The organism is Providencia alcalifaciens, assembly GCF_020271745.1.
GTDB classification, from domain to species: domain Bacteria; phylum Pseudomonadota; class Gammaproteobacteria; order Enterobacterales; family Enterobacteriaceae; genus Providencia; species Providencia alcalifaciens_B.
In genome coordinates, this window is the sequence record NZ_CP084296.1 from 3,977,789 (window position 1) to 4,093,131 (window position 115,343).

94 protein-coding genes, 9 tRNA genes and 1 pseudogene (2 of these 104 running past the window's edge) are annotated in these 115,343 nt (G+C 42.8%); 42 read left to right on the forward strand and 62 right to left on the reverse strand.

Going from position 1 to position 115,343, the window contains the following annotated elements:
• Positions 1-337, reverse strand: the start of a protein-coding gene (locus tag LDO51_RS18440; protein WP_225575718.1) for an AraC family transcriptional regulator. 461 nt of this gene lie to the left of the window's left edge; the window shows 337 of its 798 coding nt (coding positions 1-337); its start codon is at positions 335-337; its stop codon lies beyond the left edge, outside the window.
• Positions 338-435: 98 nt separating this feature from the next.
• Between LDO51_RS18440 and LDO51_RS18445 the strand changes: the two genes are divergently transcribed.
• The gene (locus LDO51_RS18445) at positions 436-1,356 is read left to right on the forward strand and encodes a DMT family transporter (protein WP_225575719.1); all 921 of its coding nucleotides are present in this window, start codon (positions 436-438) and stop codon (positions 1,354-1,356) included.
• Positions 1,357-1,671: 315 nt separating this feature from the next.
• Positions 1,672-6,345 carry a tetratricopeptide repeat protein gene (locus LDO51_RS18450; protein WP_225575720.1) on the forward strand — a complete coding sequence of 1,558 codons (4,674 nt, stop codon included), beginning with the start codon at positions 1,672-1,674 and terminating at the stop codon, positions 6,343-6,345.
• Positions 6,346-6,433: 88 nt separating this feature from the next.
• Here LDO51_RS18450 and LDO51_RS18455 read toward each other — a convergent pair whose 3' ends face one another.
• A complete protein-coding gene (locus LDO51_RS18455) occupies positions 6,434-7,873 on the reverse strand; it encodes a sensor histidine kinase (protein WP_225575721.1) in 1,440 nt (479 codons plus the stop codon).
• Positions 7,870-8,538 (reverse strand): transcriptional regulator TctD, encoded by a 669-nt coding sequence (tctD, locus tag LDO51_RS18460; RefSeq protein WP_225575722.1) that lies wholly within the window; start codon positions 8,536-8,538, stop codon positions 7,870-7,872. Before tctD ends, LDO51_RS18455 begins: the two co-directional genes overlap by 4 nt.
• 356 nt (positions 8,539-8,894) lie before the next feature.
• On the opposite strand from tctD, the gene LDO51_RS18465 reads away from it, so the two are divergent.
• Genes LDO51_RS18465 through LDO51_RS18475 form a run of 3 tightly spaced genes read left to right on the forward strand, consistent with a single transcriptional unit; the run spans position 8,895 to position 11,830 of the window.
• Complete coding sequence (locus tag LDO51_RS18465; protein ID WP_225575723.1) at positions 8,895-9,869, forward strand: Bug family tripartite tricarboxylate transporter substrate binding protein; 975 nt, start codon at positions 8,895-8,897, stop codon at positions 9,867-9,869.
• A gap of 10 nt (positions 9,870-9,879) precedes the next feature.
• Entirely contained in the window at positions 9,880-10,311 is a 432-nt protein-coding gene (locus tag LDO51_RS18470) for a tripartite tricarboxylate transporter TctB family protein (RefSeq protein ID WP_225575724.1), read from the forward strand.
• A gap of 10 nt (positions 10,312-10,321) precedes the next feature.
• On the forward strand, positions 10,322-11,830 hold the full coding sequence (locus LDO51_RS18475) for a tripartite tricarboxylate transporter permease (protein ID WP_225575725.1): 1,509 nt from the start codon (positions 10,322-10,324) through the stop codon (positions 11,828-11,830).
• A 340-nt stretch (positions 11,831-12,170) separates the two neighbouring features.
• On the opposite strand, the gene LDO51_RS18480 is transcribed toward LDO51_RS18475, so the two are convergent.
• The gene (locus LDO51_RS18480) at positions 12,171-12,428 is read right to left on the reverse strand and encodes a hypothetical protein (protein ID WP_225575726.1); all 258 of its coding nucleotides are present in this window, start codon (positions 12,426-12,428) and stop codon (positions 12,171-12,173) included.
• 162 nt (positions 12,429-12,590) lie between these two features.
• Positions 12,591-13,802 (reverse strand): beta-ketoacyl-ACP synthase I, encoded by a 1,212-nt coding sequence (gene fabB / locus LDO51_RS18485; RefSeq protein ID WP_108478571.1) that lies wholly within the window; start codon positions 13,800-13,802, stop codon positions 12,591-12,593.
• Between the two features lie 201 nt (positions 13,803-14,003).
• Between fabB and mnmC the strand changes: the two genes are divergently transcribed.
• Positions 14,004-16,034 carry a bifunctional tRNA (5-methylaminomethyl-2-thiouridine)(34)-methyltransferase MnmD/FAD-dependent 5-carboxymethylaminomethyl-2-thiouridine(34) oxidoreductase MnmC gene (gene mnmC / locus LDO51_RS18490; RefSeq protein WP_225575727.1) on the forward strand — a complete coding sequence of 677 codons (2,031 nt, stop codon included), beginning with the start codon at positions 14,004-14,006 and terminating at the stop codon, positions 16,032-16,034.
• Between the two features lie 51 nt (positions 16,035-16,085).
• Here the strand turns inward: mnmC and LDO51_RS18495 are convergent, their stop codons facing one another.
• The 9 genes from LDO51_RS18495 to hutU form a co-directional block, all read right to left on the reverse strand.
• A complete protein-coding gene (locus tag LDO51_RS18495) occupies positions 16,086-16,619 on the reverse strand; it encodes a GNAT family N-acetyltransferase (RefSeq protein ID WP_225575728.1) in 534 nt (177 codons plus the stop codon).
• A gap of 22 nt (positions 16,620-16,641) precedes the next feature.
• Positions 16,642-16,914, reverse strand: coding sequence for a YfcL family protein (locus LDO51_RS18500; protein ID WP_225575729.1), 273 nt, complete (start codon positions 16,912-16,914; stop codon positions 16,642-16,644).
• Between the two features lie 30 nt (positions 16,915-16,944).
• On the reverse strand, positions 16,945-17,493 hold the full coding sequence (locus LDO51_RS18505) for an elongation factor P hydroxylase (protein ID WP_225575730.1): 549 nt from the start codon (positions 17,491-17,493) through the stop codon (positions 16,945-16,947).
• A gap of 17 nt (positions 17,494-17,510) precedes the next feature.
• Entirely contained in the window at positions 17,511-18,314 is an 804-nt protein-coding gene (locus LDO51_RS18510) for a TSUP family transporter (RefSeq protein ID WP_225575731.1), read from the reverse strand.
• 176 nt (positions 18,315-18,490) lie between these two features.
• Entirely contained in the window at positions 18,491-19,579 is a 1,089-nt protein-coding gene (gene aroC, locus LDO51_RS18515; protein WP_225575732.1) for a chorismate synthase, read from the reverse strand.
• A 105-nt stretch (positions 19,580-19,684) separates the two neighbouring features.
• Positions 19,685-20,617, reverse strand: a complete 933-nt coding sequence (prmB, locus tag LDO51_RS18520) for a 50S ribosomal protein L3 N(5)-glutamine methyltransferase (RefSeq protein WP_036949367.1) — start codon at positions 20,615-20,617, stop codon at positions 19,685-19,687.
• A gap of 193 nt (positions 20,618-20,810) precedes the next feature.
• Positions 20,811-22,217: an amino acid permease gene (locus LDO51_RS18525; protein ID WP_225575733.1), complete on the reverse strand. Its 1,407-nt coding sequence runs from the start codon at positions 22,215-22,217 to the stop codon at positions 20,811-20,813.
• Between the two features lie 115 nt (positions 22,218-22,332).
• On the reverse strand, positions 22,333-23,865 hold the full coding sequence (gene hutH / locus LDO51_RS18530) for a histidine ammonia-lyase (protein WP_225575734.1): 1,533 nt from the start codon (positions 23,863-23,865) through the stop codon (positions 22,333-22,335).
• A 12-nt stretch (positions 23,866-23,877) separates the two neighbouring features.
• Positions 23,878-25,557 carry a urocanate hydratase gene (gene hutU / locus LDO51_RS18535; RefSeq protein ID WP_225575735.1) on the reverse strand — a complete coding sequence of 560 codons (1,680 nt, stop codon included), beginning with the start codon at positions 25,555-25,557 and terminating at the stop codon, positions 23,878-23,880.
• 392 nt (positions 25,558-25,949) lie between these two features.
• Between hutU and LDO51_RS18540 the strand changes: the two genes are divergently transcribed.
• The 6 genes from LDO51_RS18540 to LDO51_RS18565 are packed head-to-tail and all read left to right on the forward strand — an operon-like array spanning position 25,950 to position 33,984.
• Complete coding sequence (locus LDO51_RS18540; protein WP_225575736.1) at positions 25,950-26,990, forward strand: hypothetical protein; 1,041 nt, start codon at positions 25,950-25,952, stop codon at positions 26,988-26,990.
• A complete protein-coding gene (locus LDO51_RS18545; RefSeq protein ID WP_225575737.1) occupies positions 26,987-28,078 on the forward strand; it encodes an acyl-CoA reductase in 1,092 nt (363 codons plus the stop codon). Before LDO51_RS18540 ends, LDO51_RS18545 begins: the two co-directional genes overlap by 4 nt.
• Entirely contained in the window at positions 28,071-29,096 is a 1,026-nt protein-coding gene (locus tag LDO51_RS18550; protein WP_225575738.1) for an NAD-dependent epimerase/dehydratase family protein, read from the forward strand. Before LDO51_RS18545 ends, LDO51_RS18550 begins: the two co-directional genes overlap by 8 nt.
• Positions 29,093-31,321: a penicillin acylase family protein gene (locus tag LDO51_RS18555; protein WP_225575739.1), complete on the forward strand. Its 2,229-nt coding sequence runs from the start codon at positions 29,093-29,095 to the stop codon at positions 31,319-31,321. The genes LDO51_RS18550 and LDO51_RS18555 overlap by 4 nt, the downstream gene beginning before the upstream one ends.
• A 1-nt stretch (position 31,322) precedes the next feature.
• Positions 31,323-32,741 carry an AmmeMemoRadiSam system radical SAM enzyme gene (gene amrS, locus LDO51_RS18560; RefSeq protein ID WP_225575740.1) on the forward strand — a complete coding sequence of 473 codons (1,419 nt, stop codon included), beginning with the start codon at positions 31,323-31,325 and terminating at the stop codon, positions 32,739-32,741.
• 1 nt (position 32,742) lies between these two features.
• A complete protein-coding gene (locus tag LDO51_RS18565; protein WP_225575741.1) occupies positions 32,743-33,984 on the forward strand; it encodes a lipase/acyltransferase domain-containing protein in 1,242 nt (413 codons plus the stop codon).
• Here the strand turns inward: LDO51_RS18565 and hutC are convergent.
• Complete coding sequence (gene hutC / locus LDO51_RS18570; protein WP_225575742.1) at positions 33,981-34,712, reverse strand: histidine utilization repressor; 732 nt, start codon at positions 34,710-34,712, stop codon at positions 33,981-33,983. The two genes, LDO51_RS18565 and hutC, sit on opposite strands and share 4 nt — an antisense overlap.
• A gap of 296 nt (positions 34,713-35,008) precedes the next feature.
• On the reverse strand, positions 35,009-36,244 hold the full coding sequence (gene hutI / locus LDO51_RS18575) for an imidazolonepropionase (RefSeq protein ID WP_225575743.1): 1,236 nt from the start codon (positions 36,242-36,244) through the stop codon (positions 35,009-35,011).
• Positions 36,245-36,508: 264 nt separating this feature from the next.
• On the opposite strand from hutI, the gene smrB reads away from it, so the two are divergent.
• Positions 36,509-37,054: an endonuclease SmrB gene (smrB, locus tag LDO51_RS18580; protein ID WP_225575744.1), complete on the forward strand. Its 546-nt coding sequence runs from the start codon at positions 36,509-36,511 to the stop codon at positions 37,052-37,054.
• A gap of 37 nt (positions 37,055-37,091) precedes the next feature.
• Here the strand turns inward: smrB and sixA are convergent, their stop codons facing one another.
• From sixA to LDO51_RS18600, 4 genes are all read right to left on the reverse strand, one after another.
• The gene (sixA, locus tag LDO51_RS18585; RefSeq protein WP_225575745.1) at positions 37,092-37,577 is read right to left on the reverse strand and encodes a phosphohistidine phosphatase SixA; all 486 of its coding nucleotides are present in this window, start codon (positions 37,575-37,577) and stop codon (positions 37,092-37,094) included.
• 231 nt (positions 37,578-37,808) lie between these two features.
• Entirely contained in the window at positions 37,809-40,022 is a 2,214-nt protein-coding gene (gene fadJ, locus LDO51_RS18590) for a fatty acid oxidation complex subunit alpha FadJ (protein ID WP_225575746.1), read from the reverse strand.
• Positions 40,022-41,341 carry an acetyl-CoA C-acyltransferase FadI gene (gene fadI, locus LDO51_RS18595; RefSeq protein ID WP_225575747.1) on the reverse strand — a complete coding sequence of 440 codons (1,320 nt, stop codon included), beginning with the start codon at positions 41,339-41,341 and terminating at the stop codon, positions 40,022-40,024. The genes fadJ and fadI overlap by 1 nt, the downstream gene beginning before the upstream one ends.
• Positions 41,342-41,604: 263 nt before the next feature.
• A complete protein-coding gene (locus tag LDO51_RS18600; protein ID WP_225575748.1) occupies positions 41,605-41,901 on the reverse strand; it encodes a YfcZ/YiiS family protein in 297 nt (98 codons plus the stop codon).
• 351 nt (positions 41,902-42,252) lie between these two features.
• Here LDO51_RS18600 and fadL point away from each other — a divergent pair, with 351 nt between their 5' ends.
• Entirely contained in the window at positions 42,253-43,524 is a 1,272-nt protein-coding gene (fadL, locus tag LDO51_RS18605) for a long-chain fatty acid transporter FadL (protein WP_225575749.1), read from the forward strand.
• A 540-nt stretch (positions 43,525-44,064) separates the two neighbouring features.
• Here fadL and mlaA read toward each other — a convergent pair.
• Entirely contained in the window at positions 44,065-44,814 is a 750-nt protein-coding gene (gene mlaA, locus LDO51_RS18610) for a phospholipid-binding lipoprotein MlaA (protein ID WP_225577312.1), read from the reverse strand.
• A gap of 392 nt (positions 44,815-45,206) precedes the next feature.
• Here mlaA and LDO51_RS18615 point away from each other — a divergent pair.
• The 5 genes and pseudogenes from LDO51_RS18615 to LDO51_RS18635 all read left to right on the forward strand — a co-directional run bounded on the left by LDO51_RS18615 (position 45,207) and on the right by LDO51_RS18635 (position 47,752).
• A tRNA-Arg gene (locus tag LDO51_RS18615) sits at positions 45,207-45,281 on the forward strand.
• A 163-nt stretch (positions 45,282-45,444) separates the two neighbouring features.
• Positions 45,445-45,873: pseudogene (locus LDO51_RS18620) on the forward strand (tyrosine-type recombinase/integrase); the annotation flags it as partial.
• A 524-nt stretch (positions 45,874-46,397) separates the two neighbouring features.
• The gene (locus LDO51_RS19945) at positions 46,398-46,775 is read left to right on the forward strand and encodes a CPBP family glutamic-type intramembrane protease (RefSeq protein ID WP_225577313.1); all 378 of its coding nucleotides are present in this window, start codon (positions 46,398-46,400) and stop codon (positions 46,773-46,775) included.
• Positions 46,776-46,947: 172 nt separating this feature from the next.
• Complete coding sequence (locus tag LDO51_RS18630) at positions 46,948-47,364, forward strand: hypothetical protein (RefSeq protein ID WP_225575750.1); 417 nt, start codon at positions 46,948-46,950, stop codon at positions 47,362-47,364.
• A gap of 28 nt (positions 47,365-47,392) precedes the next feature.
• Entirely contained in the window at positions 47,393-47,752 is a 360-nt protein-coding gene (locus tag LDO51_RS18635; protein ID WP_225575751.1) for a hypothetical protein, read from the forward strand.
• A gap of 204 nt (positions 47,753-47,956) precedes the next feature.
• Here the strand turns inward: LDO51_RS18635 and LDO51_RS18640 are convergent, their stop codons facing one another.
• The 20 genes from LDO51_RS18640 to tssK all read right to left on the reverse strand — a co-directional run bounded on the left by LDO51_RS18640 (position 47,957) and on the right by tssK (position 75,876).
• A complete protein-coding gene (locus tag LDO51_RS18640) occupies positions 47,957-50,236 on the reverse strand; it encodes a hypothetical protein (RefSeq protein ID WP_225575752.1) in 2,280 nt (759 codons plus the stop codon).
• Between the two features lie 160 nt (positions 50,237-50,396).
• Positions 50,397-51,911, reverse strand: coding sequence for a phospholipase effector Tle1 domain-containing protein (locus tag LDO51_RS18645; RefSeq protein ID WP_336432174.1), 1,515 nt, complete (start codon positions 51,909-51,911; stop codon positions 50,397-50,399).
• 287 nt (positions 51,912-52,198) lie between these two features.
• Complete coding sequence (locus tag LDO51_RS18650; protein WP_225575754.1) at positions 52,199-52,741, reverse strand: hypothetical protein; 543 nt, start codon at positions 52,739-52,741, stop codon at positions 52,199-52,201.
• 151 nt (positions 52,742-52,892) lie between these two features.
• Complete coding sequence (locus tag LDO51_RS18655; protein ID WP_225575755.1) at positions 52,893-53,423, reverse strand: hypothetical protein; 531 nt, start codon at positions 53,421-53,423, stop codon at positions 52,893-52,895.
• 151 nt (positions 53,424-53,574) lie between these two features.
• A complete protein-coding gene (locus LDO51_RS18660; RefSeq protein WP_225575756.1) occupies positions 53,575-54,108 on the reverse strand; it encodes a hypothetical protein in 534 nt (177 codons plus the stop codon).
• 159 nt (positions 54,109-54,267) lie between these two features.
• Positions 54,268-55,095: a DUF4123 domain-containing protein gene (locus LDO51_RS18665; protein WP_225575757.1), complete on the reverse strand. Its 828-nt coding sequence runs from the start codon at positions 55,093-55,095 to the stop codon at positions 54,268-54,270.
• Positions 55,096-55,097: 2 nt separating this feature from the next.
• Positions 55,098-57,431: a type VI secretion system Vgr family protein gene (locus tag LDO51_RS18670; RefSeq protein WP_225575758.1), complete on the reverse strand. Its 2,334-nt coding sequence runs from the start codon at positions 57,429-57,431 to the stop codon at positions 55,098-55,100.
• Positions 57,432-57,435: 4 nt separating this feature from the next.
• Positions 57,436-57,957: a type VI secretion system lipoprotein TssJ gene (gene tssJ, locus LDO51_RS18675; protein WP_225575759.1), complete on the reverse strand. Its 522-nt coding sequence runs from the start codon at positions 57,955-57,957 to the stop codon at positions 57,436-57,438.
• 45 nt (positions 57,958-58,002) lie between these two features.
• The gene (gene tssG, locus LDO51_RS18680) at positions 58,003-59,085 is read right to left on the reverse strand and encodes a type VI secretion system baseplate subunit TssG (RefSeq protein WP_225575760.1); all 1,083 of its coding nucleotides are present in this window, start codon (positions 59,083-59,085) and stop codon (positions 58,003-58,005) included.
• Entirely contained in the window at positions 59,049-60,818 is a 1,770-nt protein-coding gene (tssF, locus tag LDO51_RS18685) for a type VI secretion system baseplate subunit TssF (RefSeq protein WP_225575761.1), read from the reverse strand. Before tssF ends, tssG begins: the two co-directional genes overlap by 37 nt.
• Before the next feature lie 65 nt (positions 60,819-60,883).
• A complete protein-coding gene (locus tag LDO51_RS18690) occupies positions 60,884-64,267 on the reverse strand; it encodes an ImcF-related family protein (protein WP_225575762.1) in 3,384 nt (1,127 codons plus the stop codon).
• Positions 64,260-65,483 carry a hypothetical protein gene (locus LDO51_RS18695; protein ID WP_225575763.1) on the reverse strand — a complete coding sequence of 408 codons (1,224 nt, stop codon included), beginning with the start codon at positions 65,481-65,483 and terminating at the stop codon, positions 64,260-64,262. Before LDO51_RS18695 ends, LDO51_RS18690 begins: the two co-directional genes overlap by 8 nt.
• 1 nt (position 65,484) lies before the next feature.
• The gene (locus LDO51_RS18700; protein WP_225575764.1) at positions 65,485-65,748 is read right to left on the reverse strand and encodes a PAAR domain-containing protein; all 264 of its coding nucleotides are present in this window, start codon (positions 65,746-65,748) and stop codon (positions 65,485-65,487) included.
• Positions 65,749-66,176: 428 nt separating this feature from the next.
• Positions 66,177-66,578, reverse strand: coding sequence for a hypothetical protein (locus tag LDO51_RS18705; RefSeq protein WP_225575765.1), 402 nt, complete (start codon positions 66,576-66,578; stop codon positions 66,177-66,179).
• Positions 66,579-66,790: 212 nt separating this feature from the next.
• Positions 66,791-67,342 carry a hypothetical protein gene (locus tag LDO51_RS18710; protein ID WP_225575766.1) on the reverse strand — a complete coding sequence of 184 codons (552 nt, stop codon included), beginning with the start codon at positions 67,340-67,342 and terminating at the stop codon, positions 66,791-66,793.
• 22 nt (positions 67,343-67,364) lie between these two features.
• Positions 67,365-70,880 carry a hypothetical protein gene (locus LDO51_RS18715; protein WP_225575767.1) on the reverse strand — a complete coding sequence of 1,172 codons (3,516 nt, stop codon included), beginning with the start codon at positions 70,878-70,880 and terminating at the stop codon, positions 67,365-67,367.
• A gap of 11 nt (positions 70,881-70,891) precedes the next feature.
• Positions 70,892-71,452, reverse strand: coding sequence for a DUF3828 domain-containing protein (locus tag LDO51_RS18720; protein ID WP_225575768.1), 561 nt, complete (start codon positions 71,450-71,452; stop codon positions 70,892-70,894).
• 17 nt (positions 71,453-71,469) lie between these two features.
• A complete protein-coding gene (locus LDO51_RS18725; protein ID WP_225575769.1) occupies positions 71,470-73,827 on the reverse strand; it encodes a type VI secretion system Vgr family protein in 2,358 nt (785 codons plus the stop codon).
• A gap of 49 nt (positions 73,828-73,876) precedes the next feature.
• Positions 73,877-74,530, reverse strand: a complete 654-nt coding sequence (tssL, locus tag LDO51_RS18730; protein WP_225575770.1) for a type VI secretion system protein TssL, short form — start codon at positions 74,528-74,530, stop codon at positions 73,877-73,879.
• Positions 74,527-75,876: a type VI secretion system baseplate subunit TssK gene (gene tssK, locus LDO51_RS18735; protein WP_225575771.1), complete on the reverse strand. Its 1,350-nt coding sequence runs from the start codon at positions 75,874-75,876 to the stop codon at positions 74,527-74,529. Before tssK ends, tssL begins: the two co-directional genes overlap by 4 nt.
• 528 nt (positions 75,877-76,404) lie before the next feature.
• On the opposite strand from tssK, the gene LDO51_RS18740 reads away from it, so the two are divergent.
• From LDO51_RS18740 to LDO51_RS18760, 5 genes are all read left to right on the forward strand, one after another.
• A complete protein-coding gene (locus tag LDO51_RS18740; RefSeq protein WP_225575772.1) occupies positions 76,405-76,779 on the forward strand; it encodes a hypothetical protein in 375 nt (124 codons plus the stop codon).
• 486 nt (positions 76,780-77,265) lie between these two features.
• On the forward strand, positions 77,266-77,910 hold the full coding sequence (locus LDO51_RS18745; protein WP_225575773.1) for a CPBP family intramembrane glutamic endopeptidase: 645 nt from the start codon (positions 77,266-77,268) through the stop codon (positions 77,908-77,910).
• Between the two features lie 148 nt (positions 77,911-78,058).
• Positions 78,059-78,496, forward strand: coding sequence for a DUF3592 domain-containing protein (locus tag LDO51_RS18750; RefSeq protein ID WP_225575774.1), 438 nt, complete (start codon positions 78,059-78,061; stop codon positions 78,494-78,496).
• A 209-nt stretch (positions 78,497-78,705) separates the two neighbouring features.
• Positions 78,706-78,903: a hypothetical protein gene (locus LDO51_RS18755; protein WP_225575775.1), complete on the forward strand. Its 198-nt coding sequence runs from the start codon at positions 78,706-78,708 to the stop codon at positions 78,901-78,903.
• A 395-nt stretch (positions 78,904-79,298) separates the two neighbouring features.
• Complete coding sequence (locus LDO51_RS18760) at positions 79,299-80,534, forward strand: SLC13 family permease (RefSeq protein ID WP_225575776.1); 1,236 nt, start codon at positions 79,299-79,301, stop codon at positions 80,532-80,534.
• 49 nt (positions 80,535-80,583) lie between these two features.
• Here the strand turns inward: LDO51_RS18760 and LDO51_RS18765 are convergent, their stop codons facing one another.
• Both LDO51_RS18765 and LDO51_RS18770 read right to left on the reverse strand, forming a co-directional pair.
• Complete coding sequence (locus LDO51_RS18765; protein ID WP_225575777.1) at positions 80,584-81,321, reverse strand: cyclase family protein; 738 nt, start codon at positions 81,319-81,321, stop codon at positions 80,584-80,586.
• Between the two features lie 158 nt (positions 81,322-81,479).
• Entirely contained in the window at positions 81,480-82,322 is an 843-nt protein-coding gene (locus tag LDO51_RS18770; protein ID WP_225575778.1) for a MetQ/NlpA family ABC transporter substrate-binding protein, read from the reverse strand.
• A 242-nt stretch (positions 82,323-82,564) separates the two neighbouring features.
• On the opposite strand from LDO51_RS18770, the gene LDO51_RS18775 reads away from it, so the two are divergent.
• The 5 genes from LDO51_RS18775 (at position 82,565) to LDO51_RS18795 (ending at position 88,942) form a co-directional block, all read left to right on the forward strand.
• Positions 82,565-83,698 carry a CMD domain-containing protein gene (locus tag LDO51_RS18775; protein ID WP_225575779.1) on the forward strand — a complete coding sequence of 378 codons (1,134 nt, stop codon included), beginning with the start codon at positions 82,565-82,567 and terminating at the stop codon, positions 83,696-83,698.
• A 4-nt stretch (positions 83,699-83,702) separates the two neighbouring features.
• Complete coding sequence (locus LDO51_RS18780; RefSeq protein WP_225575780.1) at positions 83,703-85,163, forward strand: FAD/NAD(P)-binding protein; 1,461 nt, start codon at positions 83,703-83,705, stop codon at positions 85,161-85,163.
• A 3-nt stretch (positions 85,164-85,166) separates the two neighbouring features.
• Positions 85,167-86,180: a methionine ABC transporter ATP-binding protein gene (locus tag LDO51_RS18785; RefSeq protein WP_225575781.1), complete on the forward strand. Its 1,014-nt coding sequence runs from the start codon at positions 85,167-85,169 to the stop codon at positions 86,178-86,180.
• Positions 86,177-86,845 carry a methionine ABC transporter permease gene (locus tag LDO51_RS18790; RefSeq protein WP_132495518.1) on the forward strand — a complete coding sequence of 223 codons (669 nt, stop codon included), beginning with the start codon at positions 86,177-86,179 and terminating at the stop codon, positions 86,843-86,845. Before LDO51_RS18785 ends, LDO51_RS18790 begins: the two co-directional genes overlap by 4 nt.
• 369 nt (positions 86,846-87,214) lie before the next feature.
• A complete protein-coding gene (locus LDO51_RS18795) occupies positions 87,215-88,942 on the forward strand; it encodes a potassium/proton antiporter (RefSeq protein ID WP_225575782.1) in 1,728 nt (575 codons plus the stop codon).
• A gap of 213 nt (positions 88,943-89,155) precedes the next feature.
• Here LDO51_RS18795 and LDO51_RS18800 read toward each other — a convergent pair whose 3' ends face one another.
• The 7 genes from LDO51_RS18800 to LDO51_RS18830 all read right to left on the reverse strand — a co-directional run bounded on the left by LDO51_RS18800 (position 89,156) and on the right by LDO51_RS18830 (position 91,587).
• Entirely contained in the window at positions 89,156-89,449 is a 294-nt protein-coding gene (locus LDO51_RS18800) for a helix-turn-helix domain-containing protein (protein ID WP_036949379.1), read from the reverse strand.
• Positions 89,450-90,838: 1,389 nt separating this feature from the next.
• Positions 90,839-90,914 (reverse strand) — tRNA-Val (locus LDO51_RS18805).
• Positions 90,915-91,057: 143 nt separating this feature from the next.
• Positions 91,058-91,133, reverse strand: a tRNA-Lys gene (locus LDO51_RS18810).
• A gap of 51 nt (positions 91,134-91,184) precedes the next feature.
• Positions 91,185-91,260 (reverse strand) — tRNA-Lys (locus LDO51_RS18815).
• Between the two features lie 41 nt (positions 91,261-91,301).
• Positions 91,302-91,377: transfer RNA gene (locus LDO51_RS18820), tRNA-Val, on the reverse strand.
• A gap of 31 nt (positions 91,378-91,408) precedes the next feature.
• Positions 91,409-91,484: transfer RNA gene (locus LDO51_RS18825), tRNA-Val, on the reverse strand.
• Between the two features lie 27 nt (positions 91,485-91,511).
• Positions 91,512-91,587 (reverse strand) — tRNA-Val (locus tag LDO51_RS18830).
• Between the two features lie 356 nt (positions 91,588-91,943).
• On the opposite strand from LDO51_RS18830, the gene gltX reads away from it, so the two are divergent.
• The 4 genes from gltX to LDO51_RS18850 all read left to right on the forward strand — a co-directional run bounded on the left by gltX (position 91,944) and on the right by LDO51_RS18850 (position 95,326).
• On the forward strand, positions 91,944-93,365 hold the full coding sequence (gene gltX / locus LDO51_RS18835; RefSeq protein WP_225575783.1) for a glutamate--tRNA ligase: 1,422 nt from the start codon (positions 91,944-91,946) through the stop codon (positions 93,363-93,365).
• Positions 93,366-93,557: 192 nt separating this feature from the next.
• A tRNA-Ala gene (locus LDO51_RS18840) sits at positions 93,558-93,633 on the forward strand.
• Between the two features lie 49 nt (positions 93,634-93,682).
• A tRNA-Ala gene (locus tag LDO51_RS18845) sits at positions 93,683-93,758 on the forward strand.
• 209 nt (positions 93,759-93,967) lie between these two features.
• Entirely contained in the window at positions 93,968-95,326 is a 1,359-nt protein-coding gene (locus LDO51_RS18850; protein ID WP_225575784.1) for a flavin monoamine oxidase family protein, read from the forward strand.
• A 21-nt stretch (positions 95,327-95,347) separates the two neighbouring features.
• Here the strand turns inward: LDO51_RS18850 and LDO51_RS18855 are convergent, their stop codons facing one another.
• The 4 genes from LDO51_RS18855 to zipA all read right to left on the reverse strand — a co-directional run bounded on the left by LDO51_RS18855 (position 95,348) and on the right by zipA (position 100,357).
• The gene (locus LDO51_RS18855) at positions 95,348-95,563 is read right to left on the reverse strand and encodes a DUF3820 family protein (RefSeq protein WP_154628942.1); all 216 of its coding nucleotides are present in this window, start codon (positions 95,561-95,563) and stop codon (positions 95,348-95,350) included.
• 241 nt (positions 95,564-95,804) lie between these two features.
• Positions 95,805-96,989, reverse strand: a complete 1,185-nt coding sequence (locus tag LDO51_RS18860; protein WP_225575785.1) for a NupC/NupG family nucleoside CNT transporter — start codon at positions 96,987-96,989, stop codon at positions 95,805-95,807.
• A 242-nt stretch (positions 96,990-97,231) separates the two neighbouring features.
• Positions 97,232-99,268, reverse strand: a complete 2,037-nt coding sequence (gene ligA / locus LDO51_RS18865) for an NAD-dependent DNA ligase LigA (RefSeq protein ID WP_225575786.1) — start codon at positions 99,266-99,268, stop codon at positions 97,232-97,234.
• A gap of 45 nt (positions 99,269-99,313) precedes the next feature.
• The gene (zipA, locus tag LDO51_RS18870) at positions 99,314-100,357 is read right to left on the reverse strand and encodes a cell division protein ZipA (RefSeq protein WP_225575787.1); all 1,044 of its coding nucleotides are present in this window, start codon (positions 100,355-100,357) and stop codon (positions 99,314-99,316) included.
• 219 nt (positions 100,358-100,576) lie between these two features.
• Here zipA and cysZ point away from each other — a divergent pair, with 219 nt between their 5' ends.
• The 5 genes from cysZ to crr all read left to right on the forward strand — a co-directional run bounded on the left by cysZ (position 100,577) and on the right by crr (position 105,583).
• Positions 100,577-101,341 (forward strand): sulfate transporter CysZ, encoded by a 765-nt coding sequence (cysZ, locus tag LDO51_RS18875; protein WP_225575788.1) that lies wholly within the window; start codon positions 100,577-100,579, stop codon positions 101,339-101,341.
• Positions 101,342-101,591: 250 nt separating this feature from the next.
• The gene (gene cysK / locus LDO51_RS18880; protein WP_225575789.1) at positions 101,592-102,548 is read left to right on the forward strand and encodes a cysteine synthase A; all 957 of its coding nucleotides are present in this window, start codon (positions 101,592-101,594) and stop codon (positions 102,546-102,548) included.
• A gap of 355 nt (positions 102,549-102,903) precedes the next feature.
• The gene (gene ptsH / locus LDO51_RS18885; protein ID WP_006658608.1) at positions 102,904-103,161 is read left to right on the forward strand and encodes a phosphocarrier protein Hpr; all 258 of its coding nucleotides are present in this window, start codon (positions 102,904-102,906) and stop codon (positions 103,159-103,161) included.
• A gap of 136 nt (positions 103,162-103,297) precedes the next feature.
• Complete coding sequence (ptsI, locus tag LDO51_RS18890; protein ID WP_225575790.1) at positions 103,298-105,025, forward strand: phosphoenolpyruvate-protein phosphotransferase PtsI; 1,728 nt, start codon at positions 103,298-103,300, stop codon at positions 105,023-105,025.
• 48 nt (positions 105,026-105,073) lie between these two features.
• The gene (gene crr / locus LDO51_RS18895) at positions 105,074-105,583 is read left to right on the forward strand and encodes a PTS glucose transporter subunit IIA (RefSeq protein ID WP_225575791.1); all 510 of its coding nucleotides are present in this window, start codon (positions 105,074-105,076) and stop codon (positions 105,581-105,583) included.
• 121 nt (positions 105,584-105,704) lie between these two features.
• Here crr and cysM read toward each other — a convergent pair whose 3' ends face one another.
• The 5 genes from cysM to LDO51_RS18920 form a co-directional block, all read right to left on the reverse strand.
• Positions 105,705-106,589, reverse strand: coding sequence for a cysteine synthase CysM (gene cysM / locus LDO51_RS18900; RefSeq protein ID WP_225575792.1), 885 nt, complete (start codon positions 106,587-106,589; stop codon positions 105,705-105,707).
• 81 nt (positions 106,590-106,670) lie between these two features.
• On the reverse strand, positions 106,671-107,759 hold the full coding sequence (cysA, locus tag LDO51_RS18905) for a sulfate/thiosulfate ABC transporter ATP-binding protein CysA (protein ID WP_225575793.1): 1,089 nt from the start codon (positions 107,757-107,759) through the stop codon (positions 106,671-106,673).
• 2 nt (positions 107,760-107,761) lie between these two features.
• Positions 107,762-108,622, reverse strand: coding sequence for a sulfate/thiosulfate ABC transporter permease CysW (cysW, locus tag LDO51_RS18910; protein WP_225575794.1), 861 nt, complete (start codon positions 108,620-108,622; stop codon positions 107,762-107,764).
• Positions 108,622-109,452, reverse strand: coding sequence for a sulfate/thiosulfate ABC transporter permease CysT (gene cysT, locus LDO51_RS18915; RefSeq protein WP_036949525.1), 831 nt, complete (start codon positions 109,450-109,452; stop codon positions 108,622-108,624). Before cysT ends, cysW begins: the two co-directional genes overlap by 1 nt.
• Entirely contained in the window at positions 109,452-110,474 is a 1,023-nt protein-coding gene (locus LDO51_RS18920) for a sulfate ABC transporter substrate-binding protein (protein WP_225575795.1), read from the reverse strand. Before LDO51_RS18920 ends, cysT begins: the two co-directional genes overlap by 1 nt.
• Before the next feature lie 280 nt (positions 110,475-110,754).
• Here LDO51_RS18920 and LDO51_RS18925 point away from each other — a divergent pair, with 280 nt between their 5' ends.
• Positions 110,755-110,940 (forward strand): type II toxin-antitoxin system HicA family toxin, encoded by a 186-nt coding sequence (locus LDO51_RS18925; RefSeq protein ID WP_132495542.1) that lies wholly within the window; start codon positions 110,755-110,757, stop codon positions 110,938-110,940.
• 54 nt (positions 110,941-110,994) lie between these two features.
• Positions 110,995-111,411: a type II toxin-antitoxin system HicB family antitoxin gene (locus LDO51_RS18930; RefSeq protein WP_225575796.1), complete on the forward strand. Its 417-nt coding sequence runs from the start codon at positions 110,995-110,997 to the stop codon at positions 111,409-111,411.
• A gap of 50 nt (positions 111,412-111,461) precedes the next feature.
• Here the strand turns inward: LDO51_RS18930 and LDO51_RS18935 are convergent, their stop codons facing one another.
• The 3 genes from LDO51_RS18935 to LDO51_RS18945 form a co-directional block, all read right to left on the reverse strand.
• Positions 111,462-112,358: a Dyp-type peroxidase gene (locus LDO51_RS18935; protein ID WP_225575797.1), complete on the reverse strand. Its 897-nt coding sequence runs from the start codon at positions 112,356-112,358 to the stop codon at positions 111,462-111,464.
• Positions 112,359-112,594: 236 nt separating this feature from the next.
• On the reverse strand, positions 112,595-113,179 hold the full coding sequence (locus LDO51_RS18940; RefSeq protein ID WP_225575798.1) for an RpoE-regulated lipoprotein: 585 nt from the start codon (positions 113,177-113,179) through the stop codon (positions 112,595-112,597).
• Between the two features lie 102 nt (positions 113,180-113,281).
• Positions 113,282-113,713, reverse strand: a complete 432-nt coding sequence (locus LDO51_RS18945; RefSeq protein ID WP_225577314.1) for a GNAT family acetyltransferase — start codon at positions 113,711-113,713, stop codon at positions 113,282-113,284.
• A 136-nt stretch (positions 113,714-113,849) separates the two neighbouring features.
• Here LDO51_RS18945 and hemF point away from each other — a divergent pair, with 136 nt between their 5' ends.
• Positions 113,850-114,773, forward strand: a complete 924-nt coding sequence (gene hemF / locus LDO51_RS18950; protein WP_225575799.1) for an oxygen-dependent coproporphyrinogen oxidase — start codon at positions 113,850-113,852, stop codon at positions 114,771-114,773.
• Between the two features lie 149 nt (positions 114,774-114,922).
• Positions 114,923-115,343, forward strand: the 5' end (the start) of a protein-coding gene (locus LDO51_RS18955) for a M4 family metallopeptidase (protein WP_225575800.1). It continues 710 nt past the right edge of the window; the window shows 421 of its 1,131 coding nt (coding positions 1-421); its start codon is at positions 114,923-114,925; its stop codon lies beyond the right edge, outside the window.

The window sequence follows — 115,343 nt, forward strand, 5'->3', positions numbered from 1 at the left end:
TGGGGCTTAATCTCACAACACATGCTTTACTGGCAAGTCGCGGCGTATAGGTTTGGGCAAAATCAATAATACGAAATTTAACACTCTGCTTATTAAAACTCGCATGTTGGGTATTGGCAGGGATCCAGATGCAAAACTCTGGTGGTGCCATATAATGCTTGCCTTCCACTTCCATTTCCATAATCCCGCAGACCACATACAGCAATTGACCAAATGTATGGGAGTGGGATTTGTATTCAGTTTGTTGGTTGACCTGCTCATGGCGCAAGGCAATAAATTCAGGTTCAATAATATTGCATTCGTTAATTTGTAGAACATCACTTTTTAAATTATTCATAGGCTGTCTGAAAAGCGTTATCGATTGTCTGAATATCAGTATATATAATATTTCGGACAGATGTATACTCCTGTGACTGATTAGGGAGAACGTTGTTAATGAAATATTTATTGTTTCCGCTGACCGCGGTTTTATTATGGTCCATGAATGCCATCGTCAACAAAGCCGCTGCAACGGCGATTGATCCTGCTGCCATTTCGTTTTATCGCTGGGCTCTGGCATTCTTAGTCATGACCCCATTTGTTCTGCGCTCGGTACTGAGCCATGCCAAAGTGGTTAAGCAACATTGGTGGCAACTTGCTATCTTAGGTGCTTTGGGGATGATGCTGTATCAAAGTTTAGCTTACTATGCCGCACATACGGTAAGTGCGACGTTTATGGGGGTGATGAACTCATTTATTCCGCTATTAACGGTGGTAATTAGTATTTTTGTTCTGAGAGTGATCCCAACCGTTGGGATCGTTGTTGGTTCCGTTCTGTCCCTGTTTGGATTGGCCTGGCTAGTCAGCCAAGGAAATCCAAGTTCATTACTGGATAATGGATTGGGCCAAGGGGAATTGCTGATGATTGTCGCTTCCGCCGCTTATGCACTGTACGGGGTATTAACTAAGCGTTGGTCGATTCAGCTATCCAGTTGGGATTCACTGTATGTACAAGTATTTTTTGGGGTTTTATTATTAATTCCAAACTTCTTGATGGCAGATGATGTGAGCCTTAACCGCGATAATATCGGGTTAGTTTTATTCGCAGGGATTGCCGCATCGATTCTAGCGCCGGCAATGTGGATTCAAGGCGTTCTCCGTTTAGGCGCTAATACCACCTCTATCTTTATGAACCTCGCTCCAGTATTTACTGCCATTATCGCGATATTCACCCTTGGGGAAGAGTTAAAGAGTTATCACTTAATTGGGGGAGGCATCGTATTACTTGGTGTGATGTTAGCCCAACAACTGCGCACCCCGCTCACTCAGCTATTTTGTCGCAAGAAAAAAGCGTTAGAAGAAGATACCTGTCAGTAATTGATTCACTGTTATTTATCGCTAAAAACAATAAAGCAATGTCGTGAATTCATACGCCCCACTTTGTGGGGTTTTTCATCTTGATTGATTTTTATCCGTATTGGCCTCTATCACATATTCACTCTTAGAATAAGCGTTTGCCCACTTAAGCTGAATAATCAAGCAAAATCCGATTGCATCTTATTTATATCTCCTTAGACTTTGCTAAATACCCATTTATTTTTTAAGGGTATTTATATTGCCATGAAGTATTTATTCGATATGCCTATAAGGATTATGGGATATCACAAAATACATACCCATTGAGACAAAATAATGATGACTAAACAACTGAGAATAGGTCTTTTTATATTTATAATAATTGCCATTTCAATTGGCATTTACCTTGTAAATACTTCCAGCAAGTCTAATTCAGCGCAAGCAGGTTACGATTTATATCAACAAGGCGAAACTGAAGCCGCTTTTGCGCTATTTCAAAATAGCGCAGAGAGCGACTCTCAATCTGCTTATGCGCTAGCCATGATGTATAAAGACGGGATTGGAACACTGTCAGATGACAAAAAAGCGCAATATTGGTTGGAAAAATCAGCCTCACAGGGCAACAAAAGCGCACTCTATAATCTTGGCTTTTACCGCTATAACCAGGAACTCGAGGGGACTTCTGACGATCAGTATGGTTTAGTATCACTAACAAAATCTGCAGATCTTGGCGTACCAGAAGCTCAGATTATGGTCGGGGGTATTTATATGGCAGACGAGACTGATAAAATCCCGCAAGATATTGAGTTAGCTCGTCAATATTTTACACTTGCAGCAAAGCAAGGTTCACCATTCGCGCAATTTGCCCTTGGCTATATTGCCCATGATTTTGACAAAGATAATAAAAAAGCAGTCGAAATCTTAACCCCTCTGGTAAGTAAAAGTTTTCCATTACCAGCCATGTTGCTTGCAGAAATTTATACCGAGGGAGGGAATGGCGTCACACCGAATAAATTTTTTGCAGAAAAATATGAGAAAATGTCAATCGCATCTGCCTTCGACTTTATTTCAGATGCAAATGAATTTGAGCCCGCCCCACTATCTATTTATGGGTCTCTGACACCAGAAGAAAAACAAAAAATCGTTGAAGATTTAGACAAGAGAGCTCGCCAAGGTGATGAAGTCGCCATTTATATTTTATATCAGAAATATATGACTGGTGATGGAGTCAAAAGAAATAAGAATATTGCATCCGCATATTTACGCCCTTTAATACAACAGCGCGCACCAAAGGCTTTATATTTAAATTACCTTGCTGATAGAAATAATATCGATGATTTAGTCGAAGCTGCTGAACATGAATACCCAGATGCCATGTATCAAGCATACCAAATTTTTTCGGGAAATACCTTTGACTATAATATTGACCGTAATGACACACTTGCCAATAAATATCTCATGGGTGCGGCAGATTTAGGCCATCATGATGCTCTCGTGAAGATCGTTGAGAAATCAATCAACAGTTATCAATTCCCAAATCGTCAGTTAGTTGATTTGACAACAAAATACACACCAATATTAATGGAGAAATACCCTAATTCACCCGAAGCACTTATCGTTGCAAGCCAAGTATACAGTGAAGAAGATAGCCCATTATATTCGCCAGAAAAATCCTTTTCCGCACTAGAAAAATCCAATAAATTGGCCCCTGATTATGATTCTCAAGTCCAATTAGCCCGTTATTATATTCGGGGTTTTGGTACAAAAACAGATTTAGAAAAAGCGGTTAAAATACTCAAACCCAACTTAGATAACCAAGGTAGACCTTCCACTGCCGATCGTTTGTTAGTTCAACTCTATTATCACACTGATATTCAGGCGTATATAGATGAAAAAACGATCATTGATATTCTAAAAAATGATGTGATAGAAAGAGAAAATTATACCTTAGCGCATTTCTATGCCAATTATTTATTACGAGAAGATCCTGAAAAGAATAGTCAGCTTGCTTTCAAACTATTTGAAGAATCGAGTGATTATTCCTCGAATGCACGAATTTACTATGCTGCTGCATTATTAAAATATAAACCTGAACAAATCGACCTTGCCGCCAGGATCATTGCCAGTTTGCTCTCTTCGGAAGATAGTATGGCAGAGTTGACCCCTAATGAAAAAGATACCGCTAATGATATCCTACTCGAAGTTGCCTTCCAAACAATTGAAACTAAACGTTTATTAATAAATTTAGCGCTGTATGATAACAACCCCAAAGCCCTTGCTCTCGTAGAGCCACTCGTTGGTAATGATGCGGATATTACCTACTTGTATGGCATGACAAAACTATCTCAATTAGATAATGTAAATCGTTTAAGCGACGATGAACTAAAACCCTATTATGACACTCTTCTCAATGCAGCTGAATTAGGCAGTTCATCGGCTTATTTATATATAGCTCAAAATCTTGATGCCGTTAATTATTATAATGATAGAACCGCCTATTATAAAAACCGATTCCAACAAATCACGGGACTCAAACCCACTGACCTAATTCCAACATATAAGAAATGTGCAAAATTAGGCAATAACCGATGCTTATATGAATTAGGTGAAATTTATCAAGAAGGAAAATATGGGGAAGACTCTAACTATGATATTGCATTGGAATATTATGGGAAAATATCAGACCCCGACTTTAGTTTTTTAAAATCACGCAAAACGGAGATTGAAAGAGCAAAAGCCCGATTTATTCAGATTCAAAATGATGCGAATAACAGTGACCCTGAAGCATTACGTATGCTCGCTAATGCCTATAAATTTGGTAATTATGGGCAAAAAATTGACGATGAAAAATGGCTTAAATATTTAACCATCAGTGCAAAATTCAATAATAAGCAAGCCTTAAATGACCTAGTAGATTATTACAGCCAAGACGAATTCATTGATGCTAATAAAGCCAAGATATTAGCTTACTATGACCAACTCGCTGAATTAGGTGACCAAAGTTATACCCGCGAATTAGCACATCAATATTTAAATGGTAGCCGCCTTGTTGAGCCTGACCGCCAAAAAGCCCGTGAGTATTATATTAAGTCAGGAAGTTGGGGCGATCAGTATCTTCGATATATGAACACATACGACCTTGGCATGAAAATGTTAAATGAAAGCCCATCTGCAAAATTCAATGTCGGGGATGCTTATTTATATGGTCATGGCGTAAAACAAGACACCAATGAAGCAATTAAATACTTAAAACAAGCGAGTGATGAAGGAAATAATGCGGCCATACAGCGTTACACTGAACTACTCTACATGGGCATTTATGATAAAGAGAAACACCAATGGGTAGCCGAGCCGGATTGGGATAATGCCATATTCTATTTAAGAAAACACACGGAGCCTGAGCGTGTAAAAACCTATCTTGAGGTATATGAGACCCTCGTAGAGCCCGCACAAAAAGGGGATGCATCCGCTTATGCTAAATTAGGTGACTGGTATTATTCTTGGGGAAACAACGCTGCGGCACAACTGTACTATATAAAAAGCATTGATGCAGGTAACATTGCCGCTTATCGGCTCTTAGACCGAGTCACTGAAGAGCCTGCTGTGAAACGCCAAAATTATTTGGATGGAACCGCAAAGGATGACCTTTTTTCCAAGGTACAACTTGCCAGCGTCTATTTACATGACGCCAATATCGATAAAAACTCACCGGATTATCATCTTGCTCTGCAATATCTCGATATTGGGATGAAATCTACCGATGCTTCAATCTCAGAAAATGCATTTCAACTATTAGCCGATTTATATAAAAATGGCGTTGTATTGAAAAATGATCAAATTCTACATAGTGAAAATAAAGAAAAGTACCTTGAGTTAATTCAACTTCAATCTGAAAAACGCCCTGAAGCCTTAATTCGTTTATATAAATATTATGCTGACATTGATAATCCAAAAGCTCTCGATTATTTATATCGTGCTTATCAGCAAGGGGATTTAAATGCTACCTTCATGCTATATGAACTCAATAATCCGGGGGAATACTGTACCAATAGTCGTAAAGCAGACATCGATAAGTCGAGTGTTTACTTAAAAGAATGGCTCGACAAAAAACAATTCGGAAAAAATACAGATAGGAGTTATATCCAAGAACCCGAAAGTTTAAGCAAAAACATGGGAGACATATACCTAGAGGGCAGCTGTGATACAGCCAAAGATATCGATAAAGCAATTGAATGGTATCAAACTTCGTTGAAGTATCATGATACCCATGCACTAAATAAGCTGTATCAAGCTTATGTCGAAAAAAAGGATGCTAAACAAGCTTACTACATTGCATTACGTTTAGAGAAAGACACTGAGTACATTGAGTTATTAAACACCTTGTTACCGCAAGAACGACAAGAAATAGAACAGCGATTTGCCGATGAGCAAGCATTCCAAAAATATGGCCGTTTTGCTCAGCAAATTGAAGAAAAGCGTCTCAAAGCCGAAGCCGGGGATCGTATCGAAGCATTCTCATTAGGCATCAGCTATGCGCGAGGCGAAATGGTACCTCAAGATACGCAGAAGATGATCTACTATTATCAATTAGCAGGGAAAAACGGCTATTCACGCGCCTATAACATCTTAGGAAATCTGTATCGTAAGGATAATGAAAAAGGGATTGAAAGAGATTACCCGAAAGCACTTTATTACTTTGATTTAGGCGCAAAACAGAATGATAGTAATACCGCGCATTTAGCGGGGGATATGCTCTATTTTGGGCAAGGCATTCCTAAAGATTATGCCCAAGCAGCGAAGTATTATGAAATCACTGACTTAGAGCAAGGTGCCCATCACGCGATGGCAAAATATAAGCTTGCCTACATGTATTACAACGGTTTGCTTGGTACTAAGAGCAGAGAAGATATTCAAAAAGCGCATGACTATCTTGAGATAGGTGCAAAATACTTAGATAAAGACTCGACCGCAGCATTAAAGGAATGGGATTTTAGCATATTAAATCAATAGGTTAATTATTTCCATTCTAAGTTCATCACAAAGTCGATATTTGTTCGATGAATAACACTCCCCTCTCCAACTTTCTTGAAGGGGGGAGTTAATCTTGATTCTTCGGCGCCCGACTCGATTTCAAAGTGATACGCACCAACAGTCCGCCGAGATGCTCACTCTTTAGGAGCTGCAATTCTGAGCCGTGATAACTGGCAATATCTTGAACTAAAGCTAACCCCAGCCCCGAACCTTCCAAGCCCTTGGCATTATTTAATCGCATAAACGCTTTAACAGAACGATGGATATGCTTATTAGCAATACCCGGTCCCGAATCTTCAACTTCCAGTTTCACCATGGATTTATGCTGCTCATCCATCATCACGCGCACAGTAACTATCCCTTTCTCTGGGGTATATTTAATCGCATTATCGATTAAGTTAGCGCACATTTCCGCCAGCAAAATAGCATCCCCTTTAACCCAGCAATGATCTAATCCTTCATAACCTAAATCAATCTGTTTACTCTCTGATTGCCCCAAGCGGGTAAAACAGACTTGCTGAACAATTTCGACTAAATTCACGGCTCGATATAGCTTTATCGCTTCCTTTTCGTGCTCTTTTAAACGCGCAAGCTGTAATAACCGATCAGTTAATACAATGGTGTTATCCAACGTTTTATTAATAGCTTGCAAACTTTGCTGTTTCTGTTGCTCATCATCGCTATTGAGTGCCACTGAAACTTGAGTTTTTAATACCGCTAACGGGGTTTTTAATTGATGAGAAGCATCGGCACTGAAACGTTCTTGGCGCTTTAACATACGCTTTAACCGCTCCACATAACGATTAAGAGCATCAACAAGTGGCGAAAGCTCCGACCATGGCAACACATTTGGAATTGGCGTGAGGTCATTCGCGGCGCGACCCAACATGAGATTAGAAAGCTTTTTCAGCGGTGTTAATAATTTACGTAGTAGCAAATACGCCAATATCAGTGTCACAACCACCACGGTACCTTGGCTCATTAAAGCCGAGATCAGTAGTTGATTGGCAAAATCTTGCCGAGCATACACCGTTTCAGCGACACGGATCTCGACCATACCTTGGATCCCACCTTCGTTAATCGGTTGGAAAAAGGTCGCCACTCGAATGGGTAGTCCCATATACTCCGCATCATAAAAGTAGACTAAAGCAGTGTAATGTTGAGAACGCATCCAGTAAGGTGGGATTGGCGGTAGGTCATCATAGCCAGAAATGGTTTCCCCGTGAGGAGCGATGACTTGGTAAAACAGACGGTCATTGTTATTCAGCTCAAAGCTATCAAGAACCACATAAGGCACATTCACGGAAAGATGTTCATCCACAACTTGCAATCGCTCCGCCACCGTCCTCGCCGACGCGAGCAATGTTCGGTCATAGGCAAGGTTTGCGGCGTTTTTAGCACTATAATAGTGGGTATAAACAGAAAAACTTCCCAACAAAATGAGGGGGATACCGAAAAATAGCAGCAACTGATGAAAGAGAGAGCGTGGATGAGAGACTAATTTCATACACTACACTGCTCCAATCGGTATCCCAATCCGCGTAACGTATTGATATTAATATCTGAACCCGCAAGTTTTTTGCGGACCCGATGCACATACAGTTCAATACTTTGTAAATTGGCTTCATCCGACAGTGAGAATACCTGCTCAAATAATTGTGTTTTTGAAACAGGTCGCCCTCTGCGATGAAAAAGCGTATTCAATACCGCGTATTCTCGCGGGGTTAAACCTAACGGCTCCGTCTTCAGTGAAAAATAGCCTTCGTCATGAAAACAGAGATCACCAAAACACTGGTCGCTATTCACATTCCCTTGGCTCCGACGTAATAGCGCACGCACTCGAGCTTCTAATTCCGCAATATCAAAGGGTTTAGTCAGGTAATCATCCGCTCCTGCATTCAACCCTTTCACACGATCGGCCACATCTGAATTTGCTGTCAATAACAGCACGGGAATTTCTTGATGGCGTTTACGCATCTGGGCTAACACATCCAAACCACTCATCCGTGGTAATGAAACATCCAATACCACCAATGAATAATTTTCAGTTTGTAATAACTGGTCAGCGCTATAGCCATCACAGGCAATATCAACAGCAAATCCCGATGCTGTTAAGGCTTTTTGTAACCACAATGACAACTCTTCATGATCTTCAACCAATAACATTCTCATTCGTCGCCCACTCATTATGATTATTTATGCGTATAAGTTGGCACTCTCTCGATTGAATGAAAAGTGTTAAACGTGATATTTACCGAAGCTATCACAACAATCCTTCGTTAACCCGCTGCCACAAATAAAAATTAACATTAAATTAACATGATTATGAAGGGAAAATATAAAACAATCTGATATGTATCACATAAAAATAATTTTATTTGTTAATGAAAGGTAAATGAAAGGTTCTCGATACAATGATGAGTGGCGAACAAACATTATCCGCAGCTATTCATCTACAACGACATATCCATAACGACATAACCAACAACAACCAAGTAACTTAATTATTGTCTAGTGAGGAATGAAGCATGAAGAAGTTCACAATCAAAACCTTAGCAGCAGCAATTTTTTTAGTTGGCGTTAACCAAGCAATCGCGTTACCTGAAAGAACCGAATGTATTGCCCCTGCCAAACCTGGTGGTGGCTTTGATTTAACCTGTAAACTCGTTCAAGTCTCCATGCTGGAAACCAAAGAAATCGAAAAACCGATGCGTGTGACTTACATGCCAGGTGGAATTGGCGCCGTCGCTTACAACGCCATTGTGGCTCAACGCCCAGCTGAGCCGGGAACCATCGTCGCATTCTCTGGTGGCTCCTTGCTCAACCTTGCTCAAGGTAAATTTGGTCGTTACAACGAAAATGATGTTCGCTGGCTCGCGAGTGTTGGCAGCGACTATGGCATGATTGCCGTGCGTGCAGACTCCCCTTATAAAACCTTAGGCGAACTGATGGACGCCTTCAAAAAAGATCCAAACAGCATTGTCTTCGGTGCAGGTGGCTCCATCGGTAGCCAAGATTGGATGAAAACCGCGCTACTGGCCAAAGCTATCGACTTAGACCCACGTAAAATGCGCTATGTGGCTTTCGAAGGCGGCGGCGAAACACTGACAGCCCTGTTAGGTAACCACATCCAAGTGATCTCTGGTGATATCAGTGAAATGACTCCCTATATTAGCGACGGAAAAATCCGCATCCTAGCAGTGTACGCGGATAAACGCTTACCGGATGGACTCGCTAATATCCCAACGGCTAAAGAGCAAGGCTATGACATTGTTTGGCCAATCATTCGCGGATTCTATATGGGGCCTAAAGTTTCTGACGCAGATTACAACCAATGGGTTGAAGCCTTCCAAAAATTACAACAAACCGACGAATTTAAAAAGCAGCGTGAATTACGTGGTTTATTTGAATACAACCTTTCAGGCCCAGAACTGGACGCTTACGTGAAGAAAGAAGTTGAGAACTACCGTGAGCAAGCACGTTCCTTCGGGTTAGCGAAATAACGGAGCTACTATGAGCCAACGCATATTTGCCATAGTCTGGCTGATACTGTGTGGGATCGGGCTGTATATCGGCTGGGGCATCCAAAGTGAGTTTAGCTATGAACCACTGGGCCCCCGCCCCTTCCCGATAGCCATACTGTCATTAATGACCCTGTGTGCACTCGCACTCCTGCTTGGCCGCCAAGAAGCCGTTGAATGGCCAAAGCCCTATGTCTTGCGCCGTTTAGTTTTATTAATCATTACATTAGTCATTTATGCATGGGCGTTTGAATGGTTAGGATTCCCATTAGCGACCACTTTACTGACCATCAGCGTTGCCCTGTTATTTGGTGCAACCCCAATAGCCGCCCTAATTTCCGGTCCGATTCTTGGTCTTTCGTTGTTTTACGCCTTCGACAAATTGCTCGATGTAACATTGCCAATCGGCGAACTTTTTAGCTAAGGAGAAAAGTATGGAAACGTGGATGTATTTATCTCAAGGCTTTGAGGTAGCGCTTATCCCTCAAAATATTATGATAGGGTTGATTGGTTGCTTTATCGGTACGATTGTCGGGATGTTACCGGGTCTTGGTCCCATTAACGGCGTCGCCATTTTATTACCTTTAGCATTTGCGTTGAAGCTCCCTGCTGAATCTGCACTTATTTTACTGGCTACCGTTTATCTAGGCTGCGAGTACGGAGGACGAATTTCTGCGATCCTATTGAACGTTCCTGGTGACGCCGCGGCGATTATGACCACGTTAGATGGTTATCCGATGGCGAAGCAAGGTAAAGGAGGCATCGCGCTCTCGATTTCTGCCGTCAGTTCATTTATCGGTTCCACTATTGCGATTACTGGGATCATTTTATTTGCACCATTACTGGCACAATGGTCGCTCGCCTTCGGGCCTGCTGAATATTTCGCGTTGATGGTCTTTGCTATCGCGTGTTTAGGCAGCATGATGAGCCAAAATCCCGTCAAATCGCTGCTCGCAGCATTGATTGGTTTGGCACTAGCAACCGTCGGTGTCGATGCCAACTCTGGGGAATACCGTTTTACCTTTGACAGCGTTAACCTATCCGATGGCGTCCAATTTATTGTCGTGGTTATTGGACTGTTCTCTGTGAGTGAGATATTACTCATGCTAGAAAGCACGGCGACCGGGCAAGGTTTAATCCGCAAAACAGGTCGAATGTTATTTAGCAAAAAAGAAGCCAAGGCCTGTGCAGGTCCAACATTACGATCCTCATTTATTGGCTTCTTCGTGGGTGTTTTACCGGGTGCGGGGGCGACTATCGCTAGCGCCATCACCTATATGACCGAGAAAAAAATTGCGGGGGATAAAGGGACATTTGGTGAAGGGGATGTTCGAGGTGTCGCAGCACCTGAAGCGGCCAACAACGCCTCTGCTTGTGGATCATTTATCCCGATGTTGACCCTCGGTGTTCCGGGTTCGGGTACGACGGCAGTGATGATGGGGGCTCTGACTCTGTATAACATCACCCCAGGTCCGGGGATGTTCACTGAACAGCCACACATCGTTTGGGGATTAATTGCCGCGCTGCTCATCGCTAACGTTGTGTTGTTAGTAATGAATATTCCGCTGATTGGCCTATTCACACGTATGCTCACCGTACCACTGTGGTTTTTAGTCCCTGCGATTGCTTGTGTCTCTGCGGTTGGCGTTTACGCCGTACACAGCACCACTTTTGACCTACTGCTAATGATGGGGCTTGGGGTATTCGGCTATATATTGCGAAAGATGAACTTTCCACTATCTCCGCTGATCCTAGGGTTTGTTTTGGGTGAAATGTTAGAACAAAATCTACGCCGCTCGTTATCTATCAGTAATGGGGATTTCAATATTCTATGGAGCAGTACTATTTCTAAGAGCTTATTAATTCTGGCGGTGTTGGTTCTGGTGTTACCACCCATTGTGAAACTCATTCGCAAACGTCGCCGTCAGGCTGCTCAAGCATAATTCCAAACTGTACGTTATGACTGAAAGATTTAGCCCCATAAAAATGGGGCTTTTTTTGTATATTAGAATACTGATTCTTTGCTTCAAATAGCCCTGTTCATATAGCTATTCACTTCCCTCATCAATAGTTGGTGTTTGCACAATAAATACAAACCATACACCGTATTATCTATTCTTCATTTTCATTGCTTTTTATGTTGAGCATTTATATGCAGCTTGAAGATAAGATACTTGCGGATAACGCTGATAATAGTAATGGAAACTTCAATATTCGATAGGCTGGGCGGTTTATCGTGGTCAATAAAATTTGCCCCATAACGATCTCGGGGCAAACTTTTCATTAATAAAACGGATATTTCGTATAACTCAACAAGGTAATATTTTTATTACTCGCGTCTTCGCCATAATAAACATGTTTTGATGGTGGCGTGGAAACCTCAACGGCTTCTTTTTGTCGCTTTTCAAAAAGTGGAAACATAGTTTTAGTATTAAATGCACGCTTAATTTTTGCAGGGAATAGTCCTTTAATGCTTTTAATCAATGCATTAGCCAAAATTTTTAAATCATTTTTCCAAATCTTACACCGCGTGAAATCCATATTAACCCCTTATTGATACATGAATAGAGCAAATATCATGGCACTATTTTCATTACGGTAATTTAATAAAATGATGATTATGGTGACGACAATATTTAAGCCATAAAAAAAGCGAGAGCCTTGGCCCTCGCTTTCTATTCAGTGCAATTTAGTGAATGAAACTTACGCTTTGTATTTGCTCATCACTAACGTTGCGTTGGTACCACCGAAACCGAAGCTGTTAGACATTACTGTGTTCAGTGCTTGCTCAGTTGGTTTAGTGATGATGTTCAAGCCTTTCGCTTTCTCATCTAAATTCTCAACGTTGATGCTTGGTGCGATAAAGCCATGCTCTAACATCAGCAAGCTATAAATCGCTTCTTGAACGCCTGCTGCACCTAAAGAGTGACCTGTCATCGCTTTGGTTGCAGAAAGTGCTGGGCAATCGTGACCAAACACTTCTTGGATTGCTTCTAACTCTTTAGTATCACCGACTGGCGTTGAAGTACCGTGTGTGTTGATGTAGTCGATTTTATCAACACCGTGCATTGCCATTTGCATACAACGCACTGCGCCTTCACCAGATGGAGCCACCATGTCAGCACCGTCAGACGTTGCGCCGTAGCCAACCACTTCTGCGTAAATGTGTGCACCACGCGCTAATGCGTGCTCTAACTCTTCAACCACGACGATACCGCCACCGCCCGCAATAACGAAACCATCACGGTCTTGGTCATACGTTCTTGATGCTTTCGATGGAGTTTCGTTGTACTTAGTAGACAGAGCACCCATTGCATCGAACTCACACGTCATTTCCCAGCTCAGTTCTTCACCGCCACCTGCAAACACAACATCTTGTTTGCCCAGTTGGATCAGCTCAACCGCGTGACCGATACAGTGTGCAGACGTTGAACATGCAGAGCTGATTGAGTAGTTAACGCCTTTGATTTTGAACGGTGTTGCTAAGCAAGCAGAAATACCCGAGGCCATTGCACGAGTCACCATATATGGACCCACACCACGCAGACCTTTTGCACGCATACCATCAGAACCGGCTACTTGGTTACGAGGAGAACCACCACCTGAGCCGACAACAACACCCGTACGCAGGTTAGAGACTTGGTCTTCCGCTAAACCTGAATCTTTAATCGCCTGTTCCATTGACAGGTAAGCATAGACAGAGCAATCACTCATGAAACGGCGGACTTTACGGTCAATTAGGCCTTCAGTATCCAGCTTTACATCACCCCAGACATGGCTACGCAGCCCTGCCTCTTTAAATTCTTCTGAGAAAGTGATCCCGGAACGACCTTCCTTCAGAGAAGCCAGTACTTCTTCCTGGTTATTACCAATGCTGGAAACAATACCTAGGCCAGTTATGACTGCACGCTTCATTCGTTACCTCATGTCTATAATTATATGATTACGGGATTACAGGTGTCACTTTAGCTTACACTTGTACGCTGAACAAGTCCGATCAGGGTAAATATTTGTATTTTTTTTATCATGACACAAATAAGGCTTTTATGTGACGGTAGCCTTACGCTGATATCAGCGTTAGAATTTGAATATGATTTTGCAATAACGGGCTTAAACGTGAAAAAGACAGCTGTACAAACCGCTCACCTCAGTTGGAATGAGGAAGGCACACCGATTTCAGAACAGTTTGAAGACATCTATTTTTCTAACCAAAATGGGTTAGAAGAGAGCCGCCATGTGTTTTTGCAGGGAAACCATTTTCCACAGCGATTTCTAACACACCAAGATGAAACTTGTGTGATCGCCGAGACAGGATTTGGTACTGGATTGAATTTTCTCGCTTTATGGCAAGCCTTCAACCAATTCAAAGCCGAAAACCCCAATGCAAAATTACAACGATTACATTTTATTAGCTTTGAAAAATACCCTTTATCAAAAGTAGATTTAATCGCCGCACACCGTTGTTGGCCTGAGTTAACCAAGCTCTCGGGGCAATTATGTGAACAGTGGCCACCCGCTCTCCCCGGTAACCATCGAATTATTTTAGAAAATGGTGCGATCACCCTAGATTTATGGATTGGTGATGTAAATACGCAAATATCCATACTTAATGATAATTTAAACAATAAGATAGATGCATGGTTTTTGGATGGCTTTGCGCCGTCAAAAAACCCGCAGATGTGGAGTGAACAGTTGTTCGCTGCAATGGCCAAATTTGCGCGTCAAGGTGGGACATTTGCCACCTTTACGGTAGCTGGATTTGTCAAACGCGGATTACAACAAGCGGGCTTTACTATCATGAAGACCAAAGGATTTGGTCAGAAGCGTCAAATGTTGACGGGGGTATTAGAAAATAATTTTACTCGCCCGATGGCGCCTTGGTTTGCGCGTCAACCTGCCTCTCATACCGATGATATCGCGATTATTGGCGGTGGAATTGCCAGCCTCACCTTAGCCCGTTCACTCAGAAAACGCGGAGCGAATGTCACTATTTATTGCAAAGACCAGCAAGTCGCTCAAAACGCATCAGGAAACCGTCAAGGCGCAGTCTACCCCTTATTAACCGGAAACGATAATGCCTTAGAACGTTTTTTTGTTAGCGGCTTCCCGTTTGCGACTCGCGTTTACCGACAACTTGGCACGCAAGGTCTCGAGTTTAATGGACAATGGTGTGGGGTAAGCCAAATGGCGTATAACCCTAAATCCACCAAAAAAATCGACAACATGCTGCAAACCGAATGGCCGGAAGAGTTTGCTGTTGGCAAAGATAGACAGCAGCTCAGTGAACTTAGCGGTGTGGATGTCAATCATCGAGGTATTTATTACCCCACTGGTGGATGGCTATCTCCTGCGCAATTATGCGAAAGCTTAGCGCAAAAACTCACTGAAGAAGGTGTCAATTTCCACTTTGGTTTGTCAATCAATGATTTACAGCGCTCAGAGGAAAGTTGGGAGCTGACACTCGATAACCAAAAAAAAGCCCATCATCAAACCGTGGTGATTGCCAATGGCCATTTACTGAATCAATTTGAGCAGACTCGGAATCTGCCTATCACCCCTGTACGAGGGCAAGTCAGCCATATCCCGACAAACCCAACATTACAGCAATTAAAAACCGTGCTGTGCTTCGAAGGTTATATGACGCCAGAAGATACCACAAACCAGCACCATTGCTTGGGGGCGAGTTATCAACGAGACAATTTGAGCCTTGAGTACTCAGAGGAAGAGCAGCAAGAAAATCTGCAAAAGCTGCTCACCAGCCTACCGGATGTGGATTGGACGGCGCAGGTAGATATCTCTGACCAACAATCACGCCAAGGGATCCGCTGCGTGATCCGCGACCATATGCCGCTACTCGGCAATGTGCCTGACTTTGATGCTTTAATGCAGCAATATGAGGATTTACCCGATCAACTACATCGCGAAAAATCTATCTCGCCATCGCCAGCGTATCCAAATCTATTTGTGTTCGGCGCATTAGGAGCGCGAGGGCTGTCCACGGCCCCACTTTGCGCTGAAATATTAGCCGCACAAATTTTTGATGAGCCGATGCCTGCCGACGATGACGTACTTGCCGCATTACATCCAAATCGTTTTTGGGTGAGAAAATTACTGGCGGGACGCCCAATCACCACGAAAGAGGCGTAAACGAAAAGAGGGCTTCCATTTGGAAGCCCTCAGAACGAAGCAATATTGAGATTAATTAATACTCAACTGCATAGCACAGCGATCAATCGCTTGAAACCCAGCATCTACTTCGTGTTGCAAGATATCTTGTAATTCGCGCGTCAATTGCACCTCTTCCATTATTGAAAAACCAAGGCGCTGATAATACGGTGCATTCCACGGAATATCACGAAACGTGGTCAATGCAACCTGACCAATCTGTTGGGATTGTGCGAACTCGATAACCTGCTGAATAAGCCACTTACCTAAGCCTTGCCCCTGCGCTGACTGCTGAACTGAAAGCTCCACAATATGCAGGCTATCGCTCAAATGCGCTGCCATAATAAAGCCAACTGGCTGGTCATGATTATCCACAGCGAGCCACTCTAAGCCATTCGCAATACACTCAACGTGGTTTTCTACCGGTTGAACCTCGCCTTGGGCAATCCAATCAAACTTAGGATGTCCGGCAAAAGTTTGCCCCGCAGACGCTTCTACCTCAGGTAAGAATTGGGCATCTTCATGGGTTGCTAATCGAATGGAATACATGCCATTAATAGAAGACATATAATCAATGGGATACATACAATTAACGCACAGTATCTAGCAGTGTTTTCCACATACCCAGCACTAGGATTTGGTCTGGAGGGGTCAGTTCACCGGCTTTGATGGCGTTTTGGATACTCAGCTCAACGCGCTGATACAATGCATCAACACTGGTTTCGTTCTCTTCTTGCAGCTCTGCCACAGCAAGGGTTAAGTGACCACGCAGATAGCCACCAGCAAACAGCTCATCATCGCTGGCGTGTTCAACCATATCATCAATTCTTGTCAGTATGCGTGTTTCAAAATCCGCAAGCATGCTTAATCCTTACTGTAGTGAGTGATTCTATTAGGCGAAGATATCTTCCGGATAAGGGAAAAGTTCCGCGCAAAGTGGGGGGGTATTGTAAAACGATTGTAACGCATTAATAAAGCGTAGCGGCCTCTCTGGGATGCCTTTTTCGAGGTATTCCATCACTTGACTATGCACTTTACGCATAAAGGCGATACGGTCGGGTTCAAAATTGCCTTCCAAGTTGTCGCAACTCACATTAAACGGGATGCCCGTTGCCACACAGAAAAACCAATCCAATGCTTGAGGTTTGATTTCGACCACTTCAAAGTCACACTGGGTTTTCTCATCGCGACCATCTGGGCAGTACCAATAACCGTAATCCACTTGCTGGCGGCGTTTTTCCCCAGCAATGCACCAGTGAGAGATTTCATGGAGTGCACTGGTAAAAAAACCGTGTGCAAACACAATTTGGCTATATGGTGTGGTGTCATCGGCAGGTAAGTAGATAGGCTCGTCGTCCCCTTTTACCAATTTGGTATTGTACTCTTCACCGAAACACTGTTCGAAAATATCAATAAGTTGCTGATAATGATGTTGGGTCATGGAACGCTTAAATCATCTTAAAATAATGTGAGAAACCAAGCTTTAATATCATCACCGTGGCTGTCATTTAACAGCTTAATACTCATTAAGAGTGAAATCACGACGATCATCGGCCTGATAAGTTTTTGCCCTTTGGTTAACACTAAGCGAGCGCCAAGTCTCGCACCAACCATTTGGCCGGCAAGCATAACAAAACCGAGTACCCAAAGAACATGACCTCCGATAATAAAAAAGATCAAAGATCCAAAATTGGAGGCGAAATTTAACAATTTTGCATGTGCAGTGGCTTTGGCGAGGTTATACCCTAATAGCAGGACATAAGCGAGCGCTAAAAACGAGCCAGTTCCTGGTCCAAATGCCCCATCATAAAAGCCGATACTCATCCCCGCAGCAACCCCAAAGATTGGCATGCTGACACGCTGAGGTCTATCTTGCACCCCCAAAGATGGTGTGAGTAAGAAATAGAGCCCAACGCAGATGACCATCACTGGCAACAGCTGCTTTAGAAAAGCGGTATCGATGGATTGAATTAAAATTGCCCCGAGCATTGCCCCTATCATGGTCATGATCACCGGGAAAATTTGCTCTCGCAAATTAATGGCTTTACGCCTTGCAAAATAGAGTGTGGCAGAGAATGAACCACCAATGGCTTGTAATTTATTGGTCGCCAAGGTTTCGACGGGAGTGATCCCCACAGAAAGCAACGCAGGAATAGTCAGTAAACCACCGCCCCCCGCGATAGAGTCAATAAAACCGGCAAGCAGAGCGACAAAAAACAGCAGAGCATAAACTTCAGGTGCAACGGCGGTAAACCAATCCATTTCACATTCCAGATAAGTAAACTATCATGATGCAGATTTGTTATTTATTGATTATCTTATTGAAAGCTAAACAATATCACAGCCCGGATGGATTATAATCGAGGTTTCATCCTAACCTTTAACGCGCAGTGGATACCCATGCCGAGCAAGAATATCCACTGAAAAACGTCAATGACTTATTCGAATGGTGCTATTGCTGGCACAACATCCGCACACTGCCCACGGTGACGCAAGAAGTGATCCATCAGCACAATCGCCATCATGGCTTCGGCGATAGGTACTGCGCGTATCCCCACACATGGGTCATGGCGACCTTTGGTGATCATTTCCACTTCCTCTCCATCACGATTCAAGGTTTTCCCTGAAACGGTAATACTTGATGTTGGCTTCATGGCGATATGGGCAATAATTGGTTGGCTGCTGCTTATCCCGCCTAAAATTCCACCGGCATGGTTAGATGTAAAGCCATGGCGTGTCATTTCATCGCGATTTTCGCTACCTTTCAAACTGACTACGCCAAAACCGTCACCAATTTCGACCCCTTTAACTGCATTGATGCTCATTAAAGCATGAGCAATATCCGCATCTAAGCGATCAAAAACAGGCTCGCCTAAACCAGCAGGGACATTTTCGGCCACAACGGTGACTTTTGCCCCGATAGAATCACCCTCTTTTTTCAAGCCACGCAGTAACTCATCAAGGGCATCTAATTTGCTCGGGTCAGGACAGAAGAATGGGTTTTCTTCGACAATCGACCAATCTTTAATTTCACACTCTACGCTGCCCATTTGCGTCAGACATGCGCGAATTTGAATGCCAAATTTCTCTTGTAGGTATTTCTTGGCAATAGCGCCCGCAGCAACACGCATCGCTGTTTCACGTGCGGATGAACGCCCGCCACCGCGATAATCGCGCAGGCCATATTTCTGTTCATACGTGTAATCGGCGTGCCCTGGACGGAACACGTCTTTAATTGCACCATAATCTTGGGAACGCTGATCGGTATTTTCAATTAATAGACCGATACTGGTGCCTGTCGTCACACCATTAAAAACCCCCGATAGAATTTTCACTTGATCGGGTTCACGACGCGCAGTGGTATAGCGTGATGTGCCCGGACGACGGCGGTCTAAGTCGATTTGTAAATCTGCTTCTGTCAGCGCTAATCCCGGCGGAACACCGTCAACGATGCAGCCTAATGCTAGCCCGTGTGACTCTCCAAAGGTGGTCACACGAAACAGTTGCCCAATTGAATTTCCAGCCATTCCCTGTTTCCTATTTGCTTGCGATTCTTATACTTGTTAAGAAATATGATGTTATGCGTAATTATTATGTTTTATGTGATTATAACGAGTAACGCAACTCTATTATTAATCAATATATAACGCAAAGTGTTCGTGATGTTCCACCAACTGTTCACGGGTTAACATAAACACACCGTCACCACCAAATTCAAAATCTAACCAAATAAATGGAATATCTGGATATTGGTCAATCAGATGCACCATGCTGTTGCCCACTTCGCACACTAAAATGCCCTCTTCGGTTAAGAAGCGCGGAGCGTTTGCGAGAATACGACGAACCAGTTTGAGACCATCGCTACCAGCTGCCAGAGCCAGCTCAGGCTCGACACGGAACTCTTGTGGCAGATCGTCCATATCTTCTGCATCCACATACGGTGGATTGGTGACAATCAGGTCATATTTAACGTCTGGCATATCACGGAATAGGTCAGAACGAATTGGGATCACGCGGTGCTCTAAACCATGATTCGCAATATTTTGCTCAGTCACCGCCAAGACATCCGTAGAGATATCCACGGCATCCACTTCGGCTTCAGGGAATTCATGAGCACAAGCAATCGCAATACAGCCACTGCCCGTACATAGGTCAAGGATGGTTTGTGGTTCATCAGATAATAAACCCACAAAATGGTTGTTAATCAGCTCACCAATTGGCGAACGCGGGATCAGCACTCGCTCATCCACATAGAATTCATGTCCACAGAACCACGAACTGTTGGTCAGATAGGCAACTGGAATGCGGTCATTGATACGGCGTAATACACGTTCAATAATGCGGTGACGCTCCGTTGGTGTCAGGCGCGAAGTTAGTAGCTCATCCGGTAAATCCAGTGGTAAATACAGGCTTGGCAAAACTAACTGTAAAGCTTCATCCCATGGGTTATCGGTGCCGTGACCATAATAGATATTGGCTGCATTAAAGCGGCTCATGGTCCAACGTAAAATGTCTTGAATGGTATGAAGTTCTGCGACGGCTTCATCAACGAAGATCTTTTCCAAGAAGGGATTCTCCTGCCTGTGGATTAAAAGGGAAAATTTGAATGGCTAAAGTTTGCCACGAAGTGAAAGACAAATCAGCAGATTAATGTAAGAAAATACGCAGATAAGCACTTGTTTGCGTATTTGCGCGCTAAAAATAACCGCGCCCCGGATTTTCATCAAGGGCGCAGCGTCTATCATGATGTTAAAAACGTTATGCTAATTCTTCGACTTCTTCCGTCGTTTTTTCTGGTTTTTTCACCTTTCCTGATTTTTTCACTAATAGCGCGTAAGCAATAGTGAGTAACAACAACCAACCGATCCCCACATACAGCGCAATTCGGGTACTTTCAAAATAGCCTAACACACCGAAAATAAACACCATAAAGGCAATTGCAAGGATCGGTGCAACTGGCCACATCGGTACTGGGAATTTCAATTGCTGAACCTGCTCTGGCGTCATCTTACGGCGCATCGCAAATTGTGCCAGTAAAATCATTAACCAGACCCAAATCGTGGCAAACGTGGCAATCGAGGCGATCACTAAGAACACATCTTCGGGGATCACATAGTTCAGAACCACGCCAATTAACAATACCAGCACCATGACTAACACCGTCATCCATGGCACCCCATTTTTGGTTAACTTAGTGAATGATTTAGGCGCCTGACCTTCATGAGCCATACCGTACATCATGCGACCCGCACCAAAAATGTCACTGTTAATTGCCGAGATGGCGGCGGTGATCACTACAACGTTCAATATATTCGCCGCAGCTGAAATGCCTAAACTATCAAAAATCTGCACAAACGGGCTGCCATTTTGACCTACTTGGTTCCACGGATAGATGCACATCAGTACAAACAGTGTTAATACATAAAACAATAAGATACGTACAGGCACCGCATTAATGGCTTTTGGAATGGTCACTTCCGGATTTTTGGCTTCGCTTGCGGTGATACCGATGACCTCGATTCCGCCAAAGGCAAACATCACCACCGCAAATGAAGCAATTACCCCACCTATCCCATTCGGCATAAACCCACCGTTATTAAACAGGTTAGATACCCCAACTGCATGTTCAGAAGCTTGACCGAAGCCAAACATCATAATAGCCGCACCACCGACGATCATCGCGACAATCGCCCCCACTTTAACAATCGACAACCAAAATTCCATTTCGCCGAATGTTTTGACATGACACAGGTTAATAGCACCAATAAAGCAGATAATGCTGAGCACCCAAATCCATTGTGCGACATCGGGGAACCATAATTTCATATAGACCCCAAATGCCGTGACATCAGCCAAGCAGACAATTAGCATTTCAAAAACATACGTCCAGCCTGTGAAAAAGCCCGCTCGCGGACCTAAATAGTGGCTAGCATATTGAGAGAATGACCCCGCCAATGGGCTACGAACCGCCATTTCACCGAGCGCGCGCATGACCATAAAAACAGCGGCGCCTCCAATAATATAAGCCAGTAAAACAGCCGGACCGGCAGTTTCAATGGCTTTAGCTGAACCATAGAATAACCCCGTTCCTATTGCTGAACCGAGGGCCATAAATCGGATATGACGCGCAGAAAGCCCACGCGCAAGTTGTGATGTGCTTTGCATGTTGTGTCCTTCGTATTTTTATCAGTCGTTTCGAAGAGAATTCGCAGCCGATACATAGTCGGCTGCTTCTAAAACACTTACTTATAGGAACTATCGGTATATGAACGACAGGTTTTTATGAATGAAAAACCGAGTTTGCTGCAAACAACGTGGCCAGTTTATGTTGATCAATAAGCGAGATAGCCGCCTCGATATCCGGCGCAAAATAACGGTCTTTATCGTAATACGCCACTTTATCACGCAGAGTTTTACGGGCTTTTTCCAATTTTTCGCTCGATTTCAAGCCATCACGGAAATCCATTCCCTGACACGCAGATAACCATTCAATGGCTAAAATGCCCGTCACGTTTTTCGCCATTTCCCATAAACGGCGACCTGCCGCAGGTGCCATGGAAACGTGGTCTTCTTGGTTGGCGGATGTTGGTAAACTATCCACGCTAGATGGATGTGCTAATGCTTTGTTCTCACTGGCTAATGCCGCTGCTGTCACCTGGGCAATCATAAAGCCGGAGTTCACGCCACCATTGTTAACTAAGAACGGTGGTAATTGGGACATATGCGTGTCCATCAACATCGCAATGCGGCGCTCTGATAATGCACCAATTTCAGCTAATGCCAGTGCAATATTGTCCGCCGCCATAGCAACTGGCTCTGCATGGAAGTTACCACCAGAAATAATGTCGCCATTATCGGTAAACACCAGTGGGTTATCTGACACCGCATTAGACTCAATCAAAATCACTTCCGCCGCTTGGCGCATTTGTGTTAAACACGCCCCCATGACTTGCGGCTGGCAACGTAATGAATACGGGTCTTGAACTTTCGAACAATTCGCGTGAGATTGTGACAGTTCACTGCTTGGCGATAATATATCGCGGAACAGCGCAGCCACATCGATTTGACCTTTTTGACCGCGAACTTCTTGGACTCGCGCATCAAATGGCTTACGAGAACCTAATGTTGCTTCCACACTTAACGCCCCACACACAATGCCGGATAACAGCAGATTTTCTGCCGCAAACAAGCCTTTTAACGCAAACGCTGTGGAGGTTTGAGTGCCGTTCAGGAGCGCTAAACCTTCTTTAGCTTCCAACGTTAATGGTTTCAACCCCGCTTTTTCTAACGCTTTTTTCGCGGGTAGCCATTGACCTTCAAAACGCGCCTGCCCCTCACCAATCAGAATTAAACTCATATGTGCAAGTGGCGCTAAGTCGCCGGATGCGCCTACTGACCCTTTTGCTGGAATGAACGGGTAGACTTGAGCATTAACTAAAGCAATTAGTGCTTCAATCACTTCAAGGCGAATCCCTGAAAAACCACGCGCAAGGCTATTAATTTTGAGTACCATAATCAGGCGAACCAGATCATCATCCAGTGGCTCACCGACGCCAGCCGCATGGGACATCACAATCGAGCGCTGTAAAGATTGCAGATCTTTACTGGCAATACGGGTGTTAGCGAGTAAACCAAACCCGGTATTGATTCCATACGCGGTTTTATCTTCCGCAATAATTTGATTTACGGTCGCAACACTTTTTGCGATGACGCTGTGAGCATGTTTATCTAACGCGACAGTCACTGGTTTTTGGAAGACAACGCGTAATTCGTCGAGTGTCATTTTCCCCGGATGGATAGTTAATTTAGTCATCAATGGCACTCCTTAACGTGTTTTTAGCATAGGTAAGTTTAAGTTTTTCTCTTTGGCGCATTCGATAGCAATGTCATAGCCTGCATCCGCGTGGCGCATCACCCCTGTCGCTGGGTCATTGTGCAGTACGCGAGCAATACGCTCTGCCGCCGCATCTGTACCATCACAGACAATCACCACACCAGAATGTTGAGAGAAGCCCATTCCGACACCGCCACCATGATGTAATGACACCCATGTAGCACCGCTCGCCGTATTTAATAGCGCGTTGAGTAATGGCCAATCCGACACCGCATCCGAGCCATCTTTCATCGCTTCAGTTTCACGATTTGGACTCGCTACCGAGCCTGAATCTAAATGATCACGTCCAATAACAATCGGTGCAGAGACTTCGCCGCTTCTGACCATTTCATTGAACGCTAAACCTAACTTGGCGCGGTCTCCCAAACCAACCCAGCAAATACGCGCTGGTAAGCCTTGAAAACTAATACGTTCACGAGCCATGTCGAGCCAACGATGCAGATGCTTATCGTCTGGCAGTAATTCTTTCACTTTGGCATCCGTTTTATAGATATCTTCAGGATCCCCAGATAGAGCCACCCAACGGAAGGGACCAACACCACGGCAAAATAGGGGGCGAATATAGGCAGGAACAAACCCAGGGAAGTCGAACGCATTTTCAACACCCATTTCCAACGCCATTTGACGAATATTGTTACCGTAATCGAATGTCGGAATGCCTTGGGCTTGAAAAGCCAGCATGGCTTTTACATGTTCCGCCATGGATTTTTTCGCCGCCAGCGCAGTGCCTTGCGGGTCTTTCACGCTCTTCTCGCGATACTCATCCCAGCTCATACCAATCGGCAGATAGCCATTGAGCGGGTCATGAGCACTGGTTTGGTCGGTAACCATGTCTGGCTTAATGCCACGACGAACCATTTCAGGTAAAACGTCAGCCGCGTTAGCACACAGTGCGATAGAAACGGCTTTGCCTTCTGATGTGTACTTTTTAATACGCGCTAATGCATCATCCAGATCGGTGGCTTGTTCATCCACATAATGGGTTCTTAAACGGAAATCGATGCGGCTTTGCTGGCACTCAATATTTAATGAGCAAGCCCCTGCTAACGTTGCCGCTAGTGGCTGCGCGCCCCCCATTCCACCTAGACCGGCCGTTAATACCCAACGCCCAGTGAGGTCGCCGTTGTAATGTTGGCGTCCCGCTTCAACGAAGGTTTCATAGGTGCCTTGAACAATCCCTTGGCTACCAATATAAATCCAGCTTCCTGCGGTCATTTGGCCGTACATGGCTAAGCCTTTTGCATCCAGCTCATTGAAATGTTCCCAATTCGCCCAATGCGGTACAAGGTTGGAGTTAGCGATTAATACACGAGGAGCATTTTCGTGAGTTTTGAATACACCGACAGGTTTTCCTGATTGCACCAGCAAGGTTTCGTCGCTATCTAGCTGTTTCAGGGATTCAACAATTTGGTCATAACATTGCCAGTTACGTGCTGCGCGGCCAATCCCACCATAAACCACAAGTTCATGGGGATTCTCTGCCACGTCAGGATCGAGGTTGTTCATCAACATACGCAGTGGCGCTTCTGTCAGCCAATTTTTAGCTGTTAAGGTTGTTCCACGAGGTGCTCGAATTTCAATATTGCGATATTTGTTATTTAGCTTTGTCACGAATATACCCTCACTTAGATACGTGTTTGACTTATTGCGTCTCCTTATAGATATAGTTGTATATACATGTACAATCAATTTATTTTTTAACAATCTCAAAGGTAAAAACACACAGCGATAAAATATTTTATCTAATTAAAACAATTGATTAAAAAAATACCCCTTGATTTTATTGGCGTTTTTTTATTCTAATTCTGCCTACCAGATCACATTTGATTCACAGTTATTTTACATTTAGCTTTTAACCTTATTCGAGAAAATGCCCTAAACGAATGCTCAAGATAATTCTAATAGTGTTTACGTAATAGTCATTATTCGGAATATTTACCTTTAGTTCATTTTAATAACCGACAGAATAGGATTAATAACCCTAAATCTATTATGGTAAAAAGATGCCAAATAATAATAACAATCCGATTGATATACTGATTAACACTCAAATGCCTTATGCCATTGAAAATCAAAATGATCATCTATTTGATGTCGCGATGAATTATGCTGACCAATGGCACCGCCAACATAATGCTAACTATGAAAAACTATGGTTGGCTGAACCTAAACCGCTTATTCCCGTTGGCTTATTCAAATCCCTCGATTTAGCGACGCAAACTGACAGTGATGGCATGTGGTTAACCAGCTCAGGAACAGGAAAAAAAGGCAAAGCCGCGGTTTTCTTTGACAACCTCAGCTTAAAACGCATTGAAACGGGGATGGTGCAAATTTTCCTGCATAATCAACTCATTTCAACCACTCCCGCACGTTTTTTACTGCTCTCTCCTGACCCCGCGAAAGGGGATCATGCAGGTTTTGCGACGGCATTTTTGAAATTTACCCAGTGCGCGCCTATCCATGAGCTCGTCTTTACGGTTTCTCCTGAGGGGGTATTTGATAGTGAGCTCGCTTGGGCAACATTAAAACGTTGGGCCGACGATGATGCACCAATCTACATTTTTGGGTTAACGCTGTATTTTGAACACCTGTGTCTCAGCCGCCCTGATACCTTTGCTTTAAAAGGCAATGTCAGGGGGCTTAGTGGTGGCGGTTGGAAAGGCATGACTAAGCAGCTAGAGCGTCCGCAAATTGTGCAAGGATTAAAAGAAACCCTAAATGCGCCATTGGTGGATATTCGCGATATTTATGGCATGACAGAGCACCCTCTGCATTACATTAGCTGCCCAGAGGGTCATTTCCATATTCCTGCTTTCTCACGTTTTTCTATTATTAATGAGCAAGGAGAGCCCGCCCCAGAAAATCACGTTGGTTTTATCGCCTTAGAAAGCCCACTGTTTGCCTCTATTCCTTCTCAGCGCTTACTGACTCAAGATTTAGGCAGTTGGGGAAAACAGTGTGATTGTGGCCATCCACTCCCGTTCCTACGCTATATTGGGCGCGCAACTTCCCCTGAAGGAACTTGCGCGGCGCAAGTCAAATGAACTCGCAGATTGAAGCACGCATAACGCGCATTCAGCGTTGTTTAGCCGACTGCGTGACAGAGAATTGGCAATTCTCGCCCGATACTGCCACACAGGCATTTTGTCTCGCTCGGTTATCAGAGATCTGCCGCTCTTCAAGCTTACAGGATAAACTTCATCGAGAACTTGGGGATAAACATTGGCGAGCGCCGACGCGTTTGCTGATTGTGGTTTCAGAGAGCGACCCACTGGGTACCTTAGAAGCGCTGCTAGCGGGCTATGTAATTGACAGTAAAATTCGCATTAAAACGCGGCTCTCCACCCAATGGCTACAAACAATTCGCCAGCGATTAGCCCTGAGTGACGATGAATGCCAAATCCTGGAATGGGATAGCCAACACCAAGATGATGTTCAGATCCTAAACGGCATTGATACTATTTTGCTAGCAGGTGGTGATGCGCTTATTCGCCATTACCGCCAAGTCACACCGTCACATATCAAGCTCATCGAGCTGGGACCCAAAATCAGTGGGATGGCAATTGTGGGAAATTCACTTCCCGACCTTGATTTACTTCTGCGCGATATTTGCTTATTCCAACAACAAGTGTGTAGTTCCCCGCGGTTTATTTTGCTCGATAACCCTGAATGTGCCGCAGAACTGTATCAGCAACTGAGAGCTAAGTTAGATGTCTTGAGCATATTGCCCGATACCCGTCGTTTACAACAAATGGCGCACTACCAAAGCCTAAAATTAACCGAGGCCATGAATCCAACGGAGTTTCCCGCTATTTATAGTAAAACAACGGGTTGGGGTTTGACTTATCAAACTCAATTTAATCCCTCGGAGTGGCTACCTGCTGGATTCCAATTGGTGGTCGCACCCATTGAAGAGAGTTTAGCCCTCACTCAGCGTCAGTGGGTTGGACAATTACAAACACTCGGCTATCACGGATCGTTACGTCATTTACCCTTAGAGAATTACAGTTTTACCCGTTACTGCCCTATCGGTAGCATGCTCCTGCGCCCGATGAGTGCTGCACATGACGGCTTTTTTATGCTCTCTGCTCTGGTTTATTTCATCAACCAAGAAGGAGATAACTTTGCCTAATCCTTCGGTTTTTATCACGGGCGGTACGGGCTTTATTGGCGCCCATTTAGTCCACGAACTGGTGACTTTAGGCTACCCAGTGACAGTGTTACAACGAAATCCTACACCAGCCATCATCGCTAACCGCCCTGCACTTCCCATCACAGTGAAGTGCGTCATTGGTGATATTTTACGCCCAGAGAGTTATCAGCAAGCGATGATGGGGCACGATATTGTGATCCACTTAGCGGCAGATTACCGTGTCGGACTCCCCCCCAACCGCCAAGCTCATCAATCCATGTTTCAAACTAATGTGGTGGGGACGAAACGAGTCCTTGATGCCGCTGAACGCGCGGGTATTTCACATATGCTTTATATGAGTACCACCGCCGCCTTTGGGGAAACGTTCGGGGAGTTACCCGATGAACATCATCGCCACAATGGAACATTTCGCTGCTACTACGAGGAGACAAAACATATCGCCCATGAGCAAGTAGCCAAACGTCAACAAGCAGGTCTTCCGGTTAATATTGCCATTTGCAGCGGGGTATTTGGTGCTGGCGATAACAGCGTTTTGGCGCAAACTATGGACGCCTATTTCAACAATAAAGTTCCGTTTCAGCTTGCCACCACCAGTACCTTTCAGCTTTGTCATGTCAGCCATATTTGCGATGGGCTAATTAAATTACTCGACCCGAAAATCCAACGTCAGACTTACCTATTTACGGGGGAGACTTTCTCAATGCCGGAAATATTTCGTTTATTGAGCCAAGTTGCTCAGCGCGAACCATTGCCTGAAAAACGGGTGTCTTCCTTTAAATTGCTCGCATCGCTGATGGATAAACTCGCTGGTGTGGGGCTTAAAATGCCACTTTCCCAAGAAGCCTTGCGCATTTTAGATGGTAGCTCCTACACCTACTCCTGTGCAAAAGCACAGCAGGAATTAGGCTGGCATGCTGGTGAAACTCACAATGAATTGATTGAAGCGATAACTCAACGAAAAAACAGCATTAATCAAACGACCAAAGGAATGCAATGAAACCGCAACATTTAACGTGTCAATGGGGGCGCGTTGTCGTTTCCCTTGAATCTGACCAACTGTTATCGGTGAAAGGCGATACCGACTGTGCGGTGTTTTTTGGCCAAGGTTATGGCACCGCCAAGCTGCGTTTATGGCAACTGGATTTAACTCGCCGAGTCGCTAGTGGACGGCTCGCTGAAATTATGGGAAACGCGGCGCTACGTACTGATATTTTCCAGCGCCGATTAGGTTTACCAGAACTTGCCGAGCGCGCCGAAAAACTCGACCAAGCAGCGCCTGAAGGTTCATGGCAAGCTCAGCAACATCAACATATTCAAGCCTATATTGCAGGGATTAATCACGCATTAGAGCGAATGAAAATATTGCCGATTGAATGCCTGTTACTGCGCTATCGCCCAGAAGCCTTTACCGTAATCGACAGCTATTTGTTAGGGCAACTCAAATATTTCATTAATTCCGCGTGGCAGTATGAACTGTTTCACACTCGATTAGCCAATAAGCTCACCACCACGCAACATCGCCAGTTGCTCACCACCTTTAGCCAAGAAGGCGAGCAAATTGCGCCATTGCCTTTAGACGAACAAATGGACTATCACCAAGATGTCGTCAATGCCCTGAAAGATGGTTTAAAAGGATTGCAACATTTGGGGCTTTCCTCCCCCGATACTGGTTCAAATGTGTTCGCGGTAAATGGAAGTTGGACGAGTTCAGGCAAACCGCTGCTCGCTTCTGACCCGCATATGGGGCAAGTTAACCCCAACTTTAACCTGCTATGTCGGTTAGAGAGCCAAGAAGGGCTGAATGTTTTGGGTTCCCATTTTCCCGGAGCGCCGGGAATTATTGTCGGTCGCAATCCTCAGGCTGCATGGGGAATGGTTGGGATCATGGCGGATAACCAAGATCTTTTTTGGGGAAAAATTGATGTCGATAACTTACAGGTTGAAACCGCGTCTGGTGTTCAGTCTCTGAATAAACGCATTCATAATATCCAGCTAAAATCAGGCACATCACACACCTTCACCACCTACGATTTTGCTCATGGACGCTTAGTTTCTGAGAAGAATGGCTATGGCATGTTTTTACGTTGGCCAGCACTGGATGACCCTTCCGGCGATATTACGTTTTATCAGCTGGCTAAATGCCATGATTGGCACTCATTTCGTGACGGTTTACGCCATGTGAGAAATTCCCCCATGATGGTGGGTTACGCCGATGAACATGGTGATATTGGCTTGCAAACCATGGGCTACATTCCTCAACGCCATCAACAATTGGGCAGCCTGCTGCTTAATCTCACTGAACCTCAGCATCAGTGGCTAGGCTATGTACCTTTTGATGATTTACCGTCTGAACATAACCCTGAATGTGGCTATGTGATTTACGCTAACCAATACAATCAATCGTTATTGGACAACAAAGTGCCATTGTCCAATCGCTGGCACGCACCTAGCCGAGCATTACGCATTGAGGCGTTGATTCAACAGAATCGTTCACACTCCTTGGATTCATTCAAAGCAATACAAGACGATAAAACGGACTATTTTGCCCAAAAAACCCTACCGTTTTTATTATCTTATGTTCCGGAAGATACACGGCTATCCGCATGGAATGGCAATACGAAAAATATCGCCGAGTCTCGCCTGTTTGATGTTTGGTTTCAGCATATTACTGACGCTTTACTGAAGAAAACCCTGCGTCGTGGCGCCCGAACGTTGTATACCGATTTTTGGCCCGGCTATCGCTGGAACATACTGAATATCCTGCAAAATCATACAGTGGATTGGCAGTATTGTGATGATGATATTGAAACACTTGTGCGCGAAGCCTACGCACGGGCGCTGGTGGCAAGCCAAAAGATGGTTCTCCCTCAAGTGGAATTTCAACATAGCATTAAAAAACCGTTATGGCTCAATCGGTTTTTCACCGGACGTTATCTTTATGATGGCGGAAATAGAGAAACCGTTCATGCCACACGGCAAAATGCGGATTTCCTCACTCAATCTCACGCAGGGGAAAATAAAACTGTCAAGACCAAGCCTTACACGTTTGGACCCAGCTTTAAATTACTGTCTGATTTAAGTCATCAGCAGACCTGCTGGTACCTCATTAATACCCCTGCTAGCGGGTCACCGTTTTTTTGGCGATTAAAACCCGCACTTAATGCATGGAAAAAAGGCATCAGGACAGAAACCCAACTCTCATTATTAAAAGGACGTTCGTAAAATGGCAATCATGAAGCAGTGGCAACAAACTGGCCACCCTGCACGTTTATGGCATCCGATAGCCAATCACGCCATCCAGTGTGAATTATGCCCTCGCGCCTGCAAAATCAAATTAGGCCGCGTGGGTACCTGCAAAATGCGTCGTAATGAAGATGGTAAATTGATGACGCTGAATTACGGTAAATCCGTTCCAATGACGCAGGAATCTATCGAAACCGAAGCGGTTTACCATTACTCACCGGGGGAGCGCATTCTTTCGCTGGGGAATATTGGTTGCATGCTGCGTTGCGATTTTTGTCAGAACTGGAGTACCAGTCAGGCTCGGTATGTTCAAGATAATAATGTGGCCTATTACAGCCCTGAAGATGTGGTCAATTACGCGCTAAAACATAATATTCGTGTTTTATCATGGACCTATAACGACCCGATTGTTTGGCATGAATTTGTGATGGATACAGCGAAACTGGCGCGGGAAAAAGGGCTAAAAAATCTGTACAAAAGTGCCTTTTACATTAGCGAAAAAGGCATCGATGAGCTGCTCACAGTGATGGATATTTTTAGTATTTCCCTAAAATCGATGCAAGATAGCTTTTATCGCCAACATACCGGTGGACGACTGCAACCCGTTTTGGACGGTATCAAGCAAGTGTATGACGCCCGTAAAGGCAGCAATTACCCACATTTAGAGGTTTCTAACCTGTGTGTGACGGGGCGCAATGATAACCTTGAAGAGACGCGTAAAGTCTCTGATTGGATGCTGAAATATCTCGATGCCGATATTCCCCTGCACTATGTTCGATTCCATCCTGATTATCAATATACTCATGTTGAACGCACCTCTATTCCATTCTTAGAGCAAGCCCGTTTGCAAGCTATTAACGACGGGATGCGCTATGTGTATGTCGGGAACGTGTTTGATACCACCAGCGCCAACTCTTACTGCCCTGAGTGCCAAACATTATTGGTGAAACGTAGTGGATTAATTGCTGAGCCGCATATGGATAATGGACTCTGCCCAAATTGCCATGCCCAAACAGCGATTATTCTTCCATGGGAAAAATCCAATACAGACAAACAATCGCTTAGCATTCCTGGAGGATTGACCTGCATTAACCACATATTCCGTGGCCCCGTTCAAGCTTGCCATATTGAACAAGCTAATGAATCTGAGATTTTCTATCAATTTGTTGATAAACACGGTGACGCAGTTGGTCCAATCAGCACCAATAGCTGTACCCGCTTTATGTTGTCTAAGAGCGATGCTGCCGCAGCAGGGATCCGTTTATATCATCACGATCAGCAGCCTTGCCAAGTGTTCGAAGTGTATGACCGCGCGCACTTCCCAGTGACTGAAGTGGAAAAAACCCATCTGGGCAGTGAGAACGTGCCCGTGACGTTTATTCCCTTAAAGGGGCGCTAATATGCCATTAAATCGCGGTTACTCTTATTTACGGGCGCAGTGGATTGCGGCACAACTTCGTCGCCATAAACTCACTGATAAAGCCCCTAATATTCCCATCATTTACCTTCCTGGCATTTTGGGTAGCAAACTGTTTGATCGGAATAAGCAGCAATTTATCTGGGGGGATTATCGTGGTGTGTTTACGCCCAGTGACTATGAATACCGCGAGCCATCTGGCAGCCTACCACCGGATATCCTTGCCACTGAACAGCTTCATGAATTCACCATTATTCCCAAGCTTCTTACCACCTTGGTGACTCAAGAATTGAAAGATGTTTTGGAAATAGGTTTAGGGTATCGAGAGGGGCAAGATTTATTTTTTCTCGCCCATGATTGGCGAGCAGATCATCGCCAATTAGTGAAGGCATTGGATGACGAAATCGCACGGTTAACCACTCTATTTGGTCAGCAACAACCGTTTATCATTATGGCGCAATCCGCCTCTAATTTAGCGGTACGATATTGGTTGCGCCAAACCAGTGATGAGAATCGGCAGCGAATTGCCAAATGGTATGCATTTGGTCCACCCTGGGAAGGTACATTTCATGCGTGGTCAATGATGGAAACAGGCTACTACGCTGGTAGCCGCTATTTTTACGGTTTCTCTCCCGATGATATCGCTGGGTATCCCAGTGCCTATCAATTATTGCCTCCCCATCCAACAGCCATTGATCACCATGGAAATGTGATAACAGATTTTGATTTGTATGATGCCGACAGTTGGCAGCAATGGCGCATTGGTCCTTATAAAACCTCACCAGGTTGTGAACAGAACCAACGGGTAAGAGACAATCTTTCCCGTCATTTAGCGAGCGCAAAAACATTCCATCAAGCCATTGCGGGGGAATGCTCCAAAGAACAATCTGTCCCTCAAACATGGTATTTAAGTGATAATAATTTAGCGGTCACTCAAGCAGTTTGGGGAAGAGAACGTTGGTATTTACAGGCAAAATCCATCACCAGAGATTTTCCTCAGCTTACGTCTCAAGCTTTAGCTAAAGGGGATGACCATCTCCCCTTAGCGGGATTGTTAAAACAGCGCTGCGGTCCGCTTGTGCGAGATAGTTACCAGCAGCCGTGGGGAGAAAGCTTCGTGTTTATTAGCCAAGCATCTACTCATCGAGCGCTCATCAACCACACGCCAAATTTACGCAGTGTGGCTTTTGATATTGCGACAATCAGGCAGTCGCTGGCGCGTTAAGAGGAAAAGCTACCTTTGAGTTTATATCGATGACCGGGAAACAATAACTTAGTACTGGTCACGATATGGCTTTGCGACCATGTTCGGCGGGTAATTTGCAGGCACGATGCGCCCACATGCACTTGCAAAAGCCGGGCACTACGATCATCCGCTTCTACCGCTTCAACAATATGCTCACCCTGAGTCAGTGGCGCAACACGGGATAAATAATCGTGGGGAGTGATAGTTAGAAAGTCTTGTTCCAGATAATTCGGTGCTGCCAGCGCATTCACAAAACGGTCTTCAATTTGCACAGGAATATCATTTTCCAAATGGACAATCACGGAATGATAGACCGGCGTTTCTGGGGGAATATTTAACTCTTTTGCCAGTGTGACTGATGCTTTGACTTGTTCTAACTTGTTAATTTTGCAGCTGTATTGATGATTTCTGGCGAGGATCTCATCTTCAATGCTGTGAATTTCAAACAAGGCAGATTGCCCTTTAGGCTCGGCAACAAAGGTACCTACCCCTTGAAGACGCACCAATAACCCTTCAGCGGTAAGTTCCCGTAAGGCTCGGTTCGCCGTCATTCGGCTACAATCAAACTGCACAACCAACTCGGCTTCTGAAGGCACTCGGTCGTTGGCTTGCCACTCTCCTGCTTGTATTTTTTCAATAATTGACTGCTTAACTTGCAAATACAATGGAACAGGAGTTTTCAGCTTCGGTTTTTTTTCGGCCGTCACGTTTATTTCCAAATAAGTAATGTGTGTGAGTCGTCAACATTGAAAATCAATCAAAATAATTACTGCCTATAGTGGAGATGATATTCTTAGGCAGCAATCAGAACTTTATGAATAAATAGTATTATACTCGTCATACTTCAAATTGCAGCGTTGTTGACTACGCTCATTCGCACTAGTTACATACTTATGTATGCTCCTAGCGACTCATTGACTTGTCGCCTAGCTGCACCTCGAATTATTTAGAGTATATAACCTGAAAATCAGAAACGCTTTTCTATTTTAACTCAAATAAACCATTAATTTTTGTGGGTTACTTTTCCTTGGTAAACACGCTGATTTAATGGATTGCTGCCTTGTTCATAAATCATTTCTACCGGATCCTTGGCATTCCATACCACAAAGTTGGCTTGATAACCGACGCGTAATTGCCCAAGGCTATGCTCTCGCCCTAATGCTTTTGCTGCGTGGCGTGTCACTCCTGCCCAAATTTCTTCCGGGGTTAATCTAAATAATACCGCCGCCATATTCATCACCATACGCAAAGAGGCAAATGGACTGGTGCCTGGGTTAAAGTCCGTAGAGATTGCCATGGGTACTTGGTTTTCGCGTAATAATTCAATCGGTGGTAATTTTGTTTCACGTAAAAAATAAAACGCACCGGGTAATAATACTGCCACGGTTCCACTGCGTTTGAGGGCTTGAATACCTTGGAGATCTAAGTATTCAATATGGTCGACTGATAGCCCGTTAAACTCGGCCACCAGCTCGCTTCCCCCTAAATTAGAGAGTTGCTCCACATGCCCTTTTACTGGAATTCCTAATTTTTTCGCTGCTAAGAATAATTTCTCGCTTTGTTCAAGAGAAAAGCCAACACTTTCACAGAATACGTCCACTGCATCAAATAGCCCTTTCTTCCATAGCTGCGGCATAATTTCATCGCAAATAAGGTCAATGTAATCGTCCGCTTTACCTTTATATTCTGGTGGAACCGTATGCGCGGAAAGTAATGTCGAACTCACGTCGATCGGATAAGCTGCAAATAATCGTTTTGCCACTGACAGTTGTTTCTCTTCGTTGGCAAGATCTAAACCATAGCCCGATTTCATTTCAACGGTGGTGACGCCTTCACGGATCAACGCTTCTAAACGCGGTTTTGACACCTCAAATAGCCCATCTTCACTCATGGCTCGCGTAGAACGAACGGTGGAATTGATCCCGCCACCCTGTGCGCTAATCGTTTCATAGGAGACGCCATTCATACGCTGTTCCCACTCAGCGGCTCGGTTACCGCCAAACACTAAGTGGGTATGGCAATCAATCAGTCCCGGTGTGATTAAGCGACCTTCTACATCGACAATGTGGCAGCCGTTTGCATCAACTTGGTCCCTTGGGTGAATGGCAATGATCTGCTCACCACGAATGATTAAATCGTAATTTTCCAGTAACCCGTATGCGGTTTCAAGTTCAGTATTCATTGTGGCGATCCGTCCGTTACGCCAGATCACATCATTTTCGTGTGCTTTAAATAACATAAATCATCCCATGGCAGCAGAAACCCGATTCGGCTTCACATATGAAAGGTATAGATACAAACGTATATATATGTATATACAATTAGACTATTTATCGGTCTGTTGTCAATCTCTACTCACGTAAAAGTTATAAATTTGTTACGTAGCGCTAAAAATATTCTATGATAACCGTTCATGGGAAAAATGGGTTACACTACGTCCTGTTTTGCGACCTGTTTTGCCCATCCAAGAAAGTATCATTTATTAACAATTGATTTATAAACAATGACTAAAAATAAATTCGCCTTAGAAGACGGCGACATCAATCTCTTTAAAGACGCTATTCAAGGTGCTAAAAAAATTCACCAAGATCAAATAGTGCATGTCCCTATTCGCGCGAAAGTCACTCAACCATCCAGTAAGAAAGTTCAGCAAGAACAAGTGGATGCTTCTTTTTATTTTTCTGATGAATTTCAACCGCAGTTAGATAATGAAGGCCCTACTCGCTATTTAAGACCCGATGCCAACCCGTATGAGTTGAAAAAATTACGTCGTGGAGACTATGTGCCGGAGTTATTTCTGGATCTTCACGGGTTGACCCAAATGGAAGCTAAACAAGAAATTGGCGCGTTAATTGCGGCTTGTAAGCGGGAAAATGTCCATTGCGCCTGCATCATGCATGGGCACGGTAAGCATATTTTGAAACAGCAAACACCACTGTGGCTTGCTCAACATCCTGATATTGTTGCTTTTCACCAAGCCCCTAAAGAATGGGGTGGCAACGCTTCGCTGCTGTTATTAATTGAAACGACTGAGAGTGCTCGCCGTTAAGCACTCACTTCGTTTTCATCACCTAGGATGCTCAAACTTAAGATTGGGTCAACGAAATCTGCGATGGACTGAGCATCCATTCTAAATGGTATTTCATCTGCTCAGTATCCACCTCAACACATGCAATCGTCGATGTTGTAAACATTGGCGGTGCTTCGTGAGGACATAACTCCGAGACCAAATAGCCAACCAGCGGCAGGTGCGAAACCACCAAAACGCCCTTAGCGCCACTGAATGCATAATCTCGAATTTGAGAGGCAACCCAATCCGCATTTCCTCCGGGGGTTAGCCCTTCCATAATTTGCGCTTGCGCTGGCAGCGATAATGCTTCACGCATCACTTGTAATGTCTGCTCTGCGCGTAAATAGGGGCTCACTAATACCGTATCAATCTGAGGCTGACGGGCTTGTAGCCATTTCGCCATCAGTACTGAATCATCTTTTCCCTTTTGGGTTAATGGTCTCGCTGAATCACTCGCCGCCTGAATTGCCGCATCACCGTGACGCATAATATAAACTTGCATAATCCACCATCTGTGCCGCTGTCTCCCATGAGAACGCGGGTCTTTTTGTTAAGATAATTATTGTTAAAGATAACCATCAGTTGGGGTGAGGAGAGATTCTGCAACAAACCCGTTGCAAATAAAATGATTTACATTGTTTTTTACTGACAATTTTTGCTATTCAGCCATAAAAAAACCTGATAACCACAGTGTTTAACTGCGGCATCAGGTTGATTAAACAGCGATTATCGCTTAATGAATGTCGCTATTTTCTTCCGTCGAAGATGCATTTTTTTCATGATCATTCACCGAATAAAACGTGCGATTAGACTGTGACATTTCAATCAATAAGTCGCACGGCGCAAACTTATCGCCATGTTTCTCCGCTAAGTGTTGCAACGTTTCCACGGTTTTACTGATACCAAGGCTATCCATATAACGGAAGGGCCCCCCAAAGAATGGCGGAAAACCAATTCCAAACACCGCACCAATATCCCCATCTCGCGCGCTACGGATAATCTTCTCATCTAAGCAGCGTGCAGCTTCATTGAGCATTAACATGACACAGCGTTGAGCAATATCCGTTTGGCTCGTTGACGTTGAGGGGTGAATGTTAATCAGTGAATAAATACCCTGGTCAACTTGACGTTTTGTGGATTTTTTCCAGAAGGCCAACTTACTTTTTGACTGCCCATAAACATAAAAACCACGACCGTTTTTCTTCCCTTTGCGGTCATCGTTGATCACTTTGTCGAGCGCATCAGGGGCTTTAAAACGGTTGCCAAAACGCTCAACGAGAATTGGTAAAATTTTGGTTCCTACGTCAATACCCACTTCATCAAGTAGATGGAACGGTCCAACCGGGAAACCAAATTTCACTAATGCCTTATCAATATGGTCAATCGCCTCGCCTTCCACAAGGCATTGCGCCGCTTCACACAAATACGGTGCCAGAATACGGTTCACATAGAAGCCTGCATCATCACCAACGACGATGGCGGTTTTACCTTGGCGCTTAGCAAAGGCAACCGTGGTTGCGATGGTAGTGGCATTCGTTTGCTGGTGCGGGATCACTTCCACCAGAGGCATTTTATCCACGGGGCTAAAATAGTGCAGCCCAATCACTTTCTCAGGATGGGGGCTACCTTCCGCAATACGATGAATGGGTAACGAAGACGTATTTGAGGCAAAAATCGCTTTGCCATCTGACATTTTTGCGGTTTCCTGCACCATTTTACGTTTCAGTGCCAGATCTTCAAATACGGCCTCCACCACAATGTCCGCTGATTCTAGTCCTTGATAGGTCAATGTCCCCGAAATTCGAGCCATAATTGCATCCCGTTCCCGAGGCTGTAAGCGTCTTTTACTCACTCGCTGGGAAAGCAGGTCCCAACTATAACGCAGAGCTTGAGTGATACCTTTATCCGAAATATCTTTAATACGTACCGGATATTTACCCAATACCGCACTCACATAAGCGATACCGCCGCCCATCAATCCGCCGCCAAGCACACCCACTTGTTTGATAGTTTGCGGTTTAGCGTCCGCCCCAGTTTCATTTTTCAATGCGGTAGAGGCAAAAAATAGGCTACGTAACGCAGCAGATTCTGGCGTCATTGCCAGTTCACCAAACGCTTTGGCTTCTTCAGCGAATCCCGTTTTTAACCCACTATTCATACCCGCTTTCACCACCTGAATAATCTTTTCTGGTGCCGGATAGTGCCCTTGGGTTTTACTTAATGTTTTCTCTTTCGCGCTGGAAAACACTTTATTACGCAATAATTTACTGCTTAACAAACGCTGTTGCCAAGGGAGAGGTTTACGTTTTACGCCCCCTTTTTGCGCCAGTTCAACCGCCGTATCCAGTAGAATAGAAACCGGAACTACGTCATCGACTAATCGCATTTTCAACGCTTGCTTGCCTTTTAATTGGCGCCCTGTCAGCATCATGTCTAAGGCATTTGGGATCCCAATTAAACGAGGTAAACGCTGAGTCCCTCCTGATCCTGGTAGTAACCCTAACTGCACTTCAGGTAAACCCAGTTTGGTTTTATCATCATCAGAACAAATGCGTGCATGACACGCGAGCGCTAATTCCAAACCACCGCCAAGGCAAGCGCCGTGGATAGCCGCAATAATCGGTAATGGGTAATTATCAATTTTATCAAATAGCGTGTGCCCTTGTTTTGATAGCTCACTCGCCTGCTCTTTACTGGTGCAGTTAGCTATCATGCTGATATCCGCACCTGCGATAAAACTGTCTTTTTTACCCGAGGTGATCACCAAGCCTTTCAGGCCTGATGTCGATTGTGCTTGCTGCAAAATGGCATGAAATTGCTGTGCAAATTCCGCCTTTAGGGTGTTCACTTTTTCATTAGGAACATCAATATAAATAACCCCAACATTGCCATTTACTATCTTTAATGTGAATGCAGGTTCCGTGATGACTGCTGAATGTTGCGTCATTATTCTGCCTCCAAAATCATTGCTACACCAAGCCCACCCGCCGCACAAGCTGTGGTTAGCCCAAATCCGCCACCGCGTCTACGTAGCTCATTCAATGTTTGGGTCACCATTCTCGCCCCTGTCGCAGCAAAAGGATGACCATAAGCAATAGAACCGCCTAGCACATTAAATTTGTCCATATCAATTTCCCCAATCGCTTTCGACAAGCCCAGTTTTTCTTGGGCAAATTTTTGACTGGCAAACATTTGAATATTGGTGAGTGTTTGGGCAGCGAACGCTTCGTGCATATCAATCAAAGTCAAATCTTGCAGAGAAAGCCCCGCTCTTTGTAATGCAATCGGTGTGGCATAGGAAGGTCCCAGTAGCATATCTTCCCACACATCGATTGCCGAGAAAGCATAACTTTTGATGTAACCTAAGGGGGTATAACCCAGTGCTTTTGCTCGAGATTCGGTCATCATCAACACGGCTGCCGCCCCATCAGTTAATGGTGTGCTGTTGGCTGCGGTCACGCTACCGTGTTTTCTATCAAACGCAGGTCTGAGTTTCGCATAGGAAGCGAGCACTGAATTTTCACGCACGTTGTTATCCTGCGAGAATGCGTGCTTGTAAGGTGGCATATACGCGGTCATCACTTCTTGCTCTAACACTCCGCTTTTCCACGCTTTGGCTGCCAGCACATGAGAGCGATGGGCTAATTCGTCTTGTTGCTCACGGCTAATATGGTAACTTTTCGCCATCTGTTCAGCGGTGTCGCCCATACGTAACCCAGTGGAGTATTCTGCGACACCCGGTGCGACTGGGGCTAAATCCTTCAGGCGTAATTTACTGATAAGCGATAATTTTTGCCCAAATGATTTGGCTTTACTTAACGCTAATAGTGTAGCAGCCAGCTTTTTCGATACGCCGATAGGCAGCACAGAGGATGAATCCGCCCCACCCGCGATACCTACGGAGATATCCCCCACCATCATACTTTGCGCCACATTCACAATGGCTTGAAAGCTGGTCGCACAAGCGCGAGAAACACTGTAAGCATCCGTCGATACGCTCATACCAGTACCTAGCACAATTTCTCTCGCAATATTGGGCGCTTCAGGCATTTGAACTACTTGTCCAAAAACCAATTGCTCAATAATCGATGGGTCTATATCACTACGATGCAGTAGTTCTGCAACGACGGTTTTGCCTAAATCTACCGCGGGAGTATTTTGGTAGGCCGTGGATTGTTTAGCAAAAGGCAAACGTAATCCACTAACAATGGCAATCCTTTCTTTTGTGGCATGTTGATTATCGCCATGGTGGGAGAGTTGATTCATGGTCGCTCCTGCTAAAAGAAAAATAAGTAGAATTGTTGTGATTAAACCAAGAGGTCTGACCTGTATCGATTGTTAACATATTCTTCACATTTATCAATCAGCGTGGATAAAAAATGCGAGCTCACACACAAGTTACAATTAATTGGCAATAAAGCGGGGAAATTAGGTGAGTTTTTAGCAATAAAAAACCCATTCACTTTAAAAATGACGCATCCGCGAAATAATAGAGTCAATGGGCTTTAAAAAGGAATTCAAACGTTTGATTAACGTAAGCCTAATTGGAAAATCAGACTTTCTGCTTCACAGCTAAATGTAAAGTTAGCCGATAACTCTACACCACCCGTAACTGGGTTGATTGAGTGAGCAATTTCACACGGTTCTGACTCAACAGATTTGGCTTTTTCTGTGAGTGTTTTCAGCATCGCTTCAGCTTCTTGCTGAGTCGCAAAAATATGCTGATACGATGCGGTGCAATCTTTATTTTCCAGAACTGTACCAACATCTACACAGCAGCACGCAGCTGTTTCATCCGCGCTACAACGTTTAATCGCATCAGTCATTTTATTCTCCCAATGAACAAACTGTTAAGTAAGTATCATAACGCTGAAAAAGTGCCAAACACTAGTGATATCAAAATTAATTACTAATAATCCAACATAAGTTTGATCTAGCTCCTTATATGAGCATTTCTCACTCTTCAAATGCACTCAAATGTTGCCATTATGTTAATTACATCGCATTTTCGAAAAGAAAAAACGCACAAAAACAAAACAACCTTGCAACATACCCAGTGGTCGGACCTATACTCATTGAACTGGTCTGATTTGTCGTAGAGGCAAGCGACCCTACAATTCAGCGCTTCTTGCGATAGAAGTCGCTTATTTAAATAAAACTACTAGAGGGTTTTGGTCATGAACCAGAAAAACCTATTTGCTCGATCAGCTTTAGCAATCGCAGTGGCGGTTATTTCTTCCAATGCAAGCGCAGCTGGTTTTTTGCTGAATGAATATTCAACCTCAGCCTTAGGACGTGCATTTTCAGGCGCAGGAGCCGTCGGCGACAACGCAAGTGAAGGCAGCCGCAACCCAGCTGCAATGATGTTATTTGATCGACCAACTATGTCGATTGGTGCCGTGTATATTGACCCTACCGTTGATATTAAAGGCCGTACTAGCGATGCATTTACTGCCAATAATATCGCTCCTAACGCCGTTGTTCCTAATGCTCACTTTATCTTCCCAATTAATGATAAGTGGGCTGTCGGTACCTCAATGACCACTAACTTTGGTCTTGCTACTGACTTTCATAAAGATTACGCCGCAGGCCCTATCGGTGGAAAAACAGATTTAAAAACCGTTAACTTAAATTTAAGTGGTGCATACCGTATTAATGACAATTTCAGTTTTGGTGTGGGCGCTAATGCTGTTTATGCCGATGCTGAAATTACACGTCATACAGGAAAAAATATTCCATCTCTGGGAATTACCCCCAGTACTACCGCCGCAAAACTGAAAGGTGATGATTGGGGTTATGGTTGGAATGCGGGTTTATTATATGAAATCAACCCAGATAACCGTTTAAGCTTCACTTACCGTTCAAAAGTCAAAGTGAAATTTGAAGAAGGTAAGTATTCTAATGACCTTCCTACGGCAATTGGTGGTTTAGGCGGTAAGACGGTCAAAGGCACTTTAGATCTTAATCTACCTGATATCTGGGAATTCTCGGGCTACCATAAAGTCGATCCTAAGTGGGCGCTGCACTATAGCGTTTCTTACACTGGCTGGAGCACCTTTAAAGACCTCACTGCCTACCAAAAAAGCAATGGTAAAGAGCTATTCCACAAACCAGAAAACTTTGATGATGCATGGCGCTTAGCATTAGGTACTACCTACTACTATGATGACAATTGGACCTTCCGTACTGGTATTGCTTACGATGAAAGCCCAGTGCCATCTAAATACCGTTCAATCTCAATTCCAGACCAAGACCGTTACTGGCTGACCGCAGGCACCACTTATGCATTTAACAAAGATGCCTCTGTGGACTTAGGTATTGCTTATATGCACGGTAAAAAAGTCAATATCAACGAAAGACTAGACGAAAAAGATCCTAACTCAGTGGAGCGCTTCAAATCTGAAGGCTCTGCATGGTTATACGGCGTTAACTTTAACTATACATTCTAATCAGTTATATCTTATCGGGGGAGTTCACTCCCCTGATATCTCCCTCTCCAATCCCTTCCTCTGCGCCACTTTCCTTTTATACTCTTCGCAGAAAAATCATCCTCAAGCTAAATTTTTCTTGACTTTTTTTTGTACAGATTTATATATTAATTATAGCCCGATGTTATTTTATTGTTAAAAACATTCCTGCGGCTTATTCATGTACTGATCCCAGTCATAAGTATCCACTCAATCATTATTTTATCATCATTGTTATATCGATTTTTAACTGCGATGCTGACCTTCATTTTTTTGACATGAAGATGCTGTAAAGTTGCTTACTAAGCGATTATCTGAGGAAGACCATGGAAAAAACATAGGAGGGCATTATGGGAACATTATTCACTATCAGCTTTGTTAGCGTGTTAGTCGTCAGTGCCGTGATTGACACAGTCATCCAACGAGGAAAACAGGACAATGACTAGCAGTTTATTTATCACTCTCTGATGTCCAACAAAACATAGAGAGTGATAAACCCCACCGAATCAATCGACCAACCAATTAATCAATCGAATCCAGCTCCCCTTCAATGACCGCCGCATTTGGGTTATTTGCCGGTTGCAGCGTTCCCCCTCTTGATAAGAAATCATTACGTTGGAAGTAAGCTTCGCGGAACATTAAGTAAGGGTCGGAAGAGCTTTTCAGCAATCCATCCGAATCAAGTAATCTTGCACGGGTTTCAATCCCTTCCAGTGCCCATTTACCCGCCGACATCCAGAACGTTAAATAACTCAGCATCGGGTAGAGATCGTCTGCTAGGTTACCACCTTCCTCGCGCAATGTTGCACTGCCATAACCCGGTAAAACCACATAGGGGCCATAACCCACATCATAATAGCCTAACGTATTCCCGAAACGCTTCGGTTCTTCTTTGACTAGCTGAGGATTGGCCATGCCAGCAACATCAATTAAACCACCGATACCAAACACAGAGTTCAAGAAAAAGCGGTTAAAGTGCTTAAAGCCTTGCTCCACTTCCCCACGGAAAAAACTGTTTAGCATGCTGGCTGGTTCTTCAAGGTTGCCGAGAAAGTTACTGAGTCCGTTTCGAGCAGGCATTGGCACATAATCGCTCCAAGCAACGGCTACAGGTCTTAAGACATATGGGTCTAAGACATTATAGTTAAAGTTAAACATTGCTCGGTTAAAGCCTTCTAGCGGGTCTGAACGCTGTTGCGTTTCTGGGTCAACGCTCGCGCACCCAACCATTAAAACTCCCGCGAGAAGAACGCTACTGATGCGAAACTTCATCATTCCCTCCATCCTTTATTCCACCTTGCCATGGTGTTTTTATCGTTATTACTAATCGCTTTATCATAAAAGCAAATAGAAAAATCTGTTAAGCGTTTTGAGTGGTTTAATTGCTATATAGATATAATTATAACCTATTTAATTATCAACTTATCATAAGAAATCCATTCGAATTACCCCAAACACCAGGGTAGCTTCAGTAAATGTGATTAATTAGTGAATTAACATAGAGATAGACTTATCTGAAATAATTTTAGTCTAAAAAATAAGGTGCTTAAAAACCCAACAAAGAAAAGAGTAAAAAAGATAAAAGCAGAGAATTTGAGTGTAACAGCTTGATTCGATGGAAGGTGGACAGTAAAATGCCAAGCGCTATTACGCAGTATCTCAATGTCCCCTTAGTTAAATGGATATAACGAGCCCCTCCTAAGGGCTAGTTGCAGGTTCGATTCCTGCAGGGGACACCATTACCACTTCTAAAGACATCTCAAGACTTCCAATTTTTTAAATAAAAACAATAGATTAATTATTTTGACTTCCAAGAAGGTCTAGTAACTTCTAGTGGAATCTAAGTATTAATGTGTATAGTATTGTGTATAGGTCTAGGTTCGATAAAAAACTATACACATTATGCTGCTCACTGATATCCAAATTCGTAAAGCTAAGCCTAAAGATAAGGCTTACACCCTAAATGATGGCAATGGCTTATCCCTTCTCATTGAACCCAATGGTTCCAAGGGGTGGCGATTTCGTTACCGCTTTGCGGGTAAGCCTAAAATGATTTCATTTGGCGTGTATGGGCAAATTTCTTTAGCCGATGCCAGAAGAAAAAGAGACGAAGCAAAAAAACAACTATCAGAAAACATCAATCCTAGTGATGCACGTAAATCAGAAAAAATAATCCTCAAATACGCCACGGAGAATACATTTCAAGCTGTTGCAATGGAATGGCACACATCCAAATGTTCTACTTGGACAGAAGGCTATGCTAGTGAAATATTGCGTTGCTTTGAAAATGATGTTTTTCCTTACATTGGTAGCAGGCCGATAGACCTTATCCGCTTCATTTAATTGTTCGGTTAATCAACACGGATGGACAAATGGATGATTAATCAAATTGATGAGGTTAAGGTTAAATAGTTATTTTAATGAATTGGTTAGCGCTATTTTATGCATCTCGCTGTTTATTATAATGGTAAAACAGACTGATTTTTTAATTTCAATAAGGATTCTAATAAGTGAACTTCACGAATATAACAACTCGAATAAAAGAAAAAAATGGATTGAAAATTTTTTTAGCTATTTCTTTGATAGTAATATGGTTTAACCTTGATTATAATTTTTCACAAATTTTTTTAGCATATATTGTGGAACCATTACATTTAGAATCATTTTTTATTCTAATATACCGATTAACATCAATTACACTATTTATATTACTGCTTTTGTTTTTTCGGTGGTATAGCGAAAGTATTAGTGAAATAGCGCTAGGAAGGGTGTTTTCAACAAAATCATCCATCCCATTTTTTCTAATCATTCTTCTATCTGTGCTTGTCAATGCTTATTTTAAACTAGGCGGTGATATGGTTACAAGAGAACACCTCATATTTGATGAAGGAGTTATCAATAACATATTGTTATTCGTTATAACATTTATCATAAGCCCCATTGTTTATGAAGTCATCTTTAGAGGTATTGTGTTTAGCGCAATCCAAAAAGAAAACAAAACAATCATTTGGTTATTTTCTGTTATACCATTTGTTATATTCCACATTTATACAATGACTAATGTAATTTCTCCTTCGATTTGGGTGAGGATCATGATTTATCAGTATGATGTGAGCATCATGCTAATTTTTCTTTCATGTGTTCTGACGTTTGCTCGAATGAGATCGGGCGGTGTGCTATTACCTATAATATTGAACTCATTCTTTTTTATGTCATATATTAAAATGATGTGATTTTTTTAAATTGGGCTGTGCATTCAGTATATAGCTAAAAAATTAATAGAACAGGGATCCAAATAATGACTTAAGCAACTCCCAGATAACCTATTAATCTATCTATATAATAACACCACGTAACTTTAAGCTATTCACACAAAGCCATTGGATATAAGGAGCCATAATTGAAATGAGAATTAATCTATTCATGTTAATTGCCATAGTTACATCGACTCCGATTCCAAGCTATGCTACAGAGTCTGAAGTCATATCTTTACCATTCTATTCTCACTGCTTGGATATGGATGAAGATCTAGTATTTAACGGAAGTATAAATTACTTATGTGAATTTGAAGGTATAGGAATTGAACAAATTTATAATAACTACAAATCATATCTATACCATCAAGAGCTACTGCAAAATACCTTACCGAAAAAAGATATGTTATATGAAACAGAGAATGTTGAGGTGATTTATAAGTGGTTACCACCAAATAAACTCAGATTAACGGTCACTTACGATAATGGCACTGAACAATACATATATTATTTTATCAAAAAAAAGAATGGCACAACTGTTTTTCATCAAATTAATACTGGCTACTGATATTTTTTTAATGAACTGGTGACGTGTTATGACCTTCAATAAGTACAGTGACTTAATTTTCTTTCTAAGAAAAAAGTGGCTTCCGCTGGGTGTGAAAAAAGTTGATATTAACAATCATGAAACTCACTTCTACTACAAGGGGTTTATTAATACGCTTGCACAATCATTGAGTCCAGATATTTGCATGATAAAAAAACCTGATGCTGTGCAATGGGGAGTCGATATGGAAGCTATCGGCATGGAATGGGACAATGAATATTTTAGTATTACAGCAAGTCCCGTTGATGAAAGGGTTTTCCTGATAATTGTTATTGAAAAAGCTGGAAAAATAGAGCACCTAAATAAATTTCTAAAAGTTTTCTTAGCACAACAAAAAGATAAAAATTGACGAAGTTGCTAATTCTTGCGTTGATTTAAGTCCGAGTATCATAAGGAAAAGAGAAGATAAGTCTTCTCTTTTTTGGATTATCAGCCTCTTAAAAATTTGCAATCGAAGAGCCATTACTGAATATATCAAATAGTGAGAAAGCAGAATTTCTATAAATCTAAAATCCATTTAGGCCGTTACATCGGTGGTAACGGCCTAAATGATTTACCCATAGATTTTTTTGAGTGTGCGACCAATATCAATTTTTAGCCATTTATTTTCTCTGACAGACCAAAGCCACAGGTTATTTTTTGCTATTTTATATTTACTGTAATCAGATGCAGGAATAATGACGTCCGCATACTCACTTAATAACATAATGCGGTCATCCATACGAATAATATAGAACACCCCCTGAGGCAATATTATTTTTTCTGTTACCACGGGGGTTTCAGACACGGTACTATCAACATCATTAACCCATCGGCCGCTGTGAATTGTATCGTCAAAGATAAGAATCTGCCGACTTTTTTCTGACGTAATAATCGAGCTACCGTAGCCAAGAATGTCCCCTTGATGATTGAATATAATTTCAGTAGTAGGTTTCCGAAAATGTACTCTGGCAATATAAAAACCGTTATAATCCGATATCAAAGCAAGCTTCGGCTCAATCAGCCATTTCCGGGTATTTAAATCAAATACCCCTGTTCCGCAGCACCTTGACATGATAACCGCATTTCCTGCCTTATTAAATTCAAAGCGCTCTCCGCTAACAAGAAACTCTCCCTTTTTAGTATAGAGTTTCAGTTTATCGCCTTCATGTTTTGAATTGGTATCACGTGCCTGAATAAGGCCATTTTCTTTCGTGTATATAGTATGGTTTTCCGGTGGATTACGGATAATTACTTCACCAGTATCTGAGCGTAGCAACAGACTATTGAAACTGATAAACGCCTCATCTTCTGTGGTATCATATCCGTCCCACATATCATCCTCATTTATTTTGTACTGTAGGAAATGCTTCATACGGACAGGGTCAATAGGGTTCAGCTGTAAGGGTGAAATTTGACGTAATAATTGTGTAATAATCGTCTGTGTCATCAAATCATTTTGGGTGATATTATTTGACACAAATGTGTATTGCAGGGTCAGCTCGGTATTTGTTTCACCGAAGAAATAAAAAATTGGCGGTGAATCATTAATAAAAACATCTTGATAAATTCGTCCTTGTGGATATTTTTCTTTCAACTTAGTCTGTAATTCCTCCACAGTCGCTTTATGTAATGTTACTGATAACCCCATTGAATTATTTCTGAAGAAATCAGATGAATAGTCTAAATTAATCCATTCATCTTTCATTGAGTCTCTTTCTGGATAACGGAAAAAAAACTCTGGTGAAGCAATGGCATTATCAACTCGTTCCCTCACAGCTCTAGTCAATTTATCTTTATCAATATAATCATTCAGCGATGAATTAAATTTCTCCTCAAATTCATCTTTATTTGATAGCAGATCACGTTCCTCGGCAATTATTCCGACGTTATCTGGATTCAAAGTACGAATAACCCTGTAATCGTGAAGAAACGATTCAGTAACCTCCTTATAATCATCTGGTAAAACAGCAAGATATAGTATTCGACTGGAGGTATCATAATAATAATACAGCCCTGTGAGCGACATCGTATCCGAGTAGAAAATCGCTCCACTCCTTTCATCAAAAATCGTTGCATCCATTTTTTTAAGGACCGACTTAAGGTCAGTGACTGGATCACTTTCTTTTATCGCGATGACCACTCCATCAAAAAAACGTCTGCTTTTATAGTGGTAAGCTCTGATTTGGTCTGGCTGATACGGCAAATCAAACCAGGATAAATACATTTTAATATCTTCATCATCATCCGGTTGTATTTCGGTCAGTGTGTCTTGAAAATTCAGTTTCAAGATATGGGGAGATATTTCTGGCCAGCCAATATTGACTTGTTTTCCATTAAAATCTTTCAGCGGATACCGCGTAATTGCATCTATCTGAGTCAAATACCCAAGATTCTTCTGTGTGGTTAATAGCGTATAGGTTGCTTTTATCCGCTGAATTTCACTACCATCTTCAGCCACTGGTTTTAGCGTAAAGGTAATAACACACTCTCTAATACAGGCATGACCCTTGTCAAAAATGAGCTGAGGCTGATTCGGATTGGTATTATTCAGTCTAAACGGGTTCACTTCCCCGGTATAATGCCCATCATTATCTGGGGTGAGTGAGATTTCGTTCCTGATAGTGTACCAAGTTAATGATTTATCGTTCTGAATCTTAAAGTAAAAGTTCTCAGTGTTTTTTTTCAATTGACTGATATATTTTTCATATCTATCTGATGGTTCATCATCAAACAACTGAATATCTAAATTACTGATAATATAATATTGCTCAATTGGGGATGTTTTCTCTTTGCACCCAGTTAAAAATGCGATATTTAATAACAGTGCTGCTGCCAAAATTTGTTTTTTCATCTTTTTAGTCCGTCGGTTTCCTACTAAGTTTCCTTTCGTTATTTCATTTATGAGTAGATGAATATAGATACGTGAGAAGTGGAGTTTGAAAGTGCTAAATTTATGGGATTTAGTGTGACTGTAATAAAAAAGTGCCATTGCTTAAACTTAAGCCATTTTATTACTTACGTGGTTCCATCCATCGTATGGAAAAATAGCCATCATTGATGCCCTCTGCCCGCTGGACATCATGTACAAACCACGCATATAGCACTCGAGAATCGACGCATATTCTTATTGGAGGGGCCTTGCTGTCATACCCTGCTTCACCGCACTGAATAAAATATCGGGCGCGTCGACGTGCAGGTTCGAGGATATTATTGACATATAATTCTGGTGGGTTATTAAATTTTTGAGTCAACAAAACATCAGCAGCTCTAGATACCTCAGATAACCAGCTCCAGTGTTTTTTCAAAAGGCGTATATCATTATCAATATCACTTGAATCCTGTTTAGCTTGGCGGGTAATGCCGAATCCTCCTTGTAGCGAACCAGGGCCCGTCAGTGTGTCCGACTTTTCTTTTTCTAGACGGCGTAACTCACTCTTATATTCATAAAACTGCCTGCCCAGCCACTCAAAGTAACCGTCAAGATGCCAATTCATGGCGCCGTAGCCCAACTTTTGCATACCGACTGTCATCTGATAATCTTCAGCCCACTCTTCGACGGATTGGCTTTCCACATTATCTTTTATATCAAAATAAGACCAGACCAATAAATCCTTTTTATAGAGTTTTTCCAAATCGAGAAACGGAACCGCTGACATCATTGCTTCAGTATACATTTTTCTCAGAGATACCCGAGACAGCTCAGCACTTGGTTTTTGTTCATCAGGTTTAAAGCCGCCTCCAATATCTTCACTGCACCCCGGCATCAAAATTTCCTCATGAGCAACACCCTCTCGCCCAGTACGGTAAATACAGCGCCAGCGCCGACGTTCATGTGCTGCGACCAAGTGCAGCGAACGCCTGACAGCGTTCGGCAAGGGAGACATATGTTCAAGATACTTACGCCCAAAGAGTGAACCTACAGTCCCCGCGACCTTCGCAACAGGACCAGGCAACCAACTGACGGCCTCGGCGGCATAATCTAACCCATTATCACTGCTTAATGGTGTATCTCGCGAGCAGTCAAACAATCCAGCAAACACAATGTTCACTGGAGTCCCGCGATAAACGGGCCTACCGCCTTTTTTCTTCTCATCTTTTTCACAAAGATCTTCCAGCAAGATATCCAGAAACTGGCGTGCTAATGTTCCTCCCATATCAAACCCGAAGACTGAAACAGAAATGAGTTTAACGGGTATCTCCCCACTTTGGGTGGCCTCTTCAAATGAGCGCACAAAGCGCACTTTTGCACTGTTAAGGCGCGAATCCGCCCCAGTCACAAAAGTGTAAGCCATAAATTCAGAATCACGTAGCCATGGGGTGGCTTCGATACCCGCTTTTCTCCCACTATTTATGTATGTATCCTTTAGCATTTTCGCACGATCTTTAGGACTTAACAGTTTGTCTTTAGTCTGCTTCAATATGTCCTTTCCACTGGTTCCCCCCATCGCGGACTGAAAGGCATCTTTTGCCAAATCAACAGGCTTGCTTTTAACGTCATCCTCAAGCGAGCGAAGGGATTGATCCATTATACTCTGAATTTTTTCTGCCATGGTCTCATTAAACGGCGTGCCCATCCCTGAGATATAATGTTTTTTGTATGTTGCTACATCCGTTTCATCACCATCTTCCGGATATGCACGAAACAAACGCGCAATATTACTTAGTCGTCCTTCCGGAGCATCCTGCTCAACATTACGTCCTACTCCGTCAAAAAAGAAGGCAATGTGTAAGATCCGTGAACAGTTACCCAATTGATAGTCGCAGGCCTGCTGCGCTCGAGATGCGCCTGCAATTATATAATCCAAATCCTTTATCATGGTTCATTTTTCTCCATATCAGGCATTGGCCGGTAGTTGGGGCTGCGTGGGTCATAGGGCGAAAAGGCATTATCACTCCATCCCAGTACCACTTTATCACCCGGTAAAAAATAGACGTGCAAGTCGTTTTCCCCCCGCTTGCGCTCCGGCATAGGCATAACGACACGACGTTGCTCAGGGCGCATTCCAGCATCATACTGAGGCCCAGTGACATCCAACGTCCAAATCACTTCCGCCGTCTTTCCGCTAATGCGGCCGCAGCAGGTTGTCGCGCCTCCACTAGCACTTACATACTTATTGTTGGGGTCATATGCCCAAGCATTACCACCCGCTACACCATTCACACTGAACCCTAAAATAGGACGATCTATTTTACTGTGAATGATAAGGGTTACTCCCCCTGCTGGCGGGCCGAATGCGGCTATGGCAACACTCCCCCAGATTGGGGAAAGTAATATCAGCCATAGCAACCAAGCCTTTCGGGCATAGAAGCGATTAAAGGCGTTGTCAAAACGACGAAATCGGGATGACCAATCCATTGAAGCTCTCCTTATTAACAATAATTGTTTAAAATCAAAATTAACTTAACCTAAATAAAAAGTGAAGTTTGCCGGTGAATTGAAGCAAGCTCAAGTGGCGTTAATTGATTTCGAAAAGGTAATCCAATCTCCTGTACATTTGCCCTAATTATTATTTCTCCATATCAGGCATTGGTCGGTAGTTGGGGCTGCGTGGGTCATAGGGTGAAAAGGCATTATCACTCCATCCCAGTACCACTTTATCACCCGGTAAAAAATAGACGTGCAAGTCGTTTTCACCCCGCTTACGCTCCGGCATGGGCATAACAACGCGACGTTGCTCTGGGCGCATTCCAGCATCATACTGAGGTCCAGTGACATCCAACGTCCAAATCACTTCCGCCGTCTTTCCGCTGATGCGGCCGCAGCAGGTTGTTTTACCGTTTTCCCCTGCATACTTATTGTTAGGATCATGAGCCCAGGCATTACCACCTGCTACACCATTCACACTGAACCCTAAAATAGGACGATCTATTTTACTGTGAATGATAAGGGTTACTCCCCCTGCTGGCGGGCCGAATGCGGCTATGGCAACACTCCCCCAGATTGGGGAAAGTAATATCAGCCATAGCAACCAAGCCTTTCGGGCATAGAAGCGATTAAAAGCGTTGTCAAAGCGGCGAAATCGGGATGACCAATCCATTGAAGCTCTCCTTATTAACAATAATTGTTTAAAATCAAAATTAACTTAACCTAAATAAAAAGTGAAGTTAGCCGGTGAATTGAAACAAGCTCAAGTGGCGTTAATTGATTTCGAAAAGGTAATCCAATCTCCTGTACATTTGCCCTAATTATTATTTCTCCATATCAGGCATTGGCCGGTAGTTGGGGCTACGTGGGTCATAAGGCGAAAAAGCATTATCACTCCATCCCAGTACCACTTTATCACCCGGTAAAAAATAGACGTGCAAGTCGTTTTCACCCCGCTTACGCTCCGGCATGGGCATAACAACGCGACGTTGCTCTGGGCGCATTCCGACTTCATACTGAGGTCCTGTGACACTCAACGTCCAAATCACTTCCGCCGTCTTTCCGCTAATGCGGCCGCAGCAGGTTGTCGCGCCTCCACTAGCACTTACATACTTATTGTTGGGGTCATATGCCCAAGCATTACCACCCGCTACACCATTCACACTGAACCCTAAAATAGGACGATCTATTTTACTGTGAATGATAAGGGTTACTCCCCCTGCTGGCGGGCCGAATGCGGCTATGGCAACACTCCCCCAGATTGGGGAAAGTAATATCAGCCATAGCAACCAAGCCTTTCGGGCATAGAAGCGATTAAAGGCGTTGTCAAAACGACGAAATCGGAATGACCAATCCATAGAAGCTCTCCTTATTAATAATCATTGTTCAAAATCACAAATTACTTAACCTAAATGAAAGTGAAATTAGTCGGTTAATTTAATTCCAATACAAAAATTGACAACAATAACAATATAATCAAAGCGCCTTTTTATTTAATCTATGATTACTCACACACTTTAAATAGCCTTCTTATTTTTGCGTTCAAATTCTTTTATTGCATGGGCTAGGGAGTATTTCCCTTGCTGAATATTCTCGATATACGGCGCACTTAACAACTGCGTTAGCAGAGATTGATACCCTTCCAAATACAGTAAAGCATAGGTTGTTCTATCATCACTTTCGGTTAAACCTGCTTTCTCTGCTTTTTTGAGAGTTTGGATGACTTTCTGCCGCTGAATGCACGGCGGAAAATGCTGGCTCATTGGCATCTGTTGCCATTGGGCTAAAACGCTTTTGACTTCGGGGTCATCATCAATTTGCAGCCAAGTCGATTCATCCAAATACACCGTTCTATCATGGGTTTTTGGCTGCGCTTTGGTGGCGATATCGGTCGGTTGCCAGCCCGACAATGTCTGGTGCCACCACGTGGTTGTGCCCGAAAACAGGTAGTAGTGCCAATCTTCTTTCTGGCAACGGGCTAACACAGGCATCACCGCATGAATATAAAACCGGCTCACTATCGTTTCGAGGTCGGGTTTTACTAAGGTGCAGCCCCACGCCAATTGCATCGCCAAGGGTTTGAGCGCTAATGATGAAAAAATGACGGTGACGACTTGCGGAAATTGCGCCATTTCAGCGGCTAACTCCGCGTTGTTTTTCACCTGATACAGCCAGGGTCCCACCCATTTGGCTTCAATTAATTGAGGGTGCTGATAAAGTGAATACAGCGAATGGGGATTTTTTTGTTGAAAAGGTTCAATGGTCTGTTCTGCAAAGGCCCCGCCCTCGATTAATAGGTAAATATTATTCTGTGATTGATTTGCCGCTTGAACTAAATTTTCCATGGCTAAAATTTCCTAAGGTCAACACGGGGATCATTGCCTGTTATGGCATTAAGTAAACACGGAATACAAATCGGCAAAGACAATGCCGGAAATTGTGCCATCTTCATCGGTAAGGTATTGGGCCCTGCGGTGGCCATCTTCGGCACTTTGCGCAAATAATCCCCCGAGGTGCCGTACTCAATTTTACCGTTCTCCAGTTTGAGATAACTGCCACCCCCGTTCAGGATAATGCGTTTCTTCCCCGTAAAACTGACATCGGCTCCCGAGGTGATGGTCTGCTTTTGTTCACTGAAAATATCTAAGCGGTTATTCTGTGCTTGAACGGTCAGTGCCCCTTCCCCTGCAATCACACCCAATTTCCCTGTACGGGCAAACAGCCCTAACTTATCGCCCGCAGATGCCGTCATATTGCCGATAACGCCCACACTAATATCACCATCAGCATTGATGGACAGGTTCTCACTGGCGGCCATTTGTAAATGCTCACCACTGGTAAACGCCATCCCTTGTGGGGCTGAAAATAGCAGGCTCTGGTTTAGTGGCTCGAAACGTTGCTGTAACAGTTGTCCTTGGCTTTCAATATCCGCTTGCAAGGCTTTGGCTTGTTTCGCTGCAATGTTGAGTTGCTCGCGTTGCTGTAGAAGATGGGCGATTTCTTTGAGAGCAGCTTCCATATCCAATACCTCACCTTGCGCTTTTGGCTGTTCATCGGCACTGATATACAGCCCTTTACCCGCGCGAATGGCGCCCCATTCATCGGTGCGCAGTTCAGCCCCCGCGCCGCGCATTTTTCCTTGCGCATCCACCAAGTGCCCTTGATTGAGTTGGGTCTTACCATACTCCGTTGCCAATTTAATGTGCGTTTTTTCCCGCTTGTCTTCCATGCGCAATTTATTGTTGGCGGGTGTACGCAGTACATTGCGGGTGTGGTTATCACGGTTAACGTGGTCAGGGTGTTCTGAATCATGAAATGCAAACGCAATATACGGCCTATCTAGGTCGCCATCATCAAAGGCAATGGCGACTTCAGTGTTTGCAATCAACGGCGCATGTAACCCGTAAGTTTCCCCTGCATACGGTTTAGCTAAACGCAACCAGAGATAAGCGTAGCCTGATTCACCCTGACTACGGTCAAAATCCAACTTAACGCGATAACGTCCTTGTTCATCCAGCCATGCGTAAATATCATTATCATTACGGCTTTCAATACGAGCTGGCAGGGTTCCGGCGATTTTCGGACGGGGAATTTCAGCGGGGCGGTAAGCATATTGTTCACTGTACGGCATGCCCTTCAAGGTCATCTGTAATGACGCATCACGGGCTGCGCGATAAGTGATTTGGGTGATAAACACGCCATCTTTCAGTTTGCTAATAGGGACATTCGAGATATCCAGCACACTGCCAGTCACCAGATAAAAGGCGTTAGTCTGTAGCACAAATTCAGCGGAGGGATTGAAAAAACGCTCTTGGCGCAAGCGGCTGTAAAATGCGCCACTTTCGGCGTCGAGGGCTTCTGCGTGTTCATCCCCGGCACTCAAATAAGGCGGCGCATAGTGGTATTCATCACCCCGTGTTGTGTTGCTGAGTGGATGCGGCGTGCTCGTTTCCATCGGCGAAAGCGCGGTGCGATAATTGTAGTCTTTTACCGTGACATTGCCTGTCACCACTTGATGAGCCAGTTGCCCATCCCATACCGAAAGTTGCCCGTTATCATTTTGCCCTGAGGGCAGTTGGTACGGTAATTTTTCACCAAATTGGTAATTGAGTTGGCTGTCGAAAAATAGCACTTTGTCGTTATCGGTCTTTGCCGAGTATTCAAGGCGATAGCCAATTCCGACTTCTGCCAGTAAACGTTGGATAAAGGCTAAATCGGTTTCACGCCACTGGGTGATAAGCTCTCGCTCGGGGTATTGATGCTCTAACTTAAACTCATAATCTGCCCCTTCAAAACTGTGGAATTGAAGTACCTTTTCAACCACTTCAATCACAGACACATTTTGATAAATGGTATTGCGCTGGGTATGACCGAGTAATGCTAAACGAGGTTCGAGCAACACGGCATACTGGGACTCATCGGCGCTGGTGGATAACCATTGTAAACGGGTGATCACCCCCGACATGCGCTTATTTGGCCCCATGCTGAACGTAGCTGGCTTTAGTAGCACCTGCTCAGGCAGGATTGAATCGAATGTTGACGTAAATTCAATCCGCCATGATGAAGGAGTATTCAGTTTTTCTACTCCTTCAAATTTTAGGATATCGATATCAAATCCAGCATCTTGGATCTCAAGTTGATAAGCTTGATGGGCAAGAAAAGCGGTTAATGTTTCTATCATGATATTAATCCTTTAGCGGTAACAATCTCAGCCAACCGTCACCCAATTCAATCACGCGTGGCTTATCGGCATCTAAGTCTTCACGGTTAATCACCAGTCGCCAGGTGTTTTCTGATAAATCTGGATTGCGAAACATGCCGAGTACCGCGACAAATTGAGTCTCTTTTTCAAGGGGCTCATCAAGGGAAACTTGCCCTTGGGGCATCACCATCACCGAAGTGGCATTGAGGGTGTCTTTTTTTAATATTTCATCGGACTGTGTAAGAAGTGTTTGGTAAGTCGCGCTTTCAACGGCTTTTTTATCTTTAAGCTGATACACCCACACCATGGTGGCGAGCGGTGTTTGGTCTTCATCGACATTCAGCCCTGAACGCGGGGTAAAATCTAAGTGCAGTGTGGTGATTTTTTTATAAAGGATTGCATCTTTCATGCTGACTGTCCCCTCTTTTACCGCTTGCGTGAGTCCACAGCCTGCGAGTATCCCGCACAAGCAGATCACCACTATTTTTTGGCTAATGTTTTTCACGGATGCGATTTTCCTTTCATTGATGTATCCCTCATTTGTTCACGCTTATTCAAAACGATAATCCCCTCGTTCAGCTTCAGGTCGTCCTGCATGCTCAATACCGTGATAACGCCCTAAATTCACCGTCAGGAATTGGCGATTATCACTGAGCTTACCGTCTTTTAATCCGAGCAATCCTGTCCGACCTAGTTGAATACGGGCAGTTTTCTGTAAACGGGGGTCTGGTAACACCCTCACCGGCACTGTGAGCTTTAAACGCGCATCACTGCGATACCCCAAATACACCCGCAATAGCACTAAAAGGTCGCTGTGCAAATGTCCGCCCGGCAACCAGCCTTGAGCCTCTTGGGGATGGTGTGTGGTGAGGGAGATTAGAATTCGGCTGGTGGTATCGCGGGCGGTTTTACCCAGTGTCGCCCTCGTGGCCAATGCAACGCGCTGATGGCGGGCTAACCCCGTTCGTTCGTCGACGGGAACTTTAACGACATCGTATTCATTAATGACCGCCTGGGTATTCGGTGCCAGTAAAGAGACCAGTGCTTTGACGCCTTCGCTGTTGCGCGTGGGTAATCGCATTGTGCTCAGCAATGCCAAAAAGCGTGATATTGGCGTGGCAATGCGATCTGCACTACCAGGAATACCCAGACCAATCAATCCCAATAAACATTGAGAGGTGGCATCCGCGCCTCCCGCCTCAAAGGTCGCGGGATACGCATATTTGCGCCAGATACGATAATACTGGGTTGTGATACGGTGATTAAAAATATCCAGAAATTCCGTTAAGGCTTCCGTTCCCTCCACACCTTGTGCGATATCATCGAGATAGCTCGTTGGTAACGGCGAGTCGACGCCGTACAACCCTAAAAAATTGGTGCGAACCGTTAAGGGCAATCCTGGCTTAGTTGGGTTTTGTTCCACCGTGCGAAGTTCACCGGCAGGAAATCCCATGCCCGGCCAAGGACGAAACCGCAGCGGATCATCTTTAATGTCGTTGGTGGTGCCCAGTAGTGGCGATTGAGGTGCAGCTTTTTCCAGTAATTGGCAAAAACGATAGAAATTCGCACGCCAAATCGTCGGCTCAATGTGTTTTATCAGCCGGGTACGTGTTGACTGTGATTTTCTTTCCATCTCAAGCGCTTTCCTGTGGGTTGAATAACAAGGGTTAATTGGTTAAACAAATGGATATCCGCATACAGTGAAAAGAAGCGCTGCAGCATTTCGCCAAATAAATTGATATCGCCCTCACCCGCGAAGTTATTGCCGTTTAACGTGATTTCAATATCGACCCCGCGCATCATGTAGCCTTGTTCGAAACGGCGTATCAATGTGTGTTTCACCCCAACAATGGCTTCCAGTCGGCGACGATTCATTTCATCATCGGTCCAATCGTATAGGGCTAAGGTGCCACGAAGTACTTCCGGGTTATCCATCATGCTTAAAAAGTTAGACCCCAGATGGCTCATCACCCGCCAGTGAAAACGGTCGTTTGCAGGAGGGTATAACGGAATGGTCGGTGCGGTAAGATTGCGGACGGTGACTGGCACTTTACCTGCCTTTAAGACGTTATCTAACACTGTGCTTTCAAGAGCCTTACGGGGGAGTTGCCCATTGGTACCCGTTAAGCGGATGGATAAAAGCTCAGGCTTTTCGGCGAGCTGAGCCAGTTCAAATTCTTTGCCGCCTAAAATCAGCCACGTATCGTACAGACCAGAAGGCCCTCGTTTAATACGGGTATGAAAATAACGTTCAGGCGCATCATGGCGCATCATGCCCCCACGATGACGAAAACTGCTAAACGGCACGTATTTCGGTTTACCATTTTTAATTGAGCCGTGAATGCTGTCTACGCTGTAGATTTCGGTATGGCCGTCTTGTAAGCGTAGTGGGCGAAGCTGGTATTCATTCTCCAGAGGGTTGACAGTTAACGGATCACCCTCTAACGAAAACAAATTGATGACCGGCGCACAATGCAAACGAAAGTTCTCCGTTTCAAAAGGTAAATCTGCGGACCAGGTTTCACTGAGCACGATATCAATTTCAAACCAGGTCGTCGTTTCCGTAAATTTGGCTTTCTCCAACCCTTGTAACGCCAAAAACATAAATTTATGGCGAAAACTAAAGTATTCCAGCAACAGCTGATACCCACTAAAGGCCGTATCCCCTTTCGGCCATAAATTGTCGTCATCGGTAAAACCCATCGGTTTAAACCAACCGTCAAAGGGAATACGCTCTTCCCCTGTTTCTGCATGGCGAAGGTACATGCCATGCACTTGGCGCGTCATCGCAAGGTGTAATGCGGAACTGATCGGCGCATCTGCACTGAGAAAAATCGGCAGGCTATCAAGGTAAGTTTTCGACCAATCGACTTTTTCAGGGCAGGCAAAGCGTAATCGGATGGTGGAGCGCCCATTCGGCTCGGTCTGTAATTGGGCGTTGGCAATGGACAGTGGGCGTAATAACACATCTTGCGTGGTACGGTACTGGCAACGTGTGCGCTGGGCGCTGATGGGTCTTGAAATCACGCCAAACCCCGCAGGTAGGCATTCAGTTTGGCGTAAATGTTGCCACTCTGGCGCAAATTCAACAATGGACAGTGACGGGATGGTGCGCAAATAATGGGGCCACAGTAAGCTCACCAGTCCTTCTGTCAGCTCAGGCAAGTCATCATCCAGTTTTTCCCGTAAACGCCCCATCAAAAAGGCAAAACCCTCAAATAAACGTTCGACATAGGGGTCGTTAGCGCCGGGTTTATCTAAGTTGAGCATGGCCGCTCTATCAGGGTGCGCATTGGCAAACTCTTTACCGGCTTCTTTCAGGTAGCGTAATTCAGCTTCGTAATAGCGTAACGTCAAATCATCCATTGAAGGTATTCCTAAAACTAATTAAAAAATTCGGAGGTACTTAACTGTACCTTCCAAGATAAAAATCACAGTGGGTCGATAAAGTCATTCACCACATCGTCAGTGTTCAGAAAGATATTATTAGGCAAGCGGAACTGCTGGAGCTTTAACAAGGCCAGTGGACCACTGTCGAGTTCACTGCGTAAAATAAACCGTAATGTTTCGCCCTCTTTCGTGCGCCACACCAATTGATAACGGCTACTGTCGAGTTGCGTGACTTCAGCTTGCTCTAATAAGCGCATCAATCCCCAATTGCCTTGATAGTTTGCGTAGATTTGCATTCCCGAGCGCACACTTTGCCAATTGAGCGTCATCCCCGGATAATAACTTTCCCCCGGCCAAACAAAACTTTGCCAACTTTCCATTTGGTTGAAGTAATCCAGTTTTTGACCATCAAGAACCAGCTGAACTTGAGCGACACCTTTGGAGGGTCTCGCCATCAATTCAAAACGAATATTGGCATCCCCCTGCGCAAAGACAATGTCAGAGATATCTGCCAACTGATTAATAGCTTTGAGGAATTCCGGGTTGATGGTTAAGCCTTGGCTCATGGACGGGTCTACCACCCAGCGATTGCCCTCTTTATGGACAATCCCCCCCAGATTGGTTTTGATGAATTGGTCTATCCGCCCTGAATCACTGCGTAAGAATTGGGCAAGTAACGGCAATGATGCATCACTCCCTGTGGCGTTGAACGGATAACGCCCTGCAAAGGCTTTGTTCCATTGCGCCACGATGGTGGTTTGCCAACGGGTGTTAAGGTTATCGGACGCAGGGGCTAATATTTGTCGCCACGCTTGTTCTAACGGTTGAACAAACAGTGATTGTCCAAAGCTGCTCCACTCTTGCCCCAAACTGGCTGCCACTAAGTTGCTGTAATCCAAGGTATCGGTTAAATCGATGGTTTTGCCTTGGAATACCGTTTGCGCCAACATTTTCGCCATTGCTTGCGGATCGGACGCATTACTCACTTGCTGTAATTTCAGACGGACTTGGGTGACCCGTGCCAGCCACGATTGGAAACTGAGATTGCCATTTTTCCCGGTGCCATCCTTGCCTTCCATCATTTCCAGGATCGGACCAAATACGTCATCCAGCGGGCCTTTTGGCGCTTGGCTTTGTTCAATAAACTGCTTAACGTGCTTTTTCTTGTCTAATAATTTCACCGCAGAATCCACAATATTATCAGCAAGCGCATCATCTTTTTGCCCTGTCTTACCTTGCCACGCTAAGGTGTTCATTAATGCCACCAAGGGGGATTGACGCACATCCGCTAACACATTTAGCTGCGCAATCACTTCCGATAACGAATCCGCTTGGTGCCACTGAATGCTGTTGATCATATTGAGCCAACTGTTACCGAAGTCCACGAAGTAGCGCTCTGTGAGGCGGGATTTTAAGGCTTCGGGTGAGATCTCGTTATCCACTGTTTGGGTCTTATCGGTTAATACCCAGTCGATTTCATTACGGCGTTTATTGACGACCTCATCAATGGCGGCCTGGACTTGCTCTTCCCACGCCTGACGGGTAAATACGCCAGGGACTATTTCATCAGTGCTAAATAACAGTTGAGCATCGGTATCACCCACCATGTCCATTAAGGTTAAATCGGGCCAATTGCTGGCAACTTGTTTTAAGACTTCTTGATACAGACCTGCTTCCGCATTTTGTTGACCGATTTGTTTTAACAGAATTTTTCGGGTGGTGTTTACCAAGGTCATGTCGGGTTTGAGAGACAGTTCAGGATGCTTGGGAAGATTGTCTGCCCAGAACTGAAATAGCGGTGGTGCGAGATGTTGCCATTCCCCATTCGAAACGCCACTGCGTTCAGGCCAAATCGTTAAGAGATTTTGTGTGAGCCAACCTCTATCAACGTGGTCGGTTGAGGCTAACATTAGATAGAGCTTCAAGGCGTTGTAGGCGAGCTGCGTATTTTGTTCCCGTGCACTGCTCGCTGGCGGTAATGCGACATACGCCGCTAATTGCATTTTTAGCTCATCCATAGTCGCGGTTTTCATTAACGCTTGATGATTTTGTGTATATAGCGGCCAGAGCTTTGCTAAAGTTTGGCTGTCTTGATTTAACCCAAAACGGGTGTACCACGGTGCCCCATGAGTTTGACGGTATTGAAGGCGGGCAATGTCTTCTTGAAGCACATACTGATTTTTCAAACGTTCCCCAAGAGGAACTTGTTTATCTGCGGCAATGCGAGCCGTTTCTTCTGCATGCCGAATAGCGGTTTGGTTCACGATGAATGACGTGATTGCGCCTGCACACCACAACAATAATAAGGTGAGGATGGTAACCTGAGCAGCTTGCCTTGCATTCCAACCTAATTTTTTGGCTTTGAGGCCTGATGGGGTATTGAAGAAGGTTTGCCAGACTGGTGAACTCCCAAGCGCATTACGCTGACGATGAAAAAAGCGTTGCTCCGCGCTGAGGATCACCCCTTGAACCTGTAATGAAGCATGCCCTGCCATGATGTGTTGGAGTAACGCCCCCAATTGAGATTGGAGTTGTTTTTGTAACTGCTCACTGACACGTAATAGCCAACTCTGCTGAGGGGATTGCAATAGCACTGCCATGCCCGCTTTCCGCAAAGGTGTGGCTAAGTCAGTTAAATCTGCGATGGCGTGTTCAGGTGTTGCCCCTGACTGAAAAATAGTGCCAATCGGCAATATTGAACTGCTTTCTTCCGTCCATAGCGGCTTTTCAATTAACCATAACCAAACGGGCACACGCCAACCTAGCGATAAAGACAGCTGTTGATGGCGGCGTAAAACATTATCGCGCTCAACCTGCGTAGGCAGAGATGGTAAGTCAAACACAAGAACACAACCATCTAATGGACGCCTTGGACTCACGGCTTGGATTGAGGAAAGGGATCCCTCCGGTAAAACTTGCTCCGGTGCCCCACCGTAAAATAACACCACGCCATCCTGTTCTTGCCAACCTTCTTGCTTTAATCCAGGGGTCGCTAATTCAATCTCCGCATCTTGCCCTTGAACCAACAATAATTTGACCTTGCGTCGCCAAAAGCGCCCATAGCGTAATCGAAGGTGATCTTGTATCGCATTGGCATCAATGACCGCCTCACCCTGCTCGTCATCAAATCCAATCACGGAGGCATTTTTTGATAATTGCTGTTGCTTATTTTTGCCCCATTGAACGTACAGCCCGGATTTTCCAGAGAGCGTAAACAACTTTTCGGTGATCCAGCCCAACAGCAGAACGAATACAGCGACCAAACAACTCACGGTTACAATGCGATCGCCCTCATAAGGGCCTAATCCGAGGGATGACGCCATCGATTCAGGAAAAGCGTAAAATAAGAAAGCCACAATGATAATTAAAAAAATCAACACGACGGCGGTGGCACCCATCAATGTTTTTACTTTCACCTTAGACATGTCTTGCGCTTTCCTTATTATTGTCTGTTTGGCGTGAAATCACCGTTATCCAAATTTCGTTATCTTCATGCTTAGGTTGAACTGCTATCAGCTGGGCATCAGAGGCATTGTCTTGGTTCAAACTGGCCTCGGCCAAGGCCGTGGCTATCCAAGGCGCCGTTTTTCCTGTATTCCCTAGAACCGGGTCAATCATTTTATTGGCCTTGCTCATGCTAAATTGCAACTGGTTGTGTTCGCAGGCTTTGCTCCATTCTCCCTCTTCGTCTACTGACTGCCCTGCAACCCATGCCGCAGAGATCGTTTCAGGGGGGACATTTCCCCATAACATGGCTTGAGATAAACCTTGAGAGAGATTGTCATGGTGACTTTTTTCTGGGCGATGAAAGCGAGTGGTACAAGGGATATCGCGGATTGGTCTATTGCTCAGAAGAAGACTGCCAATGGCCTCACCATTATCTTCCACGGGCTTTGAGTGATAGCCGATAGACACGACAAGACACAGTGAAGGGACATCCCAGCGGTTATCTAACCAAGCATCAATGGCTTCCAAGCCCTGACCTGATATGAGGTGAAAGGCGTGCGGATTTTCTTTTTTTAAGGTTTCCAACAGAATTTTTTCTGCCTGTGGTTGGTGTTCACGGTCGATTTCCAACACACAGTAGCAAGGGATATCATCAGGGATTTTTTGTAATAGGGGATTAATTTTTACCACAATGTTATTGATACAATCGGTGAGCATCAACATCAAGTCTGGCTGGTCAAACGCCGCTAAAGGCGCATAACGGACAAGCTGATTACTTGAACGAGAAGGCTGCAAAGCCACAAAGGGAACCGATTTGTTGATGGCTTCAAGGCTGCGACTTGCACCTTGACCCGCTGGGGTTTCAATATGAGTATCCAGCAAATAGGTAAATCGTTGTCCGCGTTTAATTTCCGATTGAATAAGTGCTTCGCGTTCGTTATTCCACGTCGCCGCGGACACTTGCTGCATTTTATACGCCATGCGCCGCATTCCAAATGCCAAGCCCCACCCACAAATTGGGAGTCCCACTGCGGTGAACCAAAAAACAAATCCTATTCTTTCTTTTGTCCATAACCACAATGTAAGAGCAAAACCGATAACCAGAATAACCAGTAATGTGACAAGCCAACGGCGCAGATTAGGACGAGGAACTTTCGGTGTAGCGGGAGGAATAGTGTCGAGCCAAACGGGCATGTCAGCCTACCTTGGCAGGGGAAAAGGAGCTGATTAAGGTACAGCCACAACCGCATTTATGCCCCTGAAAAGCGACAGGAATACCGTTATCGAGGTAGTTAGGATTGCCTTCAATGATGGTGGTCGGACCGTGCCCTTTTTTTGGGCAAGAAACCTCATCGCCTTTGCGTGCCACCCCAATCCCCCCGAATTTCATGGTGTCAGAGCCTGTCAGCACGGTGCCACCGTGAGTGGTTTTATCCCCTTTACGAATAATTTGTTGCATAATTTTAGTCCTTTAATATCTAACTAAATTATTAAGTTAATCAATATTGTTACCAGCCAAATACTCTTTATAAGTTTTTAGATAGTGATGATTTAACGGTAATATCACAGGGTTATTTGGGGTTAACGTAATATTAGGTAGAGTGGGATTGTTTTGATGAAATACACCCAATTTAAATTAAGCTAATACTTATATACTCGCGATACTTGAAGTTACATGTTGTCAGTGTCGCTTCATGCCCATAAGGCTCGGGCTGTGCTGTTGCTCAAAAATGCAACTTGAAGTTTATTGAGTATAGATGCTATTTCACATTGTGATAAATCGATACCACTGTTCCTTAACCTAGCTCAGGTATCTCAACTTTTATGCACTGATGTTAATATTATTAATATCGATGCCATTATAGATAATACTGATTTTTCTTTGCATTAATGCTTAGGCAGTTTTTCCAAAGGATGCCAAATGTCATTGTAGAATAATGGGCTTTTTACAAAATACTGTCCATTAACCTCTTTAATGGTAAATTGTGGTGGATTTTCGTCACACTCATACTCATTATTTTTATTGTAAATCAAATCAATCTCATTTTTATTGTACTGGACGTCATAATTTCCATCACATCTAAAAAGCTCATGCCAAGATGATATAGCTAAATTCACTGTTCTATTGTCAATGAAATTGAACGTCCAATTGATAAAAGATGTGTTACCATCATTTAATTTTTCACCTGTATATTCATATGAATATGTGCCGTGGATTTGTTCTATTGAATAAGATGAAAAAGAGATGGCCAGTAATAATACTGCTGCTGTATAAATTCTATTTAGCAACCTGCTTCTCCTTTTTAACTGCATTATTTATTATGCATTACACGCTTGACTTTAGATTAGTGCTTATTTCTAGTCTTATTGTATCGTACCTTGATTAAATTAACAAAATCACCTCATCAATTTAATCTAAATGAGATGATTTCCTGACCTTATATTCCTCGCAAAAAAGCCGTTGTTATTACTCAGTAATATGAATATTTTAAGATGAATGATCATTGAGCTGAATATAAATATTCAGGGCAGTTACTTTCAACATCGTAACCGAGAGAGTAATATAGTTTAAGATTGTTAGGTTTGTTTTTATCATAAAAATAAAGCCCTTCAGTGCTCAAACAAGTTGCAAGCTTTAAAGTAAGATGGCTATATTTGATAGTAAAATTTGATGAATCCTGGGCTGTGAAATGAATTTCAGGCTTATGATTTTTGCTATAAACGAAAGCAAAAAATAATCCATCATTATCGTCATTTAATTCCTCCCTGTAATTATACTTAACTAACGGAAGACCATTTTTCGAATTATACCCATCATTTCCCTGTTCAGTTTTTTGAAAGTCACGCCCTTTCAATTTGTAACACTTAATTTCACTGTTGTTATATAGATTATTGACACAGACTGTAACCATTTTATTGTTTAGGTCAGTTTCAGTTGAGTACAATATTTTTTCATTTAGTGAATAGGAAAAAAAACCAATACTTAAGATATTTTTATCCAGTGCAAATGTCAGGCCGCTATAACAATACAATATAAATAAAATATATTTCATTTACTCACTCCTGTTTTTAATATTAATGAGCATCATCAGACCAATGAGGCTCATCTTTAATTAACTTACGAACCCCAAAAGATGCTCCAGTATCAAAAAGATTAGTGAGATTTCTAATTGAAACGTTAGCACCACTACCGTTAATCAAACTTTTTCCAATAATATTCGTAATTGTCATATCAATAGCTCTTCTCTGAGTGTGCCTAGAGGTCAATGATGGTTTATATTTAATAGAATATGCACTAACCATTTGCTTCGCAGCTCTTTTTGCTGATGTTAAATCACCATTGTGCGTCCAATCAATATTGACCCCTTCTTTTTCAGGAACTTTATTTGGGTCAAAATTTTCCCGCGAAATGACATACGCATAGTGCATAAGGTAAGCGCGTTCTGGTGGCCTGAATGTGGCAGAAATTCGTACACTCCCCCCCGCATCTCTTATAGCTTGTATAAAGCGGGTGACTGATGAGGAAAATTCAGGTGTCAAATCATTAACGTCGACGCTTGTCGGAAACCGACTAACCCAGTGTATGCCACTTGGCTCTTTTATTTTTATTGTATTACCCTGTTCACCGAAGCATGTACAATTATTTATTAATTGCTGGCCTTCCGATATAAGTCCATTTAACCTAATCAGCAATTCTTTTCTTTGTATTATTCCATCATTATTTCCATCTTTTGTATCAATGCTTTTATTCGCTTCATAAAATCCCTTCCCATCTGATTTATCTTTTTCTATGCTGTACATAGGATAGTCATCATCCTGGCCCACAGCTTCTGGGCAAAAGATAAATAAATAAACATCATCAGGAGATTTCACTCTGTTCAATATTAATTTATTAGAGAGAAAATATAATTTAACAACGTCTAACTGTTCCAACTCATCCATTAAGGCTAGGCTTTGTTTTGTATAGTTTTTATTATGGATATTGTTTATCTGAGTTATCGCTGCACCTGTGAATTGAATTAGACCTACAGCATTGGTTTTTGCAATTGAAGGATCTGAGATGATGTTTTCTCTAGGTACTCCTTGATATCTCTTTTTTGTTTTTCCACTTGAATCAGTATATGGAAGTAATTTTATCACTGAAGATGAAAACGTTCTTGATGTTTCCGCTGCAATACACGCCATTAAAACATTGGCATAATCATACTTTTTCTCCCCTCCCCATAGTTCAGAACAGATTTGCAAAACTTTTCGTCTAAATTCGCACCCTTTTGCATCTCCTAATTTTTCAGAAACAGTTTTACCCCATATTAATTTGACACATTCATAATCAGCTTTAATCGCAGATAAAAAAACCAATGGATGCATATGCCACACATTCGGACCTAATTTTTCGCTGGCCACATCCTGCATCCAAACCATACTATCGAGAAACTCTTCGCTGTAAGAACGCCATAAAGGCGCTTCTTCACTGAGTATATTTAAAAATTTTTGCCAAACACTATCACTTTTCTTGTAATACCAATCGCTGGGGTGCTTGACTATGGTTTTATTGACGATATGGGAAAACATCGGGTTATGAAAAGCGCGGCGGTATTCCTCGGGTGAGTAAGTTTCTTGTTTATCCGATTTAATCTTATTAATTAACCGCTGATAATTATGGGCGATAATTCCTTTTTGCGGCACAGAGGAACCCGTGATTTCGGCTTTAATACTTTCATAAACTGAGCTGATAAATTCAACTTGGGGTTGCACATAGCCATTTAAGTGGTCAAATGCATCTGCATTTGCAACCAAGGCTTTAAATCCTAGCTCTGCAAGGTCGTATTGGGAAAGAATTTTGGTGAATTGATAAATATTTCCTTTAATTTGCTTCTCTTGATAACCTATAGCCCCTAACTTTGTCTTAGCTATTGGTCCAAAAGTCTCCTCTTTTGCTTTTTGTTCCTCAATTTTACTGAGTTCATTTAACGTTATTTTCGGTATTGCCCCTAAATATTCTGGTAGTAAGTAAAACTCTTTATTATCTTTGCCTTTTTCTGTTTTTAACTCACTCAGTTTAAATATTTTTTCCCACTCAACAACACGCTCCGTTTTTATAAAATCATCACCTTGCTTATTCCACAGCATTAAACCTGGTAAACATTTCAAATATTTGGGTTTATCCTGCCCGACCTTCTCGGGGTTTTGCAAAAACTGAGGTAAATTATCATCGGCACTAAAGCACTCAATATGCACTTGATAACGTGAATCAATTCCTTGCTCTTTGGGGGCTTGATAGAACCCCATATGACCGATACTCTCACCCGCCTTAATGGCTATTGGTGTCGTTAAACTGACTACTTTATCGAACTGCATCATCTCTTTTGAGGGGCTAGCTAATTGCCGCCACCAACCCGGCTCTATCTCAGGCAAAATGTTATTGTTATCCACCAGCGTCCAACACTGAGCCCCAACATTTAATTTTGATGTACCTGCTATTTTTTCAATCGTCACCAAGCCATAAAGTCGCTCATTTGCTGCTTTAAGCTGGCATTGACTATCATGTTTATCCCAAGAAACGATTGATCCTTTTGGTAGCGAATCTAATTTGTTTTGGTCTTTATAAGCCTTAGTGCCTGCAACCGCTTTCCATTCTGGTGAGTAGGTCGGCAGCTTATCTTGTGTAATCCATGTGGGATTGGCTTGATAGGCGGAATAAGGAGCAAGGTGCATATAGAGGGTATAAAAATGCAGTCCGCTCTTTTGTGTTTCACCTGGTTGGATATAGTGGCGTACCAATACAAACGAACCAGATAAATTTAAGCTGCCGTTTTTCCAACCTAAAGGCAGATAATCTTGATTCATTCTATAGGCAACGATTTCACCATCCGCCATACAGCGGATGGCTTGCTGCCCTTTATAAGGAATGGGAAAACTCGCCTTTTCGGTGATGGCATTGCCACTTAAAGCACACCATGGCGTCGTGGCGTTGGTAATATGGATACCGCTATGCCACATTCCATTACGACCTAATAGATAATTTCCCGTTGATTCTCCATTCACATGCGCCATGATTTCATCTAGGCTTGAAAACTCTTGACCTCGTTCATTTTTAGGAATGGGGTACACAATTTTTATTTGTTTGGCACCTGTTTTTTCGTCTTTCTTTTCTTCTTCGGGTTGATTGCCGGTGTAGCGATATAATACAAAAGGTGTTTTTGCAGTTCGGTATGCTTTTCCTGGATAGATCCCATATGCCTGTTTAAAATCAGAAACCCATGACTGACCATTATACATTGCAATGTGTCCATCTTCATGTTTACCGGGTATCCGTTCTATAACAACAACATCACCAACTGCTTGTCCAGAAATCGAATATATTCCATCACTGATTACTAACTCTGCATTTTCAATTGGTTTAAAGCCTTGTTCAACCAGTGAGGGGCCATAATCACAGGCTGAAGCCAATAACCCAGATCTTGGCGCTGGTATTCTTATTTTTATACCTCCAGCTTCAATGGCTTCACGCACAAATGTTGCACAACGACTGATACTACCTGATTTTGCTTTATTATTTAAATGAGTGACAGCTGTCTCAATATTCCACATAATCCTTTCCCTTAAACTTTTGTCACTTGATTGATTTTCCAGTTACTTCCCTGCTTAATTAAAATAATCTGTAAATTTAATATTGGATCTGTACCATCACCTAAAATCAAATCTATTTTTGAATGAGTCGCAGTTTGTTCATTTTTTAATATCACAATATTTTTTTCCCAAGAGGGATAATTATCCTGTGATTTTATAAAATAATTAACATCAGTCTCAATCCAAGCCCCTCCCCAGTCACAAACAATATTTCCACTATTTATTTTACATTTTTGTTCTTTTTTGCAGATTTTTTCCAACTCTTTTTCATCTACATCTGAGTCATAGTTACATATTGATGAATGGTACAACTTTAATGTTAATTCAGGGGTTACATAGCGTTCTATTAAACATTCGTCATTTATATTTTTGAGATAACCTTCATAAAAATTTTCAACAACTTTTTCTGGTGATAATATAGGCAATGAATTTTGCATAGAAGTTGCTCTTTCATTATTGATAGCTTCATTAGCTGAACTTACTATAGGCCATAAAGCTATGATAAAAATGAAAGTACGGACTAACTTTGCCATTTTAATATCCTTATTGATTAATCATGCAATGCGCGATTAGACACTAACTTCTGTGTTTCAATATCCGTCACATCGAACTGCAACGTTTCACACGCGATATCAGCCCCCGAGCCTGGCACCACATAGTTCGCTGCTTTAATGATGTAATCTCCCGACGAGCCATGCTCAACACCTTGTCCGCTCAGTTTTAGGTATGATCCCCCACCATTCAGGGTCAGCGTGTGGGGTGTCGATATCACAATTTCATCGTCGCTGCTGGTGATGGTGATTTGCTGCTGGGCGAAGAAATCCATCGTATTGTGTTGGGCACTGATTTCCACAGCGCCTTGGTTTGCAATGATTTTCACTTCTTCTTTGTGAGCAAATAACCCTAAGGCTTTTTCAACCGCAACCGATAGGTTTTGCATCGCGCCAATGTCAAGATGCTGCCCTGCGTTAACCATCGTGTCACCTAAACTATTTAATTGAAGGTGTTCACCGGACGTTAATGCAATTCCTTGCGGCGCACTGGCAAGTAACACGGCGGATTGTAACTGCTGTAAACGAGAATCTAAGAGGTCGATTTGCGATTGAACATCGGCAGCGAGTGCACTGGCTTTTTCCGCTGTTTGTGACAACGTTTGCATTTGTTGGTTAGCTTGCTGAATTTGCTGCACGGCTTGGGTCATGTCCAGCACGTCCCCTTGTGCTTTTGGTTGCTCATCAGCACTGATAAACAACCCTTTTCCTGCGCGAATTGCACCGTGTTCGTCAGTACGTAATTCAAACCCTGCTCCGCGCTGTTCTCGCTGCGCATTAACCAAGTGACCTAGATTGAGTTGGGTCTTGCCATACTCCGTCGCCAGTTTGATATGTTCTTCCTGACGCTTATCTTCCATGCGCAGTTTGTTATTGGCCGGGGTTCTCAGCACATTGCGGGTATGGTTATCGCGTGTTACGTGATCGGGATGTTCCGAATCATGCTGCGTATAAGCGATATACGGTCGATCGAGATCACCACCATCAAACTGTACAGAAACTTCAGTTCCATCCAGCAGCGGGGCATGCCAACCATAGGTGTCTCCAGCATATGGCTTGGCTAAACGCAGCCACAAATAAGCAAATCCCGCCTCAGACGACTCTCTATCAAAATCCAATTTCACTCGATAACGTCCGAATTCATCGAGCCACGCATAGGTATCGCCTTTCTCACTGCTTTCCACTCGAGCAGGCAACGTACCGGCAATGATAGGCCGAGGAAGTAAAGGAGGTCTAAAACAGACGGCTTCACGGTAGAGTTGCCCAGTAAACTGCACCTGAAGGTTAGAATCCCGAGCGCCACGATGGCGAACATGGGTGATTAACACACCGTCTTTCGCCAGTTGAGGAAAGCTTCCGCTCATTTCTAAGACTTGACCAGGCGCCAGCATTGGGCTGGTTGAATGCCCCGATACCCACGATTGGGCATTAAGCATGCGTTCATGGCGTAGCTGAGAAAAAAAGGCACCACTTTCAGGGGTATCAATATCACCGACATTCAAGAAAGGTTCCGCATAGTGGTACACTTCCCCTGTAGTGACTCCCTCAAACCCTGAAATTGCTTCAGTGCTATCTTGAGGCGTTAATGCTTGGCGGTAGTTATAATCACGGGTTGCGACTCCCTCACTGACCACCTGATGCGAAATTTGCAATCCCCAGACACTGTCTTGCCCATTGTCACTCATACCTGATTCATGGCGATAAGGCAGTGAGACACCAAACTGGTAGTGTTCTTGGGCGTCATGGAAAATCACTTTATCCAATTCTAATTGAGTGTCCATTTCCATACGCCAATAAATGCCGACTTCAGCAAAAAGTCGTTGGATAAAGGCTAAATCCGTTTCCCGCCACTGGGTAACCAGTTCTCTGACCGGATATTCACGAGAAAGCTGAAACTCAAAGTCTGCCCCCTCCAAACCATGACGGCGCAGCACCTTTTCAACCACTTCCATGACCGATTGATTTAAATACACTTCACTGCGTTTGGTGTACCGAAGTAAGGCAATACGTGGCATTAATACCAAGCTGTACCGGGTTTCATCCATAGACGTTTTCAGGTGTTTGAATTCACTGATAACCCCATACACCGTTCGTATCGATTGATTAGGAAAACCGGGCAATAATGGGGTTTGATAGGTAAAGGTCCCCGATTTCAGTAACATCTGCTCAGGAGTGATATGCGCATTGGTGCACGTTACTGTCACTTCATATCGCCAAGGTTGACTGAGGGCCTCTTCAGACTCAAAGCTGAGTACATCTAAGAAATCAGGGCAGTCTTGAACTGTTAAGTGATAACGGGCATGAGAAACTGCGTTCTTCACCGTTTGTGTTAATGCATTGATGACTGAATTAGGCATATTCTATTCCCTCAGAAATGGACACGAAGTGAAAGTAAAGGCGAGGCGATTACACGACTGACAACAATTGATTGAGCCATGTTTGACCGCCCCAAGTGATGGCGGTAATACCAATAAGCAACAACGCGATCCAAAACCCGAAAGAGCGCATCAATTTTAGACTGGATTTTTGCTGATGCTGGATAACTAACGGCAAAGCAGGTTGTGGCAGTGAAATATGTGCTGTCAGTTTATCCATCAATAATTTTTGCTCCGGAGTCAGCGCTTCTGCTGTTGCCTCGTGAGCGTTAAAACCGAGCATCAATACACGATGGAAGCAGGTTAATACGGCATCATCAGGGGCGATTTGTCCTAACACCGACTTAATACGATCCCATAACGCTTCCCCTGCATCCAGCGATGAAAAATAGCGGGCTTGCAAGGGCGCAACTCGCCAAGCGTAGAATGCTTCCTTTTCACCATCCCCCCGAGCCAATTGTTCCATCGCAGTTTTATCCAATAATGCACATTGAGCATAGATAATGTGCTCAATATTCTCGGGGGACAGTTTTGTTTGCTCCAATGCACATTTCACCGCATCAATTTGTTGACAACACTGGTTGTAAAGGGACTCTGAATCCGGGTTATACCGACCGTATTTTAGCTGAGTCACCATCAGCCAGGTTTTTGCCATGAGCTTGTCGATATCAATGTATTGACTCATGAGCGTAATACCGCAAATAGTTCTAATTCTAAGAAACCAAATAAGGAAGGGACATACAGCATGCAGACGCCCTCTTCCAGCATTTCATGCATCGCTGGTGAGTTCATATCGAGAGCAAAATATTGATTTTCCATACGGACAGGTAACGCGGCGGGAACACGATCGACTGGAGTGAGAGGGATACCCATTAAGGCTTTACTGTATAGCGTGCTCACGGTATCAGGCGCACCGATTTTACACAGTGTTGGGAATTTTTCGGCAATCTCCCAGGCGGCTTTATCGGAACGAACCGATAGATAGAAATCAGCTTCTTCCCTGAGCCGTAGGTCATGCAATGACGCTCTCCACGTTTGTGGATCGGGATGTGACATTTCAAGTGCAATCACACGAGAAGGCAGGCTGGTTTCTAACAAGGTGCTCAGCAAGTCAAACAACGGTGGGAACGTATTTTCGAGAGAGTCATGGACATAGGCAGGAATGGTGGCAAGATCATGCTCTAACGAGAAGGTTAATAAACTCCCTGCCAGACGCGTCAATTCAGCCCAAATTATTTCAGGGTGGCGCTGTGGGTAGCGTTCATAATTCATCAGAACATTCGCATGGGAGTTTAAGGCGTTTAACAACCAAAATAAGGAAACATCGGCGACGGCAAAATCGGCTAATCGCTCATTGCTCTCACGACGCATGGCCATCAATCGTTGGCAGCGCGAACGGATTTGCCGATTCAGCAACGCTAACCGTTCTTGTAATTCTCGGCTCGCAGAAAATTGGGTCATTGGGGGAATAAATGTTCTATCCATTACCCAACCACCTTGACCATCACGAGTTAGGCGAGCAATGGGACACGTTTGCCATGCATCATTATTTTCATGTTGAAAACGGACAGCAATATTAAATCTGGCAACAGCCATGGATTCAACATCCTGACCAAACACATCCGGCACATTCACCCAATCTTCCTGATACCGTAATGCACGCTCTGAAAAAGCCCCTTTTTTTTGCACATTCACAATCCCTGATTGAAGGAGCGGTAAAGCCAGCAGCACCACAAGGCTGTCTGTTTGGGATAACGGATCCGAATGTAGCTCTCGGGGTTCAGGCGTGATATCACTGACTTGCGTATCCACTAACGTTCCGTCAGGTAGCCATACCCTTAATTGGTGAACTTGCAAACACCCAGACGACAACAGTGACTCATCCAATTCAACTTTTTCGACTCCCCAAGTAAAAGGGGTGGATAAACCGGAAACACCTTGATTTGTAAATGCCTCCCATCGCGCTTGTTGTTGAAATTGTTGCGGAGAGAGCAATGCGCCTTCATTCCATAATGGGCGGTAAATTTTCATTCAATGATCCTTTTATTTAAGCAAAAGCAATTGGCATTTTGATTCATTTTCCCGAAACAATTCGGCGGCGAGGTGATGTATTCAATCAAACTTAGAAAGTAAAGCATTTCTAATGTTTTGATACGCTACCGCCCTTAGCCGTCACCCAAGGCCCATAAGGTTTAAATAAGCTAATATTGTTCTGACAATTCAATCTGGATTGATAAAAATGTTACTAAAAAATAAGCCACAGCATATGAAATCGTGAATACGATTAATGGATGGCTTAAAATAAAACGTCCATATCCTAAATATGCCGATAAAATTATAGGGATTAAGCGTTAAGTCAGCAATTGTTTTCATCAATTTTCCTTATGTAGTTATGAATACACATAATGAGCGTTATGAACCAGCCAAACTAGACATAAAATGTATTACACGGTAACAAAATGATACAACCTGGAGTGAAGACAGACTTAAGAAGCCATGCTGGCGCATTCAAGGCAGTGTTTTTTGTTATCGATAAGAGATATAACGTAAGAAAACTTAATGGTTGGTATCTGTTTTATAAGTAAGAAATGTTTCATTCCAGGCTACCGCTTAACAGGGGTATCCCCTTCATTTCCCCGGGAAAGAGGATTATCCCGCGTTCGTGATGACGGTAAACCGGTGAAAGTATTAACGTGTGCCATGATGACATTGAAGATTAACCAAATGCAGAGCTCAAAAGTCCAATACAAAGATGAGGTTGGTGCGGAATATATTGGTTTCCAAGGATGGCCTTCACGAAATATCATTGCCAAAACCTGTCAGGTGGGGGAGCCTCGTTGCCCTGTGTATTTATTTCGACAAGGCGATAGCCTCATGCAGTGGGATGATTCCGTCTCATTCAAAGCGACAAGTAAGAACATTGGGTCATGTTAAACTCAATTATGGCCCGCTCTGTAATAAAAGAACATTCAGTTCACTGGAGAAAAAGGAGTTAATCCAATGGCATATATCTAACCGTTGGATTTTAACCGAGTTAGGTTTTCATGTATTAAATAACATAAAAGAGGATCTTTAGCATATTCGAATCCCAAGACGGAGTTCGAATTCAAATCGTTCAATACATCTTCTAAAAGTTTATGCTTCTGAACTTTAATTAAGCAAGTTTAGATTCATTACAATTAAAGCATCAATAAAAAACGAGGGTATAAAAAAGGGTACAAAATAAAATATACACCAAACTATACATTGAAAATCAATGGAATAATAAACAAAATTGACTCCTGCAGGGGACCGATTCTCACCGCCATATCACTCTATTGAATACCTGCCTCTTAATGACGAAAACTAACCAATATTTTTTGGTTTTCAGTTGTTGATATATTAGACTCAACGTTTATAAACAATGGAATGATAGAAATAATGATGTTATCTATGGATAGAGTGATACATAGCTTAATTTGTGTCGGTTTTTTTGCGGGTTGGTACTTAATTCAGTTTGCCGTGCTGGCGTTTCCTAATATCACGACGAGCAATGCGCTTTTTGCTGCTTGGTCATTATTTATTCTGTTATTTCTCTTACCTTACTCCCTATTCTCTCATGCATTTTACCAGAAACGAACTGGGCTAATGCCTTTTGGCACAGTACGGCTTTCAGAACTCTGGTTACCAATAGTAGCAATAATCATATTATCTGTTGCAACCGCATTTTATGGAGAAGATGAAACATGGACTCTTCAGATACTAGCCCTATCGCCCTTGCATCAGTTTATTATGGTTGTGTCTGTGATTTTCGCAGCACCAATTATTGAAGAAATTATATTCAGAGGCTTTTTACTGAATGCCGGAATGGGCTACGGCCCAATTGGTAAGCATACGATGATTATTATCACCTCAGTGCTGTTTGCAATGGTCCACTCTCAATACAATTCACTTATCACATTTATTATGCTTTTTGTGATGTCTACTATTTTTTGCCATGTGAGAATTCAGACAAATTCGCTTCTGGCCCCAATTATGTTGCATGGGATCTATAACGCCGCGGCAATGCTCTTCTTGTATCTCTGAAAGGAGACCTAATTATAATCCAGTGCAATTTCACATAATTTGTGTTTTAAATATTTATAATCTGCTGCTCATTGATATTTACAGTGAGTTAACTTATTGATGCTAAATTCGAATTAATTCTACATTTTTTAATAGGGCTATTTATTAGATGAAAATATTTTATGTGTCATTTGCATCAATTGGTGCAATAGTCCTATCTATCAGCATATTTATAACATCCATAATGTTAGACAGAGACAGGAAATCAATCGAAACAACCGGGGTTGTTATTGGGTATGAATACACTTATTCTGGCTCTAAACACAAGTCACATCTCGTTATTGAGTTCATTGATTTAAATCTAAATACTGTAAAATTCACAAATAGTAGCGGCAAATCCCAAAAGCATACCAAAGAAGAAATTGGCGATTTAGTTACTGTAAGATTTAATCCAAATAACCCTGAAGATGCCTACATTCCGCGCAGTGATCCCTGGATAGTCCTATTTGCTTTAGGTTATTTTTTGGGCGGCATTTTTTTCTTGATTGGTGCTATCCCTCCCGTCATCATTGGTTATAGTCGCCTTAAAAAATACCTGACTAAATAGAATCTGTTCATCGTAAAAATTCAGCTCTAGTACATGTGTGAAGAGGCATTTGCACTAAAGCATTACTGAAAAAACTCAAGCATAGGAAAAAAATAGAAAACCTTTACTTAAGATAGCCTGTATTTATAAACTCTATCCCCCAAGAACTTTCCCAATCTTTCTTCCCCTATATTATTTTGCTCATATTCCTATTTTATGGGCTGGCTACGATGCGAACACTTTTTGCCTTATTGATTGGTATTCTTCTGATAGGCTGTATGATGGAAAAATCGCCTTCCGTTGTTATATCAGGTATGACATCAAACCAAGTGATGTTAATAGAAGGAACGTCAGATGAACAAGCAAAACAGGATGATTATCAGCTAATGGTTTATCATGATAAACAACAACTAGATGCCTCAACTTAAATTGCAGGCCACTAATTTATGTTTAAGAATGGATATTTATTAGAATATTCTACTAAATATTTAAATTATTCTGGCGCAAAAAATTTGCCATTAAGATTAACTGCAAAACAAATATTATCTCAATGGATAGATAGCCAATCCTTGCCAACAAACCCATCAGCTCGCATGAACTAGAGGATAAGCAGACAATAATCACAGGCATGAAGATCGTTATTTTATTATGCAGAAAATACCTCGCTAGCAAATTACTTATCGCTCATTGCTCGAATAACATCGAATTACGAATATCTTAGTTAGACACCATTTACTTAATTAAAAACTAAACGTTTTTTATCTTGCCTGCAATTTTATTCACCGTAAAATCCCCCTAATCTTTCAGAAAAAATGTGAATAATATGACGCTTACCATTATTATTTTTGTCCTGGTCTATATCGCCATGGCATTTGGCAAACTGCCCGGCTTTAAAGTTGATAGAACAGGCGCCGCTGTTATCGGTGCGTTAGCCATGATGGCCATCGACAGCATCACGCCACCTCATGCCTGGAATGCCATTGATTACCGCACTATCGGTATGCTATTTGGTTTAATGGTGGTATCTGCTTCTTTTGTGGTTTCCGGCTTTTATAGTTGGACAGCGGATCGCGTGGCGATGCTCAAAGTCAGTGCTCCTACGCTGCTTGCAGTACTGATCGCCGTTGGCGGATTACTTTCCGCACTTTTAACCAACGACGTGGTTGTCGTCGCGATGACGCCGTTATTGGTCTCCATCACACTCTCTCGCGGACTTAACCCCATTCCGTTTCTTCTTGGATTCTGTTTTGCCGCCAACAACGGTGCAACAGGCTCGCTGATTGGTAGCCCGCAAAATATGATTGCAGCACAAGGGCTAGATATTTCCTTTGTAGGCTTACTACAATCATCGGCAATACCTGCATTATTATCTTTACCACTCACATGGCTGGTATTGGTGTGGTTATATCGCAACCGCTGGTACTTAGCTAAAGAGCCGAGTAATACGCCAAAAACGGTTTCTCCTCCAACACCATTAGATACATGGGAAACCGCTAAAGCTGGAGTGATCACACTGGCGGTGATTGTGGCTTTTGTGATAAGTGATATACCGAAAGAGTTAATCGCATTAACGGCAGCGGGTTTCCTATTACTGAACCGATCCATTGCGTCTAGCGATATGCTTAAGTTAGTGGATGGAAATTTATTACTATTAATCATGGGATTATTTGTCGTCAACGCGGCATTTGCAGGAACAGGATTACCGCAGCAAATGTTGAATGATTTACGTGCCCATGGTGTTGAACTCAATAACCCTTTCATTCTGTTTTTAGTGACTGGCGTCCTCAGTACTATTGTAGGAAATAACCCCTCAGTCATGCTGCTGGTTCCTTTTTTAACGCCTGACGGTAACGCTGATGCATTAGGCGCCGCATTAGTACTTGGCTCTGGTTTTTCCAGTAACTTATTTGTGTTTGGTAGTTTGGCAGGCATTATTGTGGTGGAACAAGCCGCTGCTTACGGTGTGAAAATTTCATTCTCAGAATTTGCAAAATCAGGGGGAATTGTTGCAGTTCTCTGTATGCTATTAGCCACCGCATGGATTTTGTTCGCGTTATAAAGCTGGCGCCTTTCTCAACTTATTTAACTGAGAAAGGCGTTTAAGAAGATCAGGGAAGAATAGCAAATGAGCGAACAGGAAACCCACTCGCATTATTGGGTTTAGCTACGATATTAAAAATCACGGCGCCACGAGTCGGTAATTGATCCAAATTCGCCATCAATTCTATTTGGTAAGTATCTTGTTCTAATACGTAATATTCACCTAATAACCCGTTATTTTGGCGAAAATCTTTCGCTGCATCAGTATCAAATGTCTCATGCCCAATGGCTTTAATGCCACGCTCTTCAAATAAAAACTTAAGCGCATCCATACCCCACCCCGGAATTTGGTTATTACCTTCAGCGTCTTTATTATCCATGGCTTCCTGTGAAGGCCAACGCTTATGCCAATCTGTACGTAGCGCCACAAAACTATCCGGCTCGATTCTCCCATGTTCACGCTCAAAAGCTAAAACATCGTCACGAGAAAAAGCAAAATTAGGATCTTGTACGGCTCGCTCAGATTGGTCGATAACAATCAGCGGTAGGACTAGCTCTTGCAGCTCCAATTCATGTAAAAAACGTTTTCCTTCAACAAAATGGCAAGGAGCGTCGATATGCGTGCCGTATTGCCCAGGAAAGGTAAATTGCTGAGCAAAAAAGCCGTCAGAGTAGCCAAATAATGTTTTAAACTCTGCAGAGTCAAACATAAAGAAATGAGGAGAATCTTTATCAAAGCTGTGCGTTAAATCTACCCATTTTTTGGATTTTAATACCTTTAGTGCATTTAAAACCTCGTTAGCCATCATTTTTCCCTATCTGGTTTTGGTCTTTATCAAGACAGTTTTATTTTGCTGTTTTTATTTATTCTAAATAGGTAATAACCAACTCTATGGCATTTGTCTATCTTTCTAAGCGATTTGTTGCCAATTCTTTCACCGAATTGGCAACGAGAACTCGAATATTATTTAGAATAATTTACCCACGCGGCTGGCTCAATAAAACCATCATAAAGACGCTGAGAGCGAATATAATCAGCATACTCTTTTGATTCAAAAGCCTCTTTTAAATCTTTAGCCCATTGAGTCTCGAGGTCTTTTTGTAGAACAGAAACCACAACGCGATGCTCAAGTGGTGAATCCTCAACAACTAAACCATCTGCAATACGCTGTCCTGCACTCGCCACATAGTTACCATTCACCACCACAAAATCCACATCATCCAATAGACGTAAACCTTGCGCAGCATCTGTTTCACGGATATCGAGCTTATATTTTGCAGGTTCAATGTCATTGACGCTAAAACTGAGCGTACTGACATTCGGTTTGATTTTAATCCAACCCAGTTGTTCTAAAATTCTAGCACCACGTTCCGCGTTTACAGGGTCATTTGACAGCGCCACAATCATGCCATCTTGCACGTCATCCAGCGTTTTGTGTTTATTCGAACGTAAACTCTGCGGTGCGCTTGGCGAATCTGCCAATGCGACCATATTAATGTTATTTTTTTGGTTATACGCTTCCATATAAGCGCGACTTTGGTTCACTGATACGTCGATTGCCCCCTCTTCAAACGCAGGGTTAATTTGCCTATTCTGTGAAAACTGACGTAACTTCACTTGATAACCTTTTTTCTCTAAAATAGGCACAATGCCTTTATCGACTTGATCAATATAATTTCCCACACCGAAGCCAATGGTAATTTGCTTTTTATCTGAGTTGTCTTTTTCTTTATTATCACCACATCCTGCCAAAACAATGATTGCGGTCGCCACTAAAGATAAATTTATTATTTTTTGTTTGAACATTTAATATTCCCTATGGTGATTACTTTTTAATTAATTTCAATTTTTAATATTGCCAATCGAACGGAGTATAAACAGGATTTATTTAACGTTTTAGATCCATTCGTTATAACTTAAATAGAAATAAATATAAGAACACACCAAAACCAAATGGTTATAACGATATAACAAAATGGTAGTTCGAATAATGATGTGATTGATATGTAATGAAGGAGATAAAAAAATTTAAATAAAGTGAGTTATTTATGACAATAAAATTTGATTTAATTAACACCATTCTTAACCTGACACCAGACTCAGAATTAGCAAAGACCCGCGCAGAAAGGCCGGTTGCAACAGAAAATACTCAAGCCGCTTTTGAGGCCATTTTTTCTGTGCCCTCTCAAATATTGCCTCTAAATGTAAAATATTATTTTGCGCTTTCCGTGGCGACAGTTACTGGCTCAAAGTTACTCGAAAAATATTATGCTGAATTATTATCATCACAACCCATCGTCGAAATAACACCTAACATTACGCTTGCTGAGAAATATCTAACGGTATTAACCCGTAATCCAAATCAAGCGGATTACGCTTTAACGCAGCAGTTTATTCAGCAAGGATGGTCGGAGTCCGATATTATTTTATTGGCTCAGTTAATTACATTTGTCACTTATCAATCCCGCTTAGTCGCAGGCTTGGAATTATTAATTGGAAAAAATCCGATTTCAGATAATAAAGCAAACCAACATGTTCCAATTACGGCAGGAAATTGGAGTCACGCAGCGACAACACAATTGGGACAACCATCACCAATCGCTTTCACACAACAGCAATTAGGTTGGGAGTCTTGGTTATCTGCGCGAGATGTAAATTCGTTAAGTGACAATGAAACTCAAACTCTGAAAAAACATGGTCAATTAAATTCTGAGTATTTCCTTCTGTTAGCTCATCAAAGCGAAATTTTAGCGCTACGTACACAGATAGACCGAGGTATTTTTTATACCTCCGGTGGACTACCTCGTTGGGAGAGAGAATTTGCTGCCGCTGCTGTCAGTAAAGTGAATGGCTGCATTTATTGCGCCTCCGTTCATGCGCGCAAAGCGAGTCAGTATGCAAAAGAACATCTCGGTGATGTCGAAAAACTGTTGGCAACTCCCGCAGGAAGCGTGCTTGCTGAAGGCTATGAACCAAGGCTTTTAGCAATTGTTTCTCTTGTCGCTTCACTCTCGATCACTCCAGTTCAAGCCTCTGTTGAACAAATTGACCAATTACGTTCATTAGGATTAACGGAGCTAGAGTTACTCGATTTAATTCAATCCAGTGCATTTTTCTCATGGGCTAATCGCTTAATGCTGACATTGGGAGAACCGTTTGAACTCCCTGAAGATGAGGAGTAATACCATGGATAAGGTCATTGGATTAGCCGCTCTAGAGACGCAAATAAATCAAGATTTGCAGTATCTTAATTTGCCGATTGGCTCATGGTCGCTATCAGATGAAAATATTGATAAGCAAAAGATTAATGTTGCCATTATCGGTGCAGGCATGTCGGGAATTACTGCAGCCTTTGCCTTAAAATTACGAGGGATTAACGCTATCGTTTTTGACCAGGCGCCCTCAGGCAAAGAAGGTCCTTGGCAAACACCAGCCTTGATGGAAACCTTGCGCTCCCCCAAACAGGTTGTCGGTCCTGCTCTCGCCTCCCCCTCTTTAACGTTCCAAGCATGGTTTAAAGCTCAATTTGGTGATGATGCGTGGGAAAATCTCGATAAAATTCCACGTTTACAATGGGGAGAGTACCTACAATGGTTTAAAACCATGACGGCCCCTACACTGCTAAATCAGCACCAATTAGTCGATGTTAAATTAATCCCTCAAGGTCGTGAGCTAACATTTGATACTCCCAATGGGCAAGTCTCTTTTGTCGCGCAACATGTTGTGATTGCAACGGGTATGGAGTCATTTAGTGAACCTAATATCCCAGAATTTATGGATAAAATTCCGACCCAATACTGGGAGCACTCATACGCAGGTAGCAACTATCAGCGATTTAACGGACTCGATATTGGCGTTGTGGGCTACAGTGCGGGGGCGATGGACAGTTCAGCCACTGCATTAGAGCATGGAGCTAAGTCTGTTGAGTTATTGATCCGAGCAAAAGAGATGCCGCGAGTAAACCGAGGAAAAGTTGCTGGAAGTGCCGGTTTTACCAACGCATACGGGTATTTTACCGATGCACAAAAATGGCATTATGCCGACTATGTTTTGAAAGCGAAAACCCCTGCTCCTCATGGTAGTACACTGCGTGTTTCTCGCCACACTCATGCTTATTTTAACTTCGATACGCAAGTCAATGATGTCGCCGTCAGAAAGGATAAATTGCAAGTTTCCACCAACCAAGGAGATTTTTCTTTTGATTACCTCATTTTAGCAACAGGTTATCGACTGAATTGGCAGAAAGACAGCCCATTTCATCGCTTGGCGCCGTTTATTAAAACCTGGAAAGATGTTTATACCCCACCTAAAGGTGAAGAAAATGATGAACTTGCCGCGCATCCCTATCTTGGAGAGCACTTTGAATTACAAGGGAAAGCGGGTTACGAATTTCCGTTTATCGACCACTTTTATTGCTTTAATTTAAGTGCCTCACTCAGCATGGGTCCCGTAATTGGTCTGATCCCAGGCACCAATACGGGGGCTGAGCGTTTAGCGGATCATATTGCTGCCAAGTTGTATCTGGCCCATCGGCAGCAGCACCTTGAGTTGGTTAAAACCAGTACAGAGAATGAGTTATTAGGTGATGAATGGCAACCTGCCTTACCACCCGCTCAGCGCGTACAACAGATTGAAAATGTGGAGTAAAGGATGATTGAATTTAACAATGTCCAAAAGATCTATGAAAAAAATGGGCAGTCCTTGGTGGCTCTACAAGATATTAATTTGCATATCAATAAAGGGGATATTTTTGGTTTTATTGGTTATAGCGGTGCAGGTAAAAGTTCCCTGATCCGCTTAGTCAATCAATTAGAAAAGCCAACCAGTGGCTCCATCAAGGTCGATCAGCACAATTTGGCGGAGCATACCCCATCACAAATACGGACACATAAAAAAAGTATTGGAATGATTTTCCAACATTTCAATTTGTTGGAAACGAAGACCGTCGAACAAAATGTTGCTATGCCTCTGGTTTTACTCGGTATTGATAAGCACGAAATTTCCCGTCGCGTAGATAACATTCTCGAATACGTTGAACTTAGCGATAAGAAGCACCAATACCCTAACCAGCTTTCTGGTGGGCAGAAACAGCGCGTTGGAATAGCGAGAGCATTAATTAATAACCCACAAATCTTGCTGTGTGATGAGGCAACCTCTGCATTGGATCCACAAACTACCGCCTCTATTTTGGCATTACTGCAAAAAATCAATCGTGAACAGAAAATTACCATTTTATTGGTTACTCATGAAATGGAAGTCATTGAGCAGATTTGTCATCGCGTCGCCGTCATGGAATCCGGTCGTATTGTTGAAGAAGGCACCGTACTTGATATTTTTGCAAACCCTCAACATTTAACTACGCAAAAATTTGTGGGCACTGTGCTCAATGAAAAAATTCCTGAGCGTGTACTCCATCAGCTTGAACATCAAGAGAATGTCTATCGATTAGAGTTTTTAGGCAAATCAGCACAAGAACCCGTGGTGAATGAGCTTATTATCAAAAATATTATTAAAATTAATATCCTGTTTGCCAATATGAAAGAGATCAACGGCGTCGTTTTGGGCAGTATGTTTGTTCAAATGTTAGGAGATAAACAACATATTGATGAAGCCGTAACCTATTTGCGCCATCGTGGCGTTGCAGTGAATAAGGGGACAGTATGAGTGAGTTTTTTGAAACGGCACTGACAAGTAAACAATTTTTATTGGCTATGTCAGAAACATTCACTATGGTAAGTATTGCGCTTGTCCTAGGTTCGCTATTCGGGATTTTATTGGGAATTTTATTAGTCATTACTCGACCAGAAGGAATTTGGGAAAACAAACGTATTTATCGCGTGATTAACCCTATTATTAATATATTCCGTTCACTCCCTTTTATTATTTTATTAGTAGCAATAATCCCATTAACACGCTTTGTGGTGGGAACGTCTATCGGTACCACCGCAGCAATTGTGCCATTAGTCATTTATATTGCGCCTTATACGGCAAGATTGGTCGAGAATTCATTGCTCAGTGTCCATTCAGGGATTATTGAAGCCGCCGATGCAATGGGGGCGACCAACTGGCAAATTGTTTGGCACTTTATTTTACCGGAAGCCAAGTCGTCATTAATTTTAAGCTTAACGGCTGCCAGTATAACGCTAGTTGGGGCAACGGCGATGGCTGGTGCAGTTGGTGGCGGTGGTGTTGGTGATCTTGCGCTAAATTACGGTTATCAACGCTTCGATAATGTTGCTATGGCAATTACGGTGGTGACCTTGGTGATTATCGTGCAAGGAATACAGTTTATTGGTGATACTTTGGCAAGAAAGGCGCGTTTTCACTAGTTAATATAAAGTCGATGAAATATTTTCATCGACTTTTATTGATTTCTCATACAATTATCCATCTCCTCCCCCTTTTCAATTCCACCTCAAAAAATATTTACACATAAAAAAAATAGCTATTAATACGAGTTTAATAAAAAAACAGAGTATTTCTAAAATTTAAATTTTAAAAAATGCAGTAAAATACCAATATATTTTAAATGATTCATATATAATCATAATAGTATACACCATAATGTTTATTTAGCCTCTTAGGACTAAAAACACTATCAAATGTATATTTTAGTCACTTTGATAACATCTTTAGCTACCTCGCGCGCTTTACGATGCATCGTCAGCGTTTTATTCACCTCTAACTGAAAACTGATTATGCCGACTATCGAACAACTTATATTGCTTTCATCCATATTGATTTTACTCGGTATTTTTTCGAGCAAATTGTCTGCAAGACTTGGTTTGCCCATGCTGGTTATGTTTCTGTTTATTGGCATGCTGGCAGGTGAGGATGGCTTAGGCAAAATCACCTTTGATAACGTCAATGTTTCTTATGCTGTCGGCTCTCTCGCCCTTGCTCTCATCCTTTTCGATGGTGGACTGCAAACCTCAGTAAAATCAATTAAGCTAGTCTGGAAACCGGCATTCACCTTAGCTACCGTTGGTGTTTTGATCACTGCGGGTATCACCGGGTTAGCCGCAGCCTATATTTTAGGTATTCCACTTCTTGAAGGGTTACTTTTAGGCGCTATTGTTGGCTCCACCGATGCCGCCGCCGTCTTTTCATTGCTACGTAATGCAGGAATTTACCTAAACGAGCGTTTACAAGCGACTTTAGAGATAGAAAGTGCAACCAACGACCCGATGGCCATTTTTTTAACCGTTGGGTTGCTGCAACTGTTAATGAATCCACAAGCCTCCGGCAGTGAATTAGCTTTATTATTTGTTAGTCAAATGGGAATTGGTGCTGCTGTTGGGATCGGTGTTGGTTGGATCTCAATAAAGATCATCAACAAAATTAAATTACTTGCGGCAGGTCTTTATCCCGTTTTAGTGGCTGCCTGTGGTTTATTTTCATTTGGCGTCGCCAGTAACTTAGATGGTAGTGGCTTCTTATCTATTTTTGTCACGGGTGTGGTTATTGGTAATCACTCATTTGTTTTTCAACGCAATACCTTTTTATTCCATGATGGGCTGGCATGGTTAAGTCAAATCATCATGTTCGTTATGTTAGGCTTACTGGTTAACCCTAGCTCGCTGATTGAGGTATGGCAGGAAGGATTGCTCATTGCGCTGGTATTAACCTTTATAGCAAGACCACTCGCGGTTGTCCCTGTACTTAAACTATTTCGTTTCACTCGAAATGAGATAGCACTTATCTCCTGGGTGGGACTAAGAGGCTCTGTCCCGATTATTTTGGCGATTTTCCCATTTATTTTTGGATTACCAGGTGCCAACCTCATTTTTGATGTAGTCTTCTTCGTGGTATTGATTTCTGCAACATTACAAGGTTCCACACTGCCTTACTTTGCCCGTAAGTTAAACCTTATGCAGCCACCACCGCTTCTACCCGCTGCGACATTAGATATTACTGCTGTCGACCAGATTGATGCTGACTTAGTAGAATATACACTGGGTGAGGACTGCTCAGCCGTAGGACGCCGATTGTCTCAATTAGCACTACCGGACCAAACAGTAATTGCGATGATCACCCGAGAAAAAAGTGTATTACCACCACGCGGGTCAACAATCTTAATGGCAAATGATCATTTGTTTGTCGTACTAAAACCGCAAAATCGCTTATTCCTAGAAAGATTATTCTCCGGCCAAACCTCTTCAGAACCAACCATGATGGAGTTACCTGAGTCGGGATTAAGCTTAAAAGGTACAACGCGATTAAATGAAATTTACGAGTCGTATGGGATTTTGATTGAAGCTGATTCCGATAAAACACTCAATCAATTTATTCACGTCAATACTGAAAATGACCCCATCCAGGGGGATACAGTCAAGCTTAATGACATACAAATAAAAATTGGCGAAATGATCGGTCCACGTATCGTTACCGTCATTTTAGAGCCGGTAAAAATCCAACAAGAGTAATATGTTAAAAGTAATGATAATCAATTCTTACTTTTCCAAGCTGATTATCTAAATTGAATGCATCAAAAAATACTCGATATAGGAGGTGAATTAATATATTCAATGACTTTCACTAATTAACTTAGGTTAATTAATTTTTACCGTTCTCATTTGAAACAATTTAATTACTGCATTTAATTTGTTTCATTAAGAAACAGACTCAAAGAGTTAATATTATACGAGAGAATACAGCGAGTCGTTAAACCCTTTAGATTCTCTTTCCTCAGATGCGTTGATATCATCCTGGAGAACTTCACTGAAGAACTCTCCCATATTTACGCCTAATACCTTTAATACGCGAACTAAACAATCGATATCAATACGATTTACACCTCGTTCATAACGAAATAGTTGTTGTTCACTGATGTCGATCTCTTTAGCTAATTGGAAAACTGTATAGCCTTGAGCTTTTCTTAAAGATTTAATTTTTTGTCCAACTGCACAAGCGACAGGATATTTTGTATTCATAAACATTCTCGCTTCAATCTATATTAATTGAATAAAAATCAGCAGGTATTTTCTGCCATTTCCATTGTTATTTTATATGTACTATATAATTCATTGATAAAAACATCGTGATACATCCAACATCACTAAGAGAATGATATACTAGCCTTCTAATTAGTTTCAACTAGTCCAAAAATGACATTGCAACTATGTAACAAAATATTTTTCTCTATACAAACAAGACGAGTTAGCAAATTGGCCTTTAATTATCAATAACTTACGATAATCAATAGCCAGTGAATATCACCGAGTAAACTCAGGTGAAAGTGCATACATCAAAACAATCCACTAAAAATCAATCACTTTCCCGCCAATAAATCCAAAAATAAAGGAAATAAACAGAATAATTTAACACTGTAACAAAGTTAATCATTTCACGATAACATTGGTAGTTTTTTGAGTCAAAAACCACATTGAGTGCGAATTTTCTGTAAAGGAAAGTAAAAAATATATGTTTTACATATATAACCTTTCCGCAACATAAAACATCAATAACTTACATTTTTGAACTGCATGCTACAAATTAATTAAACGCTATATGTTTAAAGTAACTTAGTGAATTTAATGCATCTACATATTCAACATAACAAAACATTAACGTTAAGGAAGCCGAACATTCACTTTACTTGATGAATATCACAAAAATATGAACATTACTGATTATCGATAATCTTATTTTAATATTATAAATACATGAATACTCGAAAATTATTGAACTTTAAGATTATCAAAACGTGAATATCTAGAATTATTCACCAATATACTCCTTTGTAAATGTTCTTTCGTGGTAATATCAATAAAGGCTTTGTTTGTTATTTCTTTAATATCACCTAAGAATATTCTCAATGATTTATTTAACACAAACCAACATAAGATTGTTCATATGATATGGCATGATTTAATTTCTAACACAATTTCATTGCTACCATAGCTTTAATAAAAATTCATTTTAGATAAAACGATAATGCATAAACCCTTTAACACTATAATTTAAGAAATCTCACTTATTACATTGATATACTTTATTTTTATTAACTAAATTTTGGTTTTAAAAAAATTGAGAATTATGTAATGCAAGGAAAAATCTCATTATCATTTCATTCGACATGTTGATTCATTAAAAAACCAAAAATTTACGTTAATAATATAATATTTAATATAACGATACATTCAATCTTAATAGGAACAATACGTTATGAGCGGTATGAATATTTAAGCAAAATAAACGAAGAATATCGGTGGGAGGAGATAATGAAATTTTATTGGATACATTTATGTACAAACTAATTAAAATCAGTAAGTTATGGTTTAAATTGAGAGTTTATGAGGTGATTTTTGATAAGAATGAAGTGGTGGGCGATAGCGGGCTCGAACCACTGACCCCCTCCTTGTAAGGGAGGTGCTCTACCAACTGAGCTAATCGCCCACTTCATGACGCTACTTTGATGGTGGGTCGTGCAGGATTTCTCGGCCTTTGGCCTCACCCTACGGGTCGAACCTGCAACCATCTTATCAGTTGCTAATGTTCATACCGAATAACCCAAATATTTTTCTAGCTATAGAAATTAATGGTGGGTCGTGCAGGATTCGAACCTGCGACCAATTGATTAAAAGTCAACTGCTCTACCAACTGAGCTAACGACCCATTTGTATTTCTAAATTATTCTTTACTACTTTAGATGCTGATAATTCTAGATGGTGGGTCGTGCAGGATTCGAACCTGCGACCAATTGATTAAAAGTCAACTGCTCTACCAACTGAGCTAACGACCCATCTGTATTTCTGAATTATTTTAATGCGAGAGAAGATGAAGTGGTGGGCGATAGCGGGCTCGAACCACTGACCCCCTCCTTGTAAGGGAGGTGCTCTACCAACTGAGCTAATCGCCCACTTCATAATAATCACATTGTCATAAATAATTGGTGGGCGATAGCGGGCTCGAACCACTGACCCCCTCCTTGTAAGGGAGGTGCTCTACCAACTGAGCTAATCGCCCAATCATTTATGTTTTTATCGTCAACGGTGGTGGGCGATAGCGGGCTCGAACCACTGACCCCCTCCTTGTAAGGGAGGTGCTCTACCAACTGAGCTAATCGCCCCGTCGTCGATGGAGGTGCATTATAGGGATACTGCGTTCTGAGTCAACGGTTTTTGAATAGATTTTTTCTGTTCGTTGCAAAAATAATCAAGATGTTTTAATTATCACCTGAGAAGTACCCTTTTTAATCAATTAACTACATTATCCTACTAAATTTTATTAGAAAAAAATCATCCCAAGCTCACCAGATTAAAAAATTTAGCGGTTATTTTCTCAATTTGATGATTTTCTTTATCTGTATAGAGAGAAGCAGATTGAGGATTCACTACAGGGTGATAGAATAGAGCAACTTTTAGCAATGCTTACGATGAACATAAGCGCATTAAGAAACAACGTTTCGCAATTAAGGCAATCTCGATGAGTAAAATCAAAACCCGTTTTGCACCAAGCCCAACTGGCTACTTGCACGTTGGCGGTGCTCGTACCGCCCTGTATTCCTGGTTATATAGTCGCCACAATCAGGGCGAATTTGTCCTGCGTATTGAAGATACCGACTTAGAACGTTCAACTCAGGAAGCTATCGATGCCATTATGGACGGTATGAACTGGTTGAATTTAAATTGGGATGAAGGTCCTTACTATCAAACTAAACGTTTCGATCGCTACAATGCCGTAATCGATACCATGTTAGAAGCCGGTACCGCTTACCGCTGCTACTGCTCTAAAGAGCGTTTAGAAGCTTTACGCGAAGAACAAATGGCAAAAGGCGAAAAACCTCGCTATGACGGTTGTTGCCGTGACCATGAACATAACCACACTGCGGCAGAACCGCATGTTGTTCGCTTCCGTAACCCACAAGATGGTTCGGTGATTTTCAATGATACCATTCGTGGCCCAATTGAATTTAGCAACCAAGAGCTTGATGACTTAATCATTCGTCGTACTGATGGTTCTCCAACGTATAACTTCTGTGTGGTTATTGATGACTGGGATATGGAAATTACCCATGTGATCCGTGGTGAAGACCATATCAATAACACCCCTCGCCAAATCAACATTCTCAAAGCATTAGGTGCGCCAGTTCCTGAATATGCTCACGTTTCTATGATTTTAGGTGATGATGGTAAAAAACTGTCTAAACGCCATGGCGCTGTTAGCGTTATGCAATACCGCGATGACGGTTACCTGCCACAAGCACTATTAAACTATTTAGTACGCTTAGGCTGGTCACATGGCGACCAAGAGATCTTCTCAATTGAAGAAATGAAAGAATATTTCTCTCTTGATGCTATCAGCAAGTCAGCGAGTGCATTCAACACTGAAAAATTACAGTGGCTGAATCACCACTACATCAATACTCTGCCAGCTGAAGAAGTGGCTACCTACCTTGCATGGCATATCGAGCAGCAAAATATCGATACCAGCACGGGTCCACAGTTAGTTGAATTAATCAAATTACTGGGTGAACGCTGTAAGACACTGAAAGAAATAGCGGAATCTTGCCATTACTTCTATCAAGACTTTGAAGAATTTGATGCTGATGCGGCGAAAAAACACTTACGTCCAGTGGCACGTCAACCATTAGAAGTGGTGAAAGACAAGTTAATCGCTATTTCCGATTGGACGGCTGAAAATGTCCACCAAGCGATTGAAGCGACTGCGGCTGAATTAGACGTTGGTATGGGCAAAGTTGGAATGCCTCTACGTGTCGCAGTGACTGGTGCAGGTCAATCTCCAGGATTAGATGTTACCGTTCATGCTATCGGTCAGGCTCGCTCTGTGGCTCGTATCGAAAAAGCATTAGCGTTTATCGCAGAACGCGAAGCATCAGCACAATAATTTTCTAAATAAGAAGCTTCTCTATATACTGCCTCTTAACTTAAGGGGCAGTTTTCTTTTCAGCGCCTGCATCAAATGGGAATTGATTGCAAAATGTTCTATATTTCAGCAGTTAAACCTGAAAAACATATTAATATATTGACACTCCAAGCGAGCTTGAATATGATGCCTTCCGTCCAAAAGATTTTGTTTGGGGCTATAGCTCAGCTGGGAGAGCGCTTGCATGGCATGCAAGAGGTCAGCGGTTCGATCCCGCTTAGCTCCACCATCTAAAATCCAGTTTAGATGGCTGAATTTCATAATAAAACACATCATTTGGGGCTATAGCTCAGCTGGGAGAGCGCTTGCATGGCATGCAAGAGGTCAGCGGTTCGATCCCGCTTAGCTCCACCAAATTTTTTCTTATCTTCCTTTAATGCACTCTTTATATTCAAAATTCTATCTGCAGTTACTCTTAAATTTAACCTAACTCTCTCCCCTCTATTTTGCTGTCTATTCACATTTGATTTACTCATATATAATTAGCCTATAATTTTATTTAAATAGAATTATTCAGATGTGTAATCGCACATCGTCCGTATTCCATTTCAACTAGGTGAGTTATGCCACACATAGATGCCGATATCATTGTGATAGGAGCAGGCGTTTCAGGTTTATCAGTCGCAAATCAATTACAGTTACAATTACAGTCACAACCCCAAAACCCCCAACATAAAACAGTCCTTATCTTAGAAGCTCGCGACCGTCTTGGTGGGCGTATTCATACCCATGAAATTGATAACCAATTTTATGATTTAGGCGCTTCTTGGATCCACGGTATTACCGACAATCCAATCAGTGCAATCGCACAACAGCACCATATTCAAACCGTTGTTTTCAATTACCAAGACGCTATTTTCTATAAAAAAAATGGCTTGGTTTTGTGTGAGAATGAAAAAGAGGCTTTTGAAGCGGGTCTTGATTATTTAATGGAACAGTTTGAAACCATTTCATCACCCTGCCAATTTAACAATGCAGCGGAAGCGTTAAATAGTTGGTTGCAAAGCCCTGAGTTCCACCATTTATTGACAGTAGACCACCATGCAAGTCAATCCTTGTTTGAACAGCTACAAACAGGTTTACATGAGTTTTTTGAAGCTATTGCAGAAGATCCTTGTGCTTGCACATTAGAGACATTATCCCCCTATTTTTTACAACTCGAAGGCTTTTGTGAAGGGGATGAAGTGATCTTCCCTCGCGGGTATTCCCAAATTATCGAAACGCTATCGAAAGGGCTGGATATTCGCCTTAACCACCCTGTTGAACATATCCAATACTTAGATAATTATGTCACTGTCACCACGCTTGATGGACAACAGTTCAATACCTATAAAGTCGTTGTCACCGTACCGCTTGGGGTGTTGAAGAAAAATAAAATTCATTTTACGCCTGCACTGCCTGAAAAAACTCAAGAAGCTATCCATCAGTTAGGTTTCGGTGTATTCAACAAGTTATTTGTCACCTTTGAACAGGCTTTTTGGCGTAAAAACTCACTCAATAACGTTAATAGTATGTATATTCATGAGTCTGATTATTGGCTAAACTTTATGGACGTGAGCGCGATTTACCAAAAACCAACATTGCTGTTTTTATTTGGTGGGTTGTCCGCAAAATGGCTTGAAGAGTGTGATGAACACACAGCATGGCATGAACTGCAAGAATCGCTCAGAAAGGTATTTGATAATGTACCTGCGCCTATACAGCTGATAAAAACCGAGTGGGAAAAAGATATTTACACTTATGGCTCGTTTAGCTACCCCGCACCTAACTATTCTGCGGATCAAATTGCCCAATTAAAACAGCCTATTGATAACAAAATTTTCTTTGCAGGAGAACATTTAGCGCTATTAGGAGCCGGCACCGTACATGGCGCTTACCAATCAGGCATAGACACTGCCCGTGTCGTGCTCAGCGCACAATAACTTAGATTAAGCCTCTAACCCTTATTTTCGTTTTAGGGGCTTAACAATGCTATCTAGCCCTTCTATCTTCAACCCAAGTGTCATCTCCATCAATTGTCCTAATCGCCCTGCCGGAAACTCACCTTTTTTATAAAACCACAGTAGGTATTCCTCTGGAAGATCAATCAGGACGCAACCTTTATATTTACCAAATGGCATCGATGTATTGGCTATATCGAGTAAGTCTTGTTTTTCCATTTATCCGCTCTTGTTTTAGAGATAAAAAAACGGCATTCACTGAATGCCGTTAGACCATTGACAAAGCCATCAGGTTTGGAAATGGTTCTTTTGGGTTGTAAAATTAACAAGGAAAATCAATTTATTGATTTTCGCCTGATAACACAAAGAGGGAAAAACCACGCTTTTATCCCTCTTTGTCATCAACCTTACGGCATTCACTGAATGCCGTTTCTCACTGTAACACTTTTTATCGTGATAACTACAGAATTAATCCAACCACCGCAGCAGATAAGAAGCTTACCAGCGTTGAACCGTACAGTAATTTCAGACCAAAACGTGCAACGGTATTACCTTGTTTTTCATCTAACCCTTTAATTGCACCAGCAATAATACCGATAGAAGAAAAGTTCGCGAATGATACCAAGAATACAGATAAGATGCCCACAGAGCGGTCAGATAAACCAGATGCCACCGCTTTTAAGCCATCCATTGCCACGAATTCGTTGGTTACCATTTTCACTGCCATGATGCCGCCAACTTGTAGCGCTTCATTCGCAGGGATACCTAACATCCAAGCAAATGGATAGAACACATAGCCCAGCATAGTTTGGAAGCTGACATTAAAAATGGCAGAGCAGATTCCGTTAACCATCGCAATCAGAGCGATAAAACCAATCAGCATCGCAGAAACGATAATCGCAACTTTAAACCCAGCAAGAATATATTCACCCAGCATCTCGAAGAAGCTTTGACCTTCATGCAGGCTGCGCATTTGGATCTCTTTTTCCCCTTCTGGCGGGTACGGGTTGATCAGCGATAACACCACGAATGTACCAAACATGTTTAAGACCAGAGCGGCAACCACATATTTCGGGTCTAACATGGTCATGTATGCACCCACGATGGACATTGAAACGGTAGACATCGCCGTTGCTGCCATGGTGTACATTCTTCTTTCTGACATACTGCTTAATTGATCTTTATAAGCAATAAAGTTTTCGGACTGACCCAGCAATAATGAACTTACTGCGTTGAATGACTCAAGTTTACCCATACCGTTTACTTTCGATAATACCGTACCAATAATGCGGATAACGAAAGGCAGGACTTTAATATGTTGTAAAATACCAATCAGTGCAGAGATAAAGATAATTGGACACAACACTTGCAGGAAGAAGAATGCTAAGTTGCCTTCAATCATTCCGCCAAAGATAAATTTGGTACCTTCTGCCGCATAACCCAATAAATGAGTAAATACACCAGCAATACCAAGAACGAAAGACTCACCGATACCTGATTTTAAGAACAGATAAGCGAGTGCAATTTGGATCACAAGTAATTGAATAACATAGCGAGGGCGGATCCCTCTACGGTTACTACTCGCTAAAATTGCGAGAGCGCCGATGATGACGATGGATAAAATAAAGTGCAGGATCGAGGTCATATTTGACTCCAACAAAGTGACGAATCAGTCTATGCGCATATTCTATGTAATAGACAACATTTAAATGAGATTAATGTCACATTAATATGAAAACTGACTCAGCCTATCTTCCAAAAGTCACGACTAGATCACGTTTCATGAATAACACATTAATAACAACTGTAAAAATGTTAGCTAGAAAATAATAAATGCCACTATCACGACAGACGATAATGGCATTGCGCATTAAATATAGGTCACGATTAGATATTCAGCAAACGAATTAACTCTTCTTCATCAATGACTTTTATGCCCAATTCTGTCGCTTTCGCTAACTTTGAACCTGCCGCTTCACCAGCAATTACTAAGTCGGTTTTCTTCGATACACTGCCCGCTACTTTCGCACCTAAAGCCACCAATCTATCTTTAGCTTCATCGCGGGAAAGCGTTGACATCGACCCTGTCAGCACGACCGTTTTCCCAGCAAATGGACTATCAATGTCAGCACTGTTAATCACTTTCACTTCAGGCCAGTGGATGTTCGCGATAGTTAGTAAATCATGAATAACTTGGCGATTGTGCTCTTCACGGAAGAAATGCACCACATGCTTCGCCACCACTTCACCAATATCTTGAACGGTTTTTAGTGATTCTTCATCCGCCACCATAACCGCGTCTAATGATGCATAATGTGCCGCAAGGTTCGCCGCCGTGGCCTCACCGACTTCACGGATCCCTAATGCATAGATAAAGCGAGCCAGAGTCGTTTGTTTGGATTTTTCGAGCGCATCAATGAGTTTTTGCGCGGATTTTGGTCCCATTCTTTCTAGACCTGTTAATTTACCGGCTGATAATTGATAGAGCTGCGCCGCGTTTTTCACATATTCCGCATCGACCAACTGCTCAATGATTTTATCGCCCATCCCATCGACATCCATCGCACGACGAGAAACAAAGTGTTTCAATGACTCTTTTAATTGGGCGCCACAGGTTAATCCACCAGTGCAGCGAGCCACCGCTTCCCCTTCGACACGCTCAATATCTGAATTGCAGACTGGGCAATGGGTCGGGAATAAAATTTCACGACTATCTGCAGGACGCTTATCCATCACGACACTCACGATTTGAGGAATAACATCCCCTGCACGGCGGATCACAACAGTATCCCCAATGCGGACACCCAAACGGTCAATTTCATCCGCATTATGGAGTGTGGCATTGCTCACCACTACACCTGCGACTTGCACTGGCTCTAAGCGAGCCACTGGCGTAATCGCCCCAGTGCGCCCCACTTGGAACTCCACTTCTTTTAGTAGCGTAATTTGTTCTTGAGCAGGGAATTTAAATGCGGTTGCCCAGCGCGGTGCTCGGGAAACAAAACCTAATTCTTCTTGAGTGGCAATATCATTCACTTTAATCACGACACCATCGATATCAAAACCGAGTGTCGGACGAATTTTTTCAACATGATGATAGAAATCGAGCACTTGTTGGCAACCAACGCGTAATTGCACATGCTCACTCACTGGCAGCCCCCACGCTTTAAATTGCATCAAGCGCTCATAATGGGTATCTGGCAATGTTTTTCCTTCCACCAACCCGACACCATAGCAGTAAAAGGTTAATGGGCGTTTAGCCGTAATACGCGGGTCTAACTGGCGAAGAGAACCCGCCGCTGCATTACGTGGGTTAGCGAAAATCTTACCATCTGTTTTACGCGCTTCGTCGTTCATGGCCTCAAAGCCTTTTTGAGGCATAAAAACTTCGCCACGAATTTCAACACGGGCAGGAATATTATCCCCGCGTAAACGCAGTGGAATCGCTTTGATCGTGCGTACGTTAGCCGTGATATTTTCACCAACAGTACCATCACCACGGGTTGCGGCTTGAACTAACTCACCATTTTCATACAGCAAGCTGACGGCGAGACCATCTAGTTTTAGTTCGCAGCAAAATGTCAATTCCGTGTGGTTATGCAGTCGGTCTTTCACGCGTTTATCAAATGCCAGATAGCTTTCTTCATCAAATACGTTATCTAAAGAGAGCATTGGAATTTCATGGCGAACCGTATCGAATGCAGCTAATGGTGCGGCGCCCACTCGCTGGGTTGGTGAGTCTGTGGTGATCAGTTCTGGATGCTGCGCTTCAAGGCTTTTAAGCTCCTGCATCAGCTTGTCATATTCCACATCGGGAATTTCGGGTGCATCCATAACGTGATAGAGGTATTCGTGATGGCGCAATTGTTGTTTTAACACGTCTATTTTTTGCGTGAGTGCGTCTGGAGTTTGTTTCGTCGTCATGTTTCACCAATAGATATAAAAAACCCCCTGAATCGGGGGTTTTAATTAACTTAATGTATTTCGAATTCTTGCATGATACACCTCTATTTTTTGAGGTGTCAGTATTTTTCGTTCATCATCCAACACAACACCACCTGCATCTGATGCAATACGCTGTGCCGCTTGGAGCATTAATTTAAAGTTCTGACTAGCTTCACCATAAGACGGCACCATCATAAAGATAGAGACGCCCGGCGTAGTGAAATCAGACATGGCTTCTGGGTCAAATGACCCCGGTTTCACCATGTTTGCCAGACTAAATAATACTGGACCCGATCCCGCAGGATGAACGTGACGGTGGAAGATATTCATGGCACCGAATTGGAAGCCAGCTTGAAGAATACTTTGCAGTAATGCTTCACCTTCAAGAACCATCCCATGATGCGCTGCAACATGCAGTACCAAAACAATTTCTTTTTCACTTGCAACTGCCGCTTTTTCAGCTGGTGCACTTGGTGCTTCGCGCTTTACTTCGGTATGAGGCTGAGCCACTGGTTGTGCCGCTTCTTGATGAGCAGACTCTTGTGGTACAGGCGCTTGCGCCACAGAAATATGGATTTTAGGTTCTGTATGAATACGTATCGGCTCTGAAACATGCTCTTGTAAATCAGCTTCATCCGCCATATTAATCGTCAATTGCTCAGGAGCATGGCGATTATCAACATGTGGAGCAAACACAGGCTCAGAAGCTGTTGGTTTAACTGGCTTTGAAGCGGGCTGTGGTGAGTGCTCTGCAGTTAAATTAAACTCAGGCTCCGCGTCACGTTGAATTATATGGGGTTGAGAGACAGACTCAGCACGCGGCTCCTCTTTCACCATATAGATAGGCTGATCTTCAACGGCGGCTTTTTGGGCCGGTTGATTTTCAGTAAACAGAGCAGAATCATCATATTCTGATGAATTTTCCTGCGTGTCATTCTTTCTACGTTTTACAGGTCTGTCGTGAAATAACCTAGAGCGCTCTTTACGGCTGGTCCATAAACCATGCAGTAATAAAGCGACAATGGCTATCGCACCTACGACCACTAATATTAGACGCAAATCCTGCATCGCTGCTATCTCTAGTTGATGAATAATGATGCCATCACGGCGGAAACTACCTTAAGATTATTTCTCAATTGCTCTAAGTGCAACCCTCAGAACGATTTTCTTACAAGAAAGAGAATATTCCGCCTTCGTTTGCTGTTTTTTTAAACAAAATTATCACTAGTCAGTGTAATTTCATACCTATATGATACATGCTCACCCGCAAAGGAGATAATAAGAAGTATGACCCAATCGACATTTTCGCCACAAAAAAATCACTCTGGTTTTTATTACTTTTCACAAGGGTGGCGACTAATCACTCGTCCAGGCATTAAGCGTTTTGTTCTTTTACCCCTATTAGCAAACATTCTGCTTCTTGGAGGCGCTTTTTGGTGGTTATACAGCAAGCTTGGCGGATGGATTGAGCAGGTTATGAGCTACATTCCTAGCTGGCTACAATGGCTTGACTATCTGATTTGGCCTGTTGCCGTCATTTCTATCTTACTGGTTTTTAGCTATTTCTTTAGCACTATTGCCAATATCATTGCTGCCCCGTTTAACGGCTGGCTATCAGAGCATTTAGAAGCTGAACTGACAGGTAAGCCCGCACCTGATACGGGAATGGCTGAATTGCTCAAAGATGTACCACGCATGATTAAACGCGAATTCGTGCGAATTGCTTACTATTTACCGCGAGCCATCGTGTTATTAGTGCTGTTCTTTATTCCAGGTATTGGGCAAACTGTTGCGCCCGTATTATGGTTCCTGTTCGGCGCTTGGATGATGTCCATTCAATATTGCGATTACCCATTTGATAACCACCGAGTTGGGTTCAACGACATGAAGCAAGCACTCTCAAAAGACCGAGTGAACAACATTCAATTTGGTGGTGCCGTCAGCTTATTAATGATGATCCCGATTTTAAACTTAGTCATCATGCCAGTTGCGATTTGTGGCGCAACCTTAATGTGGGTTGACCGTTATCGCGCTCGTTACGCGCGCTATTAGTCCGTCTCGAAACTAACACTTTCTGGGGATATGCAGGTACCTATCTGCATATCCTTCTCCACCGCTTCTGTTATCCTCCCGATACAAAACCTCCCTCCTTAGTTATAATAATGCGATTTTAAATAACTTACGGTTATAATCTAGCGTTAAATCATATTTGCAATAATCAGATGTTCAAGTATGTTGAATTCATATTCAATTTTCAAAACACACCTAATTCTTGGCTAACCGTTAATTTTAAGGATGTCCCATGAGCAAAATTTATGAAGATAATTCGTTGACCATTGGAAATACCCCATTAGTGCGTTTACAGCATTTTGGCAACGGTAATATTTTGGCAAAAGTGGAATCTCGTAACCCAAGCTTCAGTGTGAAATGCCGTGTGGGCTCGAACATGATTTGGGATGCAGAGAAAAAAGGCCTCCTGACAAAAGATAAAGAACTGGTTGAGCCAACAAGCGGGAATACCGGTATTGCCCTCGCTTACGTAGCTGCGGCTCGCGGTTATAAACTGACGCTAACCATGCCAGAAACCATGAGTGTCGAACGCCGTAAACTTCTAAAAGCCCTTGGCGCTAATTTAATCCTGACTGAAGGCGCCAAAGGTATGAAAGGCGCCATTGCTAAAGCAGAAGAAATCGTCAACAGCAACCCAAGTAAATATCTACTATTACAGCAATTTAGCAACCCAGCCAACCCAGCTATTCACGAGAAAACTACTGGACCTGAAATTTGGAATGATACCGATGGCAACGTGGATGTCGTGATTTCTGGCGTTGGAACTGGCGGAACTATCACAGGTATTGGACGCTATTTAAAGCAAACAAAAGGGAAAAAAGATGTGGTGATGGTGGCCGTTGAACCCGCAACGTCTCCTGTGATCACTCAAGCTCTTGCAGGTGAAGAAATTAAGCCAGGCGCCCATAAAATCCAAGGTATCGGTGCTGGCTTTATCCCTGGCAACTTAGACCTTTCTATTATTGACAAAGTCCTGCAAATTACCGATGACGAAGCGATTTCAACCGCTCGTGAGTTAATGGAAAAAGAAGGCATCCTAGCAGGTATTTCATCCGGTGCAGCCATTGCTGCCGCAAGCAAACTCGCTGCACTACCTGAATATAAAGACAAAAATATTGTGGTCATTTTGCCGTCTTCAGGAGAGCGTTACTTATCCACCGCACTGTTTGCAGATATTAATGCCGAATAATGATTGTTAAGTTAACATTACGTTAAAAAAGCACCAATTAGGTGCTTTTTTTGTGGGTGAGATCATAGATTAGCACGGATTGGGATGATTTATTATGCGGCATTTAGTATTAAACATAGTAATTATTTCACACCTCGAAATTAATCATTTTTTAGTCACTCATCGATTGAATGGCGAAATACTCACTAAAAGCGTCGTGTGAAATTTAAGCTAAAAAAATGATAATTTGGTTGATACTAAACAAAGTAGAAAACCAAATGAATCGTTGATAATCTAAATTATACGCATGCTCAGCATATTTCATCTACAATAGGCTGTGTCATCATAAAAAACTTAAAATCACTGAGGAAATATTATGTTCCAGCAAGAAGTTACTATTACAGCACCTAACGGTTTACATACTCGTCCTGCGGCTCAATTTGTTAAAGAAGCAAAAGCATTCACTTCAGATATTACGCTGAGTTCAGGCGGCAAATCAGCTAGCGCAAAAAGCCTGTTCAAACTACAAACATTAGGTTTAACCCAAGGCACCGTAGTCACCATTTCTGCTGAAGGTGAAGATGAGCAACAAGCGGTTGAATTTTTAGTTAAACTGATGGGCGAATTAGAATAACTTTTCACTTTGCCATCTTGTTTTAACGTAATAATTCCCTGTCCCTGAATAGATTATTCGGGGACACCTGCTTAATCACTTATATCTACTGTTGTCTCTGCAACATCAAATCTCCTATCAGTAGTAAGGTAATATTATGATTTCAGGAATTTTAGTATCCCCAGGTTTTGCTTTTGGTCAGGCTCTCATCCTCAAAGAAGATCCTATTGTTGTCAGCACCCGTAAAATCACTGACGAACAAATCGATAAAGAGATCCAAAACTTCATTGATGGACGTAATAAATCAGCTGAACAGCTTAGCCTTATCAAAGATAAAGCAGAAAAAAATCTTGGTGCGGAAAAAGCTGAGATTTTTGAAGGTCATATCATGCTGCTGGAAGATGAAGAATTAGAGCAAGAAATTGTCTCTCTCATCAAAGGCGATAAAAAAACTGCAGATGCGGCGGTTTACTCAGTCATTGAAGACCAAGCCCAAGCATTAGAAGCATTAGATGACGAATACCTAAAAGAGCGTGCTGCTGACGTACGCGACATTGGTAAACGCCTACTCAGAAATATTCTTAATATGCCGATTGTGGATTTAAGCGCAATCACCGAAGAAGTTATTTTAGTCGCCCCTGATTTGACCCCATCCGAAACCGCTCAGTTAAACTTAGACAAAGTATTAGGTTTTATCACTGATCTCGGTGGTCGTACTTCCCATACCTCTATCATGGCGCGTTCACTGGAAATTCCTGCGATTGTGGGTACCACCGATGCAACCAGCAAAGTGAAAAATGGCGACTTTATCGTGCTTGATGGCGTCAACAATAAAGTTTATCTAAACCCATCAGAAAGCGAAATTGACAAACTCAAAGCATTCAATACTGAATACTTGAAAGAAAAAGAAGAGCTCGCAAAATTAAAAGATTTACCCGCAATGACCCTCGATGGCCATCAAGTTGAAGTCTGTGCAAACATCGGTACTGTCCGTGATGTCGCGGGTGCTGAGCGTAATGGTGCAGAAGGTGTAGGTTTATACCGCACTGAATTCTTATTTATGGACAGAGACGCTCTGCCAACAGAAGAAGAGCAATTCCAAGCGTATAAAGCTGTGGCCGAAGCCATGGGCAGCCAAGCAGTGATTGTACGTACAATGGATATTGGTGGCGATAAAGACTTACCTTACATGAACTTACCAAAGGAAGAGAACCCATTCCTTGGCTGGCGTGCAATTCGTATTTGTCTTGACCGCAAAGAAATTCTACACTCTCAATTAAGAGCTATTTTAAGGGCATCTAAATTTGGTAAACTGCGTATCATGTTCCCGATGGTTATTTCTGTCGAAGAAGTTCGAGAACTGAAAGCAGAACTTGAGATGCTTAAAGAGCAGCTACGAGAAGAAGGTAAAGCCTTTGATGAAACGATTGAAGTCGGTATTATGGTGGAAACGCCAGCTGCGGCAGTCATTGCACATCATTTGGCGAAGGAAGTTGATTTCTTTAGTATTGGGACGAATGATCTCACTCAATACACTTTAGCGGTTGACCGTGGTAATGAGCTGATTTCACACCTTTATAATCCGATGTCTCCAGCCGTCTTGAACTTGATCAAACAAGTGATTGACGCTTCTCACGCAGAAGGTAAATGGACGGGTATGTGTGGTGAATTAGCAGGTGATGAACGTGCAACCTTATTGCTGTTAGGCATGGGGCTGGACGAATTTAGTATGAGCGCAATCTCAATTCCTCGTATCAAAAAGCTAATTCGTAATGCGAATTTTGCAGATACTCAGGCGCTAGCGGAACAAGCACTTGCTCAACCAACAGCCGATGAATTGATGAAACTTGTCGATACCTTTATCCAAGAAAAAACGTTATGCTAACAGCAGCACATTAGTTCGGTCCCATATAAAACGATTAGGAGAAGGTCCATGGGTCTGTTTGACAAACTGAAATCACTAGTTTCGGAAGACAAGAGTAGCAGTGGCAATATTGAAATTATCGCGCCATTATCAGGCGAGATAGTCAATATTGAAGATGTACCAGACGTTGTGTTCGCAGAAAAAATTGTTGGTGACGGTATTGCTATCAAGCCTTCTGGCAACAAAATTGTGGCTCCGGTTGATGGTACAATCGGTAAAATCTTTGAAACTAACCATGCGTTTTCTATTGAATCTGATGATGGTATCGAACTGTTTGTTCACTTCGGTATTGATACTGTTGAACTCAAAGGCGAAGGCTTTAAACGTATCGCAGAAGAAGGCCAATCTGTGAAAAAAGGCGACGTTGTCATTGAGTTTGACTTAGCCCTGTTAGAAGAAAAAGCAAAATCAGTTCTAACTCCAGTTGTTATTTCAAACATGGACGAGATCAAAGAGCTGAATAAATTAAGCGGTGCCGTGACTGTAGGTGAAACAGTCATTATGCGTATTAAGAAATAATTGCGCTAAACTTTAAGCTAAACCTTAAAAAACCGCTTAATAACAAACCACCAGCGACATTTTTGCCCTGGTGGTTTTTTGTTGGATGCTCTTTTCTAAACGGTTACTTATCAAAAAACGGTTACTTATCAAAAACGCCTGTCGACAAATAACGGTCACCGCGGTCACAAATAATTGCCACAATCACAGCATTAGGGTTCTCTTTTGCCACACGCAACGCCCCTGCTACCGCACCGCCTGAACTCACACCACAGAAAATACCCTCACGTTTTGCTAAGGCTCGCATCGTGTCTTCGGCTTCTTGCTGATTAATATCGAGCACAGTATCCACTAATTTGCTGTCAAAAATCCCCGGTAAATACTCTGGAGACCAACGACGAATACCCGGAATTTGGCTCTTTTCAGCGGGTTGCAAGCCAACAATTTCCACATCTTGTGATTGACGCTTTAAGTAGCGACTCACGCCAGTGATGGTACCTGTCGTCCCCATGCTGGAAACAAAATGGGTAATTCGGCCAGCAGTTTGTTGCCAGATTTCTGGTCCTGTGGTTTTAAAATGGGCTAAAGGATTATCAGGGTTATTAAATTGGTCTAACACTTTCCCTTCGCCTCGGCTTGCCATTTCTTGAGCCAAGTCCCTCGCCCCTTCCATTCCTACTGTCGTGCTAACTAAAATAAGTTCTGCACCATAAGCTTGCATAGACGCTTTACGCTCATGGCTCATGTTGTCTGGCATTAACAGTTTCAGTTTGTAACCTTTCACCGCAGCAATCATCGCTAAAGCGATCCCTGTATTGCCACTGGTTGCTTCAATAAGCGTATCTCCCGGTTTGATCTCCCCGCGTTTTTCCGCTTCGTTGATCATCGAAAATGCTGCTCTATCTTTTACTGAACCGGCAGGGTTATTTCCTTCAAGCTTTACCCAGATTTCCGCACCTAAACCTTCCGTTAGACGTTGCAAGCGAACCAACGGCGTATGACCAATAAACTGTTCCAACGTTGACACTGTGTTTTTCCTTATAATAATTTTTTATTGATTTATAATATAATTAACAATTAATTCTAAAATCAATCATCCCTTATTAATCTACGCGCTTTTAGCGAGAGAGGGGAAAAATAATGGGTCTTTACCCTGATAAATTTGTGTTTGTTGGCTGCCAAGATAGTAATTTTCTCCCCTTGTAGGGACGGTACGCGCATCCTGCCATACCACGGACAAGGTTTCCTCACTCCAACCTAAAGGTTGCACAGTTAATTGCCAAAAGTGCCCTCGAGGGCCTGATTCAATGATCCTTACTGGTAATTGGTGTTGCTCATCCATTTCTTTCTGCAAGCGAATATCCCAAGGGCGAATAAACACATCGACCTCCCCTTGCTGAGTACTAACCTGCGCGAGTGGGAAGGTAAAGTTTGCTATCTGCAACTGTGAACCACGGATCTGACCAGGGATTTTGTTAACCTCCCCCATAAATTCAAGCACAAAACGCGTTTCCGGTGATTGCCAAATTTCATTAGGCGTGCCGACTTGTTCAATATGCCCTTGGCTCATCACGACAATACGATCGGCAACCTCCATCGCTTCCTCTTGGTCGTGAGTCACAAATACACTTGTGAATTTCAACTCTTCATGAAGCTGACGTAACCAACGACGTAACTCAATACGCACCTGCGCGTCTAGCGCGCCAAACGGCTCGTCTAACAGCAAAATTTGCGGCTCTACGGCTAATGCTCTCGCCAATGCTACCCGCTGTTTTTGCCCCCCAGAAAGCTGAGAAGGAAAACGTTCAGCCAAATGGGCTAATTGCACCATCTCAAGCAGCGCCATCGCTTTTTGCTTAATCGCCGTTTTTGATGGTCGCTGTTTTCGGGGTAAGACGGTCAAACCAAACGCCACATTTTCAAAAACTGTCATATGGCGAAACAGCGCATAATGTTGAAACACGAAACCGACACGCCTATCTTTCGCATGGATTTGGCTCACATCTTGACCGTGGAAACGTAACGAACCGTGGCTTTGCTGCTCTAACCCCGCAATGATACGCAACAAGGTGGTTTTCCCAGAGCCTGATGGCCCCAATAATGCCACCATTTCCCCTGAGCCGATATCCAATGAGATATTGTTCAGCACAGACGTTTTACCAAACAATTTACCGACATGATTAATTTCAATACTCATAATTAATGGACTCCTGACTCAGTTTGCTGCCGGCTTAAATGCCATTGCAAAGCACTTTTCACAATCAAGGTAATAATCGCTAATAACGCTAAAATAGCCGCAGCAGTGAACGCGCCTACCGTATTGTAATCTTGATGAAGCAACTCTACTTGCAGGGGTAATGTGTAAGTTTCACCACGAATAGCGCCCGAGACCACAGACACAGCACCAAACTCACCAATGGCACGCGCATTGGTTAATACCACGCCATAAAGTAGCGCCCAACGAATATTAGGTAGAGTGACTCGCCAAAACATTTTCCAACCTGAAGCACCCAATAATGTTGCTGCTTCGTCCTCTTGGCTTCCCTGACTTAGCATCAATGGCACTAGCTCTCTGACGACAAATGGGCATGTCACAAAAATAGTGACCAACGCCATACCCGGCCATGAAAACATCACCTGAATATCAAAGCCTTCTAACCAGCCGCCAAACCAACTATTCGAGCCGTAAAAGAGTAAATAGAGTAGCCCCGCCACCACAGGTGAAACCGCAAAAGGAATATCAACTAAGGTCAATAACAGTTGGCGCCCCGGAAACTGAAAACGCGTCACCAGCCATGCCAGCATCACGCCAAAAACCAAGTTAACAGGCACGGTGATCAACGCGATAAGAATCGTTAACCCGATAGCATGGAGCATGTCTGGGTTACTTAAGTTGACGAGGACTTCACCCAACCCCTTTTCAAATGCGGTGATAAAAATCCAAATAATTGGCACCACCAGCAGCAGTACCGAGAAAAATAGCCCAATTCCAATGAGCGCCCATTTTCCCCAATTGATGTTTCTACGGTGAGTGACTGGAAATGGCGTTACTTGGCCCATTAATGCCCCCCTAAGCGTTTACCAAAGCGGCTTTGGATCACATTCACTGTGAATAAAAGAAGCAATGACACCGCCAGAATCACCGATGCAATCGCACTGGCGGCTGGGTAATCAAACTGCTGCAGTTGACTGAAAATCATTAAGGAGACCACCTCCGTTTGCCACGCAATGTTTCCGGCGATAAAAATAATCGCCCCAAATTCACCAAGGCTGCGTGTAAAAGATAAAACGGTTCCCGCAATCAGTGCAGGTGAAACTTCAGGTAACACAACGCGGCGGAAAGTTTGCCAGCGTGTTGCACCTAGCGTTTGTGCCGCTTCTTCATATTCAGGTCCTAGCTCTTCTAGTACCGGCTGAACCGTTCTGACCACAAAAGGAATACTGGTAAAGGCCATTGCAACGGCGATACCCAACCATGTGTTCACCACTTTTATATCAAACTGATGCAGATACTGCCCATACCAGCCCGATGTAGCAAATAAGGTTGCGAGTGTCAGCCCCGCAACCGCCGTAGGAAGCGCGAAAGGTAAATCCACCAGTCCATCTAAAAACAAACGTCCAGGAAAGCGATAGCGCGTTAATATCCATGCCAGCAACATGCCAAAAACCGCATTAAACAGGCTTGCTACCAGAGCCGCCAATAAGGTCACTTTATAAGCAGCAACCACTTGAGGGTAACTGATCACAGCCCAATACTGCTGCCATGTCATATCGGAAAGCTGCACCACGAGAGCGCTTAAAGGCAATAGCAAAATCAAACAGACGAAAAACAAGCTACTGCCTAAAGTCAGTCCGAAACCGGGTAAAAACCGCTTTCCTGATTTACGCATTAACGACGACCTTGTTCCATAAGTTGATCAAATTCTCCTCCCGTCGAAAAGTGGTCATTCATCACATTGTTCCAATTACCAAATTGTGATTCCACCGTAAACAGCTGAGTCGACGGGAACTTACTCTTATTCGCTTCCATCACCTGCTTGTCATTCACGCGATAATTAAAGCGAGTAATAATATTTTGTGCCTCTGGTGTGTAGAGGTAATTCAAGTAGGCCTTTGCCGTTTTTTCTGTGCCATTTTTTTGCACATTTTTGTCTACCCATGCGACAGGGAATTCCGCCAAAATATCAACTGGAGGCACGATCACTTCGTAGTCTGACTCACCGTATTGGCTACGGATGTTGTTCACTTCAGACTCAAAGCTAATTAAAACATCCCCTAATCCTCGCTCGATAAATGAGGTTGTTGCACCGCGGCCGCCCGTATCAAACACTTCGACATTTTTCAGGAATTGCTGCATTTTTTCGCGCGTTTTTCCGCTATCTTTACCATTTTCTTGGTTAAATGCGCCCCATGCGCCTAGGTAGGTATAGCGACCATTTCCCGACGTTTTGGGATTTGGGAACACCAGTTTCACATCACTGCGTGCGAGGTCATCCCACGTTTTAATGCCTTTCGGATTACCCTTACGAACTAAAAACGCCATCGTCGAATAATAAGGCGAGCTATTATTTGGTAAACGCGCTTGCCAATCCGCAGGGATTAACTGCCCCTTATCATGGAGAATTTGCACATCGGTCACTTGGTTAAACGTCACCACATCCGCTTTTAACCCTTGTAAAATGGCCAGCGCTTGCTTCGATGAACCCGCATGAGACTGCTTGATTGTTAGTGGATCATTGGGGTTTTCCTTCGCCCACTGTTTTTCAAATTCAGGGTTTAACGCCGCAAATAGCTCTCTTGAAATATCATAGGAACTATTCAGTAATTCAGCTGCTGTCAGGGATGCACTACTCAGTAACGAGAACATCGCCAAACTCGCTAAACTTGTATTTTTTAAAATTGATTTTTTCATATGATCCCTACTTGTGACTAAACCCAAACATAATATAAAAAACAATGTATATGTTTTGGTTATAACTTTGTAGTTATCAATCATCTTTTAATATATCAAGTTGGAATAACAAAGAGGTTATAGCAATAAGCCATAAAATTCAGAGGGAATTGAAGAAGTTAATGTAATGAGGAAGGTTCATTTAAGCCTAGAATAAAAACGTTAAGAATAAACATGCATACTTGCCAAACCCAACAAGAGTGTGTACCGTGTGTATATCAGTTAACGAAATGGAGGGATCTTGAAAAGTTCGGAGCTGATAAATATGTTAGAAAATAATGGATGGAAATTAGAGCGAGTTAAAGGGAGTCATCACCAATTTTCTCATCCAGACTTTTCAATTGTTATCACAGTCCCGCATCCTCGAAAGGATTTAAAGATAGGCACACTGAATCAAATCCTTAAAGCGGCTAAACTGAAACATTAATTAAAGACGCGCTCTTTTAACACGCTCCGAGCGCTATCTTTATGGAGACAAAACATGCTATACCCAGCCTTTATTGAAATTGATCATGATGGTAGTGCGAGTGGTTGGTTTCCAGATATTGAAGGTTGTACTTTTGCTGGCAACAATATTGAAGATGCTTACACTGATGCAAAATCGGCACTCGATGCCCACTTTGAACTATTAAGTGAAAAAGGGTTTGAAATTCCTGAACCAAAATCTCAGCAAGAGCATCTAAGTTGTGCAAAAGATGAATATCAAAATGGTCTTTGGTTATTCGTTGATATCGATATGGATAAATATGATGGTCGTGCAGAAAGAATTAATATTACGCTACCTCATCGCTTACTGCATCGTATTGATACGCTAGTTAAAGCCAACCCCGAGTATGGAAGCCGTAGTGGATTCATTGCTGCCGCAGCGCGTAAAGAACTCCAAAAAACCGATCAGTAAACACTTTCAAGCTGTCGCAGATAGCGACAGCTTGAATTATCGCGATAAGATTATAGGGATAATAATCTTTCAATTGATGGCGCGTAGTAATAACTGCCAGAAACGGCTTTCGTCATACGCAGCAGATCATCATATTTACCATCAGTTTCACCAAACATGCTCAGTAATTGCTGTTCAATATTATGGATGGTTGCGCAGTAGGCAATAAAGAATAAACCGTGTTTACCACTTGCCGTGCCGTATGGCAGGCTATGGCGCATAACAGAGAGCTCTTCACCCTCTTCTTCAATCACCACGCGAGAAACGTGAGATGTTTTATTACGTGCATCTTCGTCTAATTCAACGCTATCGTGTTTAGTACGACCAATCATTTTCTCTTGTTCATGCTCAGAGAAACGAGACCATTTTTTCAGATCATGCTCATAGCGCTGCACCATAACATAGCTACCACCAATGTCATCGCCTTGATTAATCAACGTCACTTCAGCAATTTCTTCGCCTTGAGGGTTTTCTGTACCATCAATGAAACCGCTTAAATCTCTATCTTCAACCCAACGGAAACCATGAATTTCTTCAACCACTTCAATGGATGAACCAAATGCTTTTAGCGCGGCTTGTGCCAGAGAAAAGTTAATGTCATGGCGTAATGATTGAATATGAATAAACATATCGCGCTGAGTCGCAGGCGCTAGCCCTTTGCCGAGCGTACGAAATGGCTTTAATTCTGGTGAAACGCAGGCGTGTCCTAGCTGCTTCCAAACATCTGAACCAAATGCAATCACGGCACCAAGACGATCATCAGGGAATTTTGCTTGTAGTTTGGTTAATTCATCAACAAAAATCTTGCACCCTGATTTCACCTCTTCGAGCGAGCCGATCACCATGGCTTCAATAAAAATACCAAAACGACTATGTTCCTTCAAAATACCACTTTGGGAATGAGACATGCATAAACCCCTTAGAATGAATAAATTACACAAACCTATACTTTAAATTAGTTTATCGCATTAATAATGATTTTCACCTTGTTTTAACGCAAGAGTTGGTCAGTCTAGAAGATATCAGAAGGGTCTGACGCGAGAAGAGGATAAATGCTAATATTATCAGTAAATTAGAGCCGTAAGTTATTACCTATTAAATCGAATAACTTACGGTCTTTTGTTCAAAATCTTTGCTAAGTAACTTATTTATGCCAAATAATTTGCGACACCTTCCATGTTTTTAACACTTCATCCGCTGGCATTAAATTCTCGGGTCCTTGCCATTTTCCGCTAAATTTATAAACCACTTTGCTGCTTTGCGGTGCAACACACAGTACCGTCGGTACATTATCAACCGCTTCCCCTAAGGAGCATGAGCCGTAGGCCTTCTGGTAAATGTCGCTAAACTCAGTACCAATTTGGGTATCCCATTCAGTGAGCATATCAGGATCATTCACGACAATACGAGATACGGTGCCTTTTTCAGGGCCAAAGACTTCGACTTCAACGTCTAAATCTTTCATGGCTTGAAACACAGAAACCATTTCACCATTTTCAAGCTGCATACCACCACGAACTGCATAGCGGTCATCAAGTTGATTATTAATCACATCACGATCCATTGGGGTCAAACTTGTGATTGCTCCCACGCCCGCTTCTGAAATCATCAGAGGGCTATGAAACCATGTGGATGGTGACAATAGGCTTTTACCAGCACAGCCCGATAGCATCACAGCACCACCGAGTAGAGAAACTTTAAATAGGGTTACGAATGCGTTTTGGGACATATCATCCTCTTTAGCGGGTCATATAATGCATACTGAGACCGTCCATTTCATAAAAGATTCACGCTATTTAGCCAAACCTTCAAGAAAATAATCACCGGCAGTTTAGAAATCCACTTCGTGAGTCAATCTTTTCGAATAGATCAAACGCTCAGCTTGCTCTTCTTCATATAACATTTTTTCAAACATACAGATTGCCGAATCAGACTCTTCGCTGACCAAAAATTCGATTCTACCACAGCCACGGGCAATCAATTTTTTCTCTAAACGACTCACTAACGCATTAGCAATACCGCGCCCGCGAAATTCAGGATGAACGGCTAAATACACGGCGGTGCCACGAATTCCATCATAGCCCCCCATAATAGTTCCGACCACTTCACCCGAGACCTCGGCTACAAGGAAAAGATCGGCGCCGCATTGTAGTTTACGCTCAATATCTAATTCAGGATCACCTGAAATTTCATTCAATTGACAGCGTTCCCACAATGTAAGCACCTCTTCATAATCATTTTGGCGAAATATGCGTATTTCCATCATCTTGTCCGTTTGAGCTAAACTGTCTGCCATTATCACTGCTTTTGATACACAATCAATAATCAATATGCCTTTTTTACCTCAACGGGGTATACTTTACCCAATTTATTTCTCCCGATGGTTTTATTAAAAAACAATGAATTACCCAGATATTGATCGCGTAAAAGCGTATTTGCAAAACTTGCAAGATACCATTTGCCAAAAAATCACAGAATTAGATGGCAAAGAAACCTTCCTTGAACAAACTTGGGAACGTACTGAAGGTGGTGGTGGACGCAGCCGAGTCTTAACCCAAGGCGCACTTTTTGAACAAGCTGGTGTGAATTTCTCACATATCAAAGGTGAAAAAATGCCCGCATCAGCCACAGCACATCGTCCTGAATTAGCAGGACGCAGCTACCAAGCCATGGGTGTTTCATTAGTTATCCACCCTCTCAACCCCTATATACCGACTACACATGCCAATGTACGCTTTTTCATTGCTGAAAAAGAAGGTGCAGACCCCGTATGGTGGTTTGGTGGTGGTTTCGACTTAACACCCTATTATGGATTTGAAGAGGATGCTGTCCATTGGCATACCGTCGCCAATGAACTCTGCACCCCTTATGGAACCGATATTTACCCTAAATTCAAACAGTGGTGCGATGACTATTTCTTCTTAAAACATCGCAATGAGCCTCGTGGCATCGGCGGATTATTCTACGATGACCTCAACCAATGGGACTTTGATTCTTGCTTTGCATTCACTCAGGATGTCGGCAATGGCTTTTTACAAGCCTATGTACCGATTGTTGAAAAGCGCCGAGAGCTCCCATGGGGTGAGCGTGAACGCCAATTCCAGCTTTATCGTCGTGGGCGCTATGTGGAATTTAACCTTGTCTGGGACAGGGGCACACTATTTGGCTTACAAAGTGGCGGGCGTACAGAGTCCATTTTGATGTCTATGCCGCCATTAGTGCGTTGGGAATATGATTATCACCCAGAAGCCGGGAGTCCAGAAGCTAAGCTGTATACCGACTTTTTGATCACCGGTAAAGATTGGCTCACTCACAATAAATAATACAAACTTTTGTAATTAATCAGATTTTTATCTGCTAATTTTCCTAATAAAAATTAGCAGATACTGATTTAATTGCTTAGTTATCATATAGTTACAATAAAATCACAACCGTTTATGATTCCATTTCGTCAAACAAAATGGAGTTATAAATGAATCAAATACTTGGTCGTTCACTATTATCACCTAGCTTAATCTCTCACTTCTATCAAGAAAGCCAATGCAATGATTTAAAATCGACCTTATTTCATATCAATGACATTATGAGCCGGACTTACACAGAAGAAGATGCGAGCTATCAACGTCAATTATTGGCTAATGCTTGTAACATCACTGGTGGCACCTACAACCGAGTGATCCGTGATGCCCAGCAACGCGTAGAAAATTACACTCATAACCACTCTAGCCTACCTATTTGTCGCCGCGAAGAAATGCCAGCTGATGAGCATATGGCACATAACGATTTTGCCGTTATTATGCGAGAAGAGGATAAAGTAGCACCGACGGTACCAGCACACCGCGTGTTCGATGCTATTGGGCTGATCCGCTCATTCCTTAAGGAGAAACTCAATA

What these genes read in the sequence shown, in the direction of transcription:
- LDO51_RS18745 (WP_225575773.1), top strand. Translation starts at nt 77,266, where the DNA reads ATGATGTTATCTATGGATAGAGTGATACATAGCTTAATTTGTGTCGGT.
- LDO51_RS18640 (WP_225575752.1), bottom strand. Translation starts at nt 50,236, where the DNA reads ATGAAAAAACAAATTTTGGCAGCAGCACTGTTATTAAATATCGCATTT.
- LDO51_RS18670 (WP_225575758.1), bottom strand. Translation starts at nt 57,431, where the DNA reads ATGATAGAAACATTAACCGCTTTTCTTGCCCATCAAGCTTATCAACTT.
- LDO51_RS18500 (WP_225575729.1), bottom strand. Translation starts at nt 16,914, where the DNA reads ATGCTTGCGGATTTTGAAACACGCATACTGACAAGAATTGATGATATG.
- LDO51_RS18695 (WP_225575763.1), bottom strand. Translation starts at nt 65,483, where the DNA reads ATGCCCGTTTGGCTCGACACTATTCCTCCCGCTACACCGAAAGTTCCT.
- ptsH (WP_006658608.1), top strand. Translation starts at nt 102,904, where the DNA reads ATGTTCCAGCAAGAAGTTACTATTACAGCACCTAACGGTTTACATACT.
- tctD (WP_225575722.1), bottom strand. Translation starts at nt 8,538, where the DNA reads ATGAGAATGTTATTGGTTGAAGATCATGAAGAGTTGTCATTGTGGTTA.
- hutH (WP_225575734.1), bottom strand. Translation starts at nt 23,865, where the DNA reads ATGACTAAATTAACTATCCATCCGGGGAAAATGACACTCGACGAATTA.
- LDO51_RS18720 (WP_225575768.1), bottom strand. Translation starts at nt 71,452, where the DNA reads ATGGCAAAGTTAGTCCGTACTTTCATTTTTATCATAGCTTTATGGCCT.
- LDO51_RS18450 (WP_225575720.1), top strand. Translation starts at nt 1,672, where the DNA reads ATGATGACTAAACAACTGAGAATAGGTCTTTTTATATTTATAATAATT.
- fabB (WP_108478571.1), bottom strand. Translation starts at nt 13,802, where the DNA reads ATGAAGCGTGCAGTCATAACTGGCCTAGGTATTGTTTCCAGCATTGGT.
- LDO51_RS18725 (WP_225575769.1), bottom strand. Translation starts at nt 73,827, where the DNA reads ATGCCTAATTCAGTCATCAATGCATTAACACAAACGGTGAAGAACGCA.
- fadI (WP_225575747.1), bottom strand. Translation starts at nt 41,341, where the DNA reads ATGAATCAACTCTCCCACCATGGCGATAATCAACATGCCACAAAAGAA.
- LDO51_RS18935 (WP_225575797.1), bottom strand. Translation starts at nt 112,358, where the DNA reads ATGTCTCATTCCCAAAGTGGTATTTTGAAGGAACATAGTCGTTTTGGT.
- LDO51_RS18790 (WP_132495518.1), top strand. Translation starts at nt 86,177, where the DNA reads ATGAGTGAGTTTTTTGAAACGGCACTGACAAGTAAACAATTTTTATTG.
- LDO51_RS18505 (WP_225575730.1), bottom strand. Translation starts at nt 17,493, where the DNA reads ATGACCCAACATCATTATCAGCAACTTATTGATATTTTCGAACAGTGT.
- LDO51_RS18495 (WP_225575728.1), bottom strand. Translation starts at nt 16,619, where the DNA reads ATGTCTTCTATTAATGGCATGTATTCCATTCGATTAGCAACCCATGAA.
- LDO51_RS18545 (WP_225575737.1), top strand. Translation starts at nt 26,987, where the DNA reads ATGAACTCGCAGATTGAAGCACGCATAACGCGCATTCAGCGTTGTTTA.
- cysZ (WP_225575788.1), top strand. Translation starts at nt 100,577, where the DNA reads ATGACCCAATCGACATTTTCGCCACAAAAAAATCACTCTGGTTTTTAT.
- cysA (WP_225575793.1), bottom strand. Translation starts at nt 107,759, where the DNA reads ATGAGTATTGAAATTAATCATGTCGGTAAATTGTTTGGTAAAACGTCT.
- LDO51_RS18565 (WP_225575741.1), top strand. Translation starts at nt 32,743, where the DNA reads ATGCCATTAAATCGCGGTTACTCTTATTTACGGGCGCAGTGGATTGCG.
- LDO51_RS18780 (WP_225575780.1), top strand. Translation starts at nt 83,703, where the DNA reads ATGGATAAGGTCATTGGATTAGCCGCTCTAGAGACGCAAATAAATCAA.
- LDO51_RS18510 (WP_225575731.1), bottom strand. Translation starts at nt 18,314, where the DNA reads ATGGATTGGTTTACCGCCGTTGCACCTGAAGTTTATGCTCTGCTGTTT.
- LDO51_RS18855 (WP_154628942.1), bottom strand. Translation starts at nt 95,563, where the DNA reads ATGGAAAAACAAGACTTACTCGATATAGCCAATACATCGATGCCATTT.
- LDO51_RS18700 (WP_225575764.1), bottom strand. Translation starts at nt 65,748, where the DNA reads ATGCAACAAATTATTCGTAAAGGGGATAAAACCACTCACGGTGGCACC.
- LDO51_RS18540 (WP_225575736.1), top strand. Translation starts at nt 25,950, where the DNA reads ATGCCAAATAATAATAACAATCCGATTGATATACTGATTAACACTCAA.
- LDO51_RS18945 (WP_225577314.1), bottom strand. Translation starts at nt 113,713, where the DNA reads ATGGAAATACGCATATTTCGCCAAAATGATTATGAAGAGGTGCTTACA.
- zipA (WP_225575787.1), bottom strand. Translation starts at nt 100,357, where the DNA reads ATGCAGGATTTGCGTCTAATATTAGTGGTCGTAGGTGCGATAGCCATT.
- LDO51_RS18665 (WP_225575757.1), bottom strand. Translation starts at nt 55,095, where the DNA reads ATGGAAAATTTAGTTCAAGCGGCAAATCAATCACAGAATAATATTTAC.
- fadJ (WP_225575746.1), bottom strand. Translation starts at nt 40,022, where the DNA reads ATGACGCAACATTCAGCAGTCATCACGGAACCTGCATTCACATTAAAG.
- LDO51_RS18650 (WP_225575754.1), bottom strand. Translation starts at nt 52,741, where the DNA reads ATGGATTGGTCATCCCGATTTCGTCGTTTTGACAACGCCTTTAATCGC.
- LDO51_RS18920 (WP_225575795.1), bottom strand. Translation starts at nt 110,474, where the DNA reads ATGAAAAAATCAATTTTAAAAAATACAAGTTTAGCGAGTTTGGCGATG.
- LDO51_RS18765 (WP_225575777.1), bottom strand. Translation starts at nt 81,321, where the DNA reads ATGGCTAACGAGGTTTTAAATGCACTAAAGGTATTAAAATCCAAAAAA.
- LDO51_RS18755 (WP_225575775.1), top strand. Translation starts at nt 78,706, where the DNA reads ATGCGAACACTTTTTGCCTTATTGATTGGTATTCTTCTGATAGGCTGT.
- tssK (WP_225575771.1), bottom strand. Translation starts at nt 75,876, where the DNA reads ATGAAAATTTACCGCCCATTATGGAATGAAGGCGCATTGCTCTCTCCG.
- tssG (WP_225575760.1), bottom strand. Translation starts at nt 59,085, where the DNA reads ATGGAAAGAAAATCACAGTCAACACGTACCCGGCTGATAAAACACATT.
- LDO51_RS18475 (WP_225575725.1), top strand. Translation starts at nt 10,322, where the DNA reads ATGGAAACGTGGATGTATTTATCTCAAGGCTTTGAGGTAGCGCTTATC.
- LDO51_RS18525 (WP_225575733.1), bottom strand. Translation starts at nt 22,217, where the DNA reads ATGCAAAGCACATCACAACTTGCGCGTGGGCTTTCTGCGCGTCATATC.
- LDO51_RS18785 (WP_225575781.1), top strand. Translation starts at nt 85,167, where the DNA reads ATGATTGAATTTAACAATGTCCAAAAGATCTATGAAAAAAATGGGCAG.
- amrS (WP_225575740.1), top strand. Translation starts at nt 31,323, where the DNA reads ATGGCAATCATGAAGCAGTGGCAACAAACTGGCCACCCTGCACGTTTA.
- cysW (WP_225575794.1), bottom strand. Translation starts at nt 108,622, where the DNA reads ATGGGCCAAGTAACGCCATTTCCAGTCACTCACCGTAGAAACATCAAT.
- hutI (WP_225575743.1), bottom strand. Translation starts at nt 36,244, where the DNA reads ATGTTATTTAAAGCACACGAAAATGATGTGATCTGGCGTAACGGACGG.
- sixA (WP_225575745.1), bottom strand. Translation starts at nt 37,577, where the DNA reads ATGCAAGTTTATATTATGCGTCACGGTGATGCGGCAATTCAGGCGGCG.
- LDO51_RS18445 (WP_225575719.1), top strand. Translation starts at nt 436, where the DNA reads ATGAAATATTTATTGTTTCCGCTGACCGCGGTTTTATTATGGTCCATG.
- LDO51_RS18630 (WP_225575750.1), top strand. Translation starts at nt 46,948, where the DNA reads ATGAGAATTAATCTATTCATGTTAATTGCCATAGTTACATCGACTCCG.
- cysT (WP_036949525.1), bottom strand. Translation starts at nt 109,452, where the DNA reads ATGCGTAAATCAGGAAAGCGGTTTTTACCCGGTTTCGGACTGACTTTA.
- LDO51_RS18455 (WP_225575721.1), bottom strand. Translation starts at nt 7,873, where the DNA reads ATGAAATTAGTCTCTCATCCACGCTCTCTCTTTCATCAGTTGCTGCTA.
- mlaA (WP_225577312.1), bottom strand. Translation starts at nt 44,814, where the DNA reads ATGAAGTTTCGCATCAGTAGCGTTCTTCTCGCGGGAGTTTTAATGGTT.
- LDO51_RS18760 (WP_225575776.1), top strand. Translation starts at nt 79,299, where the DNA reads ATGACGCTTACCATTATTATTTTTGTCCTGGTCTATATCGCCATGGCA.
- LDO51_RS18635 (WP_225575751.1), top strand. Translation starts at nt 47,393, where the DNA reads ATGACCTTCAATAAGTACAGTGACTTAATTTTCTTTCTAAGAAAAAAG.
- ligA (WP_225575786.1), bottom strand. Translation starts at nt 99,268, where the DNA reads ATGACGACGAAACAAACTCCAGACGCACTCACGCAAAAAATAGACGTG.
- LDO51_RS18710 (WP_225575766.1), bottom strand. Translation starts at nt 67,342, where the DNA reads ATGAAATATATTTTATTTATATTGTATTGTTATAGCGGCCTGACATTT.
- crr (WP_225575791.1), top strand. Translation starts at nt 105,074, where the DNA reads ATGGGTCTGTTTGACAAACTGAAATCACTAGTTTCGGAAGACAAGAGT.
- gltX (WP_225575783.1), top strand. Translation starts at nt 91,944, where the DNA reads ATGAGTAAAATCAAAACCCGTTTTGCACCAAGCCCAACTGGCTACTTG.
- LDO51_RS18930 (WP_225575796.1), top strand. Translation starts at nt 110,995, where the DNA reads ATGCTATACCCAGCCTTTATTGAAATTGATCATGATGGTAGTGCGAGT.
- LDO51_RS18470 (WP_225575724.1), top strand. Translation starts at nt 9,880, where the DNA reads ATGAGCCAACGCATATTTGCCATAGTCTGGCTGATACTGTGTGGGATC.
- aroC (WP_225575732.1), bottom strand. Translation starts at nt 19,579, where the DNA reads ATGGCTGGAAATTCAATTGGGCAACTGTTTCGTGTGACCACCTTTGGA.
- LDO51_RS18740 (WP_225575772.1), top strand. Translation starts at nt 76,405, where the DNA reads ATGGTTGGTATCTGTTTTATAAGTAAGAAATGTTTCATTCCAGGCTAC.
- tssL (WP_225575770.1), bottom strand. Translation starts at nt 74,530, where the DNA reads ATGAGTCAATACATTGATATCGACAAGCTCATGGCAAAAACCTGGCTG.
- LDO51_RS18600 (WP_225575748.1), bottom strand. Translation starts at nt 41,901, where the DNA reads ATGACTGATGCGATTAAACGTTGTAGCGCGGATGAAACAGCTGCGTGC.
- LDO51_RS18770 (WP_225575778.1), bottom strand. Translation starts at nt 82,322, where the DNA reads ATGTTCAAACAAAAAATAATAAATTTATCTTTAGTGGCGACCGCAATC.
- LDO51_RS18465 (WP_225575723.1), top strand. Translation starts at nt 8,895, where the DNA reads ATGAAGAAGTTCACAATCAAAACCTTAGCAGCAGCAATTTTTTTAGTT.
- hemF (WP_225575799.1), top strand. Translation starts at nt 113,850, where the DNA reads ATGAATTACCCAGATATTGATCGCGTAAAAGCGTATTTGCAAAACTTG.
- LDO51_RS18655 (WP_225575755.1), bottom strand. Translation starts at nt 53,423, where the DNA reads ATGGATTGGTCATCCCGATTTCGCCGCTTTGACAACGCTTTTAATCGC.
- LDO51_RS18775 (WP_225575779.1), top strand. Translation starts at nt 82,565, where the DNA reads ATGACAATAAAATTTGATTTAATTAACACCATTCTTAACCTGACACCA.
- LDO51_RS18715 (WP_225575767.1), bottom strand. Translation starts at nt 70,880, where the DNA reads ATGTGGAATATTGAGACAGCTGTCACTCATTTAAATAATAAAGCAAAA.
- LDO51_RS18690 (WP_225575762.1), bottom strand. Translation starts at nt 64,267, where the DNA reads ATGTCTAAGGTGAAAGTAAAAACATTGATGGGTGCCACCGCCGTCGTG.
- LDO51_RS18850 (WP_225575784.1), top strand. Translation starts at nt 93,968, where the DNA reads ATGCCACACATAGATGCCGATATCATTGTGATAGGAGCAGGCGTTTCA.
- ptsI (WP_225575790.1), top strand. Translation starts at nt 103,298, where the DNA reads ATGATTTCAGGAATTTTAGTATCCCCAGGTTTTGCTTTTGGTCAGGCT.
- LDO51_RS18660 (WP_225575756.1), bottom strand. Translation starts at nt 54,108, where the DNA reads ATGGATTGGTCATTCCGATTTCGTCGTTTTGACAACGCCTTTAATCGC.
- LDO51_RS18795 (WP_225575782.1), top strand. Translation starts at nt 87,215, where the DNA reads ATGCCGACTATCGAACAACTTATATTGCTTTCATCCATATTGATTTTA.
- LDO51_RS19945 (WP_225577313.1), top strand. Translation starts at nt 46,398, where the DNA reads ATGGTTACAAGAGAACACCTCATATTTGATGAAGGAGTTATCAATAAC.
- LDO51_RS18860 (WP_225575785.1), bottom strand. Translation starts at nt 96,989, where the DNA reads ATGACCTCGATCCTGCACTTTATTTTATCCATCGTCATCATCGGCGCT.
- LDO51_RS18555 (WP_225575739.1), top strand. Translation starts at nt 29,093, where the DNA reads ATGAAACCGCAACATTTAACGTGTCAATGGGGGCGCGTTGTCGTTTCC.
- LDO51_RS18480 (WP_225575726.1), bottom strand. Translation starts at nt 12,428, where the DNA reads ATGGATTTCACGCGGTGTAAGATTTGGAAAAATGATTTAAAAATTTTG.
- LDO51_RS18800 (WP_036949379.1), bottom strand. Translation starts at nt 89,449, where the DNA reads ATGAATACAAAATATCCTGTCGCTTGTGCAGTTGGACAAAAAATTAAA.
- LDO51_RS18750 (WP_225575774.1), top strand. Translation starts at nt 78,059, where the DNA reads ATGAAAATATTTTATGTGTCATTTGCATCAATTGGTGCAATAGTCCTA.
- tssF (WP_225575761.1), bottom strand. Translation starts at nt 60,818, where the DNA reads ATGGATGATTTGACGTTACGCTATTACGAAGCTGAATTACGCTACCTG.
- smrB (WP_225575744.1), top strand. Translation starts at nt 36,509, where the DNA reads ATGACTAAAAATAAATTCGCCTTAGAAGACGGCGACATCAATCTCTTT.
- cysK (WP_225575789.1), top strand. Translation starts at nt 101,592, where the DNA reads ATGAGCAAAATTTATGAAGATAATTCGTTGACCATTGGAAATACCCCA.
- LDO51_RS18940 (WP_225575798.1), bottom strand. Translation starts at nt 113,179, where the DNA reads ATGTCCCAAAACGCATTCGTAACCCTATTTAAAGTTTCTCTACTCGGT.
- fadL (WP_225575749.1), top strand. Translation starts at nt 42,253, where the DNA reads ATGAACCAGAAAAACCTATTTGCTCGATCAGCTTTAGCAATCGCAGTG.
- LDO51_RS18645 (WP_336432174.1), bottom strand. Translation starts at nt 51,911, where the DNA reads ATGGATCAATCCCTTCGCTCGCTTGAGGATGACGTTAAAAGCAAGCCT.